At 52.2% G+C, this 100350-nt stretch carries 105 protein-coding genes and 10 pseudogenes; 77 read left to right on the forward strand and 38 right to left on the reverse strand.

Annotated features, from left to right (window positions below):
- The 4 genes from PUZ33_RS15155 to nhaA all read left to right on the forward strand — a co-directional run.
- The coding region (locus PUZ33_RS15155; protein WP_004153193.1) for a recombinase family protein at positions 1-319 on the forward strand (319 nt) is incomplete at its 5' end.
- A gap of 182 nt (positions 320-501) precedes the next feature.
- Complete coding sequence (locus PUZ33_RS15160) at positions 502-1362, forward strand: broad-spectrum class A beta-lactamase TEM-1 (protein WP_000027057.1); 861 nt, start codon at positions 502-504, stop codon at positions 1360-1362.
- A gap of 223 nt (positions 1363-1585) precedes the next feature.
- Positions 1586-2191, forward strand: coding sequence for a recombinase family protein (locus PUZ33_RS15165; protein WP_000509966.1), 606 nt, complete (start codon positions 1586-1588; stop codon positions 2189-2191).
- Positions 2192-2850: 659 nt separating this feature from the next.
- A complete protein-coding gene (nhaA, locus tag PUZ33_RS15170) occupies positions 2851-4032 on the forward strand; it encodes a Na+/H+ antiporter NhaA (protein WP_004194048.1) in 1182 nt (393 codons plus the stop codon).
- A 426-nt stretch (positions 4033-4458) separates the two neighbouring features.
- Here nhaA and PUZ33_RS15175 read toward each other — a convergent pair whose 3' ends face one another.
- The 4 genes from PUZ33_RS15175 to PUZ33_RS15190 all read right to left on the reverse strand — a co-directional run bounded on the left by PUZ33_RS15175 (position 4459) and on the right by PUZ33_RS15190 (position 6062).
- Positions 4459-4773, reverse strand: coding sequence for a hypothetical protein (locus PUZ33_RS15175; protein WP_000091613.1), 315 nt, complete (start codon positions 4771-4773; stop codon positions 4459-4461).
- A gap of 254 nt (positions 4774-5027) precedes the next feature.
- Positions 5028-5384, reverse strand: a complete 357-nt coding sequence (locus tag PUZ33_RS15180) for a cupin domain-containing protein (protein WP_000215515.1) — start codon at positions 5382-5384, stop codon at positions 5028-5030.
- Positions 5374-5775 carry a HepT-like ribonuclease domain-containing protein gene (locus PUZ33_RS15185; protein WP_001293886.1) on the reverse strand — a complete coding sequence of 134 codons (402 nt, stop codon included), beginning with the start codon at positions 5773-5775 and terminating at the stop codon, positions 5374-5376. Before PUZ33_RS15185 ends, PUZ33_RS15180 begins: the two co-directional genes overlap by 11 nt.
- Positions 5772-6062, reverse strand: a complete 291-nt coding sequence (locus PUZ33_RS15190; protein WP_001247892.1) for a nucleotidyltransferase family protein — start codon at positions 6060-6062, stop codon at positions 5772-5774. Before PUZ33_RS15190 ends, PUZ33_RS15185 begins: the two co-directional genes overlap by 4 nt.
- 74 nt (positions 6063-6136) lie before the next feature.
- On the opposite strand from PUZ33_RS15190, the gene PUZ33_RS15195 reads away from it, so the two are divergent.
- Positions 6137-9109 (forward strand): Tn3-like element ISPa38 family transposase, encoded by a 2973-nt coding sequence (locus PUZ33_RS15195; RefSeq protein ID WP_032413488.1) that lies wholly within the window; start codon positions 6137-6139, stop codon positions 9107-9109.
- Between the two features lie 303 nt (positions 9110-9412).
- Here PUZ33_RS15195 and PUZ33_RS15200 read toward each other — a convergent pair whose 3' ends face one another.
- From PUZ33_RS15200 to PUZ33_RS25265, 5 genes and pseudogenes are all read right to left on the reverse strand, one after another.
- Positions 9413-10594: a DUF4268 domain-containing protein gene (locus PUZ33_RS15200; protein ID WP_013023770.1), complete on the reverse strand. Its 1182-nt coding sequence runs from the start codon at positions 10592-10594 to the stop codon at positions 9413-9415.
- 281 nt (positions 10595-10875) lie between these two features.
- Positions 10876-11019, reverse strand: a pseudogene (locus tag PUZ33_RS15205) (IS110 family transposase); the annotation flags it as partial.
- Positions 11020-11034: 15 nt separating this feature from the next.
- Positions 11035-11244: an IS1 family transposase gene (locus tag PUZ33_RS25255; protein ID WP_047715686.1), complete on the reverse strand. Its 210-nt coding sequence runs from the start codon at positions 11242-11244 to the stop codon at positions 11035-11037.
- 5 nt (positions 11245-11249) lie between these two features.
- On the reverse strand, positions 11250-11408 hold the full coding sequence (locus tag PUZ33_RS25260) for an IS1 family transposase (protein ID WP_040118406.1): 159 nt from the start codon (positions 11406-11408) through the stop codon (positions 11250-11252).
- Between the two features lie 136 nt (positions 11409-11544).
- Positions 11545-11727 carry an IS1 family transposase gene (locus PUZ33_RS25265; protein WP_350339070.1) on the reverse strand — a complete coding sequence of 61 codons (183 nt, stop codon included), beginning with the start codon at positions 11725-11727 and terminating at the stop codon, positions 11545-11547.
- A 183-nt stretch (positions 11728-11910) separates the two neighbouring features.
- Here PUZ33_RS25265 and PUZ33_RS15215 point away from each other — a divergent pair, with 183 nt between their 5' ends.
- The 6 genes and pseudogenes from PUZ33_RS15215 to PUZ33_RS15240 all read left to right on the forward strand — a co-directional run bounded on the left by PUZ33_RS15215 (position 11911) and on the right by PUZ33_RS15240 (position 18137).
- Complete coding sequence (locus PUZ33_RS15215) at positions 11911-12957, forward strand: SIR2 family protein (RefSeq protein WP_032413491.1); 1047 nt, start codon at positions 11911-11913, stop codon at positions 12955-12957.
- The gene (locus PUZ33_RS15220) at positions 12954-14762 is read left to right on the forward strand and encodes an ATP-binding protein (protein WP_032413492.1); all 1809 of its coding nucleotides are present in this window, start codon (positions 12954-12956) and stop codon (positions 14760-14762) included. Before PUZ33_RS15215 ends, PUZ33_RS15220 begins: the two co-directional genes overlap by 4 nt.
- Before the next feature lie 648 nt (positions 14763-15410).
- Positions 15411-15629, forward strand: a complete 219-nt coding sequence (gene ccdA / locus PUZ33_RS15225) for a type II toxin-antitoxin system antitoxin CcdA (protein WP_006788213.1) — start codon at positions 15411-15413, stop codon at positions 15627-15629.
- Between the two features lies 1 nt (position 15630).
- Positions 15631-15936, forward strand: coding sequence for a type II toxin-antitoxin system toxin CcdB (ccdB, locus tag PUZ33_RS15230; protein WP_006788214.1), 306 nt, complete (start codon positions 15631-15633; stop codon positions 15934-15936).
- Between the two features lie 193 nt (positions 15937-16129).
- A pseudogene (locus PUZ33_RS15235) lies at positions 16130-17145 on the forward strand (hypothetical protein).
- Between the two features lie 197 nt (positions 17146-17342).
- Positions 17343-18137, forward strand: coding sequence for a site-specific integrase (locus tag PUZ33_RS15240; RefSeq protein ID WP_016240356.1), 795 nt, complete (start codon positions 17343-17345; stop codon positions 18135-18137).
- Positions 18138-18560: 423 nt separating this feature from the next.
- Here the strand turns inward: PUZ33_RS15240 and PUZ33_RS15245 are convergent, their stop codons facing one another.
- The 8 genes from PUZ33_RS15245 to umuD all read right to left on the reverse strand — a co-directional run bounded on the left by PUZ33_RS15245 (position 18561) and on the right by umuD (position 25523).
- On the reverse strand, positions 18561-18863 hold the full coding sequence (locus PUZ33_RS15245; protein WP_004197636.1) for a hypothetical protein: 303 nt from the start codon (positions 18861-18863) through the stop codon (positions 18561-18563).
- Positions 18860-19486 carry a ParA family plasmid-partitioning AAA ATPase gene (locus tag PUZ33_RS15250; protein WP_016946792.1) on the reverse strand — a complete coding sequence of 209 codons (627 nt, stop codon included), beginning with the start codon at positions 19484-19486 and terminating at the stop codon, positions 18860-18862. The genes PUZ33_RS15245 and PUZ33_RS15250 overlap by 4 nt, the downstream gene beginning before the upstream one ends.
- Positions 19487-19931: 445 nt before the next feature.
- On the reverse strand, positions 19932-21470 hold the full coding sequence (tnpC, locus tag PUZ33_RS15255; protein ID WP_004181747.1) for an IS66 family transposase: 1539 nt from the start codon (positions 21468-21470) through the stop codon (positions 19932-19934).
- A gap of 49 nt (positions 21471-21519) precedes the next feature.
- On the reverse strand, positions 21520-21867 hold the full coding sequence (gene tnpB / locus PUZ33_RS15260; RefSeq protein ID WP_004114612.1) for an IS66 family insertion sequence element accessory protein TnpB: 348 nt from the start codon (positions 21865-21867) through the stop codon (positions 21520-21522).
- On the reverse strand, positions 21864-22241 hold the full coding sequence (gene tnpA, locus PUZ33_RS15265) for an IS66-like element accessory protein TnpA (protein WP_023280007.1): 378 nt from the start codon (positions 22239-22241) through the stop codon (positions 21864-21866). Before tnpA ends, tnpB begins: the two co-directional genes overlap by 4 nt.
- Positions 22242-22533: 292 nt before the next feature.
- Positions 22534-23409 (reverse strand): RepB family plasmid replication initiator protein, encoded by an 876-nt coding sequence (locus PUZ33_RS15270; protein ID WP_004098982.1) that lies wholly within the window; start codon positions 23407-23409, stop codon positions 22534-22536.
- A 411-nt stretch (positions 23410-23820) separates the two neighbouring features.
- Positions 23821-25092, reverse strand: a complete 1272-nt coding sequence (locus PUZ33_RS15275) for a Y-family DNA polymerase (RefSeq protein WP_064357922.1) — start codon at positions 25090-25092, stop codon at positions 23821-23823.
- Entirely contained in the window at positions 25092-25523 is a 432-nt protein-coding gene (gene umuD, locus PUZ33_RS15280; RefSeq protein WP_006796638.1) for a translesion error-prone DNA polymerase V autoproteolytic subunit, read from the reverse strand. Before umuD ends, PUZ33_RS15275 begins: the two co-directional genes overlap by 1 nt.
- A gap of 135 nt (positions 25524-25658) precedes the next feature.
- Between umuD and PUZ33_RS15285 the strand changes: the two genes are divergently transcribed.
- The 22 genes from PUZ33_RS15285 (at position 25659) to PUZ33_RS15390 (ending at position 38035) form a co-directional block, all read left to right on the forward strand.
- A protein-coding gene (locus tag PUZ33_RS15285) for an IS1 family transposase (RefSeq protein ID WP_224252790.1) occupies positions 25659-26356 on the forward strand; the annotation gives its coding sequence in 2 pieces (ribosomal slippage) (positions 25659-25908 and positions 25908-26356; 699 coding nt in all).
- Between the two features lie 299 nt (positions 26357-26655).
- Positions 26656-26781 carry a hypothetical protein gene (locus PUZ33_RS15290; protein ID WP_255874637.1) on the forward strand — a complete coding sequence of 42 codons (126 nt, stop codon included), beginning with the start codon at positions 26656-26658 and terminating at the stop codon, positions 26779-26781.
- Between the two features lie 200 nt (positions 26782-26981).
- Positions 26982-27215 carry a helix-turn-helix domain-containing protein gene (locus PUZ33_RS15295; RefSeq protein WP_227633964.1) on the forward strand — a complete coding sequence of 78 codons (234 nt, stop codon included), beginning with the start codon at positions 26982-26984 and terminating at the stop codon, positions 27213-27215.
- A gap of 127 nt (positions 27216-27342) precedes the next feature.
- Complete coding sequence (locus PUZ33_RS15300) at positions 27343-27771, forward strand: hypothetical protein (RefSeq protein ID WP_223226984.1); 429 nt, start codon at positions 27343-27345, stop codon at positions 27769-27771.
- Positions 27772-27837: 66 nt separating this feature from the next.
- Positions 27838-28578, forward strand: a complete 741-nt coding sequence (locus tag PUZ33_RS15305) for a tyrosine-type recombinase/integrase (protein ID WP_064357926.1) — start codon at positions 27838-27840, stop codon at positions 28576-28578.
- A gap of 240 nt (positions 28579-28818) precedes the next feature.
- Positions 28819-29793, forward strand: a complete 975-nt coding sequence (locus PUZ33_RS15310; protein WP_032440558.1) for a plasmid segregation protein ParM — start codon at positions 28819-28821, stop codon at positions 29791-29793.
- A gap of 2 nt (positions 29794-29795) precedes the next feature.
- Entirely contained in the window at positions 29796-30239 is a 444-nt protein-coding gene (locus PUZ33_RS15315) for a plasmid partitioning/stability family protein (RefSeq protein WP_032440559.1), read from the forward strand.
- 180 nt (positions 30240-30419) lie between these two features.
- Positions 30420-30926, forward strand: a complete 507-nt coding sequence (locus PUZ33_RS15320; RefSeq protein ID WP_223174614.1) for a hypothetical protein — start codon at positions 30420-30422, stop codon at positions 30924-30926.
- Complete coding sequence (locus PUZ33_RS15325; RefSeq protein WP_032440560.1) at positions 30919-31416, forward strand: hypothetical protein; 498 nt, start codon at positions 30919-30921, stop codon at positions 31414-31416. Before PUZ33_RS15320 ends, PUZ33_RS15325 begins: the two co-directional genes overlap by 8 nt.
- 117 nt (positions 31417-31533) lie before the next feature.
- On the forward strand, positions 31534-31983 hold the full coding sequence (locus tag PUZ33_RS15330) for a JAB domain-containing protein (RefSeq protein ID WP_032440561.1): 450 nt from the start codon (positions 31534-31536) through the stop codon (positions 31981-31983).
- A 44-nt stretch (positions 31984-32027) separates the two neighbouring features.
- Positions 32028-32294, forward strand: coding sequence for a helix-turn-helix domain-containing protein (locus tag PUZ33_RS15335; RefSeq protein ID WP_023285835.1), 267 nt, complete (start codon positions 32028-32030; stop codon positions 32292-32294).
- A 642-nt stretch (positions 32295-32936) separates the two neighbouring features.
- The gene (locus PUZ33_RS15340; protein ID WP_023285836.1) at positions 32937-33116 is read left to right on the forward strand and encodes a hypothetical protein; all 180 of its coding nucleotides are present in this window, start codon (positions 32937-32939) and stop codon (positions 33114-33116) included.
- A 72-nt stretch (positions 33117-33188) separates the two neighbouring features.
- Positions 33189-34049, forward strand: a complete 861-nt coding sequence (locus PUZ33_RS15345) for a DUF4942 domain-containing protein (protein WP_064357927.1) — start codon at positions 33189-33191, stop codon at positions 34047-34049.
- Between the two features lie 189 nt (positions 34050-34238).
- Positions 34239-34577: a hypothetical protein gene (locus tag PUZ33_RS15350; protein ID WP_004187354.1), complete on the forward strand. Its 339-nt coding sequence runs from the start codon at positions 34239-34241 to the stop codon at positions 34575-34577.
- A gap of 97 nt (positions 34578-34674) precedes the next feature.
- Complete coding sequence (locus PUZ33_RS15355; protein WP_070083114.1) at positions 34675-34905, forward strand: Hha/YmoA family nucleoid-associated regulatory protein; 231 nt, start codon at positions 34675-34677, stop codon at positions 34903-34905.
- A 298-nt stretch (positions 34906-35203) separates the two neighbouring features.
- Complete coding sequence (locus tag PUZ33_RS15360; RefSeq protein ID WP_177952325.1) at positions 35204-35440, forward strand: hypothetical protein; 237 nt, start codon at positions 35204-35206, stop codon at positions 35438-35440.
- Between the two features lie 84 nt (positions 35441-35524).
- Positions 35525-35935: a DUF1380 family protein gene (locus PUZ33_RS15365; protein ID WP_004187342.1), complete on the forward strand. Its 411-nt coding sequence runs from the start codon at positions 35525-35527 to the stop codon at positions 35933-35935.
- 61 nt (positions 35936-35996) lie between these two features.
- A complete protein-coding gene (locus PUZ33_RS15370) occupies positions 35997-36302 on the forward strand; it encodes a hypothetical protein (RefSeq protein WP_004187339.1) in 306 nt (101 codons plus the stop codon).
- Positions 36303-36502: 200 nt separating this feature from the next.
- Positions 36503-36943: an antirestriction protein gene (locus PUZ33_RS15375; protein WP_004187338.1), complete on the forward strand. Its 441-nt coding sequence runs from the start codon at positions 36503-36505 to the stop codon at positions 36941-36943.
- A 43-nt stretch (positions 36944-36986) separates the two neighbouring features.
- Positions 36987-37271 (forward strand): hypothetical protein, encoded by a 285-nt coding sequence (locus PUZ33_RS15380; RefSeq protein WP_032440566.1) that lies wholly within the window; start codon positions 36987-36989, stop codon positions 37269-37271.
- A 156-nt stretch (positions 37272-37427) separates the two neighbouring features.
- Entirely contained in the window at positions 37428-37661 is a 234-nt protein-coding gene (locus tag PUZ33_RS15385; protein ID WP_032440567.1) for a hypothetical protein, read from the forward strand.
- Between the two features lie 53 nt (positions 37662-37714).
- Positions 37715-38035: a DUF5983 family protein gene (locus tag PUZ33_RS15390; protein ID WP_064357929.1), complete on the forward strand. Its 321-nt coding sequence runs from the start codon at positions 37715-37717 to the stop codon at positions 38033-38035.
- A gap of 291 nt (positions 38036-38326) precedes the next feature.
- On the opposite strand, the gene PUZ33_RS15395 is transcribed toward PUZ33_RS15390, so the two are convergent.
- Positions 38327-38746 (reverse strand): hypothetical protein, encoded by a 420-nt coding sequence (locus PUZ33_RS15395; protein WP_058674280.1) that lies wholly within the window; start codon positions 38744-38746, stop codon positions 38327-38329.
- A 289-nt stretch (positions 38747-39035) separates the two neighbouring features.
- Between PUZ33_RS15395 and mobA the strand changes: the two genes are divergently transcribed.
- The gene (mobA, locus tag PUZ33_RS15400) at positions 39036-39347 is read left to right on the forward strand and encodes a plasmid mobilization protein MobA (RefSeq protein ID WP_016162079.1); all 312 of its coding nucleotides are present in this window, start codon (positions 39036-39038) and stop codon (positions 39345-39347) included.
- A gap of 2 nt (positions 39348-39349) precedes the next feature.
- A complete protein-coding gene (traI, locus tag PUZ33_RS15405) occupies positions 39350-41278 on the forward strand; it encodes a TraI/MobA(P) family conjugative relaxase (protein ID WP_064357930.1) in 1929 nt (642 codons plus the stop codon).
- A 149-nt stretch (positions 41279-41427) separates the two neighbouring features.
- Here traI and PUZ33_RS15410 read toward each other — a convergent pair whose 3' ends face one another.
- The 5 genes from PUZ33_RS15410 to PUZ33_RS15430 all read right to left on the reverse strand — a co-directional run bounded on the left by PUZ33_RS15410 (position 41428) and on the right by PUZ33_RS15430 (position 46574).
- Entirely contained in the window at positions 41428-42381 is a 954-nt protein-coding gene (locus PUZ33_RS15410; RefSeq protein ID WP_064357932.1) for an Rpn family recombination-promoting nuclease/putative transposase, read from the reverse strand.
- Between the two features lie 183 nt (positions 42382-42564).
- Entirely contained in the window at positions 42565-44259 is a 1695-nt protein-coding gene (locus tag PUZ33_RS15415; protein ID WP_064357933.1) for an ATP-binding response regulator, read from the reverse strand.
- Entirely contained in the window at positions 44256-44750 is a 495-nt protein-coding gene (locus PUZ33_RS15420) for a molybdopterin-dependent oxidoreductase (protein ID WP_064357935.1), read from the reverse strand. The genes PUZ33_RS15415 and PUZ33_RS15420 overlap by 4 nt, the downstream gene beginning before the upstream one ends.
- Positions 44743-45672 (reverse strand): glycosyltransferase family 9 protein, encoded by a 930-nt coding sequence (locus PUZ33_RS15425; protein ID WP_064357981.1) that lies wholly within the window; start codon positions 45670-45672, stop codon positions 44743-44745. The genes PUZ33_RS15420 and PUZ33_RS15425 overlap by 8 nt, the downstream gene beginning before the upstream one ends.
- Before the next feature lie 59 nt (positions 45673-45731).
- On the reverse strand, positions 45732-46574 hold the full coding sequence (locus PUZ33_RS15430; RefSeq protein WP_032440572.1) for a helix-turn-helix domain-containing protein: 843 nt from the start codon (positions 46572-46574) through the stop codon (positions 45732-45734).
- Between the two features lie 609 nt (positions 46575-47183).
- On the opposite strand from PUZ33_RS15430, the gene PUZ33_RS15435 reads away from it, so the two are divergent.
- The 27 genes from PUZ33_RS15435 (at position 47184) to PUZ33_RS15565 (ending at position 75076) form a co-directional block, all read left to right on the forward strand.
- A complete protein-coding gene (locus PUZ33_RS15435; RefSeq protein ID WP_032440573.1) occupies positions 47184-47411 on the forward strand; it encodes a hypothetical protein in 228 nt (75 codons plus the stop codon).
- 113 nt (positions 47412-47524) lie between these two features.
- Entirely contained in the window at positions 47525-48130 is a 606-nt protein-coding gene (locus PUZ33_RS15440; RefSeq protein ID WP_134680973.1) for a hypothetical protein, read from the forward strand.
- 12 nt (positions 48131-48142) lie between these two features.
- Entirely contained in the window at positions 48143-48622 is a 480-nt protein-coding gene (locus PUZ33_RS15445) for a lytic transglycosylase domain-containing protein (RefSeq protein WP_064357937.1), read from the forward strand.
- 22 nt (positions 48623-48644) lie between these two features.
- Positions 48645-49112, forward strand: a complete 468-nt coding sequence (locus tag PUZ33_RS15450; protein ID WP_228740094.1) for a DotD/TraH family lipoprotein — start codon at positions 48645-48647, stop codon at positions 49110-49112.
- Positions 49109-49927 (forward strand): type IV secretory system conjugative DNA transfer family protein, encoded by an 819-nt coding sequence (locus tag PUZ33_RS15455; protein WP_064357938.1) that lies wholly within the window; start codon positions 49109-49111, stop codon positions 49925-49927. Before PUZ33_RS15450 ends, PUZ33_RS15455 begins: the two co-directional genes overlap by 4 nt.
- Complete coding sequence (gene traJ, locus PUZ33_RS15460; protein ID WP_081042498.1) at positions 49905-51092, forward strand: plasmid transfer ATPase TraJ; 1188 nt, start codon at positions 49905-49907, stop codon at positions 51090-51092. Before PUZ33_RS15455 ends, traJ begins: the two co-directional genes overlap by 23 nt.
- Complete coding sequence (gene icmT / locus PUZ33_RS15465; protein WP_032440577.1) at positions 51089-51355, forward strand: IcmT/TraK family protein; 267 nt, start codon at positions 51089-51091, stop codon at positions 51353-51355. The genes traJ and icmT overlap by 4 nt, the downstream gene beginning before the upstream one ends.
- 17 nt (positions 51356-51372) lie before the next feature.
- Positions 51373-54588 (forward strand): LPD7 domain-containing protein, encoded by a 3216-nt coding sequence (locus PUZ33_RS15470; protein ID WP_064357941.1) that lies wholly within the window; start codon positions 51373-51375, stop codon positions 54586-54588.
- A gap of 33 nt (positions 54589-54621) precedes the next feature.
- Positions 54622-54975 (forward strand): hypothetical protein, encoded by a 354-nt coding sequence (locus tag PUZ33_RS15475; protein WP_064357942.1) that lies wholly within the window; start codon positions 54622-54624, stop codon positions 54973-54975.
- Positions 54976-55048: 73 nt separating this feature from the next.
- Positions 55049-55717, forward strand: a complete 669-nt coding sequence (locus tag PUZ33_RS15480; RefSeq protein WP_196548568.1) for a DotI/IcmL/TraM family protein — start codon at positions 55049-55051, stop codon at positions 55715-55717.
- A 10-nt stretch (positions 55718-55727) separates the two neighbouring features.
- Positions 55728-56831: a DotH/IcmK family type IV secretion protein gene (locus tag PUZ33_RS15485; protein WP_081042499.1), complete on the forward strand. Its 1104-nt coding sequence runs from the start codon at positions 55728-55730 to the stop codon at positions 56829-56831.
- Between the two features lie 3 nt (positions 56832-56834).
- The gene (gene traO, locus PUZ33_RS15490) at positions 56835-58163 is read left to right on the forward strand and encodes a conjugal transfer protein TraO (RefSeq protein WP_064357943.1); all 1329 of its coding nucleotides are present in this window, start codon (positions 56835-56837) and stop codon (positions 58161-58163) included.
- A 6-nt stretch (positions 58164-58169) separates the two neighbouring features.
- Entirely contained in the window at positions 58170-58889 is a 720-nt protein-coding gene (traP, locus tag PUZ33_RS15495) for a conjugal transfer protein TraP (RefSeq protein ID WP_099119323.1), read from the forward strand.
- Between the two features lie 9 nt (positions 58890-58898).
- Positions 58899-59432: a conjugal transfer protein TraQ gene (gene traQ, locus PUZ33_RS15500; RefSeq protein WP_064357947.1), complete on the forward strand. Its 534-nt coding sequence runs from the start codon at positions 58899-58901 to the stop codon at positions 59430-59432.
- A 55-nt stretch (positions 59433-59487) separates the two neighbouring features.
- Positions 59488-59889, forward strand: coding sequence for a DUF6750 family protein (locus PUZ33_RS15505; protein WP_032440588.1), 402 nt, complete (start codon positions 59488-59490; stop codon positions 59887-59889).
- A 43-nt stretch (positions 59890-59932) separates the two neighbouring features.
- Positions 59933-60496, forward strand: a complete 564-nt coding sequence (locus PUZ33_RS15510; RefSeq protein ID WP_064357949.1) for a hypothetical protein — start codon at positions 59933-59935, stop codon at positions 60494-60496.
- A 9-nt stretch (positions 60497-60505) separates the two neighbouring features.
- Entirely contained in the window at positions 60506-63553 is a 3048-nt protein-coding gene (locus tag PUZ33_RS15515) for a hypothetical protein (protein WP_064357951.1), read from the forward strand.
- A 9-nt stretch (positions 63554-63562) separates the two neighbouring features.
- Complete coding sequence (traW, locus tag PUZ33_RS15520; protein WP_099119324.1) at positions 63563-64759, forward strand: conjugal transfer protein TraW; 1197 nt, start codon at positions 63563-63565, stop codon at positions 64757-64759.
- Complete coding sequence (traX, locus tag PUZ33_RS15525; protein ID WP_064357954.1) at positions 64756-65337, forward strand: conjugal transfer protein TraX; 582 nt, start codon at positions 64756-64758, stop codon at positions 65335-65337. Before traW ends, traX begins: the two co-directional genes overlap by 4 nt.
- A gap of 41 nt (positions 65338-65378) precedes the next feature.
- Complete coding sequence (locus PUZ33_RS15530) at positions 65379-67523, forward strand: DotA/TraY family protein (protein WP_064357955.1); 2145 nt, start codon at positions 65379-65381, stop codon at positions 67521-67523.
- 65 nt (positions 67524-67588) lie between these two features.
- Positions 67589-68212 carry a plasmid IncI1-type surface exclusion protein ExcA gene (gene excA, locus PUZ33_RS15535; RefSeq protein WP_064357957.1) on the forward strand — a complete coding sequence of 208 codons (624 nt, stop codon included), beginning with the start codon at positions 67589-67591 and terminating at the stop codon, positions 68210-68212.
- 101 nt (positions 68213-68313) lie between these two features.
- Positions 68314-69732, forward strand: a complete 1419-nt coding sequence (locus PUZ33_RS15540; RefSeq protein WP_071887238.1) for a secretion/conjugation apparatus DotM-related subunit — start codon at positions 68314-68316, stop codon at positions 69730-69732.
- A 10-nt stretch (positions 69733-69742) separates the two neighbouring features.
- Complete coding sequence (locus PUZ33_RS15545; RefSeq protein WP_064357959.1) at positions 69743-70834, forward strand: thioredoxin fold domain-containing protein; 1092 nt, start codon at positions 69743-69745, stop codon at positions 70832-70834.
- A 1-nt stretch (position 70835) separates the two neighbouring features.
- Positions 70836-73028, forward strand: coding sequence for an F-type conjugative transfer protein TrbC (gene trbC / locus PUZ33_RS15550; protein WP_064357960.1), 2193 nt, complete (start codon positions 70836-70838; stop codon positions 73026-73028).
- A gap of 45 nt (positions 73029-73073) precedes the next feature.
- Positions 73074-73607, forward strand: coding sequence for a phospholipase D family nuclease (locus tag PUZ33_RS15555; protein WP_096807525.1), 534 nt, complete (start codon positions 73074-73076; stop codon positions 73605-73607).
- An 11-nt stretch (positions 73608-73618) separates the two neighbouring features.
- Positions 73619-73870 (forward strand): hypothetical protein, encoded by a 252-nt coding sequence (locus PUZ33_RS15560; RefSeq protein WP_064357964.1) that lies wholly within the window; start codon positions 73619-73621, stop codon positions 73868-73870.
- Positions 73871-74374: 504 nt separating this feature from the next.
- Positions 74375-75076: a RepA family replication protein gene (locus PUZ33_RS15565; RefSeq protein ID WP_174235733.1), complete on the forward strand. Its 702-nt coding sequence runs from the start codon at positions 74375-74377 to the stop codon at positions 75074-75076.
- Positions 75077-76022: 946 nt separating this feature from the next.
- Here the strand turns inward: PUZ33_RS15565 and PUZ33_RS15570 are convergent.
- A complete protein-coding gene (locus PUZ33_RS15570; RefSeq protein WP_004201125.1) occupies positions 76023-76349 on the reverse strand; it encodes a C2H2-type zinc finger protein in 327 nt (108 codons plus the stop codon).
- Between the two features lie 181 nt (positions 76350-76530).
- Between PUZ33_RS15570 and PUZ33_RS15575 the strand changes: the two genes are divergently transcribed.
- Complete coding sequence (locus PUZ33_RS15575) at positions 76531-76812, forward strand: hypothetical protein (RefSeq protein WP_001568067.1); 282 nt, start codon at positions 76531-76533, stop codon at positions 76810-76812.
- Positions 76813-76865: 53 nt separating this feature from the next.
- Positions 76866-77477, forward strand: a complete 612-nt coding sequence (locus tag PUZ33_RS15580; RefSeq protein WP_000176305.1) for a DUF2913 family protein — start codon at positions 76866-76868, stop codon at positions 77475-77477.
- On the opposite strand, the pseudogene PUZ33_RS15585 reads toward PUZ33_RS15580, so the two are convergent.
- Together PUZ33_RS15585 and PUZ33_RS15590 are read right to left on the reverse strand one after the other, a co-directional pair.
- Positions 77474-77572, reverse strand: a pseudogene (locus PUZ33_RS15585) (hypothetical protein); the annotation flags it as partial. The gene PUZ33_RS15580 and the pseudogene PUZ33_RS15585 overlap by 4 nt on opposite strands.
- A 53-nt stretch (positions 77573-77625) precedes the next feature.
- Positions 77626-78330 (reverse strand): IS6-like element IS26 family transposase, encoded by a 705-nt coding sequence (locus PUZ33_RS15590; protein WP_001067855.1) that lies wholly within the window; start codon positions 78328-78330, stop codon positions 77626-77628.
- A 69-nt stretch (positions 78331-78399) separates the two neighbouring features.
- Here PUZ33_RS15590 and cutA point away from each other — a divergent pair, with 69 nt between their 5' ends.
- Together cutA and PUZ33_RS15600 are read left to right on the forward strand one after the other, a co-directional pair.
- The gene (cutA, locus tag PUZ33_RS15595; RefSeq protein WP_169649138.1) at positions 78400-78723 is read left to right on the forward strand and encodes a divalent-cation tolerance protein CutA; all 324 of its coding nucleotides are present in this window, start codon (positions 78400-78402) and stop codon (positions 78721-78723) included.
- Positions 78724-78727: 4 nt separating this feature from the next.
- Positions 78728-79759 carry a protein-disulfide reductase DsbD domain-containing protein gene (locus PUZ33_RS15600; RefSeq protein WP_004201169.1) on the forward strand — a complete coding sequence of 344 codons (1032 nt, stop codon included), beginning with the start codon at positions 78728-78730 and terminating at the stop codon, positions 79757-79759.
- 10 nt (positions 79760-79769) lie between these two features.
- On the opposite strand, the gene PUZ33_RS15605 is transcribed toward PUZ33_RS15600, so the two are convergent.
- The 7 genes and pseudogenes from PUZ33_RS15605 to PUZ33_RS15635 form a co-directional block, all read right to left on the reverse strand.
- On the reverse strand, positions 79770-80408 hold the full coding sequence (locus PUZ33_RS15605; RefSeq protein ID WP_004201168.1) for a phosphoribosylanthranilate isomerase: 639 nt from the start codon (positions 80406-80408) through the stop codon (positions 79770-79772).
- A 4-nt stretch (positions 80409-80412) separates the two neighbouring features.
- Positions 80413-80778, reverse strand: coding sequence for a bleomycin binding protein Ble-MBL (gene ble, locus PUZ33_RS15610; RefSeq protein WP_004201167.1), 366 nt, complete (start codon positions 80776-80778; stop codon positions 80413-80415).
- 3 nt (positions 80779-80781) lie between these two features.
- Positions 80782-81594, reverse strand: a complete 813-nt coding sequence (locus PUZ33_RS15615; protein WP_004201164.1) for a subclass B1 metallo-beta-lactamase NDM-1 — start codon at positions 81592-81594, stop codon at positions 80782-80784.
- A 214-nt stretch (positions 81595-81808) separates the two neighbouring features.
- Complete coding sequence (locus PUZ33_RS15620) at positions 81809-82840, reverse strand: IS630-like element ISSpu2 family transposase (protein ID WP_071905678.1); 1032 nt, start codon at positions 82838-82840, stop codon at positions 81809-81811.
- 99 nt (positions 82841-82939) lie between these two features.
- A pseudogene (locus PUZ33_RS15625) lies at positions 82940-83875 on the reverse strand (IS30-like element ISAba125 family transposase); the annotation flags it as partial.
- A 151-nt stretch (positions 83876-84026) separates the two neighbouring features.
- Positions 84027-84806: an APH(3')-VI family aminoglycoside O-phosphotransferase gene (locus PUZ33_RS15630; protein ID WP_014386410.1), complete on the reverse strand. Its 780-nt coding sequence runs from the start codon at positions 84804-84806 to the stop codon at positions 84027-84029.
- Between the two features lie 105 nt (positions 84807-84911).
- Positions 84912-85088 (reverse strand): annotated as a pseudogene (locus PUZ33_RS15635) (integrase core domain-containing protein); the annotation flags it as partial.
- An 88-nt stretch (positions 85089-85176) separates the two neighbouring features.
- Between PUZ33_RS15635 and PUZ33_RS15640 the strand changes: the two are divergent.
- From PUZ33_RS15640 to PUZ33_RS15655, 4 genes and pseudogenes are all read left to right on the forward strand, one after another.
- Positions 85177-85767 (forward strand): plasmid pRiA4b ORF-3 family protein, encoded by a 591-nt coding sequence (locus PUZ33_RS15640; protein WP_012477564.1) that lies wholly within the window; start codon positions 85177-85179, stop codon positions 85765-85767.
- A gap of 136 nt (positions 85768-85903) precedes the next feature.
- Positions 85904-86476, forward strand: coding sequence for a recombinase family protein (locus PUZ33_RS15645; protein WP_001493762.1), 573 nt, complete (start codon positions 85904-85906; stop codon positions 86474-86476).
- 36 nt (positions 86477-86512) lie between these two features.
- On the forward strand, positions 86513-87904 hold the full coding sequence (locus PUZ33_RS15650; RefSeq protein WP_001493761.1) for an ISKra4-like element ISKpn19 family transposase: 1392 nt from the start codon (positions 86513-86515) through the stop codon (positions 87902-87904).
- Positions 87905-87936: 32 nt separating this feature from the next.
- Positions 87937-88365: pseudogene (locus PUZ33_RS15655) on the forward strand (recombinase family protein); the annotation flags it as partial.
- A 318-nt stretch (positions 88366-88683) separates the two neighbouring features.
- On the opposite strand, the gene PUZ33_RS15660 reads toward PUZ33_RS15655, so the two are convergent.
- Positions 88684-89340, reverse strand: a complete 657-nt coding sequence (locus PUZ33_RS15660; protein WP_001516695.1) for a quinolone resistance pentapeptide repeat protein QnrS1 — start codon at positions 89338-89340, stop codon at positions 88684-88686.
- A gap of 394 nt (positions 89341-89734) precedes the next feature.
- Between PUZ33_RS15660 and PUZ33_RS15665 the strand changes: the two are divergent.
- Positions 89735-90750: pseudogene (locus tag PUZ33_RS15665) on the forward strand (IS3 family transposase); the annotation flags it as partial.
- 75 nt (positions 90751-90825) lie between these two features.
- On the opposite strand, the pseudogene PUZ33_RS15670 reads toward PUZ33_RS15665, so the two are convergent.
- Positions 90826-93576: pseudogene (locus PUZ33_RS15670) on the reverse strand (Tn3-like element Tn3 family transposase); the annotation flags it as partial.
- A gap of 64 nt (positions 93577-93640) precedes the next feature.
- On the opposite strand from PUZ33_RS15670, the gene PUZ33_RS15675 reads away from it, so the two are divergent.
- Entirely contained in the window at positions 93641-93934 is a 294-nt protein-coding gene (locus PUZ33_RS15675; protein WP_116961751.1) for a WbuC family cupin fold metalloprotein, read from the forward strand.
- A gap of 46 nt (positions 93935-93980) precedes the next feature.
- On the opposite strand, the gene PUZ33_RS15680 is transcribed toward PUZ33_RS15675, so the two are convergent.
- The 3 genes and pseudogenes from PUZ33_RS15680 to PUZ33_RS15690 all read right to left on the reverse strand — a co-directional run.
- Entirely contained in the window at positions 93981-94856 is an 876-nt protein-coding gene (locus tag PUZ33_RS15680) for an extended-spectrum class A beta-lactamase CTX-M-15 (RefSeq protein WP_000239590.1), read from the reverse strand.
- Between the two features lie 255 nt (positions 94857-95111).
- Positions 95112-96374 carry an IS1380-like element ISEcp1 family transposase gene (locus PUZ33_RS15685; protein ID WP_000608644.1) on the reverse strand — a complete coding sequence of 421 codons (1263 nt, stop codon included), beginning with the start codon at positions 96372-96374 and terminating at the stop codon, positions 95112-95114.
- A gap of 193 nt (positions 96375-96567) precedes the next feature.
- Positions 96568-96774, reverse strand: a pseudogene (locus PUZ33_RS15690) (DUF4158 domain-containing protein); the annotation flags it as partial.
- A 163-nt stretch (positions 96775-96937) separates the two neighbouring features.
- Between PUZ33_RS15690 and PUZ33_RS15695 the strand changes: the two are divergent.
- The 5 genes and pseudogenes from PUZ33_RS15695 to PUZ33_RS15715 all read left to right on the forward strand — a co-directional run.
- Entirely contained in the window at positions 96938-97495 is a 558-nt protein-coding gene (locus tag PUZ33_RS15695; protein WP_001217881.1) for a recombinase family protein, read from the forward strand.
- A 233-nt stretch (positions 97496-97728) separates the two neighbouring features.
- Positions 97729-98283 carry an AAC(6')-Ib family aminoglycoside 6'-N-acetyltransferase gene (gene aac(6')-Ib, locus PUZ33_RS15700; RefSeq protein ID WP_063840280.1) on the forward strand — a complete coding sequence of 185 codons (555 nt, stop codon included), beginning with the start codon at positions 97729-97731 and terminating at the stop codon, positions 98281-98283.
- A gap of 69 nt (positions 98284-98352) precedes the next feature.
- Positions 98353-99141, forward strand: coding sequence for an ANT(3'')-Ia family aminoglycoside nucleotidyltransferase AadA1 (gene aadA1 / locus PUZ33_RS15705; protein WP_001206315.1), 789 nt, complete (start codon positions 98353-98355; stop codon positions 99139-99141).
- 59 nt (positions 99142-99200) lie between these two features.
- Complete coding sequence (locus PUZ33_RS15710) at positions 99201-100025, forward strand: oxacillin-hydrolyzing class D beta-lactamase OXA-9 (protein ID WP_000722315.1); 825 nt, start codon at positions 99201-99203, stop codon at positions 100023-100025.
- Between the two features lie 199 nt (positions 100026-100224).
- Positions 100225-100350 (forward strand): annotated as a pseudogene (locus PUZ33_RS15715) (recombinase family protein); the annotation flags it as partial.

A 100350-nucleotide genomic window follows, 5' to 3' on the forward strand; every position in this document is an offset into this window, starting at 1 on the left:
AAAAGAGTTTGATGCTCAGGGTGTAGCGGTTCGGTTTATTGACGACGGGATCAGTACCGACGGTGATATGGGGCAAATGGTGGTCACCATCCTGTCGGCTGTGGCACAGGCTGAACGCCGGAGGATCCTAGAGCGCACGAATGAGGGCCGACAGGAAGCAAAGCTGAAAGGAATCAAATTTGGCCGCAGGCGTACCGTGGACAGGAACGTCGTGCTGACGCTTCATCAGAAGGGCACTGGTGCAACGGAAATTGCTCATCAGCTCAGTATTGCCCGCTCCACGGTTTATAAAATTCTTGAAGACGAAAGGGCCTCGTGATACGCCTATTTTTATAGGTTAATGTCATGATAATAATGGTTTCTTAGACGTCAGGTGGCACTTTTCGGGGAAATGTGCGCGGAACCCCTATTTGTTTATTTTTCTAAATACATTCAAATATGTATCCGCTCATGAGACAATAACCCTGATAAATGCTTCAATAATATTGAAAAAGGAAGAGTATGAGTATTCAACATTTCCGTGTCGCCCTTATTCCCTTTTTTGCGGCATTTTGCCTTCCTGTTTTTGCTCACCCAGAAACGCTGGTGAAAGTAAAAGATGCTGAAGATCAGTTGGGTGCACGAGTGGGTTACATCGAACTGGATCTCAACAGCGGTAAGATCCTTGAGAGTTTTCGCCCCGAAGAACGTTTTCCAATGATGAGCACTTTTAAAGTTCTGCTATGTGGCGCGGTATTATCCCGTGTTGACGCCGGGCAAGAGCAACTCGGTCGCCGCATACACTATTCTCAGAATGACTTGGTTGAGTACTCACCAGTCACAGAAAAGCATCTTACGGATGGCATGACAGTAAGAGAATTATGCAGTGCTGCCATAACCATGAGTGATAACACTGCGGCCAACTTACTTCTGACAACGATCGGAGGACCGAAGGAGCTAACCGCTTTTTTGCACAACATGGGGGATCATGTAACTCGCCTTGATCGTTGGGAACCGGAGCTGAATGAAGCCATACCAAACGACGAGCGTGACACCACGATGCCTGCAGCAATGGCAACAACGTTGCGCAAACTATTAACTGGCGAACTACTTACTCTAGCTTCCCGGCAACAATTAATAGACTGGATGGAGGCGGATAAAGTTGCAGGACCACTTCTGCGCTCGGCCCTTCCGGCTGGCTGGTTTATTGCTGATAAATCTGGAGCCGGTGAGCGTGGGTCTCGCGGTATCATTGCAGCACTGGGGCCAGATGGTAAGCCCTCCCGTATCGTAGTTATCTACACGACGGGGAGTCAGGCAACTATGGATGAACGAAATAGACAGATCGCTGAGATAGGTGCCTCACTGATTAAGCATTGGTAACTGTCAGACCAAGTTTACTCATATATACTTTAGATTGATTTAAAACTTCATTTTTAATTTAAAAGGATCTAGGTGAAGATCCTTTTTGATAATCTCATGACCAAAATCCCTTAACGTGAGTTTTCGTTCCACTGAGCGTCAGACCCCAAGTATAGTCTGTTTTGGACAACAGCCAGCCCATATAAATCAGGGCGTTCCGATACAAAAATCCAGGAGGGTTCAATTGGGACATCGTGCCGCCATTTACTGCCGGGTTTCAACAGCGGATCAGTCTTGTGAACGCCAGGAATTTGATCTGCGAGCCTTCGCCGGCCGTGCCGGCTACGACGTGGTGGGAATATTTAAGGAAACAGGTTCAGGAACTAAACTCGACCGGGCCGAGCGAAAGAAAGTCCTGGCGCTTGCCCAGTCCAGACAAATTGATGCAATCCTGGTCACTGAGCTTTCCCGGTGGGGGCGCTCGACGCTCGATCTGCTCAATACGCTACGTGAACTGGAGAACTGGAAGGTTTCCGTGATAGCCATGAATGGAATGGCGTTCGATCTTTCGTCGCCGTATGGACGAATGCTGGCGACGTTTCTTTCCGGCATTGCGGAGTTTGAGCGGGATCTCATCAGCGAGCGGGTCAAGTCAGGCCTTGCTGTTGCGAAGGCACGTGGTAAGAGGCTTGGTCGTCAGGCCGGAGTGCGACCAAAATCAGACCGACTTTTGCCTAAGGTGGTTGCGATGAGGGCCGAGGGACGCAGCTATCGCTGGATCGCACGCGAGCTCGGTATCAGCAAGAATACCGTCGCTGACATCGTGCAACGACACAGAGCTAACGCTTAGGGTGTCATTTCGCCCTCAGCCGGAACCGACCCCGGCCATAACCGGGTGAACCCGTCGGTCCGCGGAATGGCCGCCGCGTAAAAGATCTCACAGCATCCGGCAAGCAATAAATATATCCAGCCCAAAACTTCTGGCCTCAGTGTTAACGAAATGCGCCATTTTGACCTGTGGTATGTCTTTTCTGACAGCCATTCGTCACCGGCATGGACGGATAATTATCCATCAGCTGCTGTTCAGGCTTTTCAGGATAATGCGGCTCAGAGCAGCATCTGTCTGCAAACGGTGTCCTGTGTAATCATTTTCCATCACTACCCGTGTCAGTTTACGTTGCCAGCTCTTACTGACAGATACTATTTACTGACACGCGGCGGATAGTAAATTTCAGCCATGTTCTGGAAACAGACTGAGCAAATTTCTCAGAATGGAAACGCACCCTAGCCCCGCCAAGGCTTCGCTTTACGATAATTTACCTGAAGGCGGCCATTTACCTGACGGTGCATGATAAAATGTAACCACAGACCGACCGAATTTAACTTATTAATTTAATTATCTAAATTTCTTACATCAGTCAATCAGGCTGTGCATTGCATTTTTGGAGTGCACAGTCTCTGGGTTGCCTGATTCACAATTCGTAAGTCAACATCTCAGGGGGAGATTAAGTGACAGAAAACCCAATCGGATTAACCAGAAAAGTTATCAAGCCCGTTTCTAATTTTTTCAGTTCACCTGTAGCGGGCGGTATTGTGCTTATTATTGCTTCGGCAGCCGCTATCATCGTGGCCAATTCGCCCCTCAGGGAAGGTTATGAAACACTCCTGAAATACAAAACAGCAGGCCTGTCCGTTGAGCACTGGATAAACGATGCCCTGATGGCCGTATTCTTTATGATGGTCGGGCTGGAAATCAAGCGTGAGCTTGTCACCGGCCAGTTAGCCACCTGGAGCCAGCGTGCGTTGCCGGGCTTTGCCGCACTGGGTGGTCTGGCCGTACCTGCCCTGATTTACGTGGGGTTTAATGCCGGTCATGACGAAACCCTTTCCGGCTGGGCCATCCCGGCGGCCACGGATATTGCTTTTGCGCTCGGTGTACTCGCCTTACTGGGCAGTCGTGTGCCAGTCTCGCTAAAAATTTTCCTGTCGGCGCTGGCTATTCTGGATGACATGGGGGCGGTGGCTATCATCGCGCTCTTCTATACCAGCAACATTTCGCTTCTGATGCTGGGTGGTGCAGCGGCAATGGTTGCTCTGCTGTTTAGCCTGAACCGTGCCGGCGTGACGCGCCTGCTGCCCTATCTGCTGACGGGGGGAGTACTGTGGTTTTTCATGCTTCAGTCAGGCGTGCATGCCACCGTCGCGGGTATCCTGCTGGCGTTCTTTATCCCGCTGCGAACCAGGAATGCGGCTGATGAAGTGCCTCTGGACAGGCTTGAGCATGCCATCAACCCCTGGGTCACGTTTATGATACTGCCGCTGTTTGGCTTCGCCAATGCGGGCGTCGCGTTGTCGGGCATGACGATGAATGACCTGTTGTCGCCGGTTCCGGTAGGCGTGGCGCTGGGCCTGTTTTTGGGTAAACAGGCAGGTATCTTTGGCCTGTCGCTACTGGCCGTCAGCCTGGGCCTGGCGAAACGACCAGAGAAAAGTACCTGGTTACAGGTTTATGGTGTCTCGGTACTGTGTGGGATTGGTTTTACCATGAGCCTGTTTATCGGCAATCTGGCCTTTACAGGCAGCCCTCTGCTCGTTGATGAGGTCAAGGTGGGGGTTCTGGCAGGGTCCATACTGGCCGCTCTGGCCGGTATTTTGATACTGCGCTTTGCGCCTTCTAAGCAAGTCAGGTAACGTATTATCTACAGGAAAATCCCCGTGATAACGGGGGTTTTTTCACACTGTCAGTGTATATTCTGAAGAGAAAATTGAAATTATTTAATTTTATTATAAATAATTACCTTTCTATCTTTCACATTTTACAGGCGGAGCCCTGTTCAGATAAGTCAGGATGAACGCTGGCATATCAGTTAAAATATTATGTTATTCAAATAAATAGTCGGCTAACGTGGTTTTTTACACGACTGGCCCTCTAACCCCGCTACTGAATACTGACCGCCAAAAGGCGGTTTTTTTGTTCAAAGAAACTGATCTCAGTATCGCGCCCGGGGCAGCTGGCCAACGTCGCCGGCATCGCGCCGGCAAAAATCGAAAAACAGAAATATCAGCAAGATAGCTTAAACAGGTGTCGGGAAATTTCGTTGAGATATTTTGAAGGAATCACAGTGTAAGCAGGCGCTTTTTCAGGGAGGCGCGTTCTTGCGGGTTGCGTCCCTTGTGATTGGCGATGCGATCCGCCGTGGCGGCCTGGCGCTTGACGGGCCAGTAGGAGCGGCCATCCTTGCCCATCGACCAGACGCTGCTGGCCTGGTTTTCCAGCAGGGGCAGATGGGCGCTCAGGGCTTCGGGCGACGCGCTGGTCAGCGCCGTGCGCTCACGGGTGCGCCAGCGCTGATGCCAGAGCTTCTTGTCCTCGCGCTCGCTGCCGCAGGTCGTGTGCCCGACGATGGGTGTTTTGCGGCGGCTGCGGCTCATAACGTAGTGGTCTCCAAGAACATTCAGGACTGATCCCAGGCGTCGATGGTCAAGACCTGATCGGCAGGACAGGCGGCTACGCGGTCGGGAACTGGATGGTGTTCAGTCTCATGCCGACCCCATTCGATTGATCGCGTCGCTTGCGGCACGCTGCGACGCAAGGAGGTTTGCGACCTGGTTTAGCAGCCGTGTCCGCTGCATGTCTGTTACCTATCTCCCCGACCGCTCATTGGACCAACTCCAGAGATTGGGCTCTATCGCTCAGCCAATACGAAACCGGCATTGGCTGATGCCACAACCGAGACTAACACAAATGGCTCGGTACCTGTATTTCGCGCCCCGTGCACTTGGCCCGGTCTTGCCACGGCTATCTCACCTTCCCTGAGGGCACGAACAATCCCATTGCCCTGAAAGTAATCAGCCATTCCCGACAAAACAGTCCACGTGTCTTGGCCGTGAGGATGAATGTGAGCCGCAATTTCCTGCCCGGGATGGACATGCCAAACCACGATAATTGAGTCTCGGGTTTCAAGCACAACGGAACGAATAGGCTCGCCTTCGGACGGCTGAACATACTCGGCTACAGAAAATATTCTCGATTCAACAGTCATCGGAGATCCCTCTTTCACAGTTGTCGTTACGGTCTTCATCGTCGGCATCCTGACGCACGGCGGGCAATTGCTGGAGCAACGCCGGCAGCCATTCCTGTACCGTCTCCCACACCACATCGAGGTTGATGTCGAAATAGCCGTGAGCCATGCGATTACGCATATTGCGCATGCTGCGCCACGGCACGTCGGCATGCGCCTGGGTGAACTCGACGTAGCCATCCATCACCTTTGTGGCCGCCTCGCCGATGACGATCAGGCTCATGATGACGGCCTGCTGGGTGCGCTTGTCGGCCAAGAAGTCGTCCTTGGCCATCCCTTCCACGAAGCTGCGCGCATCGGTTGCGGCCTGCTGAATGTGGTCGAGGTAATCGGGCAGGCGGTTCTCGCTCATATCGGTTGCGCCTCCGCGAGCACCTTGGCCCGGAACTTCGGCGGCAGGTCGCCGGGAGTCAGCAGATCGACGTCAACGCCGAGCAGCGATTTCAGTTCTTCTTCCAAATCGCCCAAGTCCAACAACGTGGCACCGGGCAGCGCATCGACCAACAGGTCGAGGTCGCTGCCATCCCGGTCGGTGCCATGCAGCACCGAGCCGAAGACGCGCGGGTTCGCGGCGCGAAAGCGGCCTACCGCTTCACGCACTGCGCTTCGCTTCATGTCAAGCACAACAGACGGTCGCATGCGCATCCTTTCTTATCGAAACTCGTTGAGATGATATGCAATCAAGAATAGAATTTCAAGAAGAAGGAAACCGCATGCCCCGCCGTTCGATCCTCTCCGCCGCCGAGCGCGAAAGCCTGCTGGCGTTGCCGGACACCAAGGATGAGTTGATCCGTCACTACACGTTCAGCGAAAGCGACCTCTCCATCATCCGGCAGCGGCGCGGCCCGGCCAATCGGCTGGGCTTCGCGGTGCAGCTCTGCTACCTGCGCTTTCCCGGCGTCATCCTTGGCGCTGATGAGCCACCGTTCCCGCCATTGCTGAGACTGGTCGCCAACCAGCTCAAGGTCGGCATCGAAAGCTGGGACGAGTACGGGCAGCGTGAGCAGACCCGACGCGAGCACCTGGTCGAGCTGCAAACGGTGTTCGGCTTCCAGCCGTTCACGATTGGCCACTACCGGCAGGCTGTCCAGTTGCTGACCGAGCTGGCCATGCAAACCGACAAGGGCATCGTGCTGGCCAGAGCCTTGATCGAGCACCTGCGGCGGCAGTCGGTCATTGTGCCCGCCCTCAACGCCGTCGAGCGGGCGAGCGCCGAAGCGATTACCCGCGCCAACCGGCGTCTCTACGACGCCTTGGCTGAGCCGCTGACGGACGTGCATCGCCGTCGCCTCGACGATCTGCTCAAGCGCCGCGACAACGGCAAGACGACGTGGCTGGCCTGGCTGCGGCAATCCCCGGTCAAACCGAACTCGCGGCACATGCTGGAACACATCGAACGCCTCAAGGCGTGGCAGGCGCTCGACCTGCCCTCCGGCATCGAGCGGCTGGTTCACCAGAACCGGCTGCTCAAGATCGCCCGCGAGGGCGGCCAGATGACGCCCGCCGACCTGGCGAAGTTCGAGCCGCAGCGGCGTTACGCGACCCTGGTGGCGCTCGCCATCGAGGGCATGGCCACCGTCACCGACGAAATCATCGACCTGCATGACCGCATCCTGGGCAAGCTGTTCAATGCCGCCAAGAACAAGCATCAGCAGCAGTTCCAGGCATCCGGCAAGGCGATCAATGCCAAGGTGCGGCTGTTCGGGCGCATCGGCCAGGCGCTGATCGAGGCCAAGCAAGCGGGCCGCGATCCGTTCGCCGCCATCGAGGCCGTCATGTCCTGGGATGCTTTCGCCGAGAGCGTCACCGAAGCGCAGCGGCTCGCGCAACCCGAGGACTTCGATTTCCTGCACCGCATCGGCGAGAGCTACGCCACGCTGCGCCGCTACGCGCCGGAATTTCTCGACGTGCTCAAGTTGCGGGCCGCGCCCGCCGCCAAGGACGTACTCGACGCCATCGAGGTGCTGCGCAGCATGAACAGCGACAACGCCCGCAAGGTGCCCACCGACGCGCCGACCGAGTTCATCAAGCCCAAGCCGCGCTGGCAGAAGCTGGTGATGACCGACACCGGCATCGACCGGCGCTACTACGAACTGTGCGCGCTGTCGGAGCTGAAGAACGCGCTGCGCTCCGGCGACATCTGGGTGCAAGGCTCGCGCCAGTTCAAGGACTTCGAGGACTACCTGGTGCCGCCCGCGAAATTCGCCAGCCTCAAGCAGGCCAGCGAATTGCCGCTGGCCGTGGCCACCGATTGCGACCAGTACCTGCATGACCGGCTGACGCTGCTGGAAACGCAGCTCGCCACCGTCAACCGCATGGCGCTGGCCAACGAGCTGCCGGACGCCATCATCACGGAGTCGGGCCTGAAGATCACGCCGCTCGATGCGGCGGTGCCCGATACCGCACAGGCCCTGATCGACCAGACGGCGATGATCCTACCGCACGTCAAGATCACCGAATTGCTGCTGGAGGTAGACGAATGGACGGGCTTCACCCGGCACTTCGCCCACCTGAAGTCAGGCGACCTGGCCAAGGACAAAAACCTGTTGCTGACCACGATCCTCGCCGACGCGATCAACCTGGGCCTGACCAAGATGGCGGAATCGTGCCCCGGCACGACCTACGCCAAGCTGGCCTGGCTGCAAGCCTGGCACATCCGCGACGAAACCTACGGGGCGGCACTGGCCGAGCTGGTCAACGCGCAGTTCCGACATCCCTTCGCCGAGCATTGGGGCGACGGCACCACGTCATCGTCGGACGGCCAGAACTTCCGCACCGGCAGCAAGGCCGAGAGCACCGGCCACATCAATCCGAAATACGGCAGCAGCCCAGGGCGGACGTTCTACACCCATATCTCCGACCAGTACGCGCCGTTCCACACCAAGGTCGTGAACGTCGGCGTGCGCGACTCGACCTACGTGCTCGACGGCCTGCTGTATCACGAATCCGACCTGCGGATCGAGGAGCACTACACCGACACGGCAGGGTTCACGGACCACGTCTTCGCGTTGATGCACCTGCTGGGCTTCCGCTTCGCCCCGCGCATTCGTGACCTGGGCGACACCAAGCTCTACATCCCGAAGGGCGATGCCACCTACGAGGCGTTGAAACCGATGATCGGCGGCACGCTCAACATCAAGCACGTCCGCGCCCATTGGGATGAAATCCTGCGGATGGCCACCTCGATCAAGCAGGGCACGGCGACGGCCTCGCTGATGCTCAGGAAGCTTGGCAGCTACCCGCGCCAGAACGGCCTGGCCGTCGCCCTGCGTGAGCTGGGACGCATCGAGCGCACACTGTTCATCCTGGACTGGCTGCAAAGCGTCGAGCTGCGCCGCCGCGTGCATGCCGGGCTGAACAAAGGCGAGGCGCGCAACGCGCTGGCCCGCGCCGTGTTCTTCAACCGCCTGGGGGAAATCCGCGACCGCAGCTTCGAGCAGCAGCGCTACCGGGCCAGCGGCCTCAACCTGGTGACGGCGGCCATCGTGCTATGGAACACGGTCTATCTGGAGCGGGCCGCGAACGCCTTGCGTGGCCACGGTCAAGCCGTCGATGACGGCCTGTTGCAGTACCTGTCGCCGCTCGGCTGGGAGCACATCAACCTGACCGGCGATTACCTCTGGCGCAGCAGCGCCAAGATCGGCGCGGGCAAGTTCAGGCCGCTACGGCCGCTGCAACCGGCTTAGCGTGCTTTATTTTCCGTTTTCTGAGACGACCCCAAAAGGGATTACTTTGACTTCTTCATTGCTGTTAGCGGGTTAAGGCTAATCAGGGCAGGGGGTAGGGTGGCAGAATTTATAGCCCGGCAACCGGCTACGCCGGGCTTTCGGCGCCATTTGACTCCACAGACACATGTAACCTCATCTGGCGCCTCCATGCCGCTGACGCGGCATCAGGAAGTGTAGACTTTAACGTCTGCTTTGTGCCAGGAGCGGAAGTTGTTAATTACAGTTTGCGTGGATCACGGGTCAGGGTCACTCTACTTAATACTACTCGTCCCCACCTTCGGTGATCAGACCTGACTTTTTCAGCTCAACCGCCAGCTCCTGTAAGCTCGGGCGAATTGCTTTTTCCAGACGGGTCATACCATCAATCATCCAGCTAATGATGTCAGGCCAAAGTTCTTTGTTTCCGCCGTCAAATGCTTTTGCACAAACAACCTGGCAGCTTTTTCTCTCAGGCAGTAGTCGCCAATTGAGCATCCCACCAAACTGCGACTCAATATGCGTTTTGCGCTCTGACAGACGCTCAAACAGCCATGTATTTTCTACCGCATCTGAACGTGAAATATTGAGCTGAATGCGAGCATCTTTTTGCGAGAAGATCACTTCAAAAGGCACGCCACTAACCCCCGAACCCGCTGCCAGCCAATGGTCTGTCGTAGGTGCTCGGTTGTTAAATAATGAACATGTGCTGGTACGGAATTTTTCCAGTGCTAACGACCAGAACTCACGGCGTAAATAATGTCGTTGTTGCAGTTCGCTACTGCTTGAGGTGGACTGCTCTTCTGCCTCTTTCTGCGCCATTCCAATCATGTAGGATTCCGCTTCAGGAGTCGGAATGACCTGCCGTATATCGACAAAAACATCCTCGGCAAAGAGGTACGGCGTCGCTTTGAAGCATTGCACTCGGATGCCAAACTGCATTAGCCATAGTGCAGTATTGGTAACTTCTTTGCGGAAATTCGCCGCTACCATGATAACGCGCTGTGTCCCTTTTCGATTGAGCACACCTTCTTTCAAACTTTCCCAGCCCATAAATTCTGCAATAACTTCTGCCGCAGGGCGGATTTCCGAGGGTTCATGTTGTGTAAGATAAAGCTGAAAAATTTCGACAACGCTTTCCTGACGAAGGTTGGCGCAGTAACCCGCATACTTCAGCGCCTGCCAGACCACGTCACGCCCTGAATCATCAAGTTTATTCTCGATAATGACCAAGTTGCCTTTTTTGTCGATAGCCAGCAGATCGAGACGTTCGTTAGTCTCATCAAAACCAGCAAACTCTTTCTGAATAATTAAAAGTTCGTCCTCTTTATCATCTTTCTTAGTCAACGCTTGAGGATTGTTTGCCAGCCACTCTTGCAAATGATCGCGTTCGCGAAAACCAAGACTGCTAAAAGAGACTTCCATGAGCGACTTGAGGCTATTGTTTTGCCGATCAATCTTATACATTTTCTATCTCACATCCTGATTGTTTTGCTTCTGGCAGAATTATCTTATTTGGGTTTGAGGGTAATGGAACGGAAACGTACGCTAAGAAGATAATTGTTTGTTTATATTGAAATTTAAATTTCTCAATTCCCCATTTATCATATCCTCCGGTAGCGTGAGCTGACAAGCTCCCTGTTGACTCACACCTAATGCTGCTAGCAATGTCCGTAGATCGCTCATAGCGGACTGCGCTCACTTACTGCTGTGAGCGTTACATTGAGTTTAATGCCAGCCAGGTATAGTCAGGTTGACAGTACTTGTTTCAGACCTTCGTCATTAAAAACGGTTCCGGTCTTCAGGACGCCATAACACCAGTGCACCAGTTTCCGCATCAGCGCGCCAATGGCCACCATTTTAGGTTTACCCCGCAGGCACATCTCATCGTAGGTAATGACTCCAAATTATTGATAGTGTTTTATGTTCAGATAATGCCCGATGACTTTGTCATGCAACTCCACCGATTTTGAGAACGACAGCGACTTCCGTCCCAGCCTTGCCAGATGCTGCCTCAGATTCAGGTTATGCCGCTCATTTCGCTGCGTATATCGCTTGCTGATAACGTGCAGTTTTCCCTTCAGGCGGGATTCATACAGTGGCCAGCCATCCGTCATCCATATCACCCAAAGGGTGACAGCAGGCTCATAAGACGCTCCAGCGTCGCTATAGTGCGTTCACCAAATACGTGCGCAACAACCGTCTTCCGGAGCCTGTCATACGCGTAAAACAGCCAGCGCTGCCGCGATTTAGCCCCGACGTAGCCCCACTGTTCGTCCATTTCCGCGCAGACGATGACGTCACTGCCCGGCTGTATGCGCGAGAATACCGACTACGGCCTGAGTTTTTTAAGTGACGTAAAATCGTGTTGAAGCCAACGCCCATAATGCGTGCACTGGCGCGACATCCGACGCCATTCATGGCCATATCAATGATTTTCTGGTGCGTACCGGGTTGAGAGGCGGTGTAAGTAAACTGTAGCTGCCATGTTTTACGGCAGTGAGAGCAGAGATAGCGCTGATGTTCGGCAGTGCTTTTGCCGTTCGCACCACCTCGTCAGTAGCTGAACAGGAGGGACAGCTGATAAAAACAGAAGCCACTGGAGCACCTCAAAAACACCATCATACGCTTAATCAGTAAGTTGGCAGCATCACCGAAACTGCCTACCTGATTCGTTTAGCTACGTTCGTATATGAGTCAGAGAATGAAATTTAAACAGGATGCATCACTTGTTGAAACATGTAAGATAAATCTTATCTACGATATTTAAGGAAAGGCACAGCGTGGCGACTTATCGGGCTTACTACGGGCAGGACAGAGATCGTGAATACTTTGAACGCATATTTCAGTCAGCAAACATCAATTTCATCATTGGCTCAGGAGCATCACTGCCTGCAATCAGCGTGTTAGGTGATATTGAAAGCGAGCTTGAGGCTCTGGTCCGCGCCGGAAATGATGATGAATACTTCAGTAAATCTGAGTCTTTTCTGGACAATGTATGGAAGGCAAACAACGTCCTCCTGAAGCGAAGCAGGCCCGCAGAGGTAATCCTTCCTACTTTAATAGATGATGTCGTATCGACACAAAACAACTACGCGAAGCTCATGCGGGCATTAGAAATGCTTCTAACGAGGCGGCGGACTGGATTGCTACCGCGGCGCATCAACCTTTTTACGACTAACTATGATTTGTTCATTGAGGATGCGGCGGTTAAAAATAACAACGTCATTCTGAATGATGGATTCCGTCAGCGCGCTGATATTTACAACCGGACAGTATTCGATGCCAAATGTTTTTATCAGACCATACACGCAACCGGAAACCTTTATAATTACAGCGTGGAACTACCTACGGTGAATCTCATCAAGCTGCATGGTTCCCTTTCCTGGCATAGCTATGATAAGGAAATCTATTATTCCATTAAGGATATGAAGCCAGTTGCGTTCAATACACCAAAGGAGAAGCAGGGCTGGGTTATGTCACATCAACTGGTTCTGCCGCGAAAGGATAAATTTCGTGAAACCTTACTTGAAAACGTGTATTACGATCTACTACGGACTTATTCAAATGAGCTGGATAAAGAAGGCTCTTTGCTTATAGTTTTCGGATTTTCTTTTGCGGATGAGCATATTGAAACCCTTACCAAAAAAGCGCTACGAAACGCCACGCTCAAAATTGTTATATTCGCTTACAACGAGGCGGCTAAAGACCTATTTCTTGGTAAATTCCGAGATTATTCCAACGTTGATGTGGTTTTTACTCCTGGAGCTCCGTTGGACTTCAAAAAGATGAATGAAATTATAACCAGCTTTCTTGGAGGTATGAAATGACCTCCGCTTTTGTTAACGAAGAAGCAGTATTAAGGATCGGTGAGGTTCGTGAAGTATCGGGCAGAACACTCAGCGTGCTTGTCGATAAAAATAAAAATCTGAGTGACCTTTTCTATCACGGTAAGGTGCTCAAAAATGTTTCAGTAGGTAGTTTCATCGAAGTCAAAAAAGGCTTCATGAGTCTGATTGCAAAGGTAGAAACCGAGAAGATTGTCGAGGAAAAATCACCTGTTGGTAGCGGAAGCGATTCGCTTCGCTTCCGACGCTATCTTACAGCCTCACTGGCAGGCTACATTGACCGGAACGGGCGCTTTACTGGCGGAACACGCGAGTTACCCCTTATCGGCAATGAAGTTTTTCTGATGTCTGAGGAACAACTTCATCTTATCCACTCGATCGCGCCAGCGGGCGAGTCTGGGCTGAATTTTTCGCGCACCGATCTCGAAGATATTGATATCACTCTCCCGATAAGCGGCCTTCTCAACTCACACATCGCCATCTTCGGTAATACTGGCAGCGGCAAGTCCAATACTCTGGCCGCGCTTTACCAGCATGGCTATGAGGCCCTGAAAAACCTACTAGGCGAAGGATTCAGAAGTCGGTCACGGTTTCTTTTATTTGATTTCAATGGTGAATATGGTGGGAGAAGTTGCATTACGCGCGACAAGGTTGTTTACAATCTTAGCACGCATGATGAAGAGGGTGATCGCATTCCGATGCCTGCTGAGATACTGCTTGAGCATGAGATTCTCTCTGTCCTGACGGATGCCACCGACAAAACGCAGAAACCTTTCCTGAAGCGAGTACTTGAATTCAAAAAGCGAGTGGAGTCGAAGCTGAACCCTCAGTCATATTTTCGTGAAATTCTGAAACGGCGGGTCACCGAAACTCTGTTTGGTTGCGAAAAGAAAAAAAGTGACGACCTGATTGATTTATTCCGTCCCGTACTTAAGGACGAAGACCTGATAGCAGATATTGAATTTTTTTATAACAACGGCGGCGTATGGCGAACTAAGACAGGTGTTTACTTTTCTAATGAAGAAAATACTCATCAGTGCAATATGTACCAGAGGGCTCAGAATTATGAATTTCCCGAAGATATAATGGAAGAGTTGCTGGACTATATGTATGTTCAGCTAATTATTGAATATCTTTCAAGTCGCTCAAATCCTGAACATCTTTCTCCTGTCATCAACCGAATGAGCGGACTGAAAAAAGATATTCGTAAAATTTTCAATACTGCATCCGGCGGAACCATCTGGGCAGAAACGAACTTTGTTGTCCTGAACCTTAATATGGTCAATCTGACCATGAAAAAAACGCTACCACTTTTAATGGCCAAATGGGCCTATTCAGCAAAAAAAATGGATAAGGTACCGTCCACTCTCCATCTCATCATAGACGAAGCACACAATATCCTTTCGAACACCTCGTTCAGGGAATCAGAAAGCTGGAAGGATTATCGGCTCGAAACGTTTGAAGAGATAATTAAGGAGGGCAGAAAATTTGGCGTCTTTGTGACGATATCCAGTCAGCGACCAAATGATATCTCCCCGACTATCATTTCTCAGGCACATAACTATTTCATTCACCGGTTGATAAATCAGAACGATCTGTATGCTATTGAAAAATCCGTTTCCTACATAGACCGCATGACTGAAGAATCTATTCCAACGCTTGCAACCGGCACCTGCATATTCAGTGGCGTGATCTGCCCTATGCCACTTAAGCTTCGTATAAACGAGCTGTCTTTCCGCAAAAAGCCGCACAGCCATACGCTGAATTTTGAAGACCTAATGCTTTAGCCACGGCTGCCACTTCTCTGAGCAGAACGGCAGCCTGTCTCCCCGTTCAGTGTGAGCAGATCAGCTAATGCTGGAATCGCGTCCGGCTCGGTCACCTTCATAAACGCCGCCTCAAACTAAAGATTCTTCTTGTAGTACTAGCAGTAATTACAAAAAGTGCTTTTATGCTTTTTAAGCATTGCTTTTATATTTTTAATAATGTCAGTTTTTATCCCTCACTCCTTTCTTTTCCTGAGATCCGAAAACTCCAAGTTCCGGATCTCCATGCCCTCTCTGGCGCGCCGCGACCCACTGACACAAGATGTGCCACTCCGTCAGCTGCGTTTTCTTCTATATGTTGTGTTCCTCCCCTGCCCCGTGACCGCCCGCGCACCACCGGAAAAGGGCGGTGTGGTTATTTCGTGTGCGTGGTACACTTCCGGAAACTTAGTAAAGCGCGGAAAGTCGGATCCGACCGGAACGGTCGTCCGGTAATTTAACAGCGTGACTGTGTGGATGATTGTTATATCCTGGTTGATTATTTCTGATGGGAGGTTCACAGTGTGAAATGAATAGCGACATAACAGTATGCTTCTGCCGGGCGTGTGTCAGCTTCATCATTAAGCTATACTGATATGCATACCATTAGTATGCATTCCGGAGTGCATTATGAAGCAGCGCATCACCGTCACCATCGACAGCGACAGCTATCAGTTACTGAAATCCGCGGACGTCAATATCTCCGGCCTGGTGAACAGGGCCATGCAGAATGAAGCCCGACGTCTGCGTGCCGAACGCTGGCAGGCTGAAAATCAGGAAGGGATGGCTGAGGTTGCCCGGTTTATTGAAATGAACGGTTCATTCGCCGACGAAAACAGGGACTGGTGAGATGCAGTTTAAGGTTTATGCCTATAAAAGAGAGAGCCGCTATCGTCTGTTCGTGGATGTGCAGAGTGACATCATCGATACCCCCGGGCGGCGGATGGTGATCCCGCTGGCCAGCGCCCGGCTGCTGTCGGATAAGGTCTCCCGTGAGCTCTATCCGGTGGTGCACATCGGGGACGAGAGCTGGCGCCTGATGACCACGGACATGGCCAGCGTCCCGGCCTCCGTCACCGGGGAGGAAGTGGCCGATCTCCGCCACCGGGAAAATGACATCAAAAACGCAATTAACCTGATGTTCTGGGGGATCTGACCTCCTTCCCGCCCGGAAAGACAGGGAGGATGTCAAAGCGAAGCATTGCCGCAGAGATTACCCCTCACACGGTGACTGTACTGAACTGCTCCTCCGGAGCGGATGGCCTGCCGTCTTTCGCGGCGTCAGGGGACACTCCCCTATCCGATCACTGCTGACAGTTGCAGGGTATAACCCTCAGGGAAAAAAAAAGATGACCGACGGCGTGACCCGGACTGATGTCGACAAAACAATGTGGCTCGTGACACTGGCGGATATCATTACAAATAACAGTACCCGCCAGGAGGAAAATCTGGTCGTCATTCTGAGCAGGGAGGAATCGTGGGGGCCTGCTTCTGAACGTAATTCCAACGCGTTGTATCGGGCCTCCTGCATAATGACACTGTATCTGGCCGATACTGAACAGACGAAGACTCAGACTTTCACTGCAAATTACTGGCCTCTACTGAGTTCCCTGCACCTGTTTACAGAGGAATTCAGACTGGAAGAGCGCCTGCGGGGACACGGCCTGGGTACCTGGATCACGCAGCAGTTTGTGCTCTGGGCCAGAGGTCTGCCGCCTGAAACCAGGGTCTGGCCGATTGACATTTCGAAGGCTGATGAAAAAAGCGAAGAAAACCAGATCCGGAGGGACAGGCTGTGGCATGCAATGGGGTTCCGGTTCCCGGCCGGGCATAACTGCTCAATGCCGCTGGGGGTAGACGAACTGCAGTTGCCGCGGAGCAGGAGTTCAACGCTCCGGGTGGAGCCCCTGGCATCCGGAGTACGCCGGCTGGAAGACGGTTACCGCGGGCTGCAGGAAAAAATTGTGCAGCTGGAAGGGGAAATATTGTCGAAAAAACAGTTAATTGGTTCAATAAAGAAGCATCCTTTTCTTCATCTGTTGCACAGGAAATGGCGCCCGCTCCCGGACGGGAAATGTGATGCCCTGCCGCTGCGGGCAGCAAAACTGTCTCTGCCGCAGAGCGGGGATTCTGACCAGGAGGTGGAGCAACGGGCAACCGGGGTCATCCGGCTGGCTACCCTGTGTGCTCAGTCGCAGTAAAGGATCCTGGATCTGGAAAGGGATCTTGCCTCGCAAAGTGAGGAGCTCGTTGACCTGCAGACAAATCGCCTTTCTATCCTGTGGGAGAAAGTCGTCAACCTGGCCTTATTCTGGGGGGCTTGGTGACTTTTCTGGACTTTATCAAGTGGATGTTGGGGGCATGAATGTTCCCGTTCCATAGCCACACACTGAAGAGGACTGAAACCAGTGCCCGAAAATATCGTGTCTGTAATCACTGACGGGGTAGTTTTGTTTGCGACTTCGTCTGTTTTCTGGCTGGCCGTCGCTGGCTGGTTAGTCATCCTGACTCCGGTAATATTACGAAGAAAATTCTCGGCAAAGAAAAAAGTTAACAGAAATTATGAATAACCTGGTTCCAGTTGGATCTCCGTCATCTCCCGGAACATTGCTTCCGGTGGCCATCGATTACCCTGCCGCCCTCGCCCTGCGCCAGATGGCGCTCGTGCAGGATGAACTGCCGAAATACCTGCTGGCGCCGGAAGTCAGCGCCCTGCTCCATTACGTGCCGGATCTTCACCGCAAGATGCTGCTGGCGACGCTGTGGAACACCGGCGCGCGCATTAATGAAGCGCTCGCGCTGACCCGGGGGGATTTTTCACTGACGCCGCCGTATCCGTTCGTGCAGCTGGCCACGCTCAAGCAGCGCGCCGAGAAAGCGGCCAGGACGGCAGGTCGTGCTCCCGCAGGCAGTCAGGTCCATCGTCTTGTTCCGCTTTCCGATCACCACTACGTCAGCCAGCTACAGATGATGGTGGCCACCCTGAAAATTCCGCTGGAAAGACGAAACAAGCACACCGGCAGAATTGAGAAGGCGCGTATCTGGGAGATCACAGACCGTACCGTCCGCACCTGGCTTAGCGAAGCGGTGGAGGCCGCAGCGGCCGACGGGGTGACGTTCTCAGTACCGGTGACCCCCCATACGTTCCGTCACTCCTACGCGATGCACATGCTGTACGCCGGTATTCCGCTGAAAGTGCTGCAGAGCCTGATGGGCCACAAATCGATTAGCTCGACGGAGGTCTATACGAAGGTGTTTGCGCTCGATGTCGCAGCGCGCCATCGTGTGCAGTTCGCCATGCCGGAAGCTGAAGCTGTTGCGTTGATAAAAAAGTTAACCCCAGACCAATCTACATAGGTCAACTATGGGTATACCCCAGGTTTCGACCTAAAGTAGTTCTTGTGTGGGAAACAGTCCAAGCTTAATGGGGGGCTTATCCTGCCTCACCTTCTACAGCTATCAATCACATTAATGATGTTCAGAAAGGCCCTCATTGCCCTAAAGAAATAAAATGCAGCCATGAAAATAAAGAATAATTGAGATACAACTCCTGCTAAATCATGGTTGCTACCAGCCACTGATAGCAACGTAAATAGTAATGCAAGCGAAAAATATAAGGCAATTGTAGTATTTGAATTCATGTATATCCCCTTATGTATAGGACTGAGGCCACCCCCAAATTTTCACTATCGCGCAGTTATTGCCTCGATATAAAAGGTATTACCACCCTGAACAAGATAACAAGATAACAAGATAACAAGATAACAAGATAACAAGATATTATCGTTGTTTTGCTTCTGCGATTAATCTGGATATCTCTGTTTTTGATAAACTTTTTAGTGCCTCTACCGCTGCCCTGACTACGTCAGAACGATTCACTCTGCTTTTACCTGAAATCATTTCACCCGTTATAAGATCATCAATGTCTTTTAAGTTTTCTTCAAAAAAGGAAATGCTCACTGGTTTTGCTTTACTTACAGCCAATGGTCTCTCTGAAGTCACTTTGGTATTATCAATACCAGCAGTACCACCGTTAATAAACGCTGCCTCATCACGAGATGGAGTATTTGCTCTATTTCTCACAGAATAACCTCTTTAACTAACGATTCGATTTCTTGTTGTGCTTTGTCATTTTGCGTTTCAAATATTGTCATTGATTCTGCCCAAGCATCTCGATGCGCTTTTCGATCACAAACTCGGGAGTTAGCCAGCCGCATTTCAGGATAATCCTTGAGTACGTCAGCTGCCTGATTTGCTTCATTGACAAACATGTTCGTGGGCGTCATGTTTAAAACGAGATATCCCCGGACGTCCTCATTAAAATCTTTTGCTGCTGTAAAAACAGAGCATGTATGAGGCACTACATCCAGGTCCATCTGAGAAGGCCGCAACGGAGAAATGAATACGTCAGCGGCCATCAACCCACTACGCATTTCTGCACTGTCGCGGCCAGCACAGTCTGCGATGACAAAGTCATAAGATTTCTCGTGTTCCTTTAGCATGGCTTTGATGTTGCCTGTTGCGCCAGTAACCGGAATATGGGGAAGATCTTCAGGACGATTGTTGTACCAGGTCAATACAGATTTCTGGTCATCTGCGTCGACAATGATCACTCGATTGCCCAGTGACATCAGATACGCAGCTATAGATACCGCCAGTGTACTTTTACCAACCCCACCCTTTTGACTACCCAATACTATTATCATCACAGCCTCATATTAAGTTGTTAAGTTAACAACTTAATATTGCCAAACAGGCGGCAATATTGCAATACCTTTATTAAGTTAACATCTTATTAAGTTAATAACTACATGAATTATAATTGAATTACCTTTATACCTTAACAAATTGGTAAGATGTTAGGATAACAAGATAACAAGATAACAAGATAACAAGATAACAAGATAACAAGATAGCAAAGTGGTGCCTTTATCCGAAATCCCCATAGAACCGCATAATGCGGCTTTCAACTCCAGGCTACCTTTAGGGAGGGTAGTATCAACCAGTTATGACCGCGTGAAGCAAAAAGTGGGGTGTAGTGGGAAGCCTTTGAATCTTCGGTGTGTCGAAGTGGGGAGTTGGTGAGACAAATTTGGTAAAAGGTGGGGAGAAGCGTAAGCGTACAGCGAGAACCGTATTGACGGGGATGTGTTATTCAGTTGGCAGTGTGATGCGCCAGGGTAGCAGCTCGCTGACCCGGTTGACCGGCCAGTCAGCTATGACGTCAAGGACATGGCGAAGGTAGCTTTCTGGATCCACGCCGTTCAGTTTGCACGTCCCGATCAGACTGTACAGCAACGCTCCCCGCTCACCACCGTGGTCTGAGCCGAAGAACAACCAGTTTTTACGACCCAGACTGACCATCCGCAGCGCATTTTCAGCGATGTTATTATCGGCTTCGGCCCAGCCGTTTTCTGCATAGTACGTCAGGGCCGGCCACTGGTTCAGGGTGTACGTGAACGCCTTTGCCAGCTCCGAGTGTCGCGACAGAGTTTTCATTTTTTCACGCAACCAGCTTTCCAGGGTACTAAGCAGCGGTTTCGTTTTCCGCTGACGTTCAGCAAGCCGTTGTTCCGCCAGCATTCCTCTTATTTCCGCCTCCACGGCATACAGTTCGCCGATACACTTCAGGGCTTCCTCCGTCAGGGCTGACGGCGTGCGAACGTGCACATCGTGGATTTTACGGCGGGCGTGAGCCCAGCAGGCGGCTTCCGTTATCCGGCCATCGCGGTACAGCTCGTTGAACCCGGCGTACGCATCCGCCTGTAGCACACCGCTGAACCCCGCAAGATGGGTCTGCGGATGGATGCCTTTTCTGTCGGGGCTGTAGGCGAACCACACCGCCGGTGCCAGCGCTGACCCGGCGTTGCGGTCATCACGAACATACGTCCACAACCGCCCGGTCTTCGTCTTCTTATTGCCCGGCAACAGCACCTGGACCGGGGTATCATCGGCATGGAGTTTACCGTCAGTCAGGACATAGTCCTGAAGCGCCTCCTCCAGCGGGGACAGCAGCCGGCAGCATGCATCCACCCAGCCCGACAGCAGTGAACGGCTCAGTTCCACGCCCTGGCGACCGTATATTTCAGACTGACGATACAGCGGTGTGTGCTCTGCATACTTTGAGGTCAGCACGCGGGCCATCAGCCCCGGTCCGGCGATACCCCGCTCAATGGGGCGCGAAGGCGCGGGGGCCTGCACGATGGCATCACATTTTGTGCAGGCATGTTTTTCCCGTACAGTCCGGATCACCCGGAAGGCGCTGCGCATCAGCTCCAGCTGTTCAGCGGCATCCTCACCCAGGTAACTCAGCGCACCACCACACTCCGGGCAGCAGGAACCCGCTGGCCGCAGGCGTTTTTCATCGCGGGGGAGTGATTCGGGGAACGGTTTGCGGGTGCGGGTCTGACGCAGAGTGCGCTGTACTGCCGGGTCATCCACCCGACCGGTCAGCGTATCGCTCTCTTTCTGAAGCCGGTTCAGATCGGCTTCCATTTGTGCGATACGGCGGGAGACTTTTTCAGAACGGCTGCCGAAGTTCATCCGGCGAAGTTTATCCAGCTGCGCCTGCAGATGGTCTATTTCGCGCTCCCGGTCTGCCAGCTTTTCCAGCAGGGCACGGTTCAGCGCTTCCTGTTCGGCAAGGCGCTGTTTCAGCAGAAGGATGTCGTCAGAAGAGATGTCATTCATAAGCCAGCATTTTACCAGGCTTATTCTGCGACAACCAGGATAAAGAAGCCTACAGCATGGTCAGGGAGGTCAGCAACCGCTTCGGCTGTCGCCAGTCGATGCCTTCCAGCAGCATTGCCAGCTGCGCCGGGGTCAGGAACACTTTGCCATCGCGAGCTGACGGCCAGGCGAAGCGCCCGCGCTCCAGCCGTTTGGTCAGCAGGCACAGCCCGTCGCCGGTGGACCACAGAAGTTTAACCTGACTGCCGCTGCGGCCCCGGAAGATGAAGACATGGCCGGACATCGGTTCGTCTTTCAGCGCCGTCTGCACTTTTGCAGCCAGCCCGTTGAAGCCGTTTCTCATATCGGTAATACCGGCAACCAGCCAGATTTTGGTGCCTGTTGGTAGCGGGATCATCGCTTCAGTTCCTGTATCAGCAGAGTCAGAAGCTTTTCGCTGACAGTGCCGTTGAGGCGGAGTGTCCCGTGCCGGAACGTTACCTCACAGCTGATGCTGAGCTCTGAGTCCTCAGCGGGCGGTTCTGGTTGTACGGCGGTGGCATCGAGAGTCACAGGAAGTAACTGAGGCCTCTCAGAGGAAGGTAATAGCAGCTTTCCCTCGCGCCACTGCTGGCGCCATTTAAAGAGCAGATTGGCATTAATGCCATTTTCAAACGCCAGTTTTGAGATGGATATCCCGGGTTCGCAGGAGGCAGCAACGAGTTGCTGTTTAAACTCAGGAGAATAATTAGGGCAGCCTTTACGCCTGCCGGGAGTCATATTTTTCTGCATATCTGACACTTTGGTTCCCACTACTTATTTGGTGGACACCACTTTGTCGTATGCTTCAGATTATGACCAGACGGTTCACGCTGTACGCTTACGGAGAAGCGGGATTGCTTTTCACTTCTATCCAAAAAGGTGTGTTGAAGTGGGAAGGTGCGTAAGTATATACAGATAAAAACACACATTTAACAGGTTCTCATCCCGCTACAACACACCTATTAAGACGTTTAAGGCGAGGCTTCCCCTTACAACACACCTATCAAAATGTTTAAGAAGAGAGCTCCCGTTTCAACACACCTTATACAGCTGTTCCTGGTTTCAGATTTGCTGAGCGACGGTGGATCAGAATGAAAGTCTCTTTACCTTTTTTGGTGATGCTGTGGTCAAGGTACCCAATATCCTGCAACTGCTTGAGGGCCAGTTTAATGATACGGTTCTGTTCCTTTACCGGAGAGAGCAATGAGAGCCTGTCTCGTATTCGTTTGAAAGATATGGGGACTGGGTTCGTAGGCAGACTTTCGATGAAAGTATACAGGGCCTGAGCTGCTTCCTTTCGGGTTAAAGCATTTATCGGCTTATGTCGTAGCAGAACAGTGTAATCAGTTTGGTAGAGTTCCCATAGTCGCTGATCAGCTTCAAGTTCCACCTGGTCGTTTGCAAAATCCAGTTCACCTGTCTTAAGCAAACCTGTTACGGAAACTTTTTGAAGGCCCTCTGAGTCGCTACGGGTAAAGGTAATGGTCTTGCCACGTATCCTGGTCAAAGCTTCTGAAATACTTTTTCTAAGACGGGAATCGAATCTCTTAGACTCAAAGCGGCACATTCCAGCAAACTCATGAAAAGTAAGCTTAATGCTGTTGGTTTTTAAACCGTACTTACTGAAAGCTTCTATGATACCGACCCATACCTTGAAGTCGATGGCCATACTCAACCGTTCACCGGTTATACGAATATCGTCGTAACCCTCCCGCCTTGAGAATTCCAAATCCTTGAGAACAGAGGTCGCATCGATTGATGTTCTAGTGCCCTTTGCAGGCCTGCTTGAAGGAACAAAAACATTTAATCTCATCAGGGCTACAGGCTGAACTGTGGCCTTACTTGTGACGGTGAGTTTATTGTTAACACTTTCACAATCTGGACCTATAACCTCGCCGATATAAACATTCTCATTCATATAGTTATATCCATTTATAGCGTATGATCGATATGTGCCTAAATATTAACTCTTTCCCGTTTCGACACACCTTTCTTCCCGATTCTACCCACCCTTACCCCGTTTTGACACACCTTTTTCCCGCTTCAGAACACCTTTCTCCCACTACGACACACCTGAAATCGCTACGAAGCCCGTAAACAAAGGTTTTGCCGCTAAAGGGATCAGTTTGGATCTATTTGGATAACTAAGGGTAAATTATTGGATCTACTCAAAGGATATGTGGATAACTCATTATGGAATCTATAGAACTTAAGTGCGTAAGGTGTTTTAAAAGGCTTCAGCTCCCCTGGTGCTTCCTCGCTCACTCGCGGGCTTCGCCCTGTCGTTCGGCTGCGGCGAGCACTGCTGGCTCTCTCTGAAAGGCAAAATTTAACCGATCCTCGCAACGGGGATATCTCTCCAGCGAGTGGTGTACGCAGGGGAGAGCATATCGCGTTTCATTTGCCAGGATGGCACAATTCCTCTACCGGCAAACCATACTTTACCCAGCCCTGAGTTGTTGATCCCGTCCAGAACCCTCATCAGCTCAGCACTGTGAGGGCGTGGCGGGCGTTCGTCGAACAGCTGCAGCTGCGAAACGCCGGAGCCGGTGAAGTCATTCAGCATAACTCCGGCTTTGGCATACCGGTGTCCATCCCTCCAGATACGCTCCAGAGCCGTTGTGGCGGCTGCAATGATGTCCCTGGTGTCCTGAGTGGGTGTAAGAAGTTTTTCCGTAGCCACGTTGCCGTAGTAAGGCTCTTTAACGGCGAACGGAGACGTTTTGATGAAAACGGAAATATGCCGGCAATACTGGTGCTCTTTACGCAGCTTTTCAGAGGCCCGCTCTGCGTGCTGACAGATAGCCTGACGGAGTGACTCGTACTCCGTGATCTTCACGCTAAAACTGCGGCTGCAGACAATTTGCTGTTTCGTCGGAGGGGCTTCCTCAAGCGAAAGGCAGCTTTCCCCGTTCAATTCACGTACCGTTCGCTCAAGGACCACAGAAAAATTTTTGCGGATGAAGGCCGGGTTCGTCAGGGCGAGATCGAGCGCGGTCTTAATGCCCAGCACATTCAGCTTGCGTGCAATACGGTTACCCACCCCCCAGATTTCTTCAACCGGCTGCAGTGAAAGCAGTTTCCGCGTTCTCTGCGGATTTCCCCTGGTCAGAGCAAGTACGCCACGAAACTGTTTCCACTCTTTTGAGGCCCACTGGGCTGATTTTGCAAGGGTCTTCGTTGGTCCGGCGCCCACGCCAATGGTCAGGTGGGTACAGTCATACACGTGCTGACGCAGCTGCCGGCCGAAGTCCTCAAGCTCCATACAGTGCTCCACGCCGGTCAAATCGAGGAACATCTCATCAATGGAATACTGTTCCACTCTGGGGGCCAGTTCCTCCAGGCAGTTCATCACGCGCGCCGACATCGAGGCGTAAAGTTCATAGTTACTTGAAAACGAATATATTTTTTCCGGGTACCTTTCGTTTTTTATCTGAAACCACGGAGTTCCCATTTTGATCCAGGGCTTCGCCTCGGCACTGCGAGCGATTACGTTCCCGTCGTTGTTGCTCAGGACGACTATCGGCTTTCCTTTCAAATCCGGTCGGAAAACACGTTCACAGCTGGCATAGAAGCTGTTCACATCGGCCAGGGCAAACATCAGTACATCTCCCTCGGGCGGTGGATGATATGCGTGACGACGCCAAAGATATCCAGCTCGTCGGGGTCAGGATAAATCGGCGACCAGGAGGCATTCATGGGCTGCAGCGTCAGTCGAGGCGTCAGCAGAAGCCGTTTAACCGTAAACTCCCCCTGTACGCTGGCGACAACGATATCGCCGTGCCGCGGCTTTTCAGCACTGTCCACAACCAGCAGATCGCCATTGTACAGACTACCGTCCGCCATGCTGTCTCCGCTGGCACGCAGGTAGTACGTCGCGCTCGGATGCCGTATGCAGTAATCATGGAGATCCAGATCGGACTCGACATAGTCAGCGGCAGGGCTGGGAAAACCGCAGCTGGCCAGATCGGCAAACAATGGATGGGCCTGTGGCGGGTGTTCTTTCCCGGTGCTGAAAAGCTGTAGCTTCATCTTTCCTCCTGACACTCTAATTTTGCTGGTTATGCATACAGTATATTTAACAGCGTGACGATAATCCAGATCGCCTGCCAGGTAATGGTGCCAACTTACTGATTTAGTGTACGATGGTGTTTTTGAGGTGCTCCCGTGGCTTCCATCTCCATCAGATGTCCTTCCTGCTCAGCTACTGACGGGGTGGTGCGTAACGGCAAAAGCACTGCCGGACATCAGCGCTATCTCTGCTCTCACTGCCGTAAAACATGGCAACTACAGTTCACTTACACCACCTCTCAGCCCGGTACGCACCAGAAAATCATTGATATGGCCATGAATGGCGTTGGATGCCGGGCAACCGCCCGCATTATGGGCGTTGGCCTCAACACGATTTTACGTCACTTAAAAAACTCAGACCGCAGTCGGTAACCTCACGCATACAACCGGGCAGTGACGTCATTGTCTGCGCGGAAATGGACGAACAGTGGGGTTATGTCGGCGCTAAATCACGCCAGCGCTGGTTGTTTTACGCGTATGACAGGATACGGAGGACGGTTGTGGCGCACGTATTCGGTGAACGCACGTTGTCCACGCTGGAGCGTCTTCTGGGCCTGCTGTCGGCCTTTGAGGTCGTGGTATGGATGACGGATGGCTGGCCGCTTTATGAATCCCGCCTGAAGGGAGAACTGCACGTTATCAGCAAGCGATATACGCAGCGCATTGAGCGGCATAACCTGAATCTGAGGCAGCATCTGTCAAGGCTGGGCAGGAAGTCACTGTCGTTCTCAAAATCGGTGGAGCTGCATGACAAAGTCATCGGGCATTATCTGAACATAAAACACTATCAGTAAGTTGGAGTCATTACCCGCTATATGTAGTGGCTCCGTCAGCTGGAAACGGCACAAGATATGGTGCCCGCGCCGGCAGCCACGCGACCGTTCCCCTGCCTTCCTCTCCCTGTTGATTTCGCTTTTTCCGGTATTTACGTTTTTTCCGCAATCGCGGCGCCGGCGAAAAGGTATTTTCCGGTGGTTGCGGGCGCAAAAGTCGCAGGGTGAAAAGATAAGGGGGGGGAAATTATCAGCCGGTCTGATGTGTGAAGCCCGGCAGGGTTATACAGGGCAGGTGAAAAGGGACAGGAAGAAGCAACATGAAGACGCCAGGCATGCTGTTTGTGCTGCTGCTGGGCGCCGGGTTTCTGACGGGCCGTGATATCAGACAGGAAGTGCGCGTGAAAAAGACGACGAGTCCATTTTGCCCTTCAGCGCCTGTTTAACCGCCTCAAATTCTTCCTGATGTCCATCGTAATCGTTGAGAACCATCGCGTCTCCTGTTGTGTATACGGCGAATTTATTGTTTTAAAATTCCTTAAAATGTTCAAATATGAACATTGTAAGGCTGTAAATAAAGCCGGAATATAGCCAACTAATCCACCCGGACAGAGCATGGGAGTGCGGCGAATTGACCGGATTTGACTTGATCCTTTGGCGACGGGGCCTGAACTGGACCCAGGAACGCGCCGCGGCAGAGCTCGGCATCAGCCGTACCAGCCTGGTAAAATATGAGGACGGTGAGGCTGTGCCCCGGACGATACAGCTTGCCACCGCTGCACTCACGCTGAAAGCGGAATGGCCAACAATGAAGACCATGAGCAAGGACAGGCTGCTGCGGCAGCTGAAGCACGAAGTGCTGAGGCTCAGTAATGAATAAGTCCATCCCTGTTATCGGCTCTTTTATCCCGTATCCGGGATCCCGGCCGCCGGCTGAAATGGTTCATCCTCAACAGGAGATTATATGAAACTAAAAGGATACGTCACCGCTCTGCCGGTGCTGCTGTATGCTACCCGGACAACCCACCGATTATGGGCGCTTCTGTAACGTATCAGGCATCGCCAGCCACGGTGAAACCTACCGTGTCAGTGACAGCCAGGATTTCTGGTTAACCCCGAACGGCCGCTATCTCAGCCAGGCTGAGTACAGCAGTCCGGCAGATACGCTTCAGAAACTGACGGGTGTGGTCAGTGGTGAAGATCCTGACCAGGCGCGGAAGAAGGCTGTCAGGGTGCGGGTGTTCCGAGTCGAAAGTGAGAGCGCGAGTAAAGGTGCGTGCCTGCCCGTACGTTATGACGACAACAACGCACGGCGGAAAATGGATTCGCTGACTAACGGCCGGCGTATGAAGGTGTACAGTGAAGATGCTGGTCAGTCTGGCCAGCTGATTTACGATAATAGTCGCGGTGCCGGCTTCAGTTACAGGTTACTATGAGCCGGTTTCGGCAAAAAAAACTCTAAAATTCAGCCTCCTGCCGGCTGATTACCGGATTTTAAAAAATTGAACACTTTTCCCCTGCAAATTCCTCAGAATTCACGTAGCGACGCCATCGAGACCGGGCGCGTGGCATACGTCTACTTCGATTATGCCGATGCACTGGCGCTGCGGGAGATGGCCAGCCAGGCTGATTTACCCAAATACCTGCTGGCCCCGGAGGTGTCGTTATTTCTGCGATATGTGCCTGACCTGCGCCAGCAGGTCCTTTTCGACACCCTCTGGAACACGGGCGCACGCATTAATGAGGCGCTGGCGCTGACCGGCGCCAGCTTTCAGCTTGACGGTTCCCGGCCGTTTGTCCGGCTGAAGACGCTTAAACAGCGTCAGCGCGGGCGTGGGAGACCCGGGAAGGATGAGGCGGTGTTCCGTATTGTTCCTCTGACCGATCCTCAATATGTCAGAAAGGTGCGTGAGTTTCTGACCACCCTGCGTATTGGCAAACAGCAGCTGCTCTGGCCGGTGCAGAGTGATAACACGCCGCGTAACTGGATCAGGAAAGCGCTGGATCTCGCAAAACGTGACTCTGTCACTTTTAGTATCCCCATCACCTGCCACACGTTCCGGCACAGCTTCTGTATGCACCTGATCCAGCATGGGGTTCCTCTGAAAGTTGTGCAGGCCTACGCCGGGCATTCCCGGCTGGAAACCACTGAAACCTACACGCGCGTGTTTGCGCTCGATGTCGGGCGTCAGTATGGCGTCCGATTCAGCCTTCCTGACAGTCATTTAACACTTCCGGAATAATCCTCATTCCATCCTTATATTTCCATATAAATCTAAATTAATCCTTAATGTTTCTTTATCAGGCCGTTTGCAGGACGGTCTGGCCCTCGTTTGTTGGTTTTTGTTCGTTATTTTTCTGTATTTTTCTACATTAGTGCGTCTTTTTGTCTTTACACGCAAACCCGGATACGTAATAATCCATTTGAATGTTGTATTTTTCCTGATGGATACGGTTTTTTTCTAAATAATGTGAGGTTTGAAATGCGTATTTTTGTTGACGACGGTTCCACCAATATCAAACTGGCATGGGTGGCAGACGGTGAAGTGAAAACGTTGATCAGTCCGAACAGCTTTAAACCAGAATGGTCCATGACGCTGCTGACTGATTCAACGGGGCCGGCTTCCGCCAACTATGAAATTGACGGGGAAAAGTACAGCTTTGACCAGCTGAGCCCTGATGCCGTGCGCACCACGGAAACCCGCTATCAGTACAGTGATGTGAATGTAGTCGCTATCCACCACGCGCTGATGCAGTCCGGCATTGAACCGCAACCGGTTGACATTGTTGTGACGCTGCCGCTGGGCGAGTATCTGGATGAGAACGATCAGCCTGATATGGCCAAAATCGAGCGGAAAAAAGCGAACGTGAAACGCGCGGTGACCGTTCAGGGGCATGAGAGCTTTACCGTGCGTAAAGTCAGTGTGCTGCCAGAGTCGGTCCCTGCAGGCTTCAGTGTGCTGAAGGATCTGGACGATCTGGACTCCCTGCTGATTGTCGATATCGGTGGAACGACGCTGGATATCGCGCACGTTCGCAGCAAAATGTCCGGGTTCACCAAGACGCATTGCGATCCTAAAACCGGCGTATCCATCATCACCGAGGCCGTAAAACACGCACTGGATACCAGCGTGAGTACCCGTACCAGTTCATATTTTGCCGACCGTCTGATCCAGGCGCGAAATGACGATAGTTTTCTTTCCCGTTATCTTCAGAACGCTGACCAGCGGGCCCAGGTAATGAAGGTGCTGCACGAGCGTGAAAAAGCCCTGACGCACCGCGTCACCGATTCAGTTGGCCGCTTTGCCGGCTTCACACACGTCATGGTTGTCGGGGGCGGCGCCAGCCTGGTCGCCAGCGCAGTGAAGCAGGCCACGGGGGTGAGTGACGATCGCTTCTTCGTCAGCGATAACCCGCAGTTCGATCTGGTATTGGGCATGGTGGCAATGAAGGGCTGAGTATGACTGATAACCGTAAGTGCTCGTTTTATATCTATCCGGATCGCAATGCGGCGGACCGGGTAGCCGACGGATTTCTTGAGAAACTGCCTCAGAAAGAGCGCGGCCGCGCGATGCGCGCCATGATGCTCTGTGGTGCCGCGCTGATGAAACAGGACGAACGCCTGCCGTTCCTGATCGCTGAATTTCTGACGGAAGGCACCTCGATGCAGGATATTCAGCGGATCATCAGCAGTACGCTGCCGCAGCAGGATACAGGAGAGATGGCGCGTCTGTTTGAGGCGTTTCTGCAGGCCACCGGCGGCGCCAGTAATACGTTACCGCCGACAGGCGGATCAAGGCCGGAAAACAGCCCTGCCGTGACTCCCGAACCGGCGGCACCGGAGGATAAGAATCTGGAAGAAACCCGTAAGAACGTCCAGCATCTGTTCCCGGATGATGACTAAGGTGAACTTCCGCGCCATCGCTGACAGCTCTAATGTGGAAAATGTGGTGCTGATCAGCGGTGTGCCTGCAGCAGCGGCAGACACTCTGCCGCCGGCAATTTAACTTGATTATATGGCTCATTCGCCGTATTGTTAAGGCTCATTTTTCGGTAGCGCCCCGCCTGGCGAAGGAGTAAAACCATGCAATCATTCCCCCTGTTCGTTTCCCGTGCTGTACCGGTGATCATCAGTGACCATTGCCTGCGGCAGCAGCGCAGCTCCCTGCACCACACGTCATGCCAGATTAACCTGAGTTCAGGAAGTCACCTGCGCTCATGGCCTTTCTGCACGCTATCCAGGCGGGAAATAAGCGACCGGCAACCGGCTAAGCCCCGCGGTTACTGGTTCAGTCACTGTGGCCGGGATGTCATGTTTACGGGGCATATCGATGAGGCAGATCCTATGAAACAGGTCTACTACAACGAAGGCTGGAGCGGTTCGAGCAAGTATACGTTTGAAGTTTATCAGCTGGAGAACGGGAGTTACCGGGCGCTGGTCCGCAAATGGAATGGCAAAATCAATAAGGTGCAGCAGGAAACACAGTACCTGTCTGACACGCGAGAGGGACTGAAACTCCAGGACTATCCCCGCACGCGCCAGGTGAAAATATTTCTGAATTCTGACTTCTGGGAGAAGGGTGATGATTAAGATGGTTAGCGTCGTTCCGCAGCCGGAAACGGTGAAGATGCTCCGGGGAAAAATGGGCATGACTGAAACCGCATTAGGGGCCGTCATGGGGTATGAACTGCGCGCCTGGCAGCGTAAGGAAGCCATCAGCGACGACCTCAGTCAGTACAACAAGACCAGTCTTCGGCCGGGCGAATATAACATGCTGATGCTGATCGCCGGCGTGCATCCTGATTACCGCCTGAACAGGACATTCAGCCCGGATGATATGGTTAAAGAGCCTGCCACGGCCGAAGACGTTCGCCGCCTGCGTCTGGCGCTGGGGCTGAAACACGCAGAAATTGCAGCTCTGTTTGGCTATAAGCCGGCGTCATGGCAGACCAAAGAGAAGGCCGCACAGCGTGGCGTGAAGCTCAAAACCGGGGAATTCAACTTCCTGTTACTGCTGGCCGGTGAGCATCCGTCACTGCAGCTGGTTGAAAAAGTGAAACAAGATCAGCTGCCGACCTGATAAAAGCCCGTTAATTCTGGTTTTTTTATAAAATACTGTATTTACATATAGGACAAAATGTCCTAATATATATTTGTGGCCGGGCAAGGTGCTCAGGTCCCCTACCGAGGGAAATATATGAAATTTTCAGCAGAAGAACTCAACATTATCCGCCAGGCGGATGCCATTATTGCCAGCAAAATTACCACCACGGATTTTATTACCGGTGCAGACGCCGCGCGTTCCTTGCTGCGGTTTCGTCTTGCTGCAGAACCACGCGAATCATTCTGCGCGTTCTTTCTCAACAGTCAGAATGGCGTGATCGCCTTTGAAGAACTGTTTCAGGGAACTATCAACAGTGTCACCGTTCATCCGCGTATCGTCCTGCAACGCGCCCTGCATCATAATGCCGCCGCCGTGGTACTGGCGCATAACCATCCTTCCGCTTTCACTGAACCCAGTCAGGCTGACAAGCTGATCACCGAGCGTCTGGCGCAGGTGCTGGGGATGGTTGACGTCAAAGTCCTCGATCACCTGATTGTGGGCGGCTGCGATATTTTCTCTTTTGCTGAACATGGTCTGATTTGACAACCGCGGCCGCACAGTGGTGCGGCCGGCTCTGGAGGCTTGCTATGGGCAATAAATATACCGTGCCACTGAACGTGGGCGCAATCCGCGAAAGCTGTTTCCGTCCCGCTGACAAATGGACCCCGCCTACGGGGGATGAACTCCGCTATTTGCTGGAAAATGTGCTCAACCTGAGTCAGGAGGGGCTTGCGCGACATGTTGGCGTTAACGGCAGAACGGTGCGCCGCTGGGTGAACGGAGAAAGCGACATCGCGTATTCCGTCTGGTGCATCCTTTGCATCGATGCCGGCTTACCGCCGATCTGGAAATAGCAGCGCAAAACACCGGCGCGAAAATGTGCTTCCTGAAGAGAAGCTGAAGGGCTTGTGCAACTGCGAACCGCAGTACCGAACATCGGTACTGGAATCCAGTGAGGGGCTGAGCCGCTATCTGGCCGGGGCTGAAAACTGAGAAGGTGGCCGCCTCCTGCAGGGGCTATACGGGCATTAAACCTGTATTGCTCTGAAACGCGCTGTACGCCTCTCTGAGTGCTTCTTTAAAAAAGCTGCAACCTTCTCGCATTAATCGCTTTGACGTGTCCAGGCGCGCATTCAGCCCCATTCTGATTTGATTTCGGCCTGGTATTTGCCAGTGAGCCTACTTTAGATATCCGCAGAGCGTTTCCTTCCTGTTCATTTCAGGTCAGTTGCCGTCATTCCCTGGTGGCTCCACCGTTCCCGCAGCGGGTTCAGGCTATCGCGAGTGTCTGATGCCTGGACCTCTGCACCATGCCGGCAAAGTGCCGCCATCTGGATCTAAAAGCAATATTTACAGGGACAGGCGTCAAGGGAAAAACAAAGAAAAGTAATCATATAATGCTTGCTTTATATGGCTCATTAGACGTATAATAATCACATCGAAAGGCAATGAGGCTTTTCGCGGTAGCGCCCCGACTGGCGCAGGAGTAAAAAATTATGAGTAAAGCACTGACCCCTTCCCAGCTTAAAGCTGAACTGGACACGCAGAAAGATGCGCTGCTGAAGGCGTGCCTGTATGCCCTCAACGAAATCCCTAACCGCCGTTTAAGTGGTCCATATTCATCCACGTATGCGCTGGCCGCGCAGGTCAGTAAACTGCTCCAGAGCTGCAAATAATCATTGAAGGGCTGGCATTACCAGCCCTGTTCAACCCTTACGGTAGCGCCCCGCATGGCGCAGGAGTCTGAAATGTCATCTAAAAATACTCTCCCGTCAGTCGATCTGATGTACTGCCAGCATGGCGGTGAAGTGATCCCGTCCATTGCTATTGAGCGCATCATCTCGTTGCGGGATGAAGGTATCCGCGTCTATCTCGACGGCATAGACAAGCTGCGAAAAGCGCGCGATCTGATGCAGCAGGCCGGAGGCTGCCAGTACCTCTATGACTACGACAAAGCCGTAGAGAGCGCCATCAAATGGAGCGACACCACGCCAGATCAGGCCGAAACGGCTATTTCCCGCGTTATCGACGGAAAAATCTGGGATCGGCTGATGACGGAAACCGGTATGTATACGCTGATGAGCAACAAGCAACGTCAGGAATGGGATCGGCAGGTGGCAGGCAAAGAAATGCCGCCGATAACGCTGGATAACGTTATGAGTACGTTCCGGCACCTGAACGCAAGCAAGGCTGATACCTTCACGCAAGGGCTGATTGATATCTTTAAATCCCTGTCGTGGGATTATAAAACCAATAACCCCTGCATGTTTGGCAAGCGTATCATCATCGCGCCGTTGCTCGATGTCTGGCGCAGTGGTTGGGTGCGCTTCAGCTCAGACGGGCACACCAAAATTGACGATCTGGCGCGGCCGTTCTACGTGCTGGACGGGCGTAACGTGCCTGATTACCGCGTTTCTGACGGTGCCAAACTGGATGCCTTTTTCAGTGAAAACCAGTTCAACGGTAAGGTGTTCGAGTGTGATTACTTCAGCGTGCGATATTACAAAAAGGGCAGCGCCCACATTACGTTTAAACGCCCGGAGCTGGTTGAGAAGATCAATAATCTGGTTGCCAGTCACTATCCCGGAATGTTACCCCCTCGCGTGTAATGCAGACGGCAGGCCGCATTTGCGGCCTGAAATATAAACAGGGAAAGGAAGTATTCCCCGGCCGGAGAAAATCATGCCGGGCATGTATTTATTGCTTGATCAATACGGCTCATTAGACGTATAATAATCACATCGAAAGGCAATGAGGCTTTTCGCGGTAGCGCCCCGACTGGCGCAGGAGTAATAAACATGGCTATTCAATCCCTTCAGTTCCGTAACGGCTCCGTTTCTCTTGGTGATGTTTTTGTTTCCAGCTGGGGTTATGAGCAGACAAATACCTGTTTTTATCAGGTGATCGCCCTGCGCGGTAAGAAAACCGCCGTACTGCGCCGCATCGCTGCGCAGCAGGTGAAAGCAGACAGTGCAATGTCTGGCGAGTTAAAGCCGGTATTGAACGACTTTAAAGGCGAACCCGTGACCCGTCGCATCTGTGAAAACCATGAGCATCCGTCTGTCAGCATTGACGAGTACGAACAGGCTTATAAGACCGATCCTAACGAAAGCCATTTTTACAGCACCTGGGGCTGACCGCCTGCTACGCCCCGCAAGGGGCGTATAGTCGAAGACTTATTCAACCAAAACGTGAATACTATGCGAAATAACAAGGCGCTCAGGACGCAGATACATGGCGGAAACAGTTTATCAGGCGCGGAGGCGTTTTTACCTTCTCCGTTTTCGGCGCAGTCGTAACCCGGACACACTGGAAAAAATGTACGAATCCATGCGGGATCGTGGACAGGTGCCGCCGGAGGACACCGCGGCTTTTGAGGCTGCCGCCGACCATCGCCGCGCAGAGCTGGCATCGGGACGCATCTGGGATAAGATCCCGCCGCATGTCTGGCAGTATGTAAAATAATCACAGCGCCCCTACAAGGGGCGTTTTTTTGCTTGCATACATGGCTCATTAGACGTATAATGTTTTTACTGATTCAAATCAGTACCTTCCTAAACAGCCTTACAGGTGCATTATGACCTCTTCTGAAATCCTCCATAACCTCCCTCAGATTATCACGGCCGTGGCCGCCCTCATTACAGCCATTACCGGGCTGATTAACGTCATGAAGGATAAGGGTAAGGACTGAACCGCCGCAGGGGGCGACAGCCCCCTGCATCCCTAACCGGCAGCGCCCCGACTGGCGCAGGAGTAAAAAAAAGTGACAACGCTGCATATTCGAGAAATTCCCACTGATGGAGCGCCGCCTATCTGTTCAGGCCGCTCAATCTCAGATGATGACCTTTGCGCCTCATGCCAGCATCTCGACTATCGCCCTGGGCACCTCAGCGCCTGCCTGCTGTCAGGTTGCGGGCGTGACGACTGGCCTTCAGAACTGGATGCAAACGGCTACAGCGTTGCCTGTAGCAGCTATGAGCGTGAAAAATCGCTTGATTAATATGGCTCATTAGACGTACAATAATCACATCGAAAGGCATCCGGTCTTTCGCGGCAGCGCCCCGTCTGGCGCAGGAGTTTTACAATGCACGGTAACGTAAATGAAATTTGCGCAAGGCTTCTCGATAGTTTTGATCCACAGCAGCGGATCAGCCTGCTGATCTGGACTGCTGAAGATGTCCATGACTGCACCAGTGATATGAACCTCACTGACGATGAGGCCGAAGCCGTTCTGGCAGAAATCGCGGAATGCAGTTCACACAGCCGTTATGGCGTCGGAAAAGATACCGTCTGGAGCCTGGCAAAGCAGGTGCGCGAAGATGCCGCCCGCGATCGAAAAATAGAGGTCAATGCCGAGGCGCTGCAAAAAGTCGTGGCGCTGGCGGCGCAGTTTATCCGGCTGGAAGAAATCCAGTCTGGTGAAGGAGCTGCACGCAGACTTTATCCGCAGGAGTCTGAGGCGCTGGAGTGCATCACGAAGGTGATTAACGGCTAATTCACGCAGTAACGCAGCGAACTTTCACGGTAGCGCCCCGACTGGCGCAGGAGGAAAAAACATGTCCCAGAATGAAGCCTATTACGACACGCTGGCCCTGATTGAAAAGGGGCAATGGTGTTTCGGCAGTATGGACGAAGAAAACGAAGAGCGGGCAATCAAGGCCGCTAAGGCGCTGGCGCTGTTTGCGCGCCTGAATGAGCAGGACTGCGACGGACACCCGGTTTCCGAAATCATCGTTGATTTTATCGCTAACCTGATGCACCTGGGGGAAGCGATAAATTTTCGTGTGCTCGATGAGGAAAGCGCGGTGATCCCGTTGGTCAGGATCGCAGCCGTACACTTTAACGCTGAAACAAAGTCATAGTAATCATGTGAATCAGAAGGGGGCAGGCGTGATCCTGCCCCCAAAAATGGATAGGGGAAAGAGTTCTCCCGCCTGAAAATATTCAGGCAGGCGGGAATTTTTTGCTTGATTGATATGGCTCATTAGACGTATAATAATCACATCGAAAGGCAATCCGGTCTTTCGACGGTAGCGCCCCGACTGGCGCAGGAGTACAGAAAATGTCTACTGAACTGAATCAACCCGCCATCACTGCACGCATTATCCCCAATAACCGCCGCATGGCCTTTCTGCCACGCCTGTTCGGCGCCTGGTATCTCACAGGTGAGGCCGGTGTCTACAACCTCGCACGTTCTCTCTGCGCCGATTATCAAGGCGGTTCCTGGGAGTTCGTCGAACTGTCTTGCGGTAGCGGCTTCATGTACCCACTGAGCGCAGAGCGCTTCACGGTATCGGTTAGCGGTAACTGGTTCGAAGGGGAATTGTCCGCAGAAGCTACCGGTATCGTGCTGACCCTGTTCACCCTGAACCACATGATCTGGCACGCACATGATGAAGGCTATCAGCACATCTGCGACATGCTGATCACCCAGCAGGAAAAGCTCAAATTATATGCCGACCAGCACGCCGAAGCCGGTTTGATTTACCGCGCGATTGACTGAAACGGCGGCCCCCGCGAGGGGGCCAATACTGACAGGGGGAAAAATGTTAACACTAACTGATATTCGCGCCAGCAATACGGTGCTGGTTACGGAATTTGACGGCGTGCGTGCTGTGCATTTCTGTCTGCATGAAAAATTAAGCGGTAGCGACAACGATCTGTGGTTTCCGCTTGCCAATGGGGCCGACCTGTTCGAGGCGCTGGAAAGCATTATGTGCATCAATTTTGCCGCTGCTAACGTTGTCTCGCTGGAGTTCCTGCGGCAGAACGGGAAGTGCAAAGACTACCGGATCACCTACAACAAGGCCAAATTCAAGCCATTATGTTAGATATCTGACATCATTAAATGTTCATATTTGAACAAAATTAAATTAAAAAATACGTCTAATGAGTTGATAAAATGGCTCATTAGACGTATAATTATTACATCGAAAGGCAGTTGAGCCTTTCGCGGTAGCGCCCCGACTGGCGACGAGGTAAAAAAAATGGAACTCAATGATACTGCAAAATTACCTGACTCTGATGCACGGAAAATTAACGCCGTAGCGTCTCAGGCATACCCTCTTGGCCTCCTGCCTAATCTGAAAATTAACTTCTACTCTATTGACGCCATTCAACTTGAACTGCGTGACAACAGTGGTGATCTTATCTGGCGAGATTTCACGTTCTCCCGCGATTTTATCAACGGTTTTATGCCTTATATCAGACCAATAAATTAGCACTGATTATCGACGGGAGCGGGGGAGAAACTCCCCCGGAAGGAGATTAAGAAATGGTATTAACCGGTATTGAAACAGTAAAGGTAGCGGTGATCTGTACAGGCCACGTCAGCCATCAAGATTCAGAGATTATCCCTGAGTTTCTCTGGAAAAACTGGAAAGAATCCGGAGAGTTCTGGATAAGCAGTACTGCTCACGGTTGGTTATTTCGGTTGTGTGCTCTGCCCGATGAATGGGAGGAGCGTCTGAAAAATTTTGGAGTAAGTGATGGCTGCATATCAAATCTTAGAGTGCTGGAATGTGAAGGATATGACTGGGTTCATTTCCAGGCTGATGCACCCATCGTGGAGGAGCTTCAGCACTGGGACTGGTAAAAAGCTGGAACACTAAAGGGGGTTTAAAAAGCAGAGAAAAAAAGGGAGCCGGATTGCGAGAACAATCCGGCAGGTTGACAAAAGAAAATGTGAGGTTTGCTTATGTCATTATCCATTCTACAGCTTGCCGAGGATCTTGCAAAGGGTAAGCGAATGAGAGTACCACCGATGAACGGACCGGAGTGGCGACACTTCTGTTTCTGGCTTGAATATTACATGGGATACAGTATGTAAAGTAACGAACGGCGCTCATGGAAGCGCCGTTTTTTTTAACTTTCAGCAGGGGGAATTTCACGCCTGGACTGGCGTTTTATCATCAGTAGATGAAGAGACCCGCTTTCTCTGACGTGTTCTTTTTCCTTCAGTAATCTCTTTTAAATCTTTAAGCGTCACGTCATGAAAACCAAAGTTTTTAAGGTGCTCAAGGATTTCGCTGAGTGTGTATCCCTTGTTTTTAATCAGCGTCTCAATATCACTTTTCAGGGAATCAAGTACATCTCGTTTCTGTAATCTTTCTTGCGTCACATCTGGGAGTTCAGCCAGCTGACCTCGAATAGATTCGATGTCTGTTGTGCTGTACAGCTTCGATTTTTTGGCAACCATTCTGGAATCCTCCACCGGAAAATTTTTCATTGTATCTACCGAAAAAATCATTACAAGCAGAGCAGAATTTTCTGCGTAAAAATTTGGATAACCAGCTCCGGAAATCATAATCCCTTAGCGTTAGAGGAAGCGTAGCCTATCCCGTTCTCTGTGAAACACAGGCGATGATGTGCCTTGCATGAATATCAATATACCTGAACTAGCGCAGCGTACTCCCTTTGTCATCTGGCATACAGGTTGCAAATTTGCTAAACTCATTTGCGAAGTTCAAAAGCGGGACAGGATATGTTTTGTATTACCGCCACCACGGTGGCAGCAATCCAAAACTCCTGGTCAGGGCGAAGCCCCGACACCCCATACCGTGCTAACTGTAGGACCGAAAGGAAGATTTAGCGTCATGAGTAAGAGTGAGCGACGTAACAGAACAGCCACTCTTCCGCCGGTAAGATGTCTTCCGGAAGAGCGGGATGAGATACGTCAAAAGGCGGAGGATGCAGGTCTCAGCATTGGTGCATTTATGCTTAGGGCTGCGTTAGGAAGGAAGATTGCCCCGCAGACAGATCACAAACTCATTAACGAGCTTTCACGTCTTGGCGGTTTACAGAAGCACCTCTTTAAAGAAGGGAACGGGGTCGGCAGTAAGGAGTACGCAGAGATACTGCAGGCCATCAAGGCAGCCATTTTCAGGATAGAGCAAAAGAACGACTAGACATGAACGCCATCATTCCACCCAAACGTCGCGACAAGAAGTCCAGCTTTGTTCAGCTGGTCGCGTACGTTTCTGTGCGTGATGATGTCCCGTTAAAAGACGAACTGAAAGAAGACCAGCGTTTCCAGCGACCGTCACGTTCCCGCCAGGCCATTTTTGATCGCCTTGTTGATTACATGAACCGTAGCGAAGGAACGATCACCGAGCAGATAACTGACATGAGTCCGGAAGGAGACGTCCGCTGTTCTGTTGACGGTGTTATCTGTCAGCATAACCTGATGTCGGTTGAAACAGCCGCAATGGAGATGAATAGCATTGCTATGCAGAACCTGCACGTAAAGGATGCGGTTTATCACTATATTTTGAGCTGGCAGGAAGATGAAAATCCTTCTGACGATCAGGTTTTTGATAGTGTGAAATACTCACTCAAGCGCCTGGGTATGGAAGAAAACCAGTATGTTGCGGGGATTCACCGTGATACGGATAATCTGCATGTTCATGTTGCGGCTAACCGCGTCCACCCGGTTTCTTATCGTGCGGCTAATGTCTGGAATGACGCGGATAAACTTCAGCGTACCTGCCGCGAACTGGAACTGAAGCACGGATTTAAAGTGGATAACGGAAGCTGGGTTCGTGATGCTGACAACAACATTGTGCGGGCCAGAAAAGGGTACCGCAATGCACCACGTTCAGCGCGACAGCTTGAACACTTTTCTGATAAAGAGTCTCTTCATCATTTTGCAGTCCAGCATGTTCGTAAACCTGTTAATGCCATGTTCCGAGAGAAGAACGCGTCATGGGAAAAACTGCATCAGGTCATGAATGATGCTGGTTTAATGTTAGAGACTTCCGGCAAAGGATTGATCGTGCGTGATGTGTGTGGCGATGAGAAACTGGCCGTTAAATCATCGCGGGTTCACCCTAGTATGACGCTTTCCCGTCTTGAGCCTGCGCTGGGAACCTTTGTTCCCTCCCCACGTTCTGCGGAAATGGTTAAGCAAAGTGTTCAGACGCCTTACAGTGACAAACTGCATGTCCGCGATCGTGGTGCCCGTGCGAAGCGCCGGCAGGCACGCGCTGACGCCCGTATCGATTTGCGCGAACGCTACGGGAAGTACCGCAACGCCTGGAAAAAACCTGACCTTCACGCCGCTGAACGATTCCGGGCTGTGTCCGCTGCATTTAAAGAACAGAAGACCCATATCCGGGATAACGAGAAAGACGCGCATATGCGTAAGCTCATGTACCACATCGTGGAGTTTGAACGTGAGAAGTCGATGGCAGCGCTGCGTATTGCACTGAAGGCAGAACGCCAGAAGTTGTATGACGAGGGCATGATGCGGCCGCTGACCTACCGTGCCTGGACCGAACAACAGGCGCTTCACGGCGATCAGGCTGCGCTCAGTCAGTTGCGTGGCTGGTCTTACCGACAGAATCGTAAAAACCGGACACCGCAGGCCTCTGAAAATATTATTTACTGTGCACCTGCAGATGACACTTCGTTGCTCAAAGCAGATGGTTACGAGGCCCGCCTGCATCGTGACGGCGCGGTTGTCTATTCCCGCCAGGGGCAGGATGCCATCATTGATCGGGGAGACCGCGTTGAAGTCATTAATCCGTATGATGACGGTGACCTCAACACGCGCATTGCCGTTGACATGGTGGCCTGGAAATCAGGCGAGCGTGTCGAATTCAGCCGGGATGGCTGTTTCGCATATGCTGCCGGCGATGCGGTGGCTGCGCACAACCTGCATCATCGTGACAGTATCATCGTGCCGAGTGACCGGGAACAATACGACTATACGCGGGAGAAGTTTAACCAGCTGAAAGGCCGGTATACGGACAGTGAACGGGAGGCACTTCGTCAGCAATATGACGAACGTTATTACGACGATGTCCGTAATAATGACGACAGCAGTTATAAGCCATAAAACCGCTTCGGTGCAGCATTAAGACGACAGAGCATCTGAGGGGATGTCAGGGTATTTGACTGTGCTGTCGCAGGCGGATCTGAAGGGAATTTCTCCCTGTCCCCACAAGCGTACGCTGATGGCCAGACAGGGAGTGCCAGGAAACGTGATTAGTGGCGGATCTGCGCCAGTTCGTCTTCCGTCAGACCAGTCATTTTCATGACGGTGCTACGGTCGATACCGTTCTGCAGCATGGTACGGGCTATTTTCAGAGTGGCCTGACGCTCACCTTCTGAACGACCTTTTTCAATACCGCGCTGTTCACCGAGCTGCAGACCTTCAGCTCTGCCCTTCTCGATACCTTTTTGTTCAAGCTGTTGTGCGATGGTCATAAGTGCGTCTCCGTGTTGCGGCACACGCTGTGCCAGTTCGCGTACAAAGGCTTCGGCGTCAGCTGTTTCGCCTGCCTGTACAATATAGTGTACCAGCGATATTACCTGTGATGAAGAGAGATATCCGGCCAGTAAAATGGGGGCCAGTCGATCAACCAGTTCAGCCAGGTCCCGCTGATGAATGTGTTTCTGCAGTAAGGTCAGGGCAGCCATACTGCGATGTCCGGCGATTTCATCATCCGGGATGACCGTAACGTCTACAAGAGGGAAAGCGCTGCTGTAAAGTTTGCCTGCCAGCGCCGGATCGTCAAACTCATCCAGCCACCGGGTGGAGTAAGGATACGGGGTGCGTTTCCCCGTATAGAACAGCACCGGTATCACCAGTGGCAACTTTTTATGGCCGGAATCAAGATGACGCTGCATCGCGGCTACCGCATACCGGATTAGACGAAAGGCCATATGCTTATCCGGAGACGACTGGTGTTCAATGAGTACATGGACATAGCCTTCCCCAGTTGTCGTTTTCAGGCTGTAGAGCACGTCACTGAAATACTGGCGGAGATCATCCTCAACGAACGAGCCGGATTCCAGTTTGAGCGTGCTGAGATCGCAGACGGTGCGCAGCTCTGCAGGCAGGTGAATTTCCATGAACTCCCGGGCAATATCCGGTTGCGTCAGGAACTGCCTGAATGTGGCATCGTGGGGAGTGGGGGTGCTGTTTTTTTTCTTCATCGGCAATAGCCTGTTAAAAATGACATGGAGATGTTATCACAACCCGGAAAAGTAATAATTGTCGCTGAAAGGAATGACCATCCGCCATTCTTTATGGGGGCGGTTAGGATCGTTGCCTTACACTAAACTGCCCCCAGGAAAATCATTTACGGATACAATGCTGGCCTTGATTTTGTGTCCGATCTATCTATCTGAATATATTTTCTCGATACTTTTGCGTATATCGTTAAGCCTGACTGGTTTTGTAAGAAGCTCAACCCCATCGACTGGACTCTCGCTGGAGTAAGCGCTGATGAAAATAAAGGGTGTTTGTGTGTTGGGACCTGAGCTTTTTTTTACTGCCATATAAAGCTCGTCGCCGGTCATGATTGGCATCTGCAGGTCACTAAGCACAAGATCGTATGGTTTACGTCGCAACTTCTCCAGCGCCCTTTCCGGAGATGAGGTATATTCTACTTGAAATATACCCTGTAAAATTGATGCGAGCGACTCACAAACCAACTCATCATCATCAATTATCAATATGCTGAGGTCGTTAGCCGTAAAACCTTCATTTCGAATAACATCGGAAATAGCCAATTCTTCTTTAGTCGATTTTTTTACAGGCAGCGTTATTCTGAATAGACTTCCAAGCCCTAACTCACTTTTGACACTTATACGTCCATTCATTGTTTTGACAACCCCCATAACAATGGCAAGCCCCATACCAAATCCGGGGACTTTTACTCCATCAGCTACTCGTATGAAAGGGAGGAATATCGATTTTAGTTTATCCTTTGGGATGCCTCTTCCTGTATCTTCAACCTCTATGACAAGTGTTCTATCACCTTCTAAAAAAGCATTTATAGTTATGTGACCTTTGTCGGTGTACTTTATGGCATTAGTTACTAAGTTTTCTGTGATCTGTGCAATCCTGAAAGGGTCGCTTATTATATGACTATCGCTAATATTGCCTATTCTAATATCAATAGAATGTTTATTGGAAATTGATTCACATTCGCTAACTGTATCTTTTATAAGTTTGGCAAGATTGAATGATATGTTGTTTACCACTATATTTCCATTGTCAACCTTAGCGAACTCTGCCAGGTCTTTCATCTGGTTTTCCATCCTCTTCGCGGCATTCTCCAGTCTTTCAATATGTTTTGAATCCAATCCTGAGTTTTTTAAGGATATTATTTCAATTGAAGATGTGATTGCCTGTAGAGACGTTTTTAATTCATGGCCTAATGCACCCAAAAAAGCATTTTTATTATTAAATGCAGCTTTTTCAGCTTCTAATAATTTATTGGTTTTATATAGCTGAAAAGCTACTATGATAAACATAGCAAAGATTAAAACTGTTACGATTGCCAGTAAAATAATAAGGCTTTGCCTTTTTTCTTTAAAGTCCTCAAGGGCTTTTGTTCTTTGATTGACCTCGGCATGGTCTGCTAAGTTGTTCAATGATTTTGAGTCTGGCTCAATTTTATTAACTAACTCAATAACTTTTACAATGTTTGGGTTGGGGGTGTTTATATACGTGTCTACCGCTTTTATTTTGTAATAAATAGAATCTATGATCTGCTTATACCCTTCTTGATTATATAAAGGTTCAGTCGATTCGCTCCTTGCTCTAATAACATGAATTCGGGAATAAAGGATATCTAGCTTTAATCGGATTTTATCCATATCTTTGTCTTCGCTCTTAACAAGAGAGTAAAACTCAGACAATTGGATTGAAAACTTTGCAATAGCCCATGCATAGTTTTCCTGAGTGCCGCTTATGGCATAAAAAGACTTGTCAGACAACATAGAATCGTATCTAACTATTGTCGATACAACAAAAGTTAATGTAACTGCCATTCCAGACAAAAGAATAAGGAATTTCTTTTTCATTTTAGCACCGTAATTTTGTTAACCTGCCAAATGAATCTTGATAAATACAATGGGTTGTTTATCTCACTAGCGTGCTCATCGAGTGGGTATATAACGAAGTAAGGACCAAAATTTCTTACTTTAAGTTTTTTACCATTCATTTTGTAAGCAAAAATGATGTTGTAATTTTCAACATCTGAGACAGGGATATCAATTGAGTAATCATTTAGTGCGCTCATTCTTAATGTTCTCCCTTGAGCACCGACTAACTTTAATATGTCTTTAACTCTAACACCCTCAAAATCTACTTTAGTTTTTGGTTTCGTCCACGGTGTCATTGTCTTTATGTGTGCCATTGGCATTTTAATAAAGTCATTGAATGTGAGTGTGTATCCAATGTCATTGTTTTTATGGCTAATCATTCCGTCAATATTTATATCTTCAGTCGCAGCCATTGTTTGAGAGGTCACAAACAAAATCGTGGCGAAAAATGAAAGTTGAAACTTATGCATAAAATTCCTCAAATTCTTTATTTAATACTTCCAGCATATAATCATCTTCGCTGCAATGAACACCTGCGGTATGGTTATTTCCGATATAAATTGATTCACATTTAGTATAGTAAAGACTACGCAACTCAGGTTTGACGGTGGTAAATATACACCTTGTGGGTATATTAAAGCCTGCTCCTAAATGAAGCGCAGAAGAATCGCAGGTATACAAAAAACATGCATGTTTTATGATTCCTGCGAAAGATAACGTATCACTGGATATGTTGCTTATATTAAAGAAATTAGGGTGATCTACGTCATTGAAACCTAATACTTTAACGCCGAACTCGTGGCTCAATTCTTCAACAATTTCAACATGAAATCGTGAGGGGATGCTTCTTATCTTTGTACTCGCGTTAGGACAAAACAGTATATACTCCCCCAGATCAAAATCTGGTACATCTGTGTTTAAAAGCCAGGAGTTATTTTTGATGTTATCATTAATGCTTTTGGGGTTGATTCCAAGATTAGTTAGAAAAAAATCATGCATCTCGATGCTATCAAAATCTTCCCAATAAAGCTGATTTCCCATATCTATATTAACGTCTGTATGGTTGATTTTAGCGATGTCAAAAGGTAAGTATAATAACTTATCAATAATGCCTGATGCCATGTGATAAATTTGTTCGACATAGTCCTGGCAATGCTCCGGCCTAATCAATGTTATATGAATATCCGGATTTATAGATTTAATTGCATGCAGAGCAGAGATTCCAATGATTGAATCTCCAAGGGTTACCCCTAATCCATTAATTATGGTGACTTTTTTTATTTTTTTATAATCAACCTCAACCTTGTTTAATGCATTGTTATATACTGTTTTATATGCCAATGGTGCAAGATCACCAACAGGCTTTTTTTTATTCACTCCATAGGGAGACACGATGTATCTCCCATTCAACAGAAGACTACCTGTATATTCTAATAAGCATCTGTTCATGGCTATTTGTTTGGAAAAAACTTATCTACATTTGATTTTATAACGAAAGATTTTATAGGCTTTTCATAGGGGCCAATAATATCAAGTTCGTTAATAGCTCTTGAGATCTCGCTATCAACTGCCCCGGATAACTGTCCTGTTAAAACCATAACCATCGCATGCTTATTTCCTGATGATCTGATTTTTTTAATTGTATTGAAAACGGTTTTATTATCTACAATCCAATCTAATATGTATGCATCGAACGGGGTTTGTTCGATAGCATCATCTAATTCATCTATACTATAGAATTCCTTTATTGTGTATCTATCCCCTTCAAGAAGAGATGATAGGCTCTGGACGATATTTTTATCGTCATCAAGCACAGCAATTCTATGCTTTTCTTTGTCTATTTTTTTTGGAATAATTTCGATTAAATCAATATTCATTTTTGATTCAAATAGCACATCATCACGGATACTGCTCGTTTTAACAACATGCCACACATCATTTATTTTTAATGCAGAGTAATTTGTCGGTTCCGATGGGTTTTCAGAAATATAGATCTTACAGGGCTCATTCAATTCCCCATCGCTCCAAACTGCCTCATGAACTTCAACATCCTTATTAGATTGTTCCTGATAGTAAAGTCGAAAAAAATCATCCAGCCTCATACCAACGGAATGCACAACTTCAAGCAACTGCTGAACTCGCCATTCACTTCCTCCTGCCAATTTTTTAGTGGCCGCAGTAGAAGACATCTCAAGGACATGCCCCACATGCATTGAATGTTTCTTCTCCGGTACGCCACCACTCGTTAGAACTTTTGCAACCAGATCTCCGACCCAGTTTGTGTTGTTATTCATCACTTTTCACCTCTTGTTTGGAGCGTCACGCATAAAGTAACTACAGGTATAAGGCAGAGGCATTTTATCAGTAAAAACAATCTTTTCCGATAACTTTACTCCTAAAGGTTTTAACCTGAGGTTGTGAATTTGCCGTATAACTCAACCACAGGTTGACATGTGCAGATGGTTCTATAACATATGCGTTAGAGTTACACATATGCACAACCTGGGGTTGGTTTGTTGCTGTGGCTATAAAACAGCGCCTGGGAAGGGGTGAGCTCGAAGTTCAAAAAGGGATGTAAGTCAGTAGCTATTACACCGTGGCTTGCCCATCACTTTTTTGTATACGCAACAATGTTGGTTTTTTTAAATTGCTCTTTAACAATGTGTAAAATCGAATTGATACAGAGTTCCTATTTAGACCCCTACGCAAAAATGCGACGTATCAAGCGGGACGATCTGTCGCTTGAGAAGGTTACCTCTGTGAAAGCAGACGTGGAACGGGCAACACTGATACGGTAAACGAAGTATCTAGCGTAATTATAAAGTATTGATTAAAGCCCACTGAAGAGTGGGCTTTGCTTAATCACTTTTATATGCCTTCCGGCAAAAGCAAGAGGAGAAATAATGGCAATTAATGCGCCGCCTGAAAAAAGGAAAAACCGTACATCAGATAATGTCATTTACATTGGTGCTGAACGTAAAGATAGAATAGATCAAATGACTATTGAGATTTCTTACAGTACCAAGAAGAAAGTCTCTACAGCTCGTTTTTTCCAATTTTTAATTGATCATTATGGAGAAAATGCAAAGAATGAATTTATTGAAGCGATAATAAAGTCGGATGATTCCTGACCTTATCTAAGTTTCCGTCTAGCACCTTTCCTGACGTATCTATGTATATTACTTTGTTTTCTATCAAGTTAAGTGTTTCGGTCTAATACCCCCGTTTCGTCGGAGCCATCATTATGAAACATCTACTTCCAGGGCTGCTTATCCCCGCAGTTCTGGCTGGCTGTGTCTCACACTCAGCCAGCACTGACGCCCCTGCCAGCATATACATCGATGGTCTAATCGCAGACAGCGCTCAGACTATCAGCCAGGCCCAGACCGGCCTTCACCAGACAGGACCGAATCCGGCCCGACCGGTATCCCCTACTGCACTGATTAAACCGTTACCACCTTCAACGCCTGTCAGACCAGGAGTGATCGAACCTTACCGAAGCCCGTCCCTTCCGGTATCGCAAAACGTTCAACTGCCGGTACTGAGCCATGTTTCCTACAACGGGCGCCCGGGACCTTTATCATTCCCGCAACGCGCTGGTTACGCCCGGAACATTACCGTTCAGGATGCCGCACAACGCATCATTCCTGTCGGCTGGTCAGTCAACTGGTCCCCGGGTCTGGAAAAAGTGCGCCGGCAACGGGTGAACCTGTCTCTTAACGATCAGTGGCCGCGCGTACTCAATAATCTGGTCTCGGCGAAGTCGCTCTACGCGACGGTTGAATGGGGACAGTCACGAATCACGATAACCTCATACAGCCCCCGACCTCGTCTCTTCAGCCATCAGTAACGGGAGGGGTCCATGAAACTGCCGGCAATTTTTCTTTGCTCCCTGCTTTTTCTGCCCCAGGCGCAGGCCTACTGTTTTAACTATGCCGCATCGAAGTACAACCAGAACCCGCTCGTCGTTGAATCCATCGCAATCTGGGAAAGCAGCCTCCGCCCTGACGCTGTCGGCCGTAACTACGATAAAGCCGGCAGGCTGCTCAGCTCTGATTATTGCCTCATGCAAATCAATACGGCGAACGTCCGGGCGCTGGTATCGATGGGTGTCATTTCTTCTGCTGACGATCTGTTAAAAGACCCGTGCTTATGTGTTCAGGCCGGCGCCTGGGTGCTTGCAAAACACCTGAAAAAATGTGGTAACACCTGGCGTTGTCTCGGCTCCTATAACGCCGGTTTCTCAGATGACCCGAAACAGGAACTAAAACGTCAGAACTACGCCGCAGAAATCCGCTCCATCTACGAACGCCTGTACGCCAGGCAGCACCGTGCCAGTTAAACCGCACAGACTGAGGTTCCCCATGATAGAAAAGCTTCTGGCCACGGTAGTGGCTTCGTTCATGCTGGCCGGCTGCCAGCAACCGAAATCCGTCATTACGGCGCCGTACGTTCCGCCGGAAAAAACGTCACAGAACGTCTCGGTAGTGCGAGCTCAGCAATACCAGCTCTGGGACGAGAAGGTCATCAATATCCGCACACCGCTACCGGCAGACACGATATACGCTAACAGCACGCGCCTCTCACTCGACTGGGACGGCGATGCGATCGAACTGCTGGCCCAGTTGGCCAGACAGCTCGGTCTTCAGTTTAACTACAGCGGCGTCCACCTGCCGTTACCGCTGAACATTCATGTCCGCGATATGACGTTCCAGAATCTGCTGCGCCTTGTCGAATCGCAAATCAGCTGGCGTGCCACGCTGCACCAGTATCCGGGCCTGCTGCAGGTCGAGTTTATGCCGGTGAAAGCAACGCCGGGGGGCCGCCGATGAAACATACCGCTATCGCGCTGCTCTGTCTGTGTGTCGCCGGATATGCGATGGCAGACGACAGCGAGCCGTCAATCCCACAGGGTATGGAACACTACCTGGACATCAGCAATGACAGTGAGAGTGACATCACTGACGCCCGGGCCGCCGTCATCCGATCAGCAGGTCACACCATCGGATTCCGGGGCGGGAAAGCGCAACGTGCATTTGAGCTGGTTAACGCGCTGAAGGCCCGGGAAAGCGCGCTGAATGCCCTGTATGACTTCAGAACGCTCGTCAGTCAGGAAGGCTGGTTACCGCCTGTGATCGACGAAGCGCAGGATGTGGCGCATATCACCGACGATCAGATCCGCACCGCAAGCCGCGTGTACCAAATCATTCTGCCGGAACGCTTTGTCAGTAACCCGCCGTCCTGGCGCCGCTGGTTACTGGCCGGGTTGAGCACGACATCCCCCTCTGCCCAGGAAGGTGGCGTCATCCCCAAAAACAGTGATGAACAGAAAATCTGGCAGGAAGCGGTGGAGAAAGGCTGGCAGGACGGACGTGACGGTGCCGATCACACGCTGGAGGCCAACTTTAACCGCCTGACCCGGGATTACCGGGGCATGTTGCTCTACTCACGCCTGTTGCGGGAAGGCTATATCTCTCGCCCGGAAATTACCGAGCAACAACAGAGCGTCAGCGGCGGCCATAAAAAACTGGTCACAGGCGATCGCGTCCGCAATCTGCGCAGGCATGCCGAGTTCAATCCAAATAAAGGTCACTGGAAACCGGTCATCAACACGGAGTCACACCATGAATCCCACCAAACCTTCTGATCCCTCCACCTCCGATCTTGAAATGTTTGATTTCGGTGGTGCGGTTAATGTGCAAAGTTACAAAGCCTTTCTGGTATGGGCAGCCAAAAATGCCGTCAGCGACATTCACGTTCAGGGCAGCAACCCCATCGTCATCGAACGCTATGGCCGGATGGTACCGGTGACGCCCTTCTCGTTACCGGACAATATCCTCTCGGACATTATTGACGGATTATTTGACCCGGAACTTCGCGCTAAGGTCCGGGGAGGAACCCCCCAGGACCGGGCCATACAGCTCGATGGGGATCAGAATAAACGCTATGGCCTCGATCGCGGTGAACGCCTGCGCTTTCGCTGCAATGTTGTGCAGGCAACCGCAGCCAACATGCTGACCACCTGTGCCATGACACAGCGCGTCATCCCGACAGCCATTCCTGAGCTGGAAGCGATGGGGATCGAGCCGGACCTGTTTGAAGCACTGCTGCCCCATAAAGGCCTTGGTCTGGTCTGCGGTGAAACCGGGTCAGGGAAAAGCACCCTGCTGGCCGCCATTTACCGTTACTGTGCGAACCTCTTCCCTGACCGCAAAATCACCACCGCTGAGGATCCGGTGGAGTACATTATCGGCCGTAAAGGCGATGTGCTGCCGGCGACACAGCTGGAGCTCGGCCGGGATGTTGCCACCTTCGCTGAAGCCATCAGGGCGGCGCTTCGCCGGGCACCGTCCATTATCGGCGTCGGGGAAATGCGCGACACCGAGACCATTCTGGCCGCCGTGCTGAGCGCACTGTTAGGTCACCTGTGCCTGAGCACCCTCCACACGGATTCCGTTGGCGAAACGATCCCCCGTCTGTTAGCCGGTATCCCGATTGAAATCCGGGAGGCGACGGCACGCGATGTGATGGGCACGATGCAGTACATCATCGTCCAGCGTCTGCTCAGAACCACAGACGGCAAACGTCAGGCGGTACGCGAATACCTGGTATTCGACCAGCCTCTGCGAAACGAAATGGCTCAGGTGCCTTATACCGAATGGGGCCACCTGCTGAACCGGAAAGTGCGGGAGAAGAAAGGCCGCATCGCTGATAAAGCCTTCACGCTGCTCCGGGAGGGCATCATTGGCCGCGATGAAATGCTCTCCGTTGTATCGCCTGCAGAACTTCGGGAAATGGAGGCCTGCGTATGAGAAGCGTGGAAAACCGCTGGCGTGAATCCAGCCGGCCGCTGACCGTTTACGGTGTCCCGGTCGGGATGTTCCTGATCTATCTCGTCTGGTGCAAGTTCCCGACCTTCATGACGTTGTGGATCTGCACGGGCGTACTGACGTTCTTCGGCGTTATCGCGCATTTCGGCTGGTCGTGGCCGGTGTTGCTGCAACGTCTTCTACACATGGTGCGGGGAAGCCGGAAGGCCGGTCGTCCCTGGTGGTATCGCCGCTTCTATGAATAATTCAGCAGGTATCGTGTATGGCTCAGCATGCTCAGGTCGCAGACCGACGTTTGTGGCTCGCAGTACCCCATGAAGAAAAAGATGAAGCCGTCGCCGCAGGCGGCCTCGCCAGTGACGGCAAACCCAATATCAGCTGGTCACCGGACGATAAGCTCTGGTATGCACGGGAAGGCACCGCCTTAGCAGGCATCCGGTTATGGCTCCCTGATACTTCCGCGCGGGCAACGGGTGACGCCGACCCCCGGGTGGAGTTTGCTGACAGGTTAAAGGAAGCCGGTTTCATCCTGGAAGGCCTCCCCGTCATGGACGGGAAATGGCACCGGGCCAAAGTCGAAGAGGATAAAAAAGGTAAATCACACCGGGAAGGGGGCGGTGCCTATAAAGGGTTCACTGACGGCCATCCCGCCGGCATTTTTGTGAATTATCACCGTTCGTCGGAAAAAGAAGTTTCCCGGTGGCGGGCTCAGGGGGGAGAAACGGACCCGCTGACACGGCTGCACATTCGCGCTGCAACCCGCCAGGCGCAGGACGATAGCGAACGTGTCCGGCAGCAGGCCTATGCGGAAAAAGCCCGTGCGGCCAGCCAGCTTTATGACCAGCTGGCCCCGGCGACAGACTCACATCCTTATCTGATGCGTAAAGGCGTTTCCGCCGATCCGGCATTACGTGTCACCCGCAACAACCGACTGGTAGTACCGTTTTATAACCAGGACGGTGAATTTCAGTCCCTGCAGTACATCGCCGAAGACGGGGAAAAGAAACTCTATTCTGAAGCGCCCAAAGCCGGCAATTTTTTTATCACCGGCGGCATGCCGGTGAATGGCCAGCCCATTTTGTATGCCGAAGGGTATGCGACGGCCAGAAGCCTCACTGCAGCGACAGGCTTCCCGGTCGTGATGGCCATCGATGCCGGCAATATGAGAACGATAGCGGAAGGATTCGGACAGCGGTTCCCCGACAGCCCGCACTTCTTCATGGCCGATATGGACCTGAAGAAAAACGATAACAAAGACGATCTTTACCTTGCCATTCAGTCCTCCCGTTTTGTCCCCAGCGATCCGGGTTTCTATATGGATGAAGAAAAACTGAAGGAAATGAAGGGACTGTTTATGGCGTTACAGGCCGCCGATCGTGTGCCTGACGGACATGTTGTGATACCGCCATTTACTGAGCAGGAAATGAAAGCAGGGTTGTCTGATTTCAACGATCTCCATTCAGCTCGCGGGCTGGATTCACTGAAAACCGTACTGGCGGAGACACCCGGCCTTGCTGCACATCTGTATCACCCGGAGACGCAAACAATGACAGTTCCAGTTGAAAAGCAGGCACCTGCGCAGCCCTTCCCTGAGCCGGTCCCCGCGTATGACAACGTATCACAGGAAGGGCCTGACAATACCAGCGCAGATATGGAGAGTTATGAAGCCATGATGGCTGCGGAAGCAGCAGCTGCACCGGAAGCAGCAGCGGCACCGGAAGCAGCAGCGGCGCCCACCTTCGCCAGCCTTCTGAAAGTGACCTCAGCGCCTGCGGAACCAGAGGTATCTGCAGATCCGGCGGCAGATGACAATCCGGCACCGGTAAAAGCAAAAACCACGGCAGAAAACGCGACGACCGCTGCGAATGAGCCGGATGAAACTGAAAATGCCATCGTATGGGGGCCCCGCGCGCCGGGCGAAGGTAACTTCACCCCGGAGACAGCGCCCGCATCAACCTTAATTGATACCAATGCCCTGCTTCAGCGCATCACGCATGAAATGCAGAGCAACACCGTGCTGTACAAGCTCGATGGTCAGCCGGCATTTCGCGATCATGGCAACCGGATGACAATGGAAACCCCGGATGCCAGTAAGCAGGATGACATGGTGATGGCCGCGCTGCTCACGGCAATGCAGCATTATGGTCGCAGGATCCAGATCACCGGCAGCGAAACCTTTCAGACGAAAGTTATCGGGCTGATTGCATCACACGGGCTGGATGTGCAGATGCGCGATCCGGTACAGCAGGCCATGTTAAACGAGGCGATCAAACAGCAGGCCGCTGACAGGCCGGATGTCCGCGACAGTATCAATGCCACGCCCGTGATGCCTGCGGATGCGCCCGTTCAGACCAGTCCCGGCAAAAACGCGCCCGGTCCAGCACCGGCAGGCGAACAACCCTCCCCGGTCCCGCCCGGTGGTACGGCCGTACCGCCGGTTAAGGCCTCTGAACCGGCGGGGCAACCACCTTTAGCGACGAAAGCCGAGGACTTTAAAGACGGCGTGAAGGGGCGCCTGCTGGAGCATGGCCGGGCGCATTACCAGTTCAATGAACGGAACAGCATGAACTATTACGTTCATCTCGAAACCCGCGAGGGAGTCCGGGAGGTCTGGGGAAAAGAGCTGGAACAGGCCATCAATCAGAGCCGCGTCAGTGAAGGTCAGGTCGTCAGTCTGAAGTTTGAAGGGAATAAACCTGTCACCGTCAATCAGCCCGTCATGAAGGACGGAAAAATCCAGGGATACGAACAGATCACGGCGCACAGAAATTCATGGAGCATGACGCCGCTGGTTAATCCCCGCGTTCGCCCGCCGGCGACACCCACTACCGGGGAAACACTCTCCGCGTATGACCTCCATGAGTACAGCAAAATACAGGCCCGTCTGTTGCGCACCGTGCAGGCAGAGAACGTGCCACCGATCGTTGGGCAGAAAAATAACCTGCTGTGGATACGGCCCGACGGGCGGGGAACGGGCGATGCCGGCGACCCGGCCACGGTAAAACTTCCAGCTAAAGATAGCCAGTCCACGACCCCGGTCGTCAGCGCCTGGCGGGATGACGGACAGCTGGCACTGCACCTGGTCAAAGGGCATGGCCCTTACCTGCAGGGCATTGCGCAGATTAACGGACAGTACCAGCACGTCCTGGCTTCCATGACGGGAAATCAGAGCAATGCCAGTCTGATTATCAACGCGATAACCCCTGATGGCCTCAAAACCGTGGGATACGGACAGGCCTTAAACAAGGTGGAAGGTAAGCCCGTTGCGCGGGATGCCATGGCCTTTCGTTTCGCGGGGGAGGCCGGCACGGACAAAAAGCTGATTGGTAAGCTGGAAAATCCGGAAACCTTACCCCGGACTATCCACGCCAGACTCGGATTTGATGAACCTTTCCGTCCCGACACCGACTACCCAAAGTCGCAGCCCCGGGCAGAACATCATCACAAGGCCGCACCGGGAGCCGGACGCCCGGGGTAACACGCAGCACCCGACCCTCATGAGGAATCCATTATGCCAGTACAAAAAACACTGGGCGCCCTGGTTGTATGCGCCCTCTTCCTGACACCCCTCTCGCTGCAGGCCGCTACCTGCCGGGCTGCCACCGCGGCCGAGAAAGGCAGTGACACGGGATACCAGACAGCAAAAAAAGCGGCCGAAGCCTGGTATGAACGGGAATCAGATGTCTCTGACTCCCTGCAGAGTTGCCTGGATAAAATCAGGACCCTGTCCATTACCATGCCAAATTTCAGCAGCCTGTCTTCCATTCTGAACGGCTATGCGGATGAAATTTGCAGCACCGTGGTCAGTAAAGTGAACAGTTACATCCCGTCCAGTATTGACCCCTGGGATGAGTTAACCGACTAACCCCCGACCGTCCCCTTTTCTTACGGAAAAAAACGCCATGAATACACCCGCGACAGGGGGCACAGACTCGTCTGTGCCTCAGACAACGCGTTCGCTTTCAGCGCAGGAACAACAGGTCTACGACGAAGCCATTCGCCTGCAGAATGAGCAGGCGCTGGGGGCGACCTTCGCCCGTAAGCTGCTGACATCAAACCTCATTCTGGGCACCGCGTTCCTGCTCACCACTTCCCTCAGCGGTGTGACGCTGTGGAAAGTGTATCACCCGGATAATCACTACTTCGCCACGGAAAGCGGCCGTGTCACACCGATTTATCCGCTGAACAAACCGGCCTGGTCGATGGAAGACATTGCTGGCTTCGGCGCCGACACCATCCAGCGGGCTTTCACGATGGACTTCGTTCACTACCGTCAGCAGATGACATCGGTGATGACGCGCTTTACCAATCAGGGATACGCCGATTATTACAAGGCGCTGACGAGCTCGAACGTGCTGAAGATGGTGCGCGATCAACGCATGAACCTGTCCACCACCGTCTCGCCGGGGGTCGTACACAGCCAGGGCATTATTAACGGGATCTATACCGTCAGGGTTCAGTATCCCGTCTCCCTGAAGCTCGATGGCCAGGAGCGCAGCCTGCCTGCAGCGAATTACATCATCGAGCTGACTATCCAGCAAACCGATCCACGGGAAAAGCCCCTCGGCCTGGAGGTCAGGCAGACCATCATGACTTCCAGTCATTAACGGAGAACGCATGAAACAGTATTTTGCACTCTCTTTACTCGCCGTGATGTGCTGCAACGTCGGGGCGGTGGAGACTCAACAGACCGTGGTACCTAACTCTGCCGATCCGATACTGGTCACTGACGGCCCCCAACAGGATGCCGCGCTGATGAATAAAGCCGGATTACCGCCGCAGCCCGCTGAACAGCCACCGGCGCCGCCGGTGCAAGCGCCAGAAACCACTCAGGCCGCACCGCCATCTGCATCAACAGTCGCCGCGCCACAGGCCAGTTCGCAGACGGACCCGGCACCGGCGGCGACGCCAGGCAGTGACGAACTCCCGCCGCCTTCGCCGCTGTACAGTGCCGCGCAGAAGCAGGTTGCGCCCCTGACACCGGATGAAGTCCGACAACTGCGGGGGCAGAAAGAGAATATCAACCGGGCGCTGGCTTCCCCGGCGATGACGGTGGTACCCCGCATCAGTGCGCAGACGGTGAATCTGTCACCGGGTTCCAGTCTGCCTCTGGTCCGCACAGCGGTAAACCATCCCAGCAACCTGAGTTTTACCGATGCTACGGGCGCCCCCTGGCCTGTGACAGGCAAGCCGACGAACCCGATGACGAAGGACTTTGATGTGTATTACATCCCGGACTCACCCATCGTCACCATTGTGGCCAAACGGCCCTATGCGAGCGGCAGCATTACCGTCCTGCTGAAAGGCCTGTCCGTACCGATTTCGGTGGAAGTCACCAGCGGTGACACCGACAGCCAGTCCCGGGTGTGGACCGTCGATAACCGTCTGGATCTGCGCATTCCGCAGCGGGGACCGTCCGCCCGCCCGATGGCCGCGCCGGAATCGAAAATCGGCCTTTACGACAACACGCTTCAGGCCTTCCTGGATGGTACGCCCCCGAGGGAGGCACACCGCCTGAAAGCGACCGGGCAGGTGCCTGATACCACCGTCTGGCAGCTGGGCGACGACCTCTTTATCCGGACGCGCGCTGAGATAGTCGATGAGTTTGATCAGACGCTGTCCTCCGCTGACGGGATGCACCTCTTTAAGCTCCCGGTCACGCCCTATGTGACGTTCTCCGTGATGGGGCGTTCTCAGGCACTGAACATTACTCTGGAGTGAAGCATGGCCAACGAAAATGACGCAAGTCGCGATAAGACATTACTGGTCGGGCTGGCTGCCCTCGTCTGTGCCGGCGTTGCCGGAGGGGGCTACCTGCTCTGGAACCACTTCTTTGCCCCGGCGCCGACACCTTCCCGTATCAATGTGACCAACGTTGCCAGTGCGGGGAAACACCAGAGTGCAGAAACTGAGCAGTACCGTCAGCTCCTGCACGAATACAACCGGGAGGGCGCCAGTGCCGCACGGGCGGATAATTCCAGTTTTATAGCCAGTATCCCGGTAGGCGGGAGCACCCCGGTGCATACCGTGGAAGCCCCCCCGAAAGAGAAAAAGCGGAAGCCCGCTCACGAGGAAAAACAGCAGGAGAAGAAAAAGGACGAGGGCCTCAGTAAGTCAGACCAGGCCGCCCTGAATAAACTCCTCGCATCAATGGACACGTCGGCACAGTCGCCGGATCTGCAGCAGGTCTCTCTGGCCGTGGCAACCGAGCCGGGCGCTGCCGCCGAAGGCAGTCAGGCCAAATCGGCTTACGCTGACTGGACATCGTCCATCATGCCCCGGACAACCGGCGGGGGTTTATCTGGCGGGGGGGAAAGCACGGCCCCGGTCATCGAGCTGATCCCGGCTTATACACGTGTGCCCGGCTCAGTGGATTTTGGTATTGATTCCGACAACAACCATTCGCCGGCGGTCGTCAGGCTCTATACCGGCCCCTATAAGGGGGCGGTGTTGAAAGCCTCTCAGGCACAACTCGGCGGGGACGGCATGGTGATCCACATGACAACCATGTACTGGAACCGCAAAAACTACCGTGTTGACGCCTATGCGCTGAAAGACGACACGCTCATGGCCAATGTGGCCACTGACGTGAATCACCACTATATGTCCCGCATCCTGTTGCCGTCGATTGCTGCCGGCATCGGTAAAGCCGGTGACCTCTATGCGGATGCCAATACCGAGATCCTGACCAACGGCTACAGCACGGTGACCAGCCATGCCGGGATACCGGATGGCGAGGCGGTGGCCGGCGTGGTAGCCGGTGGCGCCGCATCCAATGCTGCTGACGTACTGAAGTCGGACGCTGCCAAAATTTCACCGACTCAGGTCACGGTGGATGCCGGCCAGGCCGTTTATGTCGAGTTTATGGCTGCTGTCACCACGGCCGATGAAATCAAGCCTCGCGGTCAGAACACCACCGGCAACACGGCCACCCCGCAGGACAGCCATACCGACAACGCACTTTCGCCGGTCAGCCCTACGCTCGCACAGCTACGGGAACAAACGCAGTCACGCATCCGGACCCAGTCACAGCCTGAAAACACGTCGGAGTAAAACAACATGAATGAATTTAATCATCCCGCCACAGACAAGGATGATCAGCCAGATATATCGGCTATCGTGCAGCATGAGAAACCGAGTCTGAAATATCTTATTCTGGAGAAACAGTATGTTATGGGACTGAATGGTCCCTGGCTTATCGGCATTCTCATCGCCGCCACCCTGGCCATCTGGTATCTCTTTGGCACAGCTACCCCGTCTTCACAGGATGAGCTGAATGCGGCGGCCGGCTTTGAAAACGTTCCTCCGGCAGCCTCACAACCAGACAACCGGTCAATGTCCTCAACACTGTCCCCGCCGGCCGGCGATAACGTGAAAGAGGAAGTGGCCACGATGGTGAACGGTGTCAAAACCTACGCGGAAGCCAACCGTACAGCCATCCAGCGGCTGTCCGACACCGTGAAAACCCTGCAGCAGCAGGCGGCCACCGCGCAGCAGCTGCAGAGCCAGTATCGGGAGGAGATCAACATCCTGAAGTCACGGGTGGCGACACTGGAGGTGGAGAAGGTCAATACCGCAACGTCCGCCCCCCATCGCCCGCGCCTGCTGACGTCGGGCATGAAGGTCAGTTCAGTCCAGGACGGTGCGGCGTGGATCGTCTGGAAAAACAAAACCTGGGCCGTCCGTGAGGGCGATACCCTGGCTGACGGTAAAGTCAACATCATCCGGATCGATTCGGCAAACCGCCAGGTATTCACGACTGAAGGCGTGATCCGTTAAGGGGGATACATGGTTGATGCCCTGACGGCACTGGTCAACCTGGCCAGTGCGATCCACACCAGTGGTAACCGGTTCATCTTCGCCCTGGCCGTTGTGCTTGGCATTTATGGGGTGATGTTCGCACTGACCAAAGAGGCCCGACTGGCCCGCCAGGTGCCGGGCCACAACGGTACGGGAAAAATCATCGGCGTCGTCATTCTCGGCGGCATGCTGATAGGGCTGTCCCAGATAATCAATGCCGGGGCCGCCCAGCTCGGCTGGTCTGATGTCACCTTTGATGAGGTCTCGTATGTTTCCACCGACACCTTTGGTCAGGGTGCCGATGCGGCCAATGCCCTGCTGACGCTTCTCCAGACGCTGGGTATAGCCTATGCACTGTCCGGCACACAGCGCATCAAACGTTCACTGAAAGACGGCCACACCGGTCTGTCAGCCGGTGAAGATGTGGGAACCGGCGCCGTGAAATTCATTACCGGGGTGTTTCTTATCTGCGCCCCGACACTGCTCGATGCTATCCAGACCAGCCTTGGTCTGTCTCTCTAGTCTGTCCTCCGCTCTCGCGGAACATTTAAACCAAAACTACCTATAAGGAGACGTTATGTCTGCAATCTTCGATCGTGTCTTAAAAGCTTCCATCACTGCACATGAGCTGCGCCATTCCATGAAACGTAAATTCACTGCCGGTATGGCAAGCCTGGTGGCGTTAACCCCGCTCAGCGCCCTCGCTGACGGTACCCTGACCGACATGGTTGATGAGGGGGCGAGCGGGATGAGCGATGTGGAAAAAGACGCGCTGGTTTTCGCCGAAGGTGTCGGCGTACTGATCGTGTTTGCGACCATCATCGCCATGAAGAACAAGGAGAAAAGTCCGCACATCACCACCAAAGGCATCATTATCGGCTGGGTTGTCGGGATCTTCCTCATCGGGCTGGGTGAAATCGTTCGCCGTTCGCAGAGCCAGGTGGGTCTGACCGAAGTCACCGTCGGTTCCGGTAGCTAATCATCACAACGGGCAGCCTTCGTGCTGCCCTCCGGAGGTCTCAGTGACACAAAAAGGTGTTGATGATGTCGCCTGGCTGGATGTCAGCGGTGATGACACGCCGCCCTCACCGGTTCAGGTAAATGCTGAATGTTGCTCACGGTGCCGGTGGCCCGCCCGGCGGCTTTTCCGGCTCCGTGAAGCAGAGAACGACGCGGTCTGTGCAGTCTGCTGGATAAGCCACAACCTGGACACGGCGTCAGCACACCAGGGCGACCTGTGCTGGTTACCGGGGCTTCATGCCGCAGACGTCGTGAACCTGCAACGGATCGCCTGTATCGCGGCCATCGCCGGCAACAGTCACGCGAAAAAACAGGGGCAACGGGTGCTGCTATGGATGCGCCGCCACAAACGGGAAACCGAACGCGCCTGGGATACGTCCCGCCCGGCTGAATTTGCGGCGGTGATGTCACGCTTACACCCGGATGACCGGCGGGCATTCCGTCAGCGACTGGCAGGCTGTCATCTGGTCCTGCCGGCCACCGTGTTCAGCGATCTCACATTGCTGCTGCCTGCCGGCATGGACGCGGACGCCCTGCTGAACACTCTCACACTCCCCAGGCTGTAGGAGCTATATATGTCATTAATGAATGCGGTTGAAGATTTCATCACCTCGGTCAGCCGGCACACGGTTTCTAATGCAATGCCGGACTACTGCGACCTGCGGACCATCGTCAATCTGACGGAGTCAGATCGCAACTTCTATCCGGATATGCAGGTCCCCTTTATCGCCGTTACCGACGCCGGCCATTATGCCTCTACTTTTGAGGTACAGGGTGGCTTCTGTGAAATGGACGAGGACGCCCCCGCCAGTCAGAAATTCAGTTTTGACGGGTTTATCAATAAAGTGGCCACGGCAATGGCCACGGATTTTAAATCGACGGGCCACAAAATCTCGATGGTGATGGAGAATGACCCCAACCAGGGCAATGCGGAACTGAAGCGCCTGCTGGCACACCAGTACCGCTCCATTGCCCGCACTGGTGTGAGCATGGCGGACATTCTGGATGAAAAGATCGCCAAAATTTCCCCGTGGGTAAGCCGTGAACGCGTCTGGCTGACCTGCTGGACGGGGCGAGAAACCCTTTCGCCTCAGGAGCTGAAAGGCGACATGCGTCGGATCAGCGGACTCGTCAGTAAAGCGCCCGGCACGCAGTTTGGCCAGGTCCCCGCGTTCTCCGAACTGACAGGGCTGAAAATTCGCCATGACGCCTTTCTCAACACGATAAAAACCGCCCTTTTTGACGGGGGGGATGGTCAGCTTATCGACCTGATGGATGTCCATCAGCTCGGTCGGGAAATTCGCCGCCAGGTGGACAGAAAGGGCACCGATGAAACTTACCGGCCGGTACTGGCGTCCGATCGCGTCAGGCCTCACGGAAAACGTAACCGGGAAGACGCTTCACCGCTCTTCGCCCCCTGGCTGAACTACCAGCTCATGGGCGTGGATGCCGACGCCGAAAACAACTTCATTAACATTAACGGCATGTGGCACGCCACGCTCTCCGTGGCGATGGGCCCACAGCAGCTATTAACCTTCGCTCAGCTGAAAGCCCGGATCCCCCGCTCCATACCGTACCGTATTCGCATGGACGTCATGCCGGGAGGACTGAAGAGTCTGTCATGGAAAGGCACCCTGCTCACATATACCGCTTATATCCCGCCACTGCGCCCCATCTGGGAGGCGGTGGAAGAACTGAAGAAGCGCGACAGTCACGATCCGGTCTGTGTGATGACGATAGTGGCTTCAACCTGGGGAGAAACGAAGGAAGAGGCAACGCTGAACCTCACCCTGCTGACCAAAGCGTTTCAGGGCTGGGGCGTCTGTGAGGTGACCAGTACGTTTGGTAATCCCTACCGTGCCTGGGCGTCAACGTTACTGGCGGCCCGGACCGGTGGTGGTCCACACAACCTGTATCCACCGCTGAAAGATGCGCTCAGCCTGCTGCCGTTAAGCCGGCCCGCGTCAGCCTGGTCCGATGATGCCTCGATTGTTTTCCCGACCCCTGACGGCAAAATCATTCCGGTGGGGCTGGCGTCAGCTAAGCAGAATAAGCACACCGAGGTGATTGTCGGTGAACCCGGTTCGGGTAAGTCGCTCATCATGAACATGCTCAGCAATGCCATTGTGTGCAACGCCCAGCAAAAACTGCCCTTTATCGCGGTTGTCGATAAGGGCTACAGCGCCCAGGGACAAATCCAGCTTATCCGGGACAGCCTGCCCCCGGAACGCAAGGATGAAGCCATCGGCTGGGCACTGCGAAATCACAGCGATCACTGCCGCAATATGTTGGACATCCAGCTGGGTGCCCGTTACCCCATCGCCCCGGAACTAACCTGGATGAAAAGCATGCTGACCGCGATGTGTATTGACTCCAACACCGGTCTGCCGCCTAACTCCCGCGATATCGACGTCCTGCTGGAGCGGGTGATTACGATGGCCTATCGCGATAAGGATGAAACCAGCCCCAATAAGTTTTCAGACGGCGCATCGCCGGAGATCACCCGGGCGTTAAAAGCGTCCGGCCTCTGGACCCGGTATGACGAGGAATGGTGGGACGACTGTCCCTGGTATGACGTCCGCGACATGCTGTTCAGCGCCGGCTACGTGAAAGAGGCCCAACTGGCACAGTTCCTCGCCGTGCCGGAACTCTCCGACATGAGCGAGTACATCAACAGCCCGGAGATCAAAGCGAGCTTCGGCAACGTCTTTCGTGATAACTCCCGGGAGCTGCTGACAGAGTATGTCGCCCGCGTGATCGGCCAGGCTTGTAACACTTATAAAATGCTGGCCGGCCGGACCCGGTTCATTATTAACCCGGCCACCCGCATTATTGCCATCGACCTGAATAATGTCGTCGGGGATAAAAGTGCTGAAGGGCAGTTGCGTACTGGCATCATGTACCTCTTCGCCGGCCAGGTGAGCGGCGGAGACTTCATCCTGCCGCAGTACCGTAAAGAGCTGATGGCCGCGGTACCGGAGATGTACCGGCCGATGCACATGGAAAAACTGGATCAGCTTGACCAGGAAGTGAAGTCGAAATACTACGACGAACTCCACAACGCTTCGGACGTGCCGTTCATCTTCCCGATGCTGGAAACGCAGGACCGTGAACAGCGTAAATTTGGTATCCGTACCGTGTTGTGCTCACAGTACCTGACCGACTTCCCTGACACGATCCTGAAATCGGCCAACTCGGTGTATCTCATGCACTGCCGCCCCGAAGATGAACGGGCGCTTGTCGACCACTTCCAGGTACCGGAAGTCACCATCCGGAAGTTCATGCAAATACCGAAAGGCCCGGCCGCTGATGGCAGCGGGACGAGCTTTCTTGCCGTATTCCGCACGAAAGCCGGTCGCATCGCCCACATTCTGAAAAACACCGCGGGCCCGAAAGAACTCTGGGCGCTGAGTTCATCGCCGGGCGACACCGCCCTTCGGGATTATCTGTATGAGGAACTGGATGGCGCCACCGCGCGCGACATTCTGGCGGAAAACTTTGAGCACGGTTCGGCTCAGCGTGTCATTGAATTCCGTCGCAAGAAGGCCGGCGAACAGGACGCCGGGAACGTCACCCGCCATCTCGCCCGGGAAATTATCGAAAAACGCGGTTACCGCCTCTGAGGTGAATCCATGAAACGAAAACTTTTAGCCGCCGCATTGTCCATCGCATGCGGACAGGCTCTTGCTGCCTACCCGGTTAGCGTTGTTTCCAGTGTGCCGATCACAAGCCAGGTTGTGCCCCATCTGACAACGATGCAAACCACGCTGGCAGAAATCCTGACCACCAACACGGAAATCGGCAGCGCCATTACCCAGGCGAGCGATAAAAACACGGCGACCCTGACAGAAGGCTTCCAGGCACAACGTCAGGCGGACAATTTCGGCCGTGAAACCGAACGTCTGGAAAAGGCACGCGCCAGCTTTAGCGTGCCGGACAGCATCTGCAGCGAATCGGCGTCCGGCGTGGCGCATCAGGTTCATAATACTGCCCGGGTCACCGCGTCCTCTCTGGCGTCAGGAAGCGGGATCAGCAACTCGGCCATTCAGAAAGCCGTGGCTTCCGCGCCGGTTCTCCCCGCGCAGGATGATTACCGCAGCGCCGCCATTCACGCGAATTACTGCACCAGTGCCGAATACGCGGTGTATGGCGGCACCGCGCTGTGCCAGTCGGTGTCCTCCGACATGCCTGGCGGCGACATCCAGGTCCAGTCGCTCTATGACGGTGCCGGTGCCGCGGGTAAAGAGTCGGAACTCACCTTCAGTGATGACCAGATCGATGCCGGGATGGCGTACATGCGGAACAGCGCGAAACACAGTCCCGGGCGCACGCTCGGCAAGGGAGAAATCAAGAATGAAACCGGCTGGCAGTACCAGGGCCTGCTGACGCAGTACAAGGCGATTCAGAGTGCCGCCCAGCAACCGCAGTTATCGATGATTGCGGACAGTAAACCCAACAGCAGCACGACCACCGCGCTGAAAGAAGTGCTGGAAAATGCATCCGCCAGGTCGTATTTCGATGACACCGCGTCAGATCTGGCCAAAAGCAACTACCAGATGTCAGCCCGCGAGTTTGAAAGTTTCGAAGTCGGCCGCCGGTATGCCAATACCGATTACCAGGAAGACCTGCAGGCAATGGATGGCGATAACCTGATGCGCGAACTGATCCGGGTACAGTCACTGTCAAATTATCTGCAGCTCGGCATTAAGAACCAGCTCAGGGAAAGCAACATTATCGCCGGCCAGCAACTCGCCCTGGCGGCTGACCGGGAATATCGCCCGCAGTTGCAGGCACTGATGCAGGAAATCAGCGGAGGCGTCGCCAAATGACACACAATGCCCATGATGACCAGACCGAAGCGGCCGGACAGGCGCTGCGTTCAACGGCAGTAAAAAGGGCCCGCAAGGCCCTTTCCTTGTCGGTCTCGATTTTAACGCCCATTAACGACATGCGCCGTATGGGGGCGGACGTCAGCCAGTCCGTGAAGACCAGTATCTCCCGGCTGAAGGCCTTCCGGCGTCAGGCGCGCGAGGAAAAACGCGAGAAGCTGACATTTGAACAGGCTGTCCAGGCCAGTGGCTACAGTCTGCCGCAGCTGCTGTGGAAGTATCGTTTTCTCAAGCGACTGTGGTGGGTGGTCGCCGGACTGTTCCTGGTCCTGACGCCCGTACTGATGAGTATGATATTGCTGACGGCGTCCACCCTGCCCCCGATGACGTTCTGGCGGGCGATTATTTTTGTGGTGATCTTCGCCGCGCTGGCCAGTCTGGCGGCACTTAAAGTGGTGATATGTCAGTACCGCCTCTGGCAGCTGCAGCAACGTCGCGTCAGTGACGAAGAAGGCGGACGCTTCAGCGATTTCCTCCACCACGCACACTGGATCAAAGACGCCCTGAACCCTGTCTGAACGGATCCCTCTGTTCTTACTCATTTACGCGCAGGTTTTCTATGAAACTATTTAAGCAGCCCCTGCAGGGTCTGTTGCTGCTGCTCGTCTCACTGCCGGCGCTGGCCGATGACGTGACGTACAGCACCATTCGTGACGCTGCTGAAAATTCAAGTGACCTCTCCCGCCAGGCGCTGGTTACAATCTTTGGCGACGTGGTGACGTCGCCCTTTACTTCAACAGATACCACCGTTATCGGTTCCCTCTTCGGTATCCTGAACGGTGTTATCTGTGCTATTGCCCTGTTCTGGTTTCTGACGGTTACCCTCAAAAGCATTGTCAAAGCGGGTAATGCCGGCAAAGTCTTCGGCAGTACGCGCACCGCGATGGCGCCCCTCATGTCCTTTGTCGGGTTCATCACCCTGGTACCGACAACGAGCGGCTGGTCGCTTTCGCAGCTGGTCATGCTCTGGGCGGCCTCCATCATGGGGGTGGGCGGCGCCAATCTGCTGACAAACAAAGCTGTGGATATGATGGATGACGGGTATTCACTGGTCACGCAACCCGTCGCCAGCTCGACGAGGGATGCAGCCCAGCAGATTTTTGAGATGAACCTGTGCAAGTATGCCATCAACGAACAGCTCAGCGGCTTCTACGACGATGCCGGCTCAGCGAGCACGTCAGAGATGAGCACCTCCGGCAGTGACGGCAGTTATGAAACCAGCAACGGCAGCGCCTATTGCGGGACCGCGAAAATCCCCACGACCACGCGCAGCAGCAGCTGGTCGGTCTTGTTTGATTCCGATGTGGATACCGACGCCATTGTTGATGCGCAAAAGTCCGCGCTGGAAACCATGCAGACGACCCTCGACAGCGCCGCGCAGACGTTTGTCAGTACCTATATCAGCAAACGTGATGATGACTCCGGTACGCTGACCGATGCCGAAACCACCATCCAGAATGCAGCAACCGCCTATGAGAACACCATTAACTCCGCACTCAATCAGATTGACTATGAAGACACCCTGCAGAGCAGTCTGACCAGCAACATGAAAACCTACGGCTGGATCGCCCTGGGTGCCTGGTATCAGACGTTTGCGACCGCGAACGCCAAGACCTCCGACGTAGGTAAATCAGCACCGACCGTCAGCGGGCCGACAGGACTGGGGGAAATGGGCAACACCGACCTCTACCAGCAGGTGTTCGCTGCCTACAACGCCCAGCTGCAGAACAGCAGCTACACTGCAGCACTCGGCACCCAGACCAGCAAGAAAGACATCGAAACGGGGCGGGCAAAAGATCCGAAATCGGTGTTCGTCGGGCTGTTTAACAGCCCGATGCAAAAATTGACCAACTATATTGCGACGAAAAATATCGGACAAACCGATAACAGCAGTGAACAGGTTAATCCATTGCTTAAGATGAAAGCCATCGGGGACTACACCCTGGACACGGTCGGCACGGCCCTGACGGCCTATGTGACCATTCAGGGGTCGATTGCATGGAGCGGTAATAATATCGTGGGACGAATCACGAACGGACTGACCGGCTGGAAAGCTACAGTCGCGGCGGTGGTGCAGGCGCTGTCCCCTCCGTTCTACTTCCTGCTGCTGATCCTGTTCTCGGCGGGCTTCAGTCTGTCTGTGTTGCTGCCAGCGATCCCGTTCATCTACTGGATGACCGGCGTTCTGAACTGGTCCGTCAGCGTGCTGGTTGGCTGTGCCGCCGGCCCGATGTGGTCCGCCACGCACCTGGGCACCGAAGAGGATCGGGGAAGCCGCGCGGCCTACGGCTATGTCTTTCTTATCGACATGATGCTGCGCCCCAGCCTGATGGTGCTGGCCTTCTTTTTTGCCTCTGTAGCTATCGTGGCGGCCGGTACGATCCTGAACCTGCTGTTTGCCTCGGCACTGGCCAACGCACAGATTGACTCCTGGACCGGCCTGTTTACCGCCGTCGGCTGGCTGCTTATCTATGCCAGGATTTGCACCACCGTGGCCACCAAGGTGTTCTCGATGCTGGTCGTCATTCCGGATTACGTCATCGGCTTCCTGGGCGGGCGTGAAGGGGCCTCACTGTTCAGCGGCCTGAGCGATTCGGTCTCGAATATCTTTGCCGGCGTCGGGCGTACGGTTAACCCTGGCCGCATCCCGGGAATGGATGCTAAAGAGCGTACTCCCGGGGACAAGGATGGATTTAAGGGGTGAGAAACATACTCCGGATCAACAGGTTATGATATAATTTAACCATGAATTAACAATGAGGACTGCTTATGGCAAGCCAGCGGGAACGTACCGGCATGGAGACCTTCGTGTCACTGTTAAAATTCTGGGCCGCGATGATCTATCTCCCGATATGCCTGTTTTTTGCCTTCTTCCACACGATTTCTTCAGAAGATGGTGATGGGGAAATAGCGCTAATATTTTGGGCTCTTTTTGTCGCACCGTTCATCATTCGGCAGTTTACCCTGCAAAAACGCCGCCGCGCCCTGAACAGCGTGGTGGCGGCCGTCAGTGGTGAGGAGTTTATGCCGCAGAAAGGGAACGTCATCATCTCGGGCAACCGGACCTATCTGGGTGTGGATGCCATCCGGGGAACCCTGCTCTACGTCAGTATGCGCCGCAAGGGAGAATACGATGTGATGGGGATGGACATGTCCAGCTGGACGCGGGTGGCGTATAAGGGCGATGTCATCACCCTCAAAACCAAAAACCCGGAACTCCCCAGCGTCAGCGTCGATGCACCGGGCGGTGAGAAATATTCTGCCGCGCTGTATGACGTCATCTGTGCGATGGAGCACCGGCAGTATGCCGACCTGCAGTTCCCTCAGAAGGCCCATGAGCGTGCCCGTACCGCCCGCAAAGAGACCGGTCTGACGGTGTTCAGCTACACCTGATACCCCGTCGCGTTAACGTCCCCTCTACCATACCGCCCCCGGTTCCCGGGGGCTTTCAGTTTCTGCATCCCTGATCCGCTTATCGTATTAATGAGGTCCCTATGTCTCAGAACCGTCAGGCCGCTTCCGGCCATGATGACGCCTACGGCTTTCTGCTGATCCCTGCCGCCCTCGTGATTATCTGCTGGCTGTGGTTCAGTAAATTTGTATGGGTATCGTGCCTGCTGCTCTACTGGCTATGGGGGATGGTCGATTTTCAGCGTATCCATCCCTGGGTCGCGGAAAAAATCAAACTGCTGGCCCGTACCGGCAATCACGCTCAGTCTATCTCCTGGCATGACTGGTTCGCCGTGATGAATGAAACGTCCGGCATCCTGCTGATTTTTCTTCTCCCCATCGCCATCAGTGCGCTGGTCGGCATCAAAAACCATCCGTCCCGGCCGATGAAGAGCAAGCGTATCGTCAATATCCACACGCTGCCGCAGATCATGAGCAAATGGTCGCCGGCCATTGTGCCGGTGCTGGCAGAAAGCCGGTCGCCGGACCTGTTAATGAACGATGACGGCCCGGAACGCCGCTGGGCGGAAAAACCGGAAGAGTTCGCCGCCAGGCATGGTCTTATCGCCTCGCGCATACTGGACCGAGAAAAAGCCCGTGACGTTTTTATCTCTCAGCTGGGTACACGGTTGTCTGCCTCTCCGGACACATTGCAGGATTATGAGAAAGCCCTGTTTGCCGTGTTCGGCCTGCAGGTGTTGATGAATGACCGTAAGGCTGCCAAAAAACTGCTGGATGATCTGAACCGCAGCTGCCTCCCGCGCAACCGTAAAGAACGTAAGCGCACGAAAAATCTGTACCGTCCTGATTTTTCCCGAGCAGAAAAAGCCTTTCTGACGGTCTGGCAGGCGGAGGGGATGAAAGAAATCCATGCCACACACCAGTACGTCAGAACGGCTCTCAGCGGCCTGCTGGGCCACGATATTCGCCTGCCGCCGTCACAGTATCTCTGGCTGAAGCCCATCGATCGCACGCTCTGGTATGCCCTGCACGGTGCCGATACCGCCAGCGTGTTTGTGGAGGGGGCAGGCGTCATTGCTCAGACGCGTTTTGAAATCGTGGTACGAAAAGAGAAGCTGCCATTGCAGATCGATTATGTCGAATCCGCCATCGACGGGCTGCAGTACGAGCTGGAAGGGCTGGGTCTGGTGCATGAGCGACGCGTGAAAAAAACCGAACGCCGGAAGAAAGCACCTGACTGGTTACCCCCGACGCTCAGCCAGGACAGCTTTACTGACCTCCAGGGCGATGAACCGGAACCTGCAGAAGCAGAACAGCCTGAAGATAATGCTGCTGCAGCGGAGGCGCATCCCGACCAGGACGCCGGGAGACACACCGGGCCGTCCACTCCCCCCCTCACTGATACCGCCTCAGCTGCCGTATCGACCGTAACCACACCTCACGTATCACATGACGCCGCAGCCTGTGAGGCGACGGACGACGATGAACCTGCTTTTATATAAGGCCCCAACGATGATGACTCCGACATTTAATGCCCGTATCTCCGGTAATCACCTGATTGCTTCACTGAATGACGACACACCGATTTTTTCCCTCAATGTGAGTGAGGACCCGAGTTTCTGGATCGAAGGGGGCACGCTGATGGTCAGCCTGAATACCGACAGTAGCCATCCGGTATACCGGGCGCTGGACTACAAAGAGGCAGAACAACTGCTGTCTGTCATTACACGGGTACTCAGCGATCGTAAGCCGAAAATAAAGTGGAAGAACACCCTCCTGCCCGCGGCGGCGCTGCTGGTTAGCTGTTTTGCCGTCTGGCGTTTTGCGCCTGCAACACCCTCAGCGGGCATGCCGCCGTTCGGACAGGAAGAGCCCCAGAATGCCACGGCGGAAACAGCCGCACCGCGCTTCCAGGGACTACCGGAGCTGCGCAACCCTGCGCCGGGTAATCCCTATTTTGGCAACCACACAACACCGAATGCCGACAATGGCCAGCCGATGCCGACAGCTTCCCCTGTCCGGCCCTCAGCAACCCGGCCGGTTTCCGTGGCCAGTCAGGAAACGCTGAGCCCACACATTATGCAGAACCTGCAGAAAGCAGCAGGCCGCGGCTATTTCACCGTCCCCCTGTCTTCCGGACACGAACGGACACTGTACGTTTTTGCCGATCCGGAGTGCCCTAACTGCAAAAACTGGGAGCCGGTCGTCGAAGCATTAGGTAATGAATACAACGTGGTGGTCTTCCCCGTCTCTGCGATTGGTAAAGAGAAATCTGTCCGGAAAATCCAGTCTGTCCTGTATCTGGAGACGGCGCACCGCGCTGCGGCCTGGAAGAAACTGTTTTCGGTTGACGAGGGCATGCTCACCATTGGCAAAAAGAAAACCGGTGACGATCAAAAAGAAGCCCCGGTACAACGCGATTATAAACGCTGGAAAATCGCCGGCGAGGCGCTGGCCATTAACGATGTCGCGTTCAGGCAATACCGTATCCCCGGCACGCCCTGGGTCATTGCCGACGACGGCCGCCATGTACCGCAGTCAACGATGAAAGATCCGGCCATCCTGCGCGCCTTCATGACAGAGCACAGCAACGCGGAGAACTGATATGCAACAGAAGCAGAAACCGGTCGATGCCGCCCGGCTGCAGCGTCAGGTACATCAGAGCATGGTCGAAGAGATGGCGTATCGCACCGGCCCCCTGCTGCTCGCCATTATCGCCATATTTGGTGCGGCAATAGTCTGGCCTGTCCTTCTGTGGGCGGCCATTCCGGTCATGCTGGTCTGGGTCCCGATGTTCATGCTGAATGAATTCCGAATGCCGGCGAGGATGCCAATGGACATGGACAGGCTGGATCCGTCAACGGAAACCATGCGACCCGGCAAACTGCTGGGCTTTCTGCCCGTCACTAAGCTTAACCGGCATATGGAAAAGGCGGCGGGCGTGTTCTATACCGGATACGAACGCACGCTCGATGGCGGCCGTGAGATATGGCTGCGCATGGATGACCTGACGCGCCATCTCATTCTTATGGCCACCACCGGTGCCGGCAAAACCGAGATGTTGCTTGGTTTTGTGTTAAATGCACTGTGTTGGGCGAAAGGGCTGATCTTCTCTGACGGTAAGGCCCAGAATGACGTCTGGTTTGCTGTCGCCTCCCTGTCCCGCCGCTTTGGCCGTGAAGACGATCTGCGGTTGCTGAACTACATCACCGGCGGCCAGAGCCGCTCTCAGCGCCTGCTGGAGAATGACAAATCACGCCAGCAGTCCAATAACACGAACCCGTTTGCGCTGGCCCAGGAAACCTACATCACGCAGCTGATGGATTCCATGATGCCGGAAGCCGGCAACGACCGTACCTGGCAGGAGAAAGCCAAGGGGATGAACCAGGTCCTGACAAAGGCCCTGATTTACAAAAGCCGCAAGGAACAAAAGGTGATGTCGCAGCGGCTGATCCAGGAGTACCTCTCCCTGGATAAGTTCGCGGAGCTCTATCTGCAGGCTGAAGCTGAGGAATGGCACGAAGAAATTCGAACCGGGCTGCGTAATTATCTCTCAACCAGCGTGCCGGGCTTTGATATGAGCCTGATCACCAAGCCATCAGAGTGGTCGCAGGAGGCGCGTAACCAGCATGGTTATCTGACGAGCCAGTACAACCGTATGCTGTCACTCTTCAGCGATACCTATGGCCACGTGTTTTCATCCGGCGCCGGCGATATTGACCTGCGGGATGTGGTCCACAATGACCGTATTCTCGTCATCCTTATCCCGGCACTGGAGCTATCCGCGTCAGAAGCGCTCACGTTGGGGCGGCTGACAACCTCCCAGCTGGCGATGATCCTGAGCCAGGACCTGGGCGAAAGGATGGAGGGGAAAGCGGAAGACATACTGGTTATCAAAAAATTCAGGGACCGCTTTCCCTTTTTATGGCTGGCAGATGAGGTCGGTTCGTACTACTCCGATACCATCGGTCAGCTGGCCACCCAGGTCCGCTCCCTCGGCTATGCGCTCGTTCTGGCAGGTCAGGACCTGCAGAAGCTCAAAACGGCCGTGGGGGATAAGCTCTGGACGCTGCTCGGCAACATGTTCACCCGCATCTTCGGGACCATCATCGATCCAACTGAAACCGCAGAGTTCGCCGCGAAATCAGCCGGGATGGAATACCAGGCCATTCAGGACAGTATGGAATACCGCGCCGGCGCGATTGGGGGGAGCTATGCCGATACCGGGCGCGTTACGGTCCAGGAGAAACCGAAACTGCCCTTTGATGAACTGCAGGCTTTAAACCAGGGGGAGCAGGCCACGGTCTTCAAAGGGGCCGTCATCCGGAACAACGCCCTGTACATCGCGGATGACGACAAAATCACCGACAAGGACGTCCGCATCAACCGGTTTGTTGAGGTGGAATGGCCAACGTATGACAGCCTGTCTCACCTGCTGCCGGCAAAAGTCCGCCGTGACCGCCCTCGTCCGGCCAGTATCAACCGCATTATGGCCATCGTGAAAAACGACAACATCAGACACGCCCCTGACAGCATGATCATTCAGGATGGCGTGCTGTATGCCATTGCCGATGAAGCCATGTATTTCGACGAAGTCTCCCCCGTGCCCCCCGATACAGTCCGGCGCGCGACGCAGCTGCTCAGCCTCGCCGCCTCGGTACTGACCGAGACCCGGGGCCGTTACAGCGTCGAATACCCGGAGCCGGAAAAACTGTCCGTCAAAAAGGATGAATTGGAAAAATACCAGCACATTCACCAGTCGGCCGTCACTCAACAGGTTGACGGTTTCGTTTACTGATCTTCGGCTGCCTGTCCCGGTGGCCACATCATGAAAGGTATCCCCATGTTAAAAAAAATAGTGGTGGCGGCCGTAATGGCCACCACACTCTCTTCGTCCCTGTCAGCGATCGCCGCTCCTTCCGTGCAGGTCGGTTTCAGCCCGGAAGGGACCGCCCGGGAACTGGTGCTCAGCACCATCCATCATGCCCGTGAGTCCGTCCGTATGATGGGATACAACTTTACCGCTGCGGATATTGCGAAAGCCTTGGCGTCCGCCAGCCGGCGTGGTGTGGACGTTAAAGTCATCCTGGATAATAGAGAAAACCAGAACAAATATTCGAAAGCGGCACTCAATATCCTGGTGAATGCCGGCGTGAACGTGCGTCTGACGGATGCCTATAAAATCCACCATGACAAAGTCATTATCATCGACCAGAACACGGTTGAAACCGGCTCATTCAACTTCAGTAAAGCTGCGGAGTATTCGAATTCAGAAAATGTGCTGGTTCTGAATGATATGCCACAGGTGGCCAGCGTCTATCTGGAACACTGGCAGTCCCGCTGGGACACGGGACGTGACTGGAAATCGACGTATTAACAAAGGCTGTTATGTCTGAAAACACACAAAGAAAAAAAGCCCGCCGCGATAACGATGTACAAATCACGACGCGCGAGTTTGCGCTCATGCTGGGTGTACCTGAGCATGAACTAGGCGTCGCGGCAGCCACTACCAATATTTTCCGAGAAATAACATTACCGGCACCGGTAAGTCTGTTAAAGGGGAAGACAAGGCAATTCTGGCTGTCTGAGTGTCTGGCTTTCGCCGAACAGTTAAAAGGAACATCCGCAGAAAAAAAATAACCTTAGGCCGTCTGATTATTCAGGCGGCCTTTTTTTATGGTCTGATAGTGTTACAACACACAGGGATGCTATCGGCAGGTGGTACACTGACTTGCCTATAGAAACAGGGACTTCAATACGATCTTGAATGCGTTTAGGACTTAGTGATGCAGGTTTTTTTGTGAAAAATCATATATATGCGATTATGTCATATATTGCATATATGCGTGATTTTATTGTGAGCGATCATTCACGGATCTCCTTTTATAAATTGATCCTTGCTACGCAACATGGTAGTTTACAACGGTTTGTAGGAATTACTTGGGTGGGACGTTCCCGGAATAGCGTCCAAAGGGAAGGGATGACGAATTTACGGCCCCTGAATGCAAAAACCCCCTGAAATCTGCTATCAACTTGGCGGGAGATTCAGAAATCAGGGGGTCCAAAAGCAGGCGCTGGCCTGTGAAGGATTATAGCAAATGCATATTCTAACACAACCCCTACTCGCCATAAGTCCGGGCGGGTGTGACTGAAACAGGTCTTCATCTTAAAGCTCGTCCTTCGGGCGTACCCAATCAGACCCCTTGCTATAACGTGGCTTCTCGTCGCCGCCGCCGGTTCCTGAACCGGTGGATCAGGTCACTTGCCACCCCTGCGGGCCGTCAGAAAATCAAAGCAGAACTGCGGCGTCGTATCCGGCATAACAGATACTGGGTCAATGAAGCAAATATGTACGGCATTGAAACGCTGTGCGAGCTGATGCTGGCCATTCTCGACGATCTTGATTTACGGGACTGGCAGATCCGGCACAACCTTGAAACACTGGCTGAACGCGCAGGCCTGGCAACGCGCAGTGATGGCGGTCATAAGTCGATTTCCCGGGCCAGCCGCGGATGCGATCGCCTCTCCTGGCTTAATGCCATCATCACAGAAAAAGCTCCCTTCAATCCTTATGACGCCCGTTGCGCCTGTAAGCACATAGAGGTGACTGAGGAGTTCTTTGCCATTCTGGGAATTCCCCTGAAACAGGCATACCGTGAACGCGCCAGGCTACTGGAGGCTGATCCGAATGAAGTCATCTCGTCGGGAGATATTCGCCTGATTGCCATCAGAGTCGAGAACTGGACCCGCAAAGCCGCCGCCGGTTTATCGCGAATGAAAGCCAGGCGCGACGTAGCTCGCCAGCGTAAACGGGAATATTTCTCCCAACCCCCCGTACTGGCCTGAAAAGGCCGCGTATGAACCGCCTTGACTGGCGGGGATCCCACTCGCCATAAATAAAACCCTGCCTGGAAAATGAACAATCCTTTAGTTAACAGCATGCCCCGTTGGCTGGTTTTACGTGTTTACCTGCCGATAGCGGGAGTAAGTGTGGTACAGGTTGTGGGTAAGTACTGTTGAAGTGCCAACGATATCCTGCAATTACTCTTTCGGTTTTATCTTTTAATTACTTACGTAATATAAAAGATAAAACCAAATAAAAGACATTACTGTTATCCCCTTTAAAAAGTGAATAACTTAAAAACATCGGCGCAAGCGCCTCAAAAGTAGCTCCCATCGCTTCGCGACGGGCCCCGACCGGAGAAGTAAATTAGTTACAGCATTCAAAAGGGAGTTCACCATAAAACCAGCGCCGGTTTGCAAGCCAGGAGCCCCTCCCCACCACTGAAAAGCGCCGCCGCCCCCGGCCGAAGGCCGGGGAACACCATCGCTTTAGAATGGCGGATGTTGTAACTAGATCTTGTCATTGCTGTGGGTGGTGTTGCTTTTCGTTCTGGCGTACACGCTCGTAAGCGGCCCTAACGGCCCGCTAACGCGGAGATACGCCCCGACTGCGGCTATCGCCTTGTCGTGACCACTCCGACCGCGCACAGCAGCTTCTGTATCGTTTTTAGCGGGTTTGTTCTGGGCTTAGCAGTGTGGGGGATTATTACGGCTGAAGCCGTAATGCTTTTTTCGTCCTCGCTTCGCTGCGGGGGTCTCCGGCGCATGGCGCCTCCCATGCGCTGACGCGCATCAAAAACCCGTCCCCTGCGCCACTTGTGTCTGACGCACGCGAGAGTCCGCTGCGGCAAAAAAACAAGAAGAGAGCTAGACGAAGGTCGCTCAGCTCCCCGTAATTTTTTATATACTCACCACGGGGACATTAGATCTGCTTTTGCCAAAAAAACGGCTAGTTTTTTCTGGATTTACCCAAACCAAAGGCACCGGCATTCACTATAAACGAGGCCTTTCTGATCGGCGTATCGATATCAAATATGGGGTTTTCAGCACGCCTTCTTTCAAAGTACTTATTTCTCTCCGATTCATTTTTAAAAGCGCTACCTGTCCTTGCAATCCTCTCCTGAATAAGCATCTTTTCATGCTCAGCCTTTTTGGTTGAGTTGGCCTTAGCGAGATTCTTTTCAAGGGATTTCGTATGCTTTTTTATATGCTTTCTCAACCTAGCTTTATGGCCAAATGAGAGTTTACATATCGGACAAGTGAATAATTCTTCCATAAGCTTCATGAGTGTAAGGGGAAGGTTATATTTACCATAGCATTCCTTGTCCGAACTGCCATGCGATGGTCCACCGGGGCAATGAGGCAAAGCCGTTGTCTGTGGAAGCACTACGCGGCATGATGAGCGTCGCCAGTTGCACACCGGCAAAGACGTGAAACACTTTTAACCGGAGCCAGTCATGCGCGTTGCCGAAAGCATCATCCTCGATGCCCTCACTCGCGGAGGATGCATCAAAACCTTTTACCGCATATCCTCACGGCAGGCTGCTGAATCGGCCACGCGGATACCTGAGGGGTATATTCTGGAGTCGCCCGGCGAGCGGGAAGATATTGTGCTCTCGCGCGCGGACTTTCATGCGCTGGAGAAGCTGCTGGAGCAGAAGGAAACCTGGGAGCAGGTGGTCGGTGTGACCTGTTTTGGTGGGGCAACATGGCAGCTGAGACCGACTGTACAGAGCTGAACAACTGAGATTTAAGACCTGGGAATCAGTAAGACTGAAGGGAGGTATCTGTTATGACGCTGACAGAAAAAACAGGCCATCTGGCATGGTGTGCACTGGTCGCGCTGGCACTGGCCAGACAGGAGCAGGGAGAACTCTCTCCCGCACAGGAAAATCTCTTTCTCACCCGCTGGCTCGCGGCAGCACTGAAGCAACGGCGATTCTCGCGCGATGTGGCACAGGATATCGGGTGGTTACTGAATCAGGGGCGTTTGCTGGGTGTGAGAGCTAAGCTGGCCGACAAACTGGGCTATGTCTGGCGCTCCTGCAGCGGCGAGTTGACTGAACAGAACGACATGTTCCGCCTGACGTATGCGCTGGAAACAGCGAAAGACATGGGCTGGAATTACCGCGTAATGAGCGACAGAGAATGGGCCGGACGATATGCTTTGGTACTCAATCCTGGAGTAAACGGTGTTTATCTCTTACGGACAAACCTTGATGCCGCTTTTGACGACAATGGCCAACAGACAAATCCGCTGACAGTACGTCTGACAGGGAACGTAACTGGGATAATGAAACTGTTAAATCGCTGTGGCTGGCAGGCTGAGCCTGAGTCTGATGCCTCCCTGCCCCACCAGTTTTCACTGATGGCCCGGCAGGGAGTGCCAGGAAAGGGGGATTAGTGGCGGATTTGTGCCAGGTCATCTTCAGTCAGACCGGTCATTTTCATGACAGTATTGCGGTCAATGCCGTTCTGCAGCATGGTACGGGCAATTTTCGGCACTGTTGCAAAGTTAGCGATGAGGCAGCCTTTTGTCTTATTCAAAGGCCTTACATTTCAAAAACTCTGCTTACCAGGCGCATTTCGCCCAGGGGATCACCATAATAAAATGCTGAGGCCTGGCCTTTGCGTAGTGCACGCATCACCTCAATACCTTTGATGGTGGCGTAAGCCGTCTTCATGGATTTAAATCCCAGCGTGGCGCCGATTATCCGTTTCAGTTTGCCATGATCGCATTCAATCACGTTGTTCCGGTACTTAATCTGTCGGTGTTCAACGTCAGACGGGCACCGGCCTTCGCGTTTGAGCAGAGCAAGCGCGCGACCATAGGCGGGCGCTTTATCCGTGTTGATGAATCGCGGGATCTGCCACTTCTTCACGTTGTTGAGGATTTTACCCAGAAACCGGTATGCAGCTTTGCTGTTACGACGGGAGGAGAGATAAAAATCGACAGTGCGGCCCCGGCTGTCGACGGCCCGGTACAGATACGCCCAGCGGCCATTGACCTTCACGTAGGTTTCATCCATGTGCCACGGGCAAAGATCGGAAGGGTTACGCCAGTACCAGCGCAGCCGTTTTTCCATTTCAGGCGCATAACGCTGAACCCAGCGGTAAATCGTGGAGTGATCGACATTCACTCCGCGTTCAGCCAGCATCTCCTGCAGCTCACGGTAACTGATGCCGTATTTGCAGTACCAGCGTACGGCCCACAGAATGATGTCACGCTGAAAATGCCGGCCTTTGAATGGGTTCATGTGCAGCTCCATCAGCAAAAGGGGATGATAAGTTTATCACCACCGACTATTTGCAACAGTGCCATGCCGGTGAGCGCCCTGATCTGCTTCTGCACCTGTCCCGACGCCGACAGCGCCGAGCGCATCGCCACCGCGCTGGTGGCCGAGCGCCTGGCCGCCTGCGTCAACCTCCTGCCCGGCCTGCGTTCGGTCTATCGCTGGCAACGCAAGGTCGAGGCCGCGGCCGAGGTCCTGCTGCTGGTCAAGACCAGTGCCGAGGCCTACCCCGCCCTGCAGGAACGCCTGCGCCAACTGCATCCCTACGAACTCCCGGAGCTGCTCGCGGTCGAAGCCGCGTCCGGCCTGCCCGAATACCTGCAATGGCTGGCCGCCGAGAGCCGACCGGTAAACTGAGCCAATGACCGCATCCACGATCCGCCTGCGCCGCTGGCTGGCCGGGCTCGCCCTGCTGCTTGCGCTGCCCGCGACCTCGGCCGTCGCCCAGGACTTCGAACTGCCGCCGGTCGACGAGGTCTTCGTCCTGTCCGCGCAGGCCACCGCGCCGGACCGCATCGAGGTGCGCTGGCGGATCGCCGACGGCTATTACCTGTACCGGCACCGCACCTCGGTCAAGGCCGATGCCGCCTTCACCGGCGCGACCATGGCGCTGCCGAAGGGCAAGGCCTACCGCGACGAATTCTTCGGCGACGTCGAAACCTACCGCAAGGAATTGCTCGGCACCCTCACCGGCACGCCCGCGGCCGGCGCGAGCGCGACCACCCTGACCGTGAAGTACCAGGGCTGCGCCGATGCCGGCGTGTGCTACCCGCCGCAGACCCGCACCCTGAAGGTCGCGTTGCCGGGCGAAGCGGGCGCTGGCGGCTTCGGCTGTAAGGCGCGCGGGCTGCATGATTATGTCGTCAAGAACGGCTCTGCCGATCATCCCAACGCCGAGGTGAAATTCGCACTGGGTGATGTGGTCAACACCATGATCGGCTGCACTAATGGTGAAACGATCATGCTGTGCCACGACACCTCGCTGCCGCGCCCCTATTCTCTCGGCTTTCGGGTGCAAGGCACCGAGGGGCTGTGGATGGACGTCAACAAGTCGATCTATCTGGAGGGCAAGAGCCCACAGCCGCACCGCTGGGAGCCTGCCGAGGGCTGGTTTGCGAAATACGATCACCCGCTATGGAAACGCTACGCCGATCTGGCGGCAGGGGCCGGGCATGGCGGGATGGACTGGTTCGTGATCCACGCTTTTGTCGAGGCGCTGAAGGCCAAGGCCCCGATGCCAATCGACATTTACGACGCGCTGGCCTGGAGCGCGATCACGCCTCTGTCGGAACAATCGATTGCTGAGGGCAATCGCACGTTAGATTTTCCCGACTTCACCCGAGGGCAGTGGCGCACCCGCAAGCCGATCTTTGCGCTGAACGACGCCTATTGATCGACGCGATTTAGGCCAAGCGCACCGCAAAGGCGAAATTGGTAATCTTGTCGGTATCCTTGACGCCCGGCGCGCTTTCGACGCCGCTGGAGGTATCGACCAGCGGCGCTCCGGTGCGCGCAATCGCCTCGGCAACATTCGTCGGATTTAGCCCGCCTGCCAGCCCCCACGGCAAGGCACCGCGATATCCGGCCAGCAGCGACCAGTCGAACGCCAACCCCATGCCGCCGGGCAGCGCGCCTTTGGGGGTCTTGGCGTCGAACAAGATCAAGTCCGCCGCCCCGGCATAGGCTGCGGCGCGTGCGACATCGCTGGCGCTGGCGACGGGCAGCGCCTTCCACACCGGCTTGCCAAACCGCGCGCGCAACTGGGCCACGCGTTCGGGCGATTCCGAACCGTGCAGCTGCAGCGCGTTCAGCTTGGCTGCCACCAGTGCGTCGGCGATGACAGCATCATCCGCATCGACGAACAAACCGACCATGGCGATCTGGCCAGCTGCGCGCGATGTCAAAGCGCCCGCGACATTCGACGTAACCGCACGGGGCGACGCTGGATAGAACACCAACCCGGCATAGTCCGCCCGCGCCGCGATGGTCGCATCGAGCGCCTCGGGTGTGCTGATCCCGCAAATCTTGATTTTCGCGGGCATGCGGTCAGTCGGGGTTCTGGATCAGCCGCACCAGCGTGCAGTCGGGATCGATCAGGTAGCCGATCCTCAGGCCGCTCGCCTCCAGTTGCGGAGCTTTGAAGCGCGGCCAGCCGGTGCTTTTTTCCTCGGCTCCCGCCGCGTTCACCAATGCCACCATGGCATCGAGATCATCCAACCGCAGGCAACAGCCGAACGAGCTCGTAGCTGGGTCGAGGTCAGGATAGGGGAAGAATTCGAGCTGCAAACCGCCGCGCTGCAGGATCATCCAGCCGCGATCCTTCCAACTCGTCGCAAAGCCCAGCTTCGCATAAAACGCCTCTGTCACATCGAAATCGCGCGATGGCAGATTGGGGGTGACGTGGTCAGCCATGGCTCAGCGCAGCTTGTCGGCCATGCGGGCCGTATGAGTGATTGCGGCGCGGCTATCGGGGGCGGAATGGCTCATCACGATCATGCTGGCCTTGGGGAACGCCGCACCAAACGCGCGCGCTGACGCGGCGTAGTGCTCAGTGTCGGCATCACCGAGATTGCCGAGCGACTTGGCCTTGCTGTCCTTGATCAGGCAGCCACCAAAAGCGATGTCGGTGCCGTCGATCCCAACGGTGATATTGTCACTGGTGTGGCCGGGGCCGGGGTAAAATACCTTGAGCGGGCCAAAGTTGGGCGCGGTTGCTGGTTCGACCCAGCCATTGGCGGCGAAAGTCAGGCTGTGTTGCGCCGCAACCATCCCCTCTTGCGGGGCAAGCTGGTTCGACAACGCATTGGCATAAGTCGCAATCCCCGCCGCATGCAGCGCGTCCATACCGCCCATCTTGTCCTGATGCGCGTGAGTCACCACCGCCAGCGCGACCGGCAGGTTGATCTCCTGCTTGATCCAGTTGAGGATCTGGGCGGTCTGGTCATCGGTCCAGGCGGTATCGACCACCAGCACGCGGCCGCCATCCCTGACGATCAAACCGTTGGAAGCGACTGCCCCGAAACCCGGCATGTCGAGATAGGAAGTGTGCTGCCAGACATTCGGTGCGAGCTGGCGGAAAACCAGATCGCCAAACCGTTGGTCGCCAGTTTCCATTTGCTGGCCAATCGTCGGGCGGATTTCACCGGGCATGCACCCGCTCAGCATCAATGCAGCGGCTAATGCGGTGCTCAGCTTCGCGACCGGGTGCATAATATTGGGCAATTCCATCAAGTTTTCCTTTTATTCAGCATTAAAAACCCCGCAAATGCGAGGCCTAGTAAATAGATGATCTTAATTTGGTTCACTGTAGCAAAAATATGGGGCGAATTCAAACATGAGGTGCGACAGTTTCAAAAGCCATATGATAATCAACAAGCTGAGCAAATTTCTCTAATGGTGTAAGCCAATCTAACGCCTTTCTAAATAACTGATCCTAATACCGCTACACTTTAGCCAGCCCGTGTTTTCCACCGGGGAATGGGCTGACGGTATCCATAAAGTGATGAACCTTTTTCAACAGATGCCACATTGAACGGCACTGGTGATTTCGGGTTATTGTCTCATGAAGCGCCTGCCACAACCGTTCGACATGATTGACCCATGGCGAGTAAACCGGCTGATAAATGACCCTGAACTTCTGGTTTGCTTTCAGCCAGCGCAACGTTTCACGACTTTTGTGGATAATGTAGTTATCGACAATGAGCGTAATCGTTTTTGCCCGCCGGTATGTCGCCTTAAGATGTTTTAACAGTCTGATAAATAAACATGAACCTTTACTGTTTCCACCTACGTAGCTGACTTTTCCCGTACCGCTGTGCAGCGCACCGGCAAGATAGTACTTTTCATTCTGGCCCGGTGTGACAACACGTTTTTGCTGCCCGCGTAACTGCCAGTCAGCACCGATTTTCGGGTTGAGATGAATATCCACTTCATCTTCGTAAAACACGGGATTTTCCGCACTGCATTTCGCCAGTGCTTCATGGATAGCAACCATTTTTTCTTCTTTGTGTGGGTCACGGATACGCAGTGTCGGCGCTGCTCTGCGCCATACCAGCCCGGCTGCAGGTAACCATCTCCGGATGGTTGAGGCATGTAGCGGACAACCGGTGACATCACGGATTTTTATCGCCAGCAGTTCGGTACTCCAGCGGGAACGCTGATAACCGAAATCGCCGGGAGAATGCTTCACAAGCTCACGCAGCAATGCGCAAATATGTTCGAACGGCCAGCGCCTGCCACGTCCTGACGGTAATGACTTCAGGCCTTCAGCACCAGACAGAGTGAACCAGTTAATCCAGCGACCAATCGATGAGCGTGCACAGCAGAGTGTTCTGGCCACATGACTGACGCGCTCGCCCCGGTGCAACATCAGCATGGCGGTCAGTCTGCGGGCATAATTTTTATCGCGTGTTTTATGGATAGCTTTCTGCATCAGGCGTCGTTCGTCACGAGGTATTGGTGCTATGATCGACATCGCTCAGTCCGTTTGGTGATTTGTTTTGATTTGGCGATTGATCAGATCGCACAATTCGGGCTGAGTTCCCTCAAAGTGATCTACTATTCTGCACAGCTATTTAGGACGAGTATTCAGTGACATGGCAACTTGATTTAAATAATGCTGATCTGCCTGATTTAAATCAATCCCTTTAGGTAAATATTGCCTAATTAAACCATTCATATTTTCGCATGTGCCTTTTTGCCAGGGTGAATGTGGGTCACAGAAATATACATCTATGCCTAAATCTTCTTCGAGTATTTTATGTTCTGACATCTCACGTCCACGGTCATAGGTCAACGTTTTACGCAGTTCTGCAGGTAAATATTTCAGAGCTTCAGTTAAAGCCTTGCGCACTGATTCTGCCTTTGCATCAGGTAATGTTGCCAAGATACAGAGCCGTGTATTTCGTTCAATAAGTGTTGCTATCGAACTTTTATTGTCTTTACCTTTAATTAAATCAGCTTCCCAATGACCCGGTATTTTTCTTTCTTGAACTTCGGCTGGGCGCTCATGAATAGTTTTAATATCCTGTAATATAGAATCTTTTTTAGGTTCACCGTTAGCTTTTCGCTTTTTATTTTCATGACGTAGACAGGATAATAAGTCTTTTTTCAACTCACCCTTTGGTAATGCTCGTATCGTTGAATAAATCGTTGTATGGCTTACATTCATTGTTTGATCCAAATCAGGAAATGTCTTTAAACGCTTTGCTATTTGCTGAGGAGACCATAAACAACGGATCGCTTCAACAATAAATTTCCAGAGGATTGAATCGATTTTGAGTTTTCTGTGACCACGTCTACGTCTAGCGAAGGTGTTATCAGAAGCATATCGAGCTTGATAAACGTCATTGATGCTATTTCTTTTAAGCTCACGATAGATCGTACTAGGATGTCTTTTAATGAGTTCAGCAAATTTTCTGGCTGAAAAGCCTTCTTTTCTTGACTCAAGCATTAATGCAGTACGATCTTCAAAGTTAAGATGATGGTATGACAATTTTATATACTCCATAAACCCTTTAAATTAATTAGGTGGTTTATGTCGCACTTCAAGTTTTACTCTGCCAACTTTAAATCAGTGGCTCCACTAACACTCTTCACTTATTTATTTAAAATTTAGCGACGTTAAAAGACAATTAAGTATTTTTAGATAATGCTTAGAATCAATTCAATTCATCAAGTTTTAAAAAATAATTCCTTTTGTCAGGTCTATCATTTTTTAAATGCTTTAAAAATATTTTAGCAGTTTCCTCCGAGGCATCCTCTCTTAGGCAACGTTCAACAAAGGATATATCTACAAATTCATCAGCTAACCCAGCACGGCCAAGATCTAAAAAGTAAATTTCATTGAATTTATCTATAAAAATATTACTATCCGTGATATCGCCATGAGAAAAAACCAATCTTTCTTCAACACGAGTCTCAGTTAACTCATTCCATAGACTTAGGTAAGTTCTATGGTCTCCCCATAATTCAGCGTCAAAATCATCTTGATCTATATCGTCAAGGAGTTGGTTATCAATAAAAAATTTTGACTCTTTTAACCGATGATCAATGTTTGAAATAAATGGACAATCAATAATAGCAACTGAATTTAACAGATTGAGTGCCTCCTTATAGATAGCAAGCAATTCTTGGTCTGTTAAAAAAAGCGCTGAAATTGGTTTTGCATTGATCGCTTTAGTGATCATTAATTCAAACTGCTCATCCTGAAAAGTCATGATGAGTTCAGGCACCTTTAATTTCTCAGAGAGCCAACTCAACATTTTCGCTTCGCGAGAGACACTGTATGTGGTCTCTGTATATAAAGTGCTAGATCGCTTAAGAAAAAAAGTTTCATTATTTCGATTAAAAGAATAAACATCCGATGGCGACTGACCAATTTTATTTGGCTCTAAAACGCTGTTTCCAATAAATTGTTGAATAATATTGGGCAATTCCATCAAGTTTTCCTTTTATTCAGCATTAAAAACCCCGCAAATGCGAGAGAGGTGGTCCCACTTGTTTGAACAACTAAAAGCGTATTTATAAGTGATATTCCGCTCTAGTTAAGCCACCTTGTTTTGTTGGGGTAGCTGATCATAGTAAAACTCATTTGGTGTCATTTTGTCTAGACTCGAATGAGGTCGTTTCAAATTATAAAACTCAAAATATGCACTTAATTGCTTTTTCGCATCTGTGACACTGCTATAAGCTTTGAGATACACCTCTTCATATTTAGGAGAGCATGAAAAACCTCGGGGCAGCCATCGAATGATGCCATCTACAGGGGTTAAAATAACCACCATCATTTCATAACAATACCTGCTGACTATGAAGATCTACGTCATCAAAATAGCAGTTCATGGAGTCAGTCCGATGGTCTGGCGTCGGCTGAGAATTGCTGCCGACACGTCACTGGCCGCGCTTCACTTCATTTTCCAGATAGTGCAGGGCTGGGGGGACGACCATCTCCATCAATTTCACATTTATGGCAAAGATTACGGTATCTCCTACGAAGGAGGCATCGGTTTTGTCGATAATCCGTTCCGGGTCGTGATTGATGATTTTGCTTTTGATGCTGGCGATCGCTTTACCTATGAATACAATTTCTTTGAGCACTGGCTTCATGACATTCGTGTTGAGGCCATTTATGAAAACTCTACGCTGAAAGCGCCGTTTTGTATAAGCGGCCATGGTATGCCCGGAGCCACAGCTGCGGATGAGTTCGATAAAACCCTGGCGTTTCTTGAAGCTATCGTTAATGCGGATGATGAAACAACGGTCGGCGAGATCCGCCCTTTTGCTGACGACCTGGATGCTGTCAGGTTCAACCGCCACAAAATCAACCGGCAACTGAGCAGGCTCGACCTTGCATCTCCGGTACTGGAGCCTGAAGTTATCTGGCTGGGCCGTCGTCGCTGACTGATGTCTATAAAGGTATACGTTTTCAGCATGCCTCTCAGATCCCCGAAAAAATGTCTATAAACCTCCCTAAATCAGTGTTTATGGATTATTCTTTAAATCTCTATGATGTTTAAAGACCTTCCGGAGGTTTTGCGTGCAATATGCCTACATCAGGGTAAGCTCGGCCGATCAGAATACGGCCCGTCAGGAAGAGGCATTGTCAAAGGCGGGTTTTCAGCCTGATAAAATTTGTGTTGAGCATGCCAGCGCGAAGGACACAAACCGCCCGGGGTTACAGGAACTCCTGGGGCAATTACGCCCTGGTGATACGCTTCTGGTTCATTCCATCGATCGCCTTTGCCGGAATATGTCGGATATGTGCGCTGTCACCACCCGGCTTCGTGACCAGGGCGTTACCCTTATTTTTCTGAAAGAGCAGCTGACGTTCAGCGCCGGCACAAACAATCCGATGCAGGAACTGCAGCTGCACATGATGTCGGCATTCAGCCAGTTTGAACGAGCCTTACTGAAGGAAAGGCAGGCCGACGGCATCGCCGCGAAAAAAGCACGGGGTGAAAAAACAGGGCGCCCCGGCGCCGATATCAAAAAGATCCAGGAAATTGACGCACTCAGAAGCAGAGGGGTCAGGCTCAGGATCGCCTGCGACCATGCGGGCCTTGGCGTTTCCACATATTATAAGCTTCGTCACCAGATGAACAACCAGTAGCCGGGAGATAGTCATCCACCACAGCAGGAGGCAATGATGCAACTGACGCTCCAGATAGTCATCACCGATGAATCAGGCTCCAGTCGAACGGAGGAACTGATGACAATCCAGAAATCAGGGGAGACCCGGAACGACATCGGATTATCGGTGTCAGAATCCAAGCTGTTGCTGAATACGGTCCAGCAGTCGGTGGTCCAGCTGCAGGCAGACGAATATACTCAACACCATATCCGGTGCCCTCACTGCCTTGCTGCGCGCAGAATCAAAGGCAAACAGAAAATACGGTACCGGACGCTGTTTGGCGTTATTCCGGTATCCGGGCTTCGGGTGTACCGGTGCCGTTGTGAAGAGAGTGATACAAAGACAGTCAGTTTGCTCAGCGACTGGGCCGGCGATTATTCTCACCCGGCACTGAAATATATTGAAACCCGCTGGGCCTCGATGATCTCCTATGAAATGACGACTCGTCTGCTGAAAGATATTCTGCCGGTGGGCCACAGCCTGAATGCCTCAACGGTGAGGAATCATTTATGCCAGGTGGCGCAGCGTCTTGACGCTGAGGCTGAAGCTCATTCAGGTTTTCTTTCCGGCTGCCCCCGCGACTGGGGGAACCTGCCCAGGCCAGGAAAACCGCTTGTGGTGGGTATAGATGGTGGTTATGTTCGCGATCGGGATGACAAAAAGCGTAATTTTGAAATTATTGCCGGGAAGTCTTTTTCCGTTGGTGCGCCTGCTGACACCCGCCGCTTCGGTTTTGTTCAGAAGGATGACTGTCATCCGGAACGCAGGCTCATGACCCACCTTTCAGCGCAGGGAATGCAGGCCAACCAGCAGATATTTTTTCTGTCCGACGGCGCGGATAATCTCAGGGACCTCCAGTTCGGTATGTACCCTGAGTCAACGCATGTGCTGGACTGGTTTCATATCACCATGAGGCTGAAGGTGCTCATGCAATATGCCCGGGGACTGCTGGTATCAGATCCAGAGGCGGGGAGTAAAGTTCTGGCACTGCTGGAAAGCATTAAACGATATCTCTGGCATGGCAATGTTGTCGCTGCGCTGGAACATATTGATAATTGCGTTATGTATTGCGATGACCCTGAACTCAGCTATCCTAGCCTGAAATCCCTGCAAAAACATCTGGATGAAATGTATACCTACATCCGGAATAATAAGATGATGATCCCAAACTACGGCGAAATGCGTCGGTACGGAGAGCCGGTATCAACCGCGTTTGTGGAATCCACGATCAATGAAGTGATCGCCAGACGAATGGCCAAAAAGCAGCAGATGCAGTGGAGCAGAAAAGGGGCTCATTATTTGTTACAGACCCGGACCGCCGTTTTGAATAACGAACTGCAGGATAAATTTGTCTGCTGGTATCCGGGTTTTCAAAGTGACGGGAAGGGACCAGCGATGGCAGCATAGCTCACGCTGCCCCAATATTTTTTATGCTCTCGGTCGTATGGAAGCTGGACCGCCTCGGTCGTGATCTTCGTCATCTCATTAATACAGTGCACGACCTGACCGCGAGGGGGACCGGTCTGAAAGTGCTGACCGGTCACGGGGCGACTATCGACACAACAACGGCCGCTGGCAAGCTTGTCTTCGGTATCTTTGCCGCACTGGCGGAGTTTGAGCGCGAACTGATTGCTGAAAGAACGACTGCAGGTCTGGCATCAGCAAGAGCCCGTGGGCGGAACGGCGGCCGACCTTATAAAATGACGCCAGTCAAACTGCGACTGGCAATGGCATCAATGGGACAATCAGAAACAAAGGTCAGTACGCTATGCCAGGAACTTGGGATAACCCGGCAAACTTTGTACAGGCATATTTCCCCTGTTGGTCAACTGCGGGCGGACGGGATCAAGCTGCTCAACCGTGGATAATTTGAACGGACGGAAAAATCTGGGGTTCCGGCGTAGTACCCCTATCACCTCCACATTTTTGCAACAGTGCCTTATAAATGGCAGCCTTATGTTTACTTGCCAAGATGGGCTACCATATGATGTTTTATACTGAGCAATATTAATATTATCTTTAATGGAAAAATTAAGCCCACTAAGTGACCCACTGCTATATGGCTCTATTGTGAAGACGCCTGAGGGTAAAAATTTATACATGGTTGTCCCTATGTCTATTATTGCAAGGTTGACAATATTATTCGTTTTATAAATTTGAGCGTTTAAAATCACACATCAAAGCAATTAGTCAGGATAAACAACAATACCCAGTGCTTCGAGAATCAGTTCTTGCTGCCAGGCTGCAATTTTGATACCTGATGTATCGACTTTGCGGGGATCTAAACCGTCGAGTTCGGCGTGGCATAAATTGGCACCCTGTAGGCTAAATTGCCCCCAGACATCTTCGGAAAAAACACCTCGACTTAAGTCTGACTCTTTCAGTGATGCACCCGCTAGGTTCGTTCCTATCCAGCGATTTTCAAACAACTCACATTTTTCTAAACAAACCCTCTCCATATTGGCATAGGAAAGATTACATCCAGAAATAAATGCTGAGCAAAAGTACATACGATTACTCACTTGATGGGCAAAGTTTGTTCGGGAAAAGTTGGCACCTTTTAAATCACACGCACGGAACTCTATACCGTAGCAATTGGCATTACTGAAGTTTGCCATCGCAAGTTGGCATTGTTGGAAACTTGCATCACGAAGATCTGCGACATCAAAGTGGCAGCCTTCGATATCACCCTGTTCAATGAACTTGCAGTTGACGAATGTCGTATCACGCAAGTTAGCACGTCGAAAGTCGCTGCGAATGAATGTGCAAGCGGTGAAGGTGAGATCACTTAAGTCTTTATGTGAAAAGTTGTGGTGCCGATATGTATGATTGTAGGTTTCCATGAGTACTCCTTGTTGAAAGGAGGGCTAGACTACCATTATACATATGCCAAGACATTAAAATAAAAGCCTGTTACATCAACACATTACAACCCCTCAATTTACCTGTTTTAAGTGGTCAAATTGGCGCGTAGAGCGCCTATCGCTCTTGCATTGGCACGCGGCCCTGTTGAAAAAAGTTATTCGCTTTAGATAGGGTTAGGAGAGCCGTGCTTCGCCGGTAAAAAATCGGACTATCCGACGCAGGGCGGACTCATCGGCGGAGAAGCAAACTTTGACTATATCTCCCTACACTTGGAAGAGGGCTAGACTGGCCCCATAGATCACCAGACACTTCGACTCTCTTAAAATAAGAGGTAGTCTTGGAACTATGTTTAATACCAGTCAGAACGATAAGATGGTTGAAGTGTTATCAGGACCTGAGCGGCGTCGGCGTCGTACACCGCAGGAAAAAATTGCCATTATTCAGCAGACTATGGAGCCCGGTATGACCGTGTCTCATGTCGCGCGCCTGCATGGCATCAATGCAAACCAGATATTCAAATGGCGCAAGCAATATTAAGACGGTTCACTGACGGCTGTTGCATCGGGCGAGGAAGTGGTGCCGGCCTCCGAACTCGCTGCCGCCAATAAGCAAATTCGCGAACTCCAGCGCCTTCTGGGCAAAAAGACGATGGAAGCCGAGATACTCAAAGAGGCCGTGGAGTTCGGCCGGGCAAAAAAATGGATTGCGCATGCGCCCTCGTTGCCTGGGAACGACGAATAAGCGACGTTTGCAGAAGTCTTGGCGTGTCGCGTGCGCAGTTGAGCATTCGGGTTCACCGGCCATCTGACTGACAGGATCGCAGACGGCAGCCCCGTTCTGACGATACCACCGTATTGTCCCGGATAAACATGGCGGTGGCTGACCTGCCGACGTATGGTTATCGCCGTGTGTGGGCGCTGCTGCGACGGGAGTCGGAGCGGGACGGCCTGCCTGTGGTTAATGCAAAGCGGGTGTATCGCATTATGAGAACGCATAATCTGCTTCTTGAACGTAAACCCGCTGATCCTTGCCGTAAGCGGGCCCATAAGGGGCGCGTAGCAGTAGCGGAAAGTAACCGGCGCTGGTGCTCAGATGGCTTTGAGTTCCGCTGTGATAATGGCGAAAAGCTGCGGGTGACCTTCGCGCAGGACTGCTGCGACAGGGAGATCATTGACTGGGCAGCGAGCACCGGAGGCTATGACAAAGAAACGGTGCAGGATGTCATGCTGGGTGCGGTGGAAAAACGCTTCGGAAGGCAGTTGCCAACAGTGCCGGCGTTCGCCCGGTTGCTGGGACTGGAGCCTTGTACGACAGCAGTGCGAAGCCCGGAAAGCAATGGCATAGCAGAAAGCTTCGTGATGACGATAAAACGGGACTACATCAGCATCAGGATTTTAGGGGTCTGACGCTCAGTGGAACGAAAACTCACGTTAAGCAACGTTTTCTGCCTCTGACGCCTCTTTTAATGGTCTCAGATGTCCTTTGGTCACCAGTTCTGCCAGCGTGAAGGAATAATGGCCGAGCATATTGATATGTCCGTGGCAAAGCGGGGAGAGGCGTGCGATATCTTCATCATTCAGTGTTTCACCCTGCGCCCGGAGATGATCCAGGGCTGCCTGCATATAAATAGTGTTCCATAACACGACGGCGTTAGTGACCAGCCCCAGTGTGCCCAGTTGATCTTCCTGACCGTCGGTATATCGTTTTCTTATCTCACCTTTTTGACCGTGACAGATGGCTCTGGCAACGGCATGGCGACTTTCTCCCCGATTAAGCTGGGTCAGAATGCGCCGGCGGTAATCTTCATCATCAATATAATTAAGCAGATACAGCGTTTTGTTGATGCGCCCCACTTCAATGATTGCCTGAGTCAGTCCGGAAGGACGTTCACTTTTCAGCAATGAACGGACCAGCACTGAAACCTGTACTTTGCCCAGCTTCAGGGAGCCAGCGGTCCGGATCATTTCGTCCCACTGAAGGACTATTTTTCGGGGATCTGATTGCCCTCTGGCAATATCATTCAGCACGCCATAGTCGGCATCATGGTCCATTCGCCAGAAAACCGAAGCACCGGCATCAGCCAGGCGTGGAGAAAACTGGTATCCCAGCAGCCAGAAAAGGCCAAAGACAAGTTCGCTGGCACCTGCTGTATCGGTCATAATTTCGGTTGGATTCAGCCCGGTCTCCTGTTCCAGAAGACCTTCCAGCACAAAGATAGAGTCCCTCAGCGTCCCCGGTATAACGATGCCATGAAAGCCGGAATACTGATCGGACACAAAGTTGTACCAGGTGATCCCTCTGTTATTACCAAAGTATTTGCGGTTCGGTCCGGCATTGATTGTTCTGACTGGCGTAACAAAGCGCATTCCATCTGCAGATGCCACTTCTCCTCCACCCCATATCTGTGCCAGTGGCAGCGTTGCCTGAAAATCAACCAGTCTGGCATTAGCGCTGGTGATAGTTTCAGCCCGCAGATAGTTCGCTTTTGTCCAGTTCAGCCGGTGTCGGGTCAGTGCAGGAACATTTGATCTGATCAGTGGTTCCAGACCGATATTGCAGGCTTCAGCCATCAGCACGGCGCTGATGCTGACGGGCAGATCATCAACTCTGGCACTGGCTTCACTAGCATGGAAAAACTCATCAGCAAATCCGGTATGGGCGTTAATTTCGAGCAGCAACTCCGTTAAATCCACCGGAGGGAGTAGATCACTGATCATTTTGCTCAGTCGTTTCAGACTGTCCGGCTCATCAAGACTGGCGAGGGGAGAAATTGTCAACCGGGGCTTCGGGCCAGAAACATCGAGTTCGACAGCCTCATTTTCGCAAAGACGTGCAGCAACCTGTCTGTAACGACTATCAAGCTGATGACCCAGAGATTTTATTGCTTCCTGCGGGTCTGTCGGGTGCCCCAAAGAACGATAAACCTTAATCCGGTTTGCCTGCCAGTCAGCACCCTGTAGTAATCTTGCACGAGGATCTCCCCACCGGTTACTGCCGGTAACGTAGACATCCCTCCGCCTCAGACTATCCTGCAGTTTACTGAGAAAGCAGAGCGTGTATCCCCTGCGGGTGATATGTTTTTCCTTGTTAATCACCAGCCGTTTCCATGACCGACTGATAATTTCCGTTGGTGCGTCGTCAAAAAACTGCCGCCGTGAGCTGAACTCCCGGCTGAGGTAGTCACAGGCATTCAGAGTGGTAACCCCGGCAGGTGCGGATGAAAATTTAACGGTATTCAGCAGATGGGGCAGGAAACGACGAACGCGCCCGTACTGCTCCACCATTTCTTCATGAAAATTATCGTCTGAGGGCCGGGCAATTTCACGGACAAGCGTGATGATTTCAGCCAGCTTTTGCCTTGGGATGTAGCTGAACACCTCAGCACGAATCGATTCGTCCGGTGTTTCTTCTTTCAGCAGGTACGAACATGCGCTGGCGAGCGCCAATGCAGATTTATCCAGATCCTTCAGCGAGCGGAGCCGTTTTTTCTGCCCAATCTTTCTGGCGTCACGGATGATAACGGCCAGCATGGCGTCCAGAACGTCCAATGCATCATCCAGCGCCAGCGTTTCCCATGCAAGGACAAAGGCAACCAGAACCGCCATCCTTTTCTGCGGTGACATCCTGGCAATATTGAACACCGAAGTCATACCAGCATAACGTGCGAGATTTTTCAGGCGCACAGCCGGGAGTGTACTCAGGTTTTCAGCATGCAGGCCAAAATCGTTCAGAGTTTTCCAGCGTTCAATTGCTTCATTAAACGCCGGACCACTGATGGTCACAGGGCCCTTTTTCAGTGATTCCAGTAAAGACAGGCGGCTGCAATCAGTTGGCCCCAGCAGCATCTCCAGCTGTGAACGCTGTTCGGCTGACGGTATCAGTGCCAGTTTGTTCCACAGGCGCAACGTCGCCTTTTCCCTTACCTCTGAAATCAACCGGGTCAGCGTAGTGGCTCCGGGGAGAATAATACGATGTTGCATAAGCCACCCTGTCGCCAGATCGAAAAGCAGGCCAGGACGTTCGTTGCTTATCCAGCTCCGGGTATATAAAAGACGGGTAAGGCGAAATGTCCAGGGCCAGGCAAATTCACGATACTGATAGTGCTGACGTATCAGCGCTGCATGCTCACGGCGGGTATTTTCCCTCTGACCGTATTCTGCAAGAACGGTGATATCACGAATCCCGAGCTGTCTGGCGGTAAAATGCCGGACGCCGGAAGGAATATGACCTGGGACCTACGTGCGCCCGCACCGACACCCTCACACCTTCGAGCTACTGTTGCCATTAAGGGGTCGTTTCGTGGTGCTGAATTTTGACGATCGGGGTACCGTCACCCATCGGGCGATATTGGGGGAAACCTGTACGGTGCTGGAGATGGCCGCAGGAACCTGGCATGCCGTGCTGTCGCTGGATACCGGTGGCATAATTTTTGAAGTAAAACACGGTGGCTATCAACCCGTGGCTGCCGATGACTATGCGCACTGGGCTCCAGCGGAAGGAGAACCAGGAACCACGGAGCTTATGGCCTGGTATGCGCAAGCGCAGGTGGGCGACAGCACTTTTGCCGTCTAAGGCGATAAACAAAAACGGAATGAGTTTCCCCATTCCGTTTCCGCTATTACAAACCGTCGGTGACGATTTTAGCCGCCGACGCTAATACATCGCGACGGCTTTCTGCCTTAGGTTGAGGCTGGGTGAAGTAAGTGACCAGAATCAGCGGCGCACGATCTTTTGGCCAGATCACCGCGATATCGTTGGTGGTGCCATAGCCACCGCTGCCGGTTTTATCCCCCACAACCCAGGAAGCAGGCAGTCCAGCCTGAATGCTCGCTGCACCGGTGGTATTGCCTTTCATCCATGTCACCAGCTGCGCCCGTTGGCTGTCGCCCAATGCTTTACCCAGCGTCAGATTCCGCAGAGTTTGCGCCATTGCCCGAGGTGAAGTGGTATCACGCGGATCGCCCGGAATGGCGGTGTTTAACGTCGGCTCGGTACGGTCGAGACGGAACGTTTCGTCTCCCAGCTGTCGGGCGAACGCGGTGACGCTAGCCGGGCCGCCAACGTGAGCAATCAGCTTATTCATCGCCACGTTATCGCTGTACTGTAGCGCGGCCGCGCTAAGCTCAGCCAGTGACATCGTCCCATTGACGTGCTTTTCCGCAATCGGATTATAGTTAACAAGGTCAGATTTTTTGATCTCAACTCGCTGATTTAACAGATTCGGTTCGCTTTCACTTTTCTTCAGCACCGCGGCCGCGGCCATCACTTTACTGGTGCTGCACATCGCAAAGCGCTCATCAGCACGATAAAGTATTTGCGAATTATCTGCTGTGTTAATCAATGCCACACCCAGTCTGCCTCCCGACTGCCGCTCTAATTCGGCAAGTTTTTGCTGTACGTCCGCCGTTTGCGCATACAGCGGCACACTTCCTAACAACAGCGTGACGGTTGCCGTCGCCATCAGCGTGAACTGGCGCAGTGATTTTTTAACCATGGGATTCCTTATTCTGGAAGATACGAAATAACAACAACATGAATAGTCCCTAAATTCCACGTGTGTTTTTTATTAGCTTCAAAAATCACTATTTCACGAAGAATTTAGACTGCTTCTCACACATTGTAACATTATTTACAACCACCTTTCAATCATTTTTGATAAATCATTGATTTCATCTTTGCTGCAATGATACTTAATAAACTCTGCAAGTTATCCACAGAGCAACACTCAATTTTATTGATGATATTCTTATTATACCAGACATTTTTCATACACTCCCTTGTACGGATAGTTTTCCGACAACTTCATGATTACATATCTTGCGGTTTTGATTATTTTTGCTGCAAGAAATACATACTTCAAACGAAAGGTCTTTATTTGCTGTCTGTATTCTGAAGAGTCCAAGGAATCAAACTTGAACAACAAAAATAGGTTATATGAAAGCATCATCATTTGAAACACGGCTTCATTCGCCCAAAATGACTTTAGCAAGAGATGACCCACCGCCATGTCGTATTTGGCTTCTTTGATATAGTTTTCAGCATTACCACGCTTTTCATAGTATATAACTACTTTTTCAGAAAGCAAGGTAGTATTTGTTACAAAGAAAAAGTAGTCGTATTCGGAACCTTCTAAAAGTGATAATTGTGCTCTTTCTTTTTCTGGTTTCAGTACGCGAGATACGACAAATCTTCTGTCTTTTTCCCATTTAACTAATTTTGTATACAGTTCTGTAGTTTCTCTACCTTCTTCTCCTTTAACGAATACAATTGATGAATTCGTTGCTTGTGAGGTGAGTGTAGAATAACTTTTGGCTTTAATTAAATATTTGCATCCAAGAGATTCTATCGTTTCGATAATTTTTTCATCAAAGTAGCCACTATCCATTCGAAATAAAATTTCTAAATCGTCTGATTTGATGTTAGCAACAATTTCTTTGATCATTTCCGCAGCACCGTTTGCAGTGTAAGTATTGCCACTTCTTACAAATCCGGTAACATATGCTTTTAATTCGTCGCAAAATGCAAATTGGATATTGTAGCATCGGTTTCCCAGTTTCTTAGGATTATATCCTTTTGACGCACCTTCTTGATGACCTTCTACGTTAATTACACTACTATCAATATCAATCGTAATGGATGTCAATTTACTTTTAGTGAGCAGTTTTTTAAAGACTTTAAAATTAATGTCTCTAAACATTTGGGTTGTCTTGAAGTTGAAGTTTCCTAGAAACCGTGACACTGTTTCAGGTTCTTTTACGGAAATATCAAACTCGTTGACGAGGGGATCATTTTGAAGTAGCTTTAGACGTTCTAACTTATCAATGCCAATGAAGTGACCGCAGAGCATGGTCTTTATATGATTCATCTTGATTTTATTTGTTGAGTCATTATCAAATACGAGGTCATTTTCAATAAAATCAAAAATCCCATTGCTTTTTGCATTCTCAAGGAGCAGAAAAAGACCTGCATTTGATGTTAGATTCTTAGCTTTGAAATCAATTTTATTAATCATAATTAGAACCCCTTTTTACTACTTTTCTTACTATTATTTTACCATATATCGAGTCATAAAAGCTGATAATTTAACATATTTTTGAGCACTTTTCTTTCACCCAATGGGTGAAAGCTGAATTTCGAAGGAATGCATATTTATCAAGGCTTTGATTATGCTTTTTGAAGTACTGACGTAGAATCTAGGTATGATTCATATCGGTGAGGAAGGTGCCCAGAAAACGGACACATCCAATTTGCAGGGCAATGCCCAGACGGTTGTGATCACCTCTGCTTTTTCCGATAAATTCCTTGTCTGCTTCATCAAGGTGAAAATATCGTGCCAGCTGAAGCTCATCCGGTTCACCGGTGAATCTGCCATAGCTTTCAGTCTGCTCAGTGGTCAGAAAGTCAACGGGCATATCGGCCTCCCTGCCTGACGGGCATTTAGTAACATTTTTCCAACCGTACGAAATGTTATAAATTATCAGACATAGTAAAACGGCTTCGTTTGAGTGTCCATTAAATCGTCATTTTGGCATAATAGACACATCGTGTCTGATATTCGATTTAAGGTACATTTTTATGCGAATTTTTGGTTATGCGCGGGTCTCAACCAGCCAGCAGTCCCTCGATATTCAGATCAGAGCGCTCAAAGATGCAGGGGTAAAAGCTAACCGCATCTTTACCGACAAGGCATCCGGCAGTTCAACAGATCGGGAAGGGCTGGATTTGCTGAGGATGAAGGTGGAGGAAGGTGATGTCATTCTGGTGAAGAAGCTCGACCGTCTTGGCCGCGACACCGCCGACATGATCCAACTGATAAAAGAGTTTGATGCTCAGGGTGTAGCGGTTCGGTTTATTGACGACGGGATCAGTACCGACGGTGATATGGGGCAAATGGTGGTCACCATCCTGTCGGCTGTGGCACAGGCTGAACGCCGGAGGATCCTAGAGCGCACGAATGAGGGCCGACAGGAAGCAAAGCTGAAAGGAATCAAATTTGGCCGCAGGCGTACCGTGGACAGGAACGTCGTGCTGACGCTTCATCAGAAGGGCACTGGTGCAACGGAAATTGCTCATCAGCTCAGTATTGCCCGCTCCACGGTTTATAAAATTCTTGAAGACGAAAGGGCCTCGTGATACGCCTATTTTTATAGGTTAATGTCATGATAATAATGGTTTCTTAGACGTCAGGTGGCACTTTTCGGGGAAATGTGCGCGGAACCCCTATTTGTTTATTTTTCTAAATACATTCAAATATGTATCCGCTCATGAGACAATAACCCTGATAAATGCTTCAATAATATTGAAAAAGGAAGAGTATGAGTATTCAACATTTCCAAACAAAGTTAGGCATCACAAAGTACAGCATCGTGACCAACAGCAACGATTCCGTCACACTGCGCCTCATGACTGAGCATGACCTTGCGATGCTCTATGAGTGGCTAAATCGATCTCATATCGTCGAGTGGTGGGGCGGAGAAGAAGCACGCCCGACACTTGCTGACGTACAGGAACAGTACTTGCCAAGCGTTTTAGCGCAAGAGTCCGTCACTCCATACATTGCAATGCTGAATGGAGAGCCGATTGGGTATGCCCAGTCGTACGTTGCTCTTGGAAGCGGGGACGGATGGTGGGAAGAAGAAACCGATCCAGGAGTACGCGGAATAGACCAGTTACTGGCGAATGCATCACAACTGGGCAAAGGCTTGGGAACCAAGCTGGTTCGAGCTCTGGTTGAGTTGCTGTTCAATGATCCCGAGGTCACCAAGATCCAAACGGACCCGTCGCCGAGCAACTTGCGAGCGATCCGATGCTACGAGAAAGCGGGGTTTGAGAGGCAAGGTACCGTAACCACCCCAGATGGTCCAGCCGTGTACATGGTTCAAACACGCCAGGCATTCGAGCGAACACGCAGTGTTGCCTAACCCTTCCATCGAGGGGGACGTCCAAGGGCTGGCGCCCTTGGCCGCCCCTCATGTCAAACGTTAAACATCATGAGGGAAGCGGTGATCGCCGAAGTATCGACTCAACTATCAGAGGTAGTTGGCGTCATCGAGCGCCATCTCGAACCGACGTTGCTGGCCGTACATTTGTACGGCTCCGCAGTGGATGGCGGCCTGAAGCCACACAGTGATATTGATTTGCTGGTTACGGTGACCGTAAGGCTTGATGAAACAACGCGGCGAGCTTTGATCAACGACCTTTTGGAAACTTCGGCTTCCCCTGGAGAGAGCGAGATTCTCCGCGCTGTAGAAGTCACCATTGTTGTGCACGACGACATCATTCCGTGGCGTTATCCAGCTAAGCGCGAACTGCAATTTGGAGAATGGCAGCGCAATGACATTCTTGCAGGTATCTTCGAGCCAGCCACGATCGACATTGATCTGGCTATCTTGCTGACAAAAGCAAGAGAACATAGCGTTGCCTTGGTAGGTCCAGCGGCGGAGGAACTCTTTGATCCGGTTCCTGAACAGGATCTATTTGAGGCGCTAAATGAAACCTTAACGCTATGGAACTCGCCGCCCGACTGGGCTGGCGATGAGCGAAATGTAGTGCTTACGTTGTCCCGCATTTGGTACAGCGCAGTAACCGGCAAAATCGCGCCGAAGGATGTCGCTGCCGACTGGGCAATGGAGCGCCTGCCGGCCCAGTATCAGCCCGTCATACTTGAAGCTAGGCAGGCTTATCTTGGACAAGAAGATCGCTTGGCCTCGCGCGCAGATCAGTTGGAAGAATTTGTTCACTACGTGAAAGGCGAGATCACCAAGGTAGTCGGCAAATAATGTCTAAAACAAAGTTATGCACCTATTAAGCGCACAGCGGAGCAATGAAGGATACCTTGATGAAAAAAATTTTGCTGCTGCATATGTTGGTGTTCGTTTCCGCCACTCTCCCAATCAGTTCCGTGGCTTCTGATGAGGTTGAAACGCTTAAATGCACCATCATCGCAGACGCCATTACCGGAAATACCTTATATGAGACCGGAGAATGTGCCCGTCGTGTGTCTCCGTGCTCGTCTTTTAAACTTCCATTGGCAATCATGGGGTTTGATAGTGGAATCTTGCAGTCGCCAAAATCACCTACGTGGGAATTGAAGCCGGAATACAACCCGTCTCCGAGAGATCGCACATACAAACAAGTCTATCCGGCGCTATGGCAAAGCGACTCTGTTGTCTGGTTCTCGCAGCAATTAACAAGCCGTCTGGGAGTTGATCGGTTCACGGAATACGTAAAGAAATTTGAGTACGGTAATCAAGATGTTTCCGGTGACTCGGGGAAGCATAACGGCTTGACCCAGTCATGGCTGATGTCGTCGCTCACCATATCTCCCAAGGAGCAAATTCAGTTTCTTCTACGCTTTGTCGCGCATAAGCTGCCTGTATCCGAAGCGGCTTATGACATGGCGTATGCCACAATCCCGCAGTACCAGGCAGCCGAAGGATGGGCTGTACATGGAAAAAGCGGCAGCGGCTGGCTTCGGGACAATAACGGCAAGATAAATGAAAGTCGTCCGCAGGGCTGGTTCGTGGGCTGGGCTGAAAAAAACGGACGGCAAGTTGTTTTCGCCCGATTGGAAATAGGAAAGGAAAAGTCCGATATTCCCGGCGGGTCTAAAGCACGAGAGGATATTCTCGTGGAATTACCCGTGTTGATGGGTAACAAATGATATGTGGCGTCATCGAGAGCAGATGCATAACCCTGCGCTCGAGCGGACCTCGCGCATAAAGCCGCGCGAGTCCGCTCACCTTGAACGTTAGATGCACTAAGCACATAATTGCTCACAGCCAAACTATCAGGTCAAGTCTGCTTTTATTATTTTTAAGCGTGCATAATAAGCCCTACACAAATTGGGAGATATATCATGAAAAGAGTTTGATGCTCAGGGTGTAGCGGTTCGGTTTATTGACGACGGGATCAGTACCGACGGTGATATGGGGCAAATGGTGGTCACCATCCTGTCGGCTGTGGCACAGGCTGAACGCCGGAGGATC

Source organism: Enterobacter cloacae complex sp. 2022EL-00981 (assembly GCF_028737495.1).
Lineage (GTDB): Bacteria > Pseudomonadota > Gammaproteobacteria > Enterobacterales > Enterobacteriaceae > Enterobacter > Enterobacter cloacae.

Coding starts and splice junctions, on each gene's coding strand:
- PUZ33_RS15160 (WP_000027057.1), top strand. CDS start 502: ATGAGTATTCAACATTTCCGTGTCGCCCTTATTCCCTTTTTTGCGGCA.
- PUZ33_RS15175 (WP_000091613.1), bottom strand. CDS start 4,773: ATGAGCCGCAGCCGCCGCAAAACACCCATCGTCGGGCACACGACCTGC.
- PUZ33_RS15180 (WP_000215515.1), bottom strand. CDS start 5,384: ATGACTGTTGAATCGAGAATATTTTCTGTAGCCGAGTATGTTCAGCCG.
- PUZ33_RS15185 (WP_001293886.1), bottom strand. CDS start 5,775: ATGAGCGAGAACCGCCTGCCCGATTACCTCGACCACATTCAGCAGGCC.
- PUZ33_RS15190 (WP_001247892.1), bottom strand. CDS start 6,062: ATGCGACCGTCTGTTGTGCTTGACATGAAGCGAAGCGCAGTGCGTGAA.
- PUZ33_RS15195 (WP_032413488.1), top strand. CDS start 6,137: ATGCCCCGCCGTTCGATCCTCTCCGCCGCCGAGCGCGAAAGCCTGCTG.
- PUZ33_RS15200 (WP_013023770.1), bottom strand. CDS start 10,594: ATGTATAAGATTGATCGGCAAAACAATAGCCTCAAGTCGCTCATGGAA.
- PUZ33_RS25255 (WP_047715686.1), bottom strand. CDS start 11,244: ATGACGGATGGCTGGCCACTGTATGAATCCCGCCTGAAGGGAAAACTG.
- PUZ33_RS25260 (WP_040118406.1), bottom strand. CDS start 11,408: ATGGACGAACAGTGGGGCTACGTCGGGGCTAAATCGCGGCAGCGCTGG.
- PUZ33_RS15220 (WP_032413492.1), top strand. CDS start 12,954: ATGACCTCCGCTTTTGTTAACGAAGAAGCAGTATTAAGGATCGGTGAG.
- ccdA (WP_006788213.1), top strand. CDS start 15,411: ATGAAGCAGCGCATCACCGTCACCATCGACAGCGACAGCTATCAGTTA.
- ccdB (WP_006788214.1), top strand. CDS start 15,631: ATGCAGTTTAAGGTTTATGCCTATAAAAGAGAGAGCCGCTATCGTCTG.
- PUZ33_RS15240 (WP_016240356.1), top strand. CDS start 17,343: ATGAATAACCTGGTTCCAGTTGGATCTCCGTCATCTCCCGGAACATTG.
- PUZ33_RS15250 (WP_016946792.1), bottom strand. CDS start 19,486: ATGATAATAGTATTGGGTAGTCAAAAGGGTGGGGTTGGTAAAAGTACA.
- tnpC (WP_004181747.1), bottom strand. CDS start 21,470: ATGAATGACATCTCTTCTGACGACATCCTTCTGCTGAAACAGCGCCTT.
- tnpB (WP_004114612.1), bottom strand. CDS start 21,867: ATGATCCCGCTACCAACAGGCACCAAAATCTGGCTGGTTGCCGGTATT.
- tnpA (WP_023280007.1), bottom strand. CDS start 22,241: ATGCAGAAAAATATGACTCCCGGCAGGCGTAAAGGCTGCCCTAATTAT.
- PUZ33_RS15270 (WP_004098982.1), bottom strand. CDS start 23,409: ATGAATGAGAATGTTTATATCGGCGAGGTTATAGGTCCAGATTGTGAA.
- PUZ33_RS15275 (WP_064357922.1), bottom strand. CDS start 25,092: ATGTTTGCCCTGGCCGATGTGAACAGCTTCTATGCCAGCTGTGAACGT.
- umuD (WP_006796638.1), bottom strand. CDS start 25,523: ATGAAGCTACAGCTTTTCAGCACCGGGAAAGAACACCCGCCACAGGCC.
- PUZ33_RS15290 (WP_255874637.1), top strand. CDS start 26,656: ATGAAGACGCCAGGCATGCTGTTTGTGCTGCTGCTGGGCGCCGGGTTT.
- PUZ33_RS15300 (WP_223226984.1), top strand. CDS start 27,343: ATGCTACCCGGACAACCCACCGATTATGGGCGCTTCTGTAACGTATCA.
- PUZ33_RS15310 (WP_032440558.1), top strand. CDS start 28,819: ATGCGTATTTTTGTTGACGACGGTTCCACCAATATCAAACTGGCATGG.
- PUZ33_RS15315 (WP_032440559.1), top strand. CDS start 29,796: ATGACTGATAACCGTAAGTGCTCGTTTTATATCTATCCGGATCGCAAT.
- PUZ33_RS15320 (WP_223174614.1), top strand. CDS start 30,420: ATGCAATCATTCCCCCTGTTCGTTTCCCGTGCTGTACCGGTGATCATC.
- PUZ33_RS15325 (WP_032440560.1), top strand. CDS start 30,919: ATGATTAAGATGGTTAGCGTCGTTCCGCAGCCGGAAACGGTGAAGATG.
- PUZ33_RS15330 (WP_032440561.1), top strand. CDS start 31,534: ATGAAATTTTCAGCAGAAGAACTCAACATTATCCGCCAGGCGGATGCC.
- PUZ33_RS15335 (WP_023285835.1), top strand. CDS start 32,028: ATGGGCAATAAATATACCGTGCCACTGAACGTGGGCGCAATCCGCGAA.
- PUZ33_RS15340 (WP_023285836.1), top strand. CDS start 32,937: ATGAGTAAAGCACTGACCCCTTCCCAGCTTAAAGCTGAACTGGACACG.
- PUZ33_RS15345 (WP_064357927.1), top strand. CDS start 33,189: ATGTCATCTAAAAATACTCTCCCGTCAGTCGATCTGATGTACTGCCAG.
- PUZ33_RS15350 (WP_004187354.1), top strand. CDS start 34,239: ATGGCTATTCAATCCCTTCAGTTCCGTAACGGCTCCGTTTCTCTTGGT.
- PUZ33_RS15355 (WP_070083114.1), top strand. CDS start 34,675: ATGGCGGAAACAGTTTATCAGGCGCGGAGGCGTTTTTACCTTCTCCGT.
- PUZ33_RS15365 (WP_004187342.1), top strand. CDS start 35,525: ATGCACGGTAACGTAAATGAAATTTGCGCAAGGCTTCTCGATAGTTTT.
- PUZ33_RS15370 (WP_004187339.1), top strand. CDS start 35,997: ATGTCCCAGAATGAAGCCTATTACGACACGCTGGCCCTGATTGAAAAG.
- PUZ33_RS15375 (WP_004187338.1), top strand. CDS start 36,503: ATGTCTACTGAACTGAATCAACCCGCCATCACTGCACGCATTATCCCC.
- PUZ33_RS15380 (WP_032440566.1), top strand. CDS start 36,987: ATGTTAACACTAACTGATATTCGCGCCAGCAATACGGTGCTGGTTACG.
- PUZ33_RS15385 (WP_032440567.1), top strand. CDS start 37,428: ATGGAACTCAATGATACTGCAAAATTACCTGACTCTGATGCACGGAAA.
- PUZ33_RS15390 (WP_064357929.1), top strand. CDS start 37,715: ATGGTATTAACCGGTATTGAAACAGTAAAGGTAGCGGTGATCTGTACA.
- PUZ33_RS15395 (WP_058674280.1), bottom strand. CDS start 38,746: ATGATTTCCGGAGCTGGTTATCCAAATTTTTACGCAGAAAATTCTGCT.
- mobA (WP_016162079.1), top strand. CDS start 39,036: ATGAGTAAGAGTGAGCGACGTAACAGAACAGCCACTCTTCCGCCGGTA.
- traI (WP_064357930.1), top strand. CDS start 39,350: ATGAACGCCATCATTCCACCCAAACGTCGCGACAAGAAGTCCAGCTTT.
- PUZ33_RS15410 (WP_064357932.1), bottom strand. CDS start 42,381: ATGAAGAAAAAAAACAGCACCCCCACTCCCCACGATGCCACATTCAGG.
- PUZ33_RS15415 (WP_064357933.1), bottom strand. CDS start 44,259: ATGAAAAAGAAATTCCTTATTCTTTTGTCTGGAATGGCAGTTACATTA.
- PUZ33_RS15420 (WP_064357935.1), bottom strand. CDS start 44,750: ATGCATAAGTTTCAACTTTCATTTTTCGCCACGATTTTGTTTGTGACC.
- PUZ33_RS15430 (WP_032440572.1), bottom strand. CDS start 46,574: ATGAATAACAACACAAACTGGGTCGGAGATCTGGTTGCAAAAGTTCTA.
- PUZ33_RS15435 (WP_032440573.1), top strand. CDS start 47,184: ATGGCAATTAATGCGCCGCCTGAAAAAAGGAAAAACCGTACATCAGAT.
- PUZ33_RS15440 (WP_134680973.1), top strand. CDS start 47,525: ATGAAACATCTACTTCCAGGGCTGCTTATCCCCGCAGTTCTGGCTGGC.
- PUZ33_RS15445 (WP_064357937.1), top strand. CDS start 48,143: ATGAAACTGCCGGCAATTTTTCTTTGCTCCCTGCTTTTTCTGCCCCAG.
- PUZ33_RS15450 (WP_228740094.1), top strand. CDS start 48,645: ATGATAGAAAAGCTTCTGGCCACGGTAGTGGCTTCGTTCATGCTGGCC.
- PUZ33_RS15455 (WP_064357938.1), top strand. CDS start 49,109: ATGAAACATACCGCTATCGCGCTGCTCTGTCTGTGTGTCGCCGGATAT.
- traJ (WP_081042498.1), top strand. CDS start 49,905: ATGAATCCCACCAAACCTTCTGATCCCTCCACCTCCGATCTTGAAATG.
- icmT (WP_032440577.1), top strand. CDS start 51,089: ATGAGAAGCGTGGAAAACCGCTGGCGTGAATCCAGCCGGCCGCTGACC.
- PUZ33_RS15470 (WP_064357941.1), top strand. CDS start 51,373: ATGGCTCAGCATGCTCAGGTCGCAGACCGACGTTTGTGGCTCGCAGTA.
- PUZ33_RS15475 (WP_064357942.1), top strand. CDS start 54,622: ATGCCAGTACAAAAAACACTGGGCGCCCTGGTTGTATGCGCCCTCTTC.
- PUZ33_RS15485 (WP_081042499.1), top strand. CDS start 55,728: ATGAAACAGTATTTTGCACTCTCTTTACTCGCCGTGATGTGCTGCAAC.
- traO (WP_064357943.1), top strand. CDS start 56,835: ATGGCCAACGAAAATGACGCAAGTCGCGATAAGACATTACTGGTCGGG.
- traP (WP_099119323.1), top strand. CDS start 58,170: ATGAATGAATTTAATCATCCCGCCACAGACAAGGATGATCAGCCAGAT.
- traQ (WP_064357947.1), top strand. CDS start 58,899: ATGGTTGATGCCCTGACGGCACTGGTCAACCTGGCCAGTGCGATCCAC.
- PUZ33_RS15505 (WP_032440588.1), top strand. CDS start 59,488: ATGTCTGCAATCTTCGATCGTGTCTTAAAAGCTTCCATCACTGCACAT.
- PUZ33_RS15515 (WP_064357951.1), top strand. CDS start 60,506: ATGTCATTAATGAATGCGGTTGAAGATTTCATCACCTCGGTCAGCCGG.
- traW (WP_099119324.1), top strand. CDS start 63,563: ATGAAACGAAAACTTTTAGCCGCCGCATTGTCCATCGCATGCGGACAG.
- traX (WP_064357954.1), top strand. CDS start 64,756: ATGACACACAATGCCCATGATGACCAGACCGAAGCGGCCGGACAGGCG.
- PUZ33_RS15530 (WP_064357955.1), top strand. CDS start 65,379: ATGAAACTATTTAAGCAGCCCCTGCAGGGTCTGTTGCTGCTGCTCGTC.
- excA (WP_064357957.1), top strand. CDS start 67,589: ATGGCAAGCCAGCGGGAACGTACCGGCATGGAGACCTTCGTGTCACTG.
- PUZ33_RS15540 (WP_071887238.1), top strand. CDS start 68,314: ATGTCTCAGAACCGTCAGGCCGCTTCCGGCCATGATGACGCCTACGGC.
- PUZ33_RS15545 (WP_064357959.1), top strand. CDS start 69,743: ATGATGACTCCGACATTTAATGCCCGTATCTCCGGTAATCACCTGATT.
- trbC (WP_064357960.1), top strand. CDS start 70,836: ATGCAACAGAAGCAGAAACCGGTCGATGCCGCCCGGCTGCAGCGTCAG.
- PUZ33_RS15555 (WP_096807525.1), top strand. CDS start 73,074: ATGTTAAAAAAAATAGTGGTGGCGGCCGTAATGGCCACCACACTCTCT.
- PUZ33_RS15560 (WP_064357964.1), top strand. CDS start 73,619: ATGTCTGAAAACACACAAAGAAAAAAAGCCCGCCGCGATAACGATGTA.
- PUZ33_RS15570 (WP_004201125.1), bottom strand. CDS start 76,349: ATGGAAGAATTATTCACTTGTCCGATATGTAAACTCTCATTTGGCCAT.
- PUZ33_RS15575 (WP_001568067.1), top strand. CDS start 76,531: ATGCGCGTTGCCGAAAGCATCATCCTCGATGCCCTCACTCGCGGAGGA.
- PUZ33_RS15580 (WP_000176305.1), top strand. CDS start 76,866: ATGACGCTGACAGAAAAAACAGGCCATCTGGCATGGTGTGCACTGGTC.
- PUZ33_RS15590 (WP_001067855.1), bottom strand. CDS start 78,330: ATGAACCCATTCAAAGGCCGGCATTTTCAGCGTGACATCATTCTGTGG.
- PUZ33_RS15600 (WP_004201169.1), top strand. CDS start 78,728: ATGACCGCATCCACGATCCGCCTGCGCCGCTGGCTGGCCGGGCTCGCC.
- PUZ33_RS15605 (WP_004201168.1), bottom strand. CDS start 80,408: ATGCCCGCGAAAATCAAGATTTGCGGGATCAGCACACCCGAGGCGCTC.
- ble (WP_004201167.1), bottom strand. CDS start 80,778: ATGGCTGACCACGTCACCCCCAATCTGCCATCGCGCGATTTCGATGTG.
- PUZ33_RS15615 (WP_004201164.1), bottom strand. CDS start 81,594: ATGGAATTGCCCAATATTATGCACCCGGTCGCGAAGCTGAGCACCGCA.
- PUZ33_RS15620 (WP_071905678.1), bottom strand. CDS start 82,840: ATGTCGATCATAGCACCAATACCTCGTGACGAACGACGCCTGATGCAG.
- PUZ33_RS15630 (WP_014386410.1), bottom strand. CDS start 84,806: ATGGAATTGCCCAATATTATTCAACAATTTATTGGAAACAGCGTTTTA.
- PUZ33_RS15640 (WP_012477564.1), top strand. CDS start 85,177: ATGAAGATCTACGTCATCAAAATAGCAGTTCATGGAGTCAGTCCGATG.
- PUZ33_RS15650 (WP_001493761.1), top strand. CDS start 86,513: ATGCAACTGACGCTCCAGATAGTCATCACCGATGAATCAGGCTCCAGT.
- PUZ33_RS15660 (WP_001516695.1), bottom strand. CDS start 89,340: ATGGAAACCTACAATCATACATATCGGCACCACAACTTTTCACATAAA.
- PUZ33_RS15680 (WP_000239590.1), bottom strand. CDS start 94,856: ATGGTTAAAAAATCACTGCGCCAGTTCACGCTGATGGCGACGGCAACC.
- PUZ33_RS15685 (WP_000608644.1), bottom strand. CDS start 96,374: ATGATTAATAAAATTGATTTCAAAGCTAAGAATCTAACATCAAATGCA.
- PUZ33_RS15695 (WP_001217881.1), top strand. CDS start 96,938: ATGCGAATTTTTGGTTATGCGCGGGTCTCAACCAGCCAGCAGTCCCTC.
- aadA1 (WP_001206315.1), top strand. CDS start 98,353: ATGAGGGAAGCGGTGATCGCCGAAGTATCGACTCAACTATCAGAGGTA.
- PUZ33_RS15710 (WP_000722315.1), top strand. CDS start 99,201: ATGAAAAAAATTTTGCTGCTGCATATGTTGGTGTTCGTTTCCGCCACT.